The sequence below is a fragment of the Vibrio splendidus genome (genome assembly GCF_003345295.1).
Taxonomy (GTDB): domain Bacteria; phylum Pseudomonadota; class Gammaproteobacteria; order Enterobacterales; family Vibrionaceae; genus Vibrio; species Vibrio splendidus_K.
This window is the reverse complement of record NZ_CP031056.1, coordinates 1728253-1843595: the sequence shown is the minus strand read 5'-3', so window position 1 is coordinate 1843595 and position 115343 is coordinate 1728253. Positions and strand designations below refer to the sequence as shown.

100 protein-coding genes, 6 tRNA genes, 3 rRNA genes, 1 pseudogene and 1 riboswitch (1 of these 111 running past the window's edge) are annotated in these 115343 nt (G+C 43.7%); of the genes and pseudogenes, 55 read left to right on the top strand and 55 right to left on the bottom strand.

The annotated features are described in order from the left end of the window. Positions 1–10: 10 nt before the first annotated feature. The gene (locus DUN60_RS23760; protein WP_114635660.1) at positions 11–358 is read right to left on the bottom strand and encodes a DUF3316 domain-containing protein; all 348 of its coding nucleotides are present in this window, start codon (positions 356–358) and stop codon (positions 11–13) included. A gap of 261 nt (positions 359–619) precedes the next feature. Here DUN60_RS23760 and DUN60_RS23755 point away from each other — a divergent pair, with 261 nt between their 5' ends. Further along, positions 620–1489 (top strand): LysR family transcriptional regulator, encoded by an 870-nt coding sequence (locus DUN60_RS23755; protein ID WP_017088293.1) that lies wholly within the window; start codon positions 620–622, stop codon positions 1487–1489. Between the two features lie 97 nt (positions 1490–1586). Here DUN60_RS23755 and DUN60_RS23750 read toward each other — a convergent pair whose 3' ends face one another. Continuing rightward, positions 1587–3248 (bottom strand): methyl-accepting chemotaxis protein, encoded by a 1662-nt coding sequence (locus tag DUN60_RS23750; protein ID WP_065206308.1) that lies wholly within the window; start codon positions 3246–3248, stop codon positions 1587–1589. A 275-nt stretch (positions 3249–3523) separates the two neighbouring features. Here DUN60_RS23750 and DUN60_RS23745 point away from each other — a divergent pair, with 275 nt between their 5' ends. Further along, complete coding sequence (locus DUN60_RS23745; RefSeq protein ID WP_004732974.1) at positions 3524–4036, top strand: RNA methyltransferase; 513 nt, start codon at positions 3524–3526, stop codon at positions 4034–4036. A 118-nt stretch (positions 4037–4154) separates the two neighbouring features. Here the strand turns inward: DUN60_RS23745 and DUN60_RS23740 are convergent, their stop codons facing one another. Continuing rightward, a complete protein-coding gene (locus tag DUN60_RS23740; RefSeq protein WP_114635659.1) occupies positions 4155–6215 on the bottom strand; it encodes an alpha-amylase family glycosyl hydrolase in 2061 nt (686 codons plus the stop codon). 277 nt (positions 6216–6492) lie between these two features. On the opposite strand from DUN60_RS23740, the gene DUN60_RS23735 reads away from it, so the two are divergent. The 11 genes from DUN60_RS23735 to phnE (DUN60_RS23685) all read left to right on the top strand — a co-directional run bounded on the left by DUN60_RS23735 (position 6493) and on the right by phnE (DUN60_RS23685) (position 19549). Further along, positions 6493–7329 (top strand): SGNH/GDSL hydrolase family protein, encoded by an 837-nt coding sequence (locus DUN60_RS23735; RefSeq protein WP_114635658.1) that lies wholly within the window; start codon positions 6493–6495, stop codon positions 7327–7329. Between the two features lie 109 nt (positions 7330–7438). Next, on the top strand, positions 7439–8329 hold the full coding sequence (locus tag DUN60_RS23730; protein WP_114635657.1) for a LysR family transcriptional regulator: 891 nt from the start codon (positions 7439–7441) through the stop codon (positions 8327–8329). Positions 8330–8420: 91 nt separating this feature from the next. Next, entirely contained in the window at positions 8421–9428 is a 1008-nt protein-coding gene (dgcN, locus tag DUN60_RS23725) for an N-acetyltransferase DgcN (RefSeq protein ID WP_114635656.1), read from the top strand. A gap of 57 nt (positions 9429–9485) precedes the next feature. Further along, a complete protein-coding gene (gene dgcA, locus DUN60_RS23720; protein ID WP_114635655.1) occupies positions 9486–10472 on the top strand; it encodes an N-acetyl-D-Glu racemase DgcA in 987 nt (328 codons plus the stop codon). 382 nt (positions 10473–10854) lie between these two features. Then, on the top strand, positions 10855–12828 hold the full coding sequence (locus DUN60_RS23715; RefSeq protein ID WP_114635654.1) for an ATP-binding protein: 1974 nt from the start codon (positions 10855–10857) through the stop codon (positions 12826–12828). After that, positions 12825–14177 (top strand): sigma-54-dependent transcriptional regulator, encoded by a 1353-nt coding sequence (locus DUN60_RS23710; protein WP_114635653.1) that lies wholly within the window; start codon positions 12825–12827, stop codon positions 14175–14177. Before DUN60_RS23715 ends, DUN60_RS23710 begins: the two co-directional genes overlap by 4 nt. 295 nt (positions 14178–14472) lie before the next feature. Continuing rightward, positions 14473–15693 carry a glycerophosphodiester phosphodiesterase family protein gene (locus DUN60_RS23705; protein ID WP_114635652.1) on the top strand — a complete coding sequence of 407 codons (1221 nt, stop codon included), beginning with the start codon at positions 14473–14475 and terminating at the stop codon, positions 15691–15693. A gap of 301 nt (positions 15694–15994) precedes the next feature. Beyond that, positions 15995–17035, top strand: coding sequence for a phosphate/phosphite/phosphonate ABC transporter substrate-binding protein (gene phnD, locus DUN60_RS23700; RefSeq protein ID WP_114635651.1), 1041 nt, complete (start codon positions 15995–15997; stop codon positions 17033–17035). Positions 17036–17163: 128 nt separating this feature from the next. After that, on the top strand, positions 17164–17934 hold the full coding sequence (gene phnC / locus DUN60_RS23695) for a phosphonate ABC transporter ATP-binding protein (RefSeq protein ID WP_004732991.1): 771 nt from the start codon (positions 17164–17166) through the stop codon (positions 17932–17934). Next, positions 17922–18746 carry a phosphonate ABC transporter, permease protein PhnE gene (phnE, locus tag DUN60_RS23690; RefSeq protein WP_054541529.1) on the top strand — a complete coding sequence of 275 codons (825 nt, stop codon included), beginning with the start codon at positions 17922–17924 and terminating at the stop codon, positions 18744–18746. Before phnC ends, phnE (DUN60_RS23690) begins: the two co-directional genes overlap by 13 nt. Further along, complete coding sequence (gene phnE / locus DUN60_RS23685; protein ID WP_004732994.1) at positions 18746–19549, top strand: phosphonate ABC transporter, permease protein PhnE; 804 nt, start codon at positions 18746–18748, stop codon at positions 19547–19549. The genes phnE (DUN60_RS23690) and phnE (DUN60_RS23685) overlap by 1 nt, the downstream gene beginning before the upstream one ends. A 176-nt stretch (positions 19550–19725) precedes the next feature. Here phnE (DUN60_RS23685) and DUN60_RS23680 read toward each other — a convergent pair whose 3' ends face one another. The 3 genes from DUN60_RS23680 to hpf all read right to left on the bottom strand — a co-directional run bounded on the left by DUN60_RS23680 (position 19726) and on the right by hpf (position 21396). Further along, the gene (locus DUN60_RS23680; RefSeq protein ID WP_114635650.1) at positions 19726–20505 is read right to left on the bottom strand and encodes an HAD-IIB family hydrolase; all 780 of its coding nucleotides are present in this window, start codon (positions 20503–20505) and stop codon (positions 19726–19728) included. A gap of 99 nt (positions 20506–20604) precedes the next feature. Then, positions 20605–20760: a DUF3012 domain-containing protein gene (locus tag DUN60_RS23675; protein WP_081279990.1), complete on the bottom strand. Its 156-nt coding sequence runs from the start codon at positions 20758–20760 to the stop codon at positions 20605–20607. Positions 20761–21039: 279 nt separating this feature from the next. Continuing rightward, on the bottom strand, positions 21040–21396 hold the full coding sequence (gene hpf / locus DUN60_RS23670; protein WP_004733000.1) for a ribosome hibernation-promoting factor, HPF/YfiA family: 357 nt from the start codon (positions 21394–21396) through the stop codon (positions 21040–21042). Between the two features lie 420 nt (positions 21397–21816). Here hpf and DUN60_RS23665 point away from each other — a divergent pair, with 420 nt between their 5' ends. Both DUN60_RS23665 and DUN60_RS23660 read left to right on the top strand, forming a co-directional pair. Then, on the top strand, positions 21817–22401 hold the full coding sequence (locus tag DUN60_RS23665; RefSeq protein WP_114635649.1) for a hypothetical protein: 585 nt from the start codon (positions 21817–21819) through the stop codon (positions 22399–22401). A 411-nt stretch (positions 22402–22812) separates the two neighbouring features. Then, positions 22813–24243: a YfcC family protein gene (locus DUN60_RS23660; protein ID WP_004733003.1), complete on the top strand. Its 1431-nt coding sequence runs from the start codon at positions 22813–22815 to the stop codon at positions 24241–24243. A 122-nt stretch (positions 24244–24365) separates the two neighbouring features. Here DUN60_RS23660 and glgC read toward each other — a convergent pair whose 3' ends face one another. Beyond that, on the bottom strand, positions 24366–25586 hold the full coding sequence (gene glgC, locus DUN60_RS23655; RefSeq protein WP_114635648.1) for a glucose-1-phosphate adenylyltransferase: 1221 nt from the start codon (positions 25584–25586) through the stop codon (positions 24366–24368). Between the two features lie 400 nt (positions 25587–25986). Here glgC and ompW point away from each other — a divergent pair, with 400 nt between their 5' ends. From ompW to DUN60_RS23615, 8 genes are all read left to right on the top strand, one after another. Continuing rightward, positions 25987–26616, top strand: coding sequence for an outer membrane protein OmpW (ompW, locus tag DUN60_RS23650; RefSeq protein WP_048611623.1), 630 nt, complete (start codon positions 25987–25989; stop codon positions 26614–26616). A gap of 203 nt (positions 26617–26819) precedes the next feature. Further along, positions 26820–28646 (top strand): choice-of-anchor I family protein, encoded by a 1827-nt coding sequence (locus DUN60_RS23645; RefSeq protein ID WP_114635647.1) that lies wholly within the window; start codon positions 26820–26822, stop codon positions 28644–28646. Between the two features lie 797 nt (positions 28647–29443). Next, a complete protein-coding gene (locus tag DUN60_RS23640) occupies positions 29444–31147 on the top strand; it encodes an AMP-binding protein (RefSeq protein ID WP_054546283.1) in 1704 nt (567 codons plus the stop codon). A gap of 26 nt (positions 31148–31173) precedes the next feature. Next, complete coding sequence (locus DUN60_RS23635; protein ID WP_208638366.1) at positions 31174–31926, top strand: diiron oxygenase; 753 nt, start codon at positions 31174–31176, stop codon at positions 31924–31926. A gap of 105 nt (positions 31927–32031) precedes the next feature. Next, complete coding sequence (locus tag DUN60_RS23630) at positions 32032–32292, top strand: hypothetical protein (protein WP_032555445.1); 261 nt, start codon at positions 32032–32034, stop codon at positions 32290–32292. Continuing rightward, positions 32285–34333: an alpha/beta fold hydrolase gene (locus DUN60_RS23625; protein WP_114635646.1), complete on the top strand. Its 2049-nt coding sequence runs from the start codon at positions 32285–32287 to the stop codon at positions 34331–34333. The genes DUN60_RS23630 and DUN60_RS23625 overlap by 8 nt, the downstream gene beginning before the upstream one ends. After that, positions 34320–35894, top strand: coding sequence for an AMP-binding protein (locus DUN60_RS23620; RefSeq protein ID WP_162808249.1), 1575 nt, complete (start codon positions 34320–34322; stop codon positions 35892–35894). The genes DUN60_RS23625 and DUN60_RS23620 overlap by 14 nt, the downstream gene beginning before the upstream one ends. Continuing rightward, positions 35887–36339, top strand: a complete 453-nt coding sequence (locus DUN60_RS23615; protein WP_054546286.1) for an HIT family protein — start codon at positions 35887–35889, stop codon at positions 36337–36339. Before DUN60_RS23620 ends, DUN60_RS23615 begins: the two co-directional genes overlap by 8 nt. 192 nt (positions 36340–36531) lie before the next feature. On the opposite strand, the gene DUN60_RS23610 is transcribed toward DUN60_RS23615, so the two are convergent. After that, positions 36532–37251 (bottom strand): SDR family oxidoreductase, encoded by a 720-nt coding sequence (locus tag DUN60_RS23610; protein ID WP_010433036.1) that lies wholly within the window; start codon positions 37249–37251, stop codon positions 36532–36534. A gap of 250 nt (positions 37252–37501) precedes the next feature. On the opposite strand from DUN60_RS23610, the gene DUN60_RS23605 reads away from it, so the two are divergent. Then, entirely contained in the window at positions 37502–38407 is a 906-nt protein-coding gene (locus DUN60_RS23605; RefSeq protein WP_114635644.1) for a LysR family transcriptional regulator, read from the top strand. A 56-nt stretch (positions 38408–38463) separates the two neighbouring features. Here DUN60_RS23605 and DUN60_RS23600 read toward each other — a convergent pair whose 3' ends face one another. Further along, positions 38464–38802 carry a winged helix-turn-helix transcriptional regulator gene (locus tag DUN60_RS23600; protein WP_004733017.1) on the bottom strand — a complete coding sequence of 113 codons (339 nt, stop codon included), beginning with the start codon at positions 38800–38802 and terminating at the stop codon, positions 38464–38466. 105 nt (positions 38803–38907) lie between these two features. On the opposite strand from DUN60_RS23600, the gene DUN60_RS23595 reads away from it, so the two are divergent. Continuing rightward, entirely contained in the window at positions 38908–39675 is a 768-nt protein-coding gene (locus DUN60_RS23595; protein WP_114635643.1) for an SDR family NAD(P)-dependent oxidoreductase, read from the top strand. Between the two features lie 135 nt (positions 39676–39810). Next, complete coding sequence (locus tag DUN60_RS23590) at positions 39811–40464, top strand: cupin domain-containing protein (RefSeq protein ID WP_114635642.1); 654 nt, start codon at positions 39811–39813, stop codon at positions 40462–40464. A gap of 78 nt (positions 40465–40542) precedes the next feature. On the opposite strand, the gene DUN60_RS23585 is transcribed toward DUN60_RS23590, so the two are convergent. Further along, positions 40543–41181 (bottom strand): NAD(P)-dependent oxidoreductase, encoded by a 639-nt coding sequence (locus DUN60_RS23585; protein WP_114635641.1) that lies wholly within the window; start codon positions 41179–41181, stop codon positions 40543–40545. A gap of 154 nt (positions 41182–41335) precedes the next feature. Between DUN60_RS23585 and DUN60_RS23580 the strand changes: the two genes are divergently transcribed. Beyond that, entirely contained in the window at positions 41336–42232 is an 897-nt protein-coding gene (locus DUN60_RS23580) for a LysR family transcriptional regulator (protein ID WP_114635640.1), read from the top strand. Positions 42233–42378: 146 nt separating this feature from the next. Here DUN60_RS23580 and DUN60_RS23575 read toward each other — a convergent pair whose 3' ends face one another. Further along, the gene (locus DUN60_RS23575; protein WP_114635639.1) at positions 42379–43242 is read right to left on the bottom strand and encodes a hypothetical protein; all 864 of its coding nucleotides are present in this window, start codon (positions 43240–43242) and stop codon (positions 42379–42381) included. Between the two features lie 381 nt (positions 43243–43623). Beyond that, complete coding sequence (gene ribB, locus DUN60_RS23570; RefSeq protein WP_004733029.1) at positions 43624–44280, bottom strand: 3,4-dihydroxy-2-butanone-4-phosphate synthase; 657 nt, start codon at positions 44278–44280, stop codon at positions 43624–43626. 347 nt (positions 44281–44627) lie between these two features. Then, positions 44628–44778, bottom strand: a riboswitch (FMN riboswitch). Positions 44779–45165: 387 nt separating this feature from the next. Between ribB and DUN60_RS23565 the strand changes: the two genes are divergently transcribed. Continuing rightward, complete coding sequence (locus tag DUN60_RS23565) at positions 45166–45912, top strand: phosphatase PAP2 family protein (RefSeq protein ID WP_114635638.1); 747 nt, start codon at positions 45166–45168, stop codon at positions 45910–45912. A 52-nt stretch (positions 45913–45964) separates the two neighbouring features. On the opposite strand, the gene DUN60_RS23560 is transcribed toward DUN60_RS23565, so the two are convergent. The 4 genes from DUN60_RS23560 to DUN60_RS24630 form a co-directional block, all read right to left on the bottom strand. Then, entirely contained in the window at positions 45965–46327 is a 363-nt protein-coding gene (locus tag DUN60_RS23560) for an MmcQ/YjbR family DNA-binding protein (protein ID WP_114635637.1), read from the bottom strand. A 70-nt stretch (positions 46328–46397) separates the two neighbouring features. After that, positions 46398–47123 (bottom strand): sulfite exporter TauE/SafE family protein, encoded by a 726-nt coding sequence (locus DUN60_RS23555; RefSeq protein ID WP_017075912.1) that lies wholly within the window; start codon positions 47121–47123, stop codon positions 46398–46400. A gap of 225 nt (positions 47124–47348) precedes the next feature. Beyond that, positions 47349–48554 (bottom strand): MFS transporter, encoded by a 1206-nt coding sequence (locus DUN60_RS23550; RefSeq protein ID WP_114635636.1) that lies wholly within the window; start codon positions 48552–48554, stop codon positions 47349–47351. 15 nt (positions 48555–48569) lie between these two features. Next, on the bottom strand, positions 48570–48797 hold the full coding sequence (locus tag DUN60_RS24630) for a hypothetical protein (RefSeq protein ID WP_167409376.1): 228 nt from the start codon (positions 48795–48797) through the stop codon (positions 48570–48572). Between the two features lie 396 nt (positions 48798–49193). Here DUN60_RS24630 and DUN60_RS23545 point away from each other — a divergent pair, with 396 nt between their 5' ends. Beyond that, positions 49194–49808, top strand: coding sequence for a DUF6198 family protein (locus tag DUN60_RS23545; protein WP_029222369.1), 615 nt, complete (start codon positions 49194–49196; stop codon positions 49806–49808). A 135-nt stretch (positions 49809–49943) separates the two neighbouring features. On the opposite strand, the gene sigZ is transcribed toward DUN60_RS23545, so the two are convergent. Together sigZ and DUN60_RS23535 are read right to left on the bottom strand one after the other, a co-directional pair. Continuing rightward, entirely contained in the window at positions 49944–50558 is a 615-nt protein-coding gene (sigZ, locus tag DUN60_RS23540; RefSeq protein WP_114635635.1) for an RNA polymerase sigma factor SigZ, read from the bottom strand. Then, the gene (locus DUN60_RS23535) at positions 50542–50838 is read right to left on the bottom strand and encodes an ArsR/SmtB family transcription factor (RefSeq protein ID WP_004733042.1); all 297 of its coding nucleotides are present in this window, start codon (positions 50836–50838) and stop codon (positions 50542–50544) included. Before DUN60_RS23535 ends, sigZ begins: the two co-directional genes overlap by 17 nt. A gap of 232 nt (positions 50839–51070) precedes the next feature. Here DUN60_RS23535 and DUN60_RS23530 point away from each other — a divergent pair, with 232 nt between their 5' ends. Next, positions 51071–52171: a permease gene (locus DUN60_RS23530; RefSeq protein ID WP_114635634.1), complete on the top strand. Its 1101-nt coding sequence runs from the start codon at positions 51071–51073 to the stop codon at positions 52169–52171. A gap of 103 nt (positions 52172–52274) precedes the next feature. Here DUN60_RS23530 and trmY read toward each other — a convergent pair whose 3' ends face one another. Then, complete coding sequence (gene trmY, locus DUN60_RS23525) at positions 52275–52874, bottom strand: tRNA (pseudouridine(54)-N(1))-methyltransferase TrmY (RefSeq protein ID WP_054546299.1); 600 nt, start codon at positions 52872–52874, stop codon at positions 52275–52277. Positions 52875–53308: 434 nt separating this feature from the next. On the opposite strand from trmY, the gene DUN60_RS23520 reads away from it, so the two are divergent. The 10 genes from DUN60_RS23520 (at position 53309) to DUN60_RS23470 (ending at position 60323) form a co-directional block, all read left to right on the top strand. Further along, positions 53309–53833 carry a DUF3087 family protein gene (locus tag DUN60_RS23520; protein WP_114635633.1) on the top strand — a complete coding sequence of 175 codons (525 nt, stop codon included), beginning with the start codon at positions 53309–53311 and terminating at the stop codon, positions 53831–53833. Positions 53834–54405: 572 nt separating this feature from the next. Next, positions 54406–55960 (top strand): 16S ribosomal RNA (locus DUN60_RS23510). Between the two features lie 123 nt (positions 55961–56083). Next, a tRNA-Glu gene (locus tag DUN60_RS23505) sits at positions 56084–56159 on the top strand. 20 nt (positions 56160–56179) lie between these two features. Then, positions 56180–56255 (top strand) — tRNA-Lys (locus tag DUN60_RS23500). Between the two features lie 26 nt (positions 56256–56281). Continuing rightward, positions 56282–56357: transfer RNA gene (locus tag DUN60_RS23495), tRNA-Val, on the top strand. A 25-nt stretch (positions 56358–56382) separates the two neighbouring features. Beyond that, positions 56383–56458: transfer RNA gene (locus tag DUN60_RS23490), tRNA-Ala, on the top strand. Between the two features lie 65 nt (positions 56459–56523). Continuing rightward, a tRNA-Val gene (locus DUN60_RS23485) sits at positions 56524–56599 on the top strand. A 418-nt stretch (positions 56600–57017) separates the two neighbouring features. After that, positions 57018–59911 (top strand): 23S ribosomal RNA (locus DUN60_RS23480). A gap of 134 nt (positions 59912–60045) precedes the next feature. Next, positions 60046–60161: ribosomal RNA gene (rrf, locus tag DUN60_RS23475) — 5S ribosomal RNA — on the top strand. The 16S, 23S and 5S rRNA genes sit together here with 6 tRNA genes alongside, the layout of an rRNA operon. 71 nt (positions 60162–60232) lie before the next feature. Further along, positions 60233–60323: transfer RNA gene (locus tag DUN60_RS23470), tRNA-Ser, on the top strand. A gap of 352 nt (positions 60324–60675) precedes the next feature. On the opposite strand, the gene DUN60_RS25040 is transcribed toward DUN60_RS23470, so the two are convergent. The 9 genes from DUN60_RS25040 to DUN60_RS23425 form a co-directional block, all read right to left on the bottom strand. Continuing rightward, the gene (locus DUN60_RS25040; RefSeq protein WP_425275399.1) at positions 60676–60843 is read right to left on the bottom strand and encodes a transposase; all 168 of its coding nucleotides are present in this window, start codon (positions 60841–60843) and stop codon (positions 60676–60678) included. Positions 60844–61579: 736 nt separating this feature from the next. Next, positions 61580–62515 (bottom strand): LysR family transcriptional regulator, encoded by a 936-nt coding sequence (locus DUN60_RS23460; protein ID WP_114635631.1) that lies wholly within the window; start codon positions 62513–62515, stop codon positions 61580–61582. A gap of 63 nt (positions 62516–62578) precedes the next feature. Then, positions 62579–64417, bottom strand: coding sequence for a glycoside hydrolase family 13 protein (locus DUN60_RS23455; protein ID WP_114635630.1), 1839 nt, complete (start codon positions 64415–64417; stop codon positions 62579–62581). Positions 64418–64506: 89 nt separating this feature from the next. Continuing rightward, positions 64507–66480 (bottom strand): amylo-alpha-1,6-glucosidase, encoded by a 1974-nt coding sequence (locus DUN60_RS23450; protein WP_114635629.1) that lies wholly within the window; start codon positions 66478–66480, stop codon positions 64507–64509. Positions 66481–66565: 85 nt separating this feature from the next. Continuing rightward, positions 66566–67189 carry a hypothetical protein gene (locus DUN60_RS23445; RefSeq protein WP_162808247.1) on the bottom strand — a complete coding sequence of 208 codons (624 nt, stop codon included), beginning with the start codon at positions 67187–67189 and terminating at the stop codon, positions 66566–66568. 91 nt (positions 67190–67280) lie between these two features. Beyond that, positions 67281–68417, bottom strand: coding sequence for an ABC transporter ATP-binding protein (locus tag DUN60_RS23440; RefSeq protein WP_114635628.1), 1137 nt, complete (start codon positions 68415–68417; stop codon positions 67281–67283). After that, complete coding sequence (locus DUN60_RS23435) at positions 68417–69331, bottom strand: sugar ABC transporter permease (protein ID WP_114635627.1); 915 nt, start codon at positions 69329–69331, stop codon at positions 68417–68419. Before DUN60_RS23435 ends, DUN60_RS23440 begins: the two co-directional genes overlap by 1 nt. Beyond that, entirely contained in the window at positions 69331–70629 is a 1299-nt protein-coding gene (locus DUN60_RS23430) for an ABC transporter permease subunit (protein ID WP_114635626.1), read from the bottom strand. The genes DUN60_RS23435 and DUN60_RS23430 overlap by 1 nt, the downstream gene beginning before the upstream one ends. A gap of 143 nt (positions 70630–70772) precedes the next feature. Then, positions 70773–71906, bottom strand: coding sequence for a sugar ABC transporter substrate-binding protein (locus tag DUN60_RS23425; RefSeq protein WP_114635625.1), 1134 nt, complete (start codon positions 71904–71906; stop codon positions 70773–70775). 695 nt (positions 71907–72601) lie between these two features. On the opposite strand from DUN60_RS23425, the pseudogene DUN60_RS24850 reads away from it, so the two are divergent. Then, a pseudogene (locus DUN60_RS24850) lies at positions 72602–72759 on the top strand (ISAs1 family transposase); the annotation flags it as partial. 138 nt (positions 72760–72897) lie between these two features. Here DUN60_RS24850 and DUN60_RS24845 read toward each other — a convergent pair. The 3 genes from DUN60_RS24845 to DUN60_RS23405 form a co-directional block, all read right to left on the bottom strand. Further along, positions 72898–72984 carry a DUF3087 family protein gene (locus tag DUN60_RS24845; RefSeq protein WP_171311705.1) on the bottom strand — a complete coding sequence of 29 codons (87 nt, stop codon included), beginning with the start codon at positions 72982–72984 and terminating at the stop codon, positions 72898–72900. Positions 72985–73350: 366 nt separating this feature from the next. Beyond that, positions 73351–74685 (bottom strand): MATE family efflux transporter, encoded by a 1335-nt coding sequence (locus DUN60_RS23410; protein WP_114635624.1) that lies wholly within the window; start codon positions 74683–74685, stop codon positions 73351–73353. A gap of 262 nt (positions 74686–74947) precedes the next feature. Next, the gene (locus DUN60_RS23405) at positions 74948–75922 is read right to left on the bottom strand and encodes a helix-turn-helix domain-containing protein (protein ID WP_114635623.1); all 975 of its coding nucleotides are present in this window, start codon (positions 75920–75922) and stop codon (positions 74948–74950) included. 93 nt (positions 75923–76015) lie between these two features. Between DUN60_RS23405 and DUN60_RS23400 the strand changes: the two genes are divergently transcribed. Both DUN60_RS23400 and DUN60_RS23395 read left to right on the top strand, forming a co-directional pair. Beyond that, positions 76016–77386, top strand: a complete 1371-nt coding sequence (locus DUN60_RS23400) for a serine hydrolase domain-containing protein (protein WP_114635622.1) — start codon at positions 76016–76018, stop codon at positions 77384–77386. Between the two features lie 66 nt (positions 77387–77452). Further along, complete coding sequence (locus tag DUN60_RS23395) at positions 77453–78244, top strand: hypothetical protein (RefSeq protein WP_114635621.1); 792 nt, start codon at positions 77453–77455, stop codon at positions 78242–78244. 83 nt (positions 78245–78327) lie between these two features. Here DUN60_RS23395 and ppsA read toward each other — a convergent pair whose 3' ends face one another. Continuing rightward, a complete protein-coding gene (gene ppsA, locus DUN60_RS23390; RefSeq protein WP_017086817.1) occupies positions 78328–80700 on the bottom strand; it encodes a phosphoenolpyruvate synthase in 2373 nt (790 codons plus the stop codon). Positions 80701–80878: 178 nt separating this feature from the next. Here ppsA and ppsR point away from each other — a divergent pair, with 178 nt between their 5' ends. Beyond that, positions 80879–81712, top strand: coding sequence for a posphoenolpyruvate synthetase regulatory kinase/phosphorylase PpsR (ppsR, locus tag DUN60_RS23385; RefSeq protein WP_017069200.1), 834 nt, complete (start codon positions 80879–80881; stop codon positions 81710–81712). A gap of 104 nt (positions 81713–81816) precedes the next feature. Here the strand turns inward: ppsR and grxB are convergent, their stop codons facing one another. The 3 genes from grxB to DUN60_RS23370 form a co-directional block, all read right to left on the bottom strand. Then, positions 81817–82449, bottom strand: a complete 633-nt coding sequence (gene grxB, locus DUN60_RS23380; protein WP_054548426.1) for a glutaredoxin 2 — start codon at positions 82447–82449, stop codon at positions 81817–81819. 333 nt (positions 82450–82782) lie between these two features. Further along, positions 82783–82941: a hypothetical protein gene (locus DUN60_RS24625; RefSeq protein ID WP_004733064.1), complete on the bottom strand. Its 159-nt coding sequence runs from the start codon at positions 82939–82941 to the stop codon at positions 82783–82785. A 164-nt stretch (positions 82942–83105) separates the two neighbouring features. Beyond that, positions 83106–84086, bottom strand: coding sequence for a Gfo/Idh/MocA family protein (locus tag DUN60_RS23370; RefSeq protein ID WP_114635620.1), 981 nt, complete (start codon positions 84084–84086; stop codon positions 83106–83108). A gap of 209 nt (positions 84087–84295) precedes the next feature. Here DUN60_RS23370 and DUN60_RS23365 point away from each other — a divergent pair, with 209 nt between their 5' ends. Continuing rightward, positions 84296–84778, top strand: coding sequence for a GNAT family N-acetyltransferase (locus DUN60_RS23365; RefSeq protein ID WP_004733067.1), 483 nt, complete (start codon positions 84296–84298; stop codon positions 84776–84778). Positions 84779–84780: 2 nt separating this feature from the next. Then, on the top strand, positions 84781–85560 hold the full coding sequence (locus tag DUN60_RS23360; RefSeq protein ID WP_114635619.1) for a L,D-transpeptidase family protein: 780 nt from the start codon (positions 84781–84783) through the stop codon (positions 85558–85560). A 77-nt stretch (positions 85561–85637) separates the two neighbouring features. On the opposite strand, the gene DUN60_RS23355 is transcribed toward DUN60_RS23360, so the two are convergent. From DUN60_RS23355 to DUN60_RS23320, 8 genes are all read right to left on the bottom strand, one after another. After that, positions 85638–86375 (bottom strand): sulfite exporter TauE/SafE family protein, encoded by a 738-nt coding sequence (locus tag DUN60_RS23355; RefSeq protein ID WP_114635618.1) that lies wholly within the window; start codon positions 86373–86375, stop codon positions 85638–85640. 158 nt (positions 86376–86533) lie between these two features. Then, positions 86534–87253 (bottom strand): glycerophosphodiester phosphodiesterase family protein, encoded by a 720-nt coding sequence (locus DUN60_RS23350; protein WP_114635617.1) that lies wholly within the window; start codon positions 87251–87253, stop codon positions 86534–86536. Positions 87254–87309: 56 nt separating this feature from the next. Further along, positions 87310–88620, bottom strand: a complete 1311-nt coding sequence (locus DUN60_RS23345; RefSeq protein ID WP_114635616.1) for a sn-glycerol-3-phosphate import ATP-binding protein UgpC — start codon at positions 88618–88620, stop codon at positions 87310–87312. Beyond that, the gene (gene ugpE, locus DUN60_RS23340; RefSeq protein ID WP_012601047.1) at positions 88610–89452 is read right to left on the bottom strand and encodes a sn-glycerol-3-phosphate ABC transporter permease UgpE; all 843 of its coding nucleotides are present in this window, start codon (positions 89450–89452) and stop codon (positions 88610–88612) included. The genes DUN60_RS23345 and ugpE overlap by 11 nt, the downstream gene beginning before the upstream one ends. Before the next feature lie 38 nt (positions 89453–89490). Next, on the bottom strand, positions 89491–90372 hold the full coding sequence (locus DUN60_RS23335; RefSeq protein WP_114635615.1) for an ABC transporter permease subunit: 882 nt from the start codon (positions 90370–90372) through the stop codon (positions 89491–89493). A gap of 239 nt (positions 90373–90611) precedes the next feature. Then, entirely contained in the window at positions 90612–91904 is a 1293-nt protein-coding gene (locus DUN60_RS23330) for an extracellular solute-binding protein (RefSeq protein ID WP_114635614.1), read from the bottom strand. Positions 91905–92191: 287 nt separating this feature from the next. After that, complete coding sequence (locus tag DUN60_RS23325) at positions 92192–92794, bottom strand: 2OG-Fe(II) oxygenase (RefSeq protein WP_009846307.1); 603 nt, start codon at positions 92792–92794, stop codon at positions 92192–92194. Between the two features lie 170 nt (positions 92795–92964). Then, positions 92965–93996 carry an L-dopachrome tautomerase-related protein gene (locus tag DUN60_RS23320; RefSeq protein ID WP_114635613.1) on the bottom strand — a complete coding sequence of 344 codons (1032 nt, stop codon included), beginning with the start codon at positions 93994–93996 and terminating at the stop codon, positions 92965–92967. Between the two features lie 354 nt (positions 93997–94350). On the opposite strand from DUN60_RS23320, the gene DUN60_RS23315 reads away from it, so the two are divergent. After that, on the top strand, positions 94351–95139 hold the full coding sequence (locus tag DUN60_RS23315) for an MBL fold metallo-hydrolase (RefSeq protein ID WP_102442235.1): 789 nt from the start codon (positions 94351–94353) through the stop codon (positions 95137–95139). A gap of 75 nt (positions 95140–95214) precedes the next feature. Here the strand turns inward: DUN60_RS23315 and DUN60_RS23310 are convergent, their stop codons facing one another. Both DUN60_RS23310 and rimK read right to left on the bottom strand, forming a co-directional pair. After that, positions 95215–95643, bottom strand: coding sequence for an ATP-dependent zinc protease family protein (locus DUN60_RS23310; protein WP_004733090.1), 429 nt, complete (start codon positions 95641–95643; stop codon positions 95215–95217). Positions 95644–95675: 32 nt separating this feature from the next. Beyond that, the gene (gene rimK / locus DUN60_RS23305) at positions 95676–96581 is read right to left on the bottom strand and encodes a 30S ribosomal protein S6--L-glutamate ligase (RefSeq protein ID WP_010428457.1); all 906 of its coding nucleotides are present in this window, start codon (positions 96579–96581) and stop codon (positions 95676–95678) included. Positions 96582–97184: 603 nt separating this feature from the next. On the opposite strand from rimK, the gene DUN60_RS23300 reads away from it, so the two are divergent. Next, the gene (locus DUN60_RS23300) at positions 97185–98969 is read left to right on the top strand and encodes an SgrR family transcriptional regulator (protein ID WP_114635612.1); all 1785 of its coding nucleotides are present in this window, start codon (positions 97185–97187) and stop codon (positions 98967–98969) included. Between the two features lie 61 nt (positions 98970–99030). Here DUN60_RS23300 and DUN60_RS23295 read toward each other — a convergent pair whose 3' ends face one another. After that, on the bottom strand, positions 99031–100929 hold the full coding sequence (locus DUN60_RS23295; RefSeq protein ID WP_241902567.1) for a methyl-accepting chemotaxis protein: 1899 nt from the start codon (positions 100927–100929) through the stop codon (positions 99031–99033). Positions 100930–101208: 279 nt separating this feature from the next. On the opposite strand from DUN60_RS23295, the gene DUN60_RS23290 reads away from it, so the two are divergent. After that, positions 101209–102270, top strand: coding sequence for an MBL fold metallo-hydrolase (locus tag DUN60_RS23290; RefSeq protein WP_114635611.1), 1062 nt, complete (start codon positions 101209–101211; stop codon positions 102268–102270). 111 nt (positions 102271–102381) lie between these two features. On the opposite strand, the gene DUN60_RS23285 is transcribed toward DUN60_RS23290, so the two are convergent. Beyond that, entirely contained in the window at positions 102382–102807 is a 426-nt protein-coding gene (locus DUN60_RS23285; RefSeq protein ID WP_017060573.1) for a MarR family winged helix-turn-helix transcriptional regulator, read from the bottom strand. A gap of 97 nt (positions 102808–102904) precedes the next feature. Between DUN60_RS23285 and DUN60_RS23280 the strand changes: the two genes are divergently transcribed. The 4 genes from DUN60_RS23280 (at position 102905) to DUN60_RS23265 (ending at position 106289) form a co-directional block, all read left to right on the top strand. Then, positions 102905–103396: a DUF2798 domain-containing protein gene (locus tag DUN60_RS23280; RefSeq protein WP_114635610.1), complete on the top strand. Its 492-nt coding sequence runs from the start codon at positions 102905–102907 to the stop codon at positions 103394–103396. A gap of 34 nt (positions 103397–103430) precedes the next feature. Beyond that, positions 103431–103736, top strand: coding sequence for a DUF3861 domain-containing protein (locus DUN60_RS23275; RefSeq protein WP_114635609.1), 306 nt, complete (start codon positions 103431–103433; stop codon positions 103734–103736). Between the two features lie 206 nt (positions 103737–103942). Then, a complete protein-coding gene (locus tag DUN60_RS23270) occupies positions 103943–104707 on the top strand; it encodes a hydratase (RefSeq protein ID WP_114635608.1) in 765 nt (254 codons plus the stop codon). A 223-nt stretch (positions 104708–104930) separates the two neighbouring features. Then, positions 104931–106289, top strand: coding sequence for a Na+/H+ antiporter NhaC family protein (locus tag DUN60_RS23265; RefSeq protein ID WP_114635607.1), 1359 nt, complete (start codon positions 104931–104933; stop codon positions 106287–106289). 105 nt (positions 106290–106394) lie between these two features. Here the strand turns inward: DUN60_RS23265 and DUN60_RS23260 are convergent, their stop codons facing one another. Further along, a complete protein-coding gene (locus tag DUN60_RS23260; RefSeq protein ID WP_114635606.1) occupies positions 106395–106955 on the bottom strand; it encodes a cysteine hydrolase family protein in 561 nt (186 codons plus the stop codon). 116 nt (positions 106956–107071) lie between these two features. Here DUN60_RS23260 and DUN60_RS23255 point away from each other — a divergent pair, with 116 nt between their 5' ends. After that, positions 107072–108004 carry a GlxA family transcriptional regulator gene (locus DUN60_RS23255; RefSeq protein WP_114635605.1) on the top strand — a complete coding sequence of 311 codons (933 nt, stop codon included), beginning with the start codon at positions 107072–107074 and terminating at the stop codon, positions 108002–108004. A gap of 64 nt (positions 108005–108068) precedes the next feature. On the opposite strand, the gene DUN60_RS23250 is transcribed toward DUN60_RS23255, so the two are convergent. The 3 genes from DUN60_RS23250 to DUN60_RS23240 all read right to left on the bottom strand — a co-directional run bounded on the left by DUN60_RS23250 (position 108069) and on the right by DUN60_RS23240 (position 111902). Next, positions 108069–109265, bottom strand: coding sequence for a multidrug effflux MFS transporter (locus DUN60_RS23250; RefSeq protein ID WP_479688302.1), 1197 nt, complete (start codon positions 109263–109265; stop codon positions 108069–108071). Positions 109266–109602: 337 nt separating this feature from the next. Then, complete coding sequence (locus DUN60_RS23245) at positions 109603–109983, bottom strand: hypothetical protein (RefSeq protein WP_017076575.1); 381 nt, start codon at positions 109981–109983, stop codon at positions 109603–109605. Positions 109984–110189: 206 nt separating this feature from the next. After that, a complete protein-coding gene (locus DUN60_RS23240) occupies positions 110190–111902 on the bottom strand; it encodes an RluA family pseudouridine synthase (protein ID WP_114635604.1) in 1713 nt (570 codons plus the stop codon). Between the two features lie 298 nt (positions 111903–112200). On the opposite strand from DUN60_RS23240, the gene DUN60_RS23235 reads away from it, so the two are divergent. After that, entirely contained in the window at positions 112201–112653 is a 453-nt protein-coding gene (locus tag DUN60_RS23235) for an NUDIX hydrolase (protein ID WP_114635603.1), read from the top strand. 17 nt (positions 112654–112670) lie between these two features. On the opposite strand, the gene DUN60_RS23230 is transcribed toward DUN60_RS23235, so the two are convergent. The 4 genes from DUN60_RS23230 to DUN60_RS23215 form a co-directional block, all read right to left on the bottom strand. Then, entirely contained in the window at positions 112671–113108 is a 438-nt protein-coding gene (locus tag DUN60_RS23230) for a bifunctional diaminohydroxyphosphoribosylaminopyrimidine deaminase/5-amino-6-(5-phosphoribosylamino)uracil reductase RibD (RefSeq protein ID WP_065205826.1), read from the bottom strand. Between the two features lie 202 nt (positions 113109–113310). Continuing rightward, a complete protein-coding gene (locus tag DUN60_RS23225; RefSeq protein ID WP_114635602.1) occupies positions 113311–113865 on the bottom strand; it encodes a nucleotidyltransferase family protein in 555 nt (184 codons plus the stop codon). After that, on the bottom strand, positions 113865–114152 hold the full coding sequence (locus tag DUN60_RS23220) for a putative quinol monooxygenase (protein WP_114635778.1): 288 nt from the start codon (positions 114150–114152) through the stop codon (positions 113865–113867). The genes DUN60_RS23225 and DUN60_RS23220 overlap by 1 nt, the downstream gene beginning before the upstream one ends. Before the next feature lie 916 nt (positions 114153–115068). Further along, positions 115069–115343, bottom strand: the end of a protein-coding gene (locus tag DUN60_RS23215; RefSeq protein WP_114635601.1) for a hypothetical protein. Its footprint extends 583 nt past the window's final position; 275 of the gene's 858 nt are visible here — the last part of the coding sequence; its start codon lies beyond the right edge, outside the window — the gene reads right to left on this strand; it ends in the stop codon at positions 115069–115071.

Genomic DNA, 115343 nt, shown 5'->3' with positions numbered 1-115343 from the left:
TCATTCGGTGTTAGCTGCTGCGACCGTCTTTGTATGTGTAACGGTAGTCAACTTTTACGTTCGCTTGGTAATGAATGTCGCCGTTCATATTCGTGATTTTCTTCACTTCCATATTCGCGTCATCAATCTTGAACGAATCGTACTTTGTTGTTTGTTGGAACTGTGGCAGTTCTCTTGAAAGCTCAAAAGAAGTTTTTGTGCCTAACTCATCCATAAGGTTCGTGCCTGCATCGTATGCTTCCGCTTCAGTAACAAATGTATCAGACTTTAGCGTTGTTTCTTGAATTGTTGTTTTAGTCGCTGCAAACGCTGTGGTGCTGAGAACAAGAGTTGATGCAAGTATGATTAATTTTTTCATAGGATTACCTTACTTTGTTGGAATACCTGTGTTCCGGTACAGAACCAACATACCAATGAAGTGGTAAGATGAGTGTCAGGAGAAAAGCCGATTTTGTTAGTATTAGGTAAGGAATATGGAGAAATGTCAGGTGTTGGTTGTATTGATTTGAACGATTGTAGATGAAGACCATTTATGAACAGCGCATATCAAGCAAGGTGACACTGATATCTATCTTCAATACACTGTCTGGGTAACCATCGTTCAGCATAAGGTAAAAACATGGCCAATTGGGAAGGGGTAAGTGAGTTTGTTGCAGTGGCAGAGCGTGAAAGCTTTACCGGTGCGGCGCAGAAGCTCGCTACGTCGGTGGCTCAGATCAGTCGTAGAGTAGCAAATCTCGAAGAACGACTCGCGGTGAAACTGCTCAATCGAACGACGCGTAAGGTTTCTCTAACAGAGGCCGGGCAACTCTATTATCAGCAATGTAAGTTGCTGGTTGAAGGCTTAGAAATTGCTGAGCTTGCGGTCACGCAGATGCAATCCACACCAAAAGGCTTACTGAAAGTTACTGCGCCTGTGACCTATGGTGAGCGCCAACTCGCTCCAATACTTCATCAATTTTTAAAGCTTCACCCACAAGTAGAACTTGAGTTGATGCTGACCAATCAAAAGCTCGATCTCATCGATTCTGGTGTTGATGTGGCGATTCGCCTTGGCCGCTTAGAAGATTCAAGCTTGGTCGCAAAGAAGTTATCGCAGCGACAGCTTTATGTATGTGCAAGCCCTGAATACATTGAACGCTATGGTGAGCCGCATACGCTCTCTGAATTGAGTCATCACCAATGCTTAGTGGGTGGTTTTGAGCATTGGCGCTTCAAGGAAAATGGTCGTCCGCGTTCGGTTCGTGTTAATGGACGAATTAGGTGTAACAGTGGCTTAGCCTTGTTGGACGCCGCTAAACAGAGCATTGGCTTGGTTCAACTGCCAGAATATTACGTGAGTGAAGATCTAGAGTCGGGAGAGTTGGTCGAAGTGTTATCCGATTATCGAGACGATAAAGAGGGGATTTGGGCGCTGTATCCGCAGAACCGTAACCTGTCTTCAAAGGTTCGCTTGCTGGTGGACTTCCTGTCTGAGCAATTGGACTAGTTCTATTTTACCAAATCACTTCAGATAAAAAGGTGCTTCAGAATAGAAATTCTGAGGCACCTTTCTATTAATGCTCTATAGCTTTACTTGTTAAACGTTAAACCGTGAAGCGATCAACCAAGTGGTACAGCTCATTTGCGCGGCTGTTGAGGTTTTGGCTACCCGCACGGTTTTGATTCGCTAATGATGCCGATTGTGAGCTTTGATCGGATATCACCACAATACGTTGAGATATCTCTTGGCCAACAATGTTTTGCTGCTCTGTCGCGGTAGCAATCAATGAGTTCATGTCCATGATCGTATCAATCGACTCTTGGATTTTCGCCAGTGCTGCGGCTGCGGCATTCGCTTCTTCCACCGTTTGAGCACTTTTATTTTGGCTCGAATCCATGGCCTTTACGGCAGCATCTGAGGCGGCTTTTAGCTGCTGAATCATTTTATGGATGTCGCCAGTGCTTTCTTGAGTTCGGCTTGCCAGTTTACGAACCTCGTCCGCAACCACTGCAAATCCTCGCCCTTGCTCACCTGCACGAGCGGCTTCAATTGCTGCATTCAGTGCTAATAAGTTTGTTTGTTCGGCAATATCTTGAATGACCGTCAGTGACGACGAAATGTTTTGTACATCACCCTCTAATCTAGATACCACTGTGTTGGCTTCGGACACTTCGCTAGCAAGACCAGCAACAGAGTTGGCAGCAGCGTTAACTATTTGTTGAGCTTCTTTGGCATTACCCTCTGCAAGCTTCGCTGAGTCAGCCGCCTGACTTGCGTTACTTGAGATCTCTTGTGCTGTTGTTGTCATTTCGGTCATTGCTGTTGCAACTTGTTCAGTCTCTTCACGCTGACCAGTGGCAATTTCATCAACCTGAGCGGCGCGAGAAGACATACTGCTGGTTTCAGCGACAACTTGCTGGCCAACATCACTCACGCTGCGGATGATGGTTTGTAGGCTAGCAACGAAGGCGTTGAAGTTCTCGCTGAGCTTAGTGAACTCAGGGGCTTTGAATTTTTCCATTCGAGCGGTTAAATCGGCCTCGCCACTTGCAAAGGCACTAATTGAACGGTCGAACTGCTCAAGAGGTTGCATGATCGTACGATTCACAGCAACAGCGAATACAGCAACAACAAGGGCAATCAATCCGCAGAAAATTGCGATAGCAGTCAGGGAACTTTGTAGCGCGACATTTGAACTCTCTTTCATCTCGGCAATAACAGCGTCGATGTCATCGGTGTAGAAGCCAGTACCAAGCATTAAGTCCCATTGCGGAACAAATACTGAGTAGCTGAGTTTTGGTAAAGCGACTGATTGGCCCGGTTTCGGGAAATAGTAAGTCGTAAATTCACCCAATTTTGAGTTCTTGATCAGGTCTCGGATTAGGTAATTACCTTGTTTGTCTTGAAGGTCATAGTAGTTTTTACCAATACCATCGTTACTTTGCCCAACCACAACTCGTACACCTTTAGAGTCATAACCAAAAATATAGCCTGATTCGCCATATTCTAGGGTTCTCAATGTTGGTAAAGCCTCTTCTAGCGTTGCCCCTTTATCTAAAAATGGGCTGATCGAAGAGTAGGCCATTTGCAGGTACGCTTTGAGTTCCTTTTCTTTCATCGCCATCATATTGCTACGCGTCGATTCTACTTGCTGTGCGGTTAGCTCGGTGCTCTTCATATACGTCACGCTCATCATGCCAATTGCCATTAGTAGCAAAGGAATGAAAGAGAGAATATAAAGGCGGTTTTTGATGGTTAGGGTCATGTCACGCTTCCTGTGTGATTTTCTCATGCAATTTTCAACACATTATTAATGTGGTTTCAAAATGTAAATGGGCTTGTTGTCTAATTGTTACTCTAGAGTGTTTTTGTTTGATAAATATGATGATGGTTAAGTTTTTCAAGTGAGAAGCCTTGCAATTAGAGGCTTAAGAGCGAAAAAGCGAGTTTGTATCCATGCTTTTGAATTCGACGCTGCTTTGGTAGAATGCGGCCCTTTGTAGCACCTTGCTATGTTTATTCGTTAAGTGAGATATATTCATGAACAAAAGCCATGTGATTATTGGTTTAACTAACCCAAAGAGCCCGACGAATGTTGGCGCTGTTATGCGTGCGGCTGGTTGTTACCAAGTCGACGAAGTTAAATACACAGGGCAACGCTACGAAAAAGCCGCTAAATTCCACACTGATACGAAGAGCGCAGCGCGCACGATCCCGCTTACTGCCGCTGAGTCATTTTTAGATAATCTTGATGCGGAAACTCAGATTGTGTGTGTAGAACTAGCAGAAGGTGCGACACCACTGCCTCGTTTTAAACACCCTGAAAACGCTATCTATATCTTTGGCCCTGAAGATGGCTCAATTTCTCAAGATGTTGCGGATAGAGCTGATCACGTTGTGTATGTACCTACGGTTGGCTGCATGAACTTGGCTGCGACAGTGAATGTGCTGCTTTATGACCGCCTTGCAAAGTCAGATGAAATGGATGAGAGCAACGAGCTTATTAAAAAGAGCCGTGATAATCGCAATCACTTGCAAGTGAAACAGGGCTAGATATCGTTCTAATCGTATGTGCTCTCTTAATATCTAATGCCGATTAATGAAAACCCCTTATTCGTAGGAATAAGGGGTTTTTACTTGGTTGAACTTGGATCTTAGGTCTTAGGTTTGGCTATTCAGCACATTTGGAAGCCATAATTTTTAATGGTTGTCCCGTCTCATCGAACTGTAAGCTCCATACATACTGTCCTGGATTACGGATGGTAATAGCAGTATCTTGCCCGTAACCACCTTTAGTTAATGAGTTTAGTTGTCCCAGTTTTAGGTTGAGCCCATCCGCTGTAAATTGTGGTGACCAAGCTTTAGACGCGTATTGCATGCGATAGCTACCAGGCTTTTCAGTGGTAACGACTTGGTAAGTGTTTCCACCTTTATACGCAAACTCTCGTTTAGCTACGTGTTTCCAACCTGAATCAGCAAAGTTGCCAACCACATAAAGTGGGCTTGAAATTGGCCCTTCAGCGTTAATCGTTGGATTATTACATTTAGCCATGAAACCTTGTCCAACTTCATTCCCTGTCGCCATTATGGCCGCTATAGGGCCTTTTTTATTTGGTTGTGTTATCGACAAGAAACGAGCTTCAAAAGGGTTTAGAACTATAGAGTAATGACCATCAATTGCTGATATAGATTGCTCAGATTCAATATCCGTCAGATCAGCTTTGGAGCCTGCTTTTTCTTTGGTTAGTTTTATGGTCTGCTCTTTGTTGGTAACGTTCACTGCGTAGATAACTGCATCGCCTTCATAGGCTTTGTGATCGACATATGCGATATCGTTGGCGATTAGGTTTGTACGTTTACCCTGTGATAGAGCGGGGTGCGTTTCCCTTAATTTCATTAAGTTTGTAACGTACTGCTTTAAGTCTTTTTCGTTGGTATTGAGTTGAGTTGTGACACCTTCTACTTTACCGCTAGTACGTGCTACATGGTCATCGCACAAGCCATTAATGGCACAGTCATCAGTCCAAACTTTATCTGAAAAACCTTCTAGTTGATCGCCAATTTCGTCCCCATAGTAGGTGGTTATTGGGCCTGTATAAGCTGCTTGGAATGAAAATGCCGCTTTATAACGCTGCCAATACTCTTTGTCTTGTGGAGAAGCGATATCACCGCGCTGTAATAAGTCACCAAAGCGAACAAGGTCATGGTTACCAATCATCAAGTTGGGCTTTGCGTGGTCTGGGTATAACGAATGTAAAGACATGCCTTCTGCAAGCCATTCTCCACCTTTGTTCCCCACGCCTGCTTCGTTTACGGCAAAGGTTTCTGTTAGGCGGTAGCGCATCGGGAAATCAAACGCAGAACATAAGGCCGGTGCTTCATTTGAACCGTAACCTGTTTCTATAATACGGTTCTCACCGGCCCAAATTTCCGCGACCATATAACCCAGAGGGTTCACGGTTTTACCTTCGCTGTTTACGTATTCGACTTGAGAAGAAGCAGTGTCTACCGTCTCTCTGATTTGACTCCAAGCTTCTTTTGGCACTTGATAAGCCTGATCTAAGCGCCAACCATCGATTTTGAGTTCTTTGATCCAATACTCGGCAACTTCTTGATAGAAGGCTAGGCTCTCAGGGTATGAGACTGGATTATCTTCTCCTTGGGGCACCTTACCTGTAGGTGACGGCACTACGTTTTTTTTGTGGTGGCCAAATACGCCATCAAAGAAGACATAAAGCCCTCGAGCATGCGCTTCTTCAACTAAGGTTTTAGCTTCTTCCATCGTTCCGAATCTAGGGTCGATATTGAAATAATCCGTGGTAAAATAACCGGTTGCATCCAATCTATCAGCCCAATGGTCTTGGTTTTCGATAGGCTCTGAATTAAAGATTGGGGTTAGCCAAATCCCGTTCATGCCAAGAGATTCAATGTAATCAAGTGAGTCGATAATACCTTGGATATCTCCGTTATGGTGACTGGTTCCGTAGCCTGTCCCATGACCAATTGAGTCATCGCCACTGACAAAGCTTTCGACCATCACTTGATAGATCCTCAAGTCATTCACGTCGGCATTCGTATTCGTTTGGCATTGGTATGTCGTTGGTTCTTGAACTGATTCAGGTGCAGATTGGCAACCTGCAAGTAGGATGGCGGTAACGGCCAACGCGGTATTGGATAGAGAAAGTTTCACGTTAAGGTCCTTATTATTATGATTTAACTTATTATTCACCATCCTGATATTCTATAAATCCTCCGTTAAATAGTGGCAATAGGAGTAGACGGTAGGCTGAGAGACTGGGGTCACAATATGTAGCTAATTTCTTATGCATATTATGATGAAGTGCTGGTTTTTGAGTCCCAGTTGAGATTTGTACGGCCATAAATTTTATTCAGTACGTATGTGTTTTGTTCAGATTAAGTAACTCTCCGCTTCTAGTGTTATCTATCCCGTAAGCAATCGGATATTATCTTTGGTTCATCACTAGATAATTGAAGGGTTAGATAACACTATGGAAGACATGCAATTACTTGCCGCGCTACAACAAAATCCTGTCCTCGATCTGTATCAGTTATTCCAAGAAGTTGGTCAAAACCGCTCTTTGTATGCATTACTAGAAAAGCTATCTTCCCTTAAAGAACACCATCAACTGAGTACTCGTCTTAGCCCTTTTAAGCCTCACATTGAAGGGTTGTTGGCTCAATTTGATAGCACTACGCCGGATAGCGAGATCCTCAAAGCGGTCGCTCTTCAGTCTGAGATTCAACAACGAGGCCACAGCATGAGCCGTTACATCATGACATCAGACAATCACCGTCATTTTTCTCCAAATGCAGACTTAGTGATGTTTGGTGACTCGATCACTGAATGGGCTCCGTGGGCGGATATTTTCCGCGATGTCTCAATGGTCAATCGTGGCCTAGCAGGCGATACCACAACGGGCATGTTGCGCCGTATTGATACCACCTTGAATGTGAAGCCAAAACTGGTGTGCTTTATGGCAGGGATAAACGATTTAGCTCAGGGTTATGATGTCGACCATATCTACCAGAACTACATTGATATGCTTAAGGTGTGGCAAGAAAACGATATTCGAATCTTGGTGCAATCAACGCTTTATGTTGGATCCAAACTGCAAGGTTTGAATCCGTCGGTTGAACTGCTCAATAGAAAGGTAAGCGAGTACTGTTCTCAGCAAGGCATTGCGTTCTTAGATGTGAATTCAGTTTTGTCGCCTAATCAGCTTCTGTCGAATGAATACTCGTGTGATGACCTGCATTTGAATGCTAAAGCTTATCAAGTTTGGGCTGAGGTACTTCAACCTGCGATAACTGAGCTACTAAAATAGACTCACGTAAAAAGCTAAAAAGCTAAAAAGCTAGTTAGACCGATAAGCAGCTTAGCCAATACCAGAAAACCAAGCCTAAACTTGTTTCGTGAACCACAAGGACATCAATGTGAACCTAAGACAGTTGGAAGTCTTCTACGCCATTATGCAGACCGGCACCGTATCTGGAGCCGCACGTAATCTGCATGTGTCACAACCTAACGTGACGCGTATTCTAGCGCACACAGAGCAACAACTCGGGTTTGGTTTATTTGAAAGAGTTAAAGGGCGTTTAGTACCAACGGTTGAAGCGAAAACTTTGTTACCGGAAGCGGAGAAGGTCTACCAACAACTGGGTCAATTTCGTTCTTTGACCAACAAAGTCAAGCAAGGCCATCAGCACCTGCGTATTGGTTCACCACCGATTCTGGCGACTAAATTGCTGACTCCGGTAATAGCCCAAATGTCTCGCGAACAAGAGATCTCTTTTGAGTTACTGACCGCCAACCGTGATGAACTGTGTGCTGGGTTATTGAAGCATGAGCTCGATATTGCCATCGCGTTTGGGGACGAAACACCGCCTGCCATATTAAGTGAAACGCTATTAACCGAATCGCTCAAGGTTTTGGTGCCAGCCAATACGGTTGATCATTTACCCGCGGAAATAACCCTTGATGATTTGATCAACTATCCGTTGCCAATCATCGGGCTCGATCCCCGCGATCCATTAGGTTTACTGCTAAATCAAAGCCTTGTGGCGTTAGATGTGCATTATCACCATCCGATATCTGTGCGTGGATACAGCGCGGCAGCAGAACTGGTCAAGCACCAAGCGGGGTTTGCGATTGTTGACCCGTGGACGGCAGATCAATATCAAAATGACGATGCGGTCTGTGTGTTGCCACTTCAATCAGACATCCAATTTTCGGTATCGATGCTTTGCGCAGAGCACACTCCTCAGTCGATCTCCGTTAAGCAATTTATCGCTTCATTGAAGAGCCATACTCACCCTATAACTTAAGGTTATAGGCGTGCGATAAATAGGTATTCGGCAGCCTTCAAATTCTTAATTAAAGTAAATCCATACAAGGACTTATTAATTAGGAACGCTCATGTCTATCGCTCAACCTTACCTTCTTTTTCTTGGGGATGTTACCGACCCACTTGCAGCAAAAACAGCCCGAGGTATTCACCAATGGCGACCAGAAATCTGCCTAGGCCAACTGTGTTTAACAGACGATACGGTTTCTCTTGGCTTAACGGACATGACCTTGCAAGAGGCACAAGCACAGGGGGCGAAAACGCTAGTGATTGGCACCGCAAATCCGGGGGGCGTCATTCCTGATTCTTGGCAGTCAACCATAATGGCCGCTGCAGAAATGGGATTTGAGATTGCATCGGGCATGCACCAGCGCTTGAGTGAATTCTCACCGCTTGCTGACATGCAACAGCGAGGATTGACTAAGCTTCATGATGTACGCCATTTTGATGGTTATCTTAATGTTGGTAACGGTAAGCCTCGTCAGGGTAAGCGCCTTCTTACGGTCGGAACGGATTGTTCAGTCGGTAAAATGTTCTCGGCATTAGCCATTGAAAAGTCGTTTAAAGAAGCGGGAACATCCGCTCAGTTTAAAGCGACAGGACAGACAGGTATTTTGATTGAAGGCTGCGGTATTTCGATTGATGCCGTCGTCGCAGATTTTATCTCTGGCGCGGTTGAGGCGATTAGCCCAGAATTTACCGACCATGATTGGGACATCATTGAAGGGCAAGGTTCATTGTTCAATCCGTCTTTTGCTGGTGTAAGTTTGGGGCTTTTACATGGCGCGCAAGCCGATGCTTTGGTGTTGTGCCATGAAGTCGGGCGACCACATATTCGTAACCTTCCTTATGCTCAATTGCCAAGCATAGAACAGACGATTGAAGCCAACTTACAAGCGGCACGACTGACGAATCCAGATGTGAAATTGGTTGGCATCTGCTTGAACACGTCGGCAATTAGCATTGAAGACGCTGAGACATTATGCCAAGAATGGACCACACTTTATCAAGTACCAGTGACGGATCCGGTTCGTTTTGGTGTACAACACATTACTGATCATTTGCGACATTCACTTTAGCGACTTCATCATTTCTACGTTTCCATTTGTTAAAGCGAACATCAACCGAGTGAAATTATGAAGATTACAGCAGAACCCATTACTATCGCGATGCAAACGCCGTTTCGCATCTCTCGCGGCAGCCGAACGGAGTGTCATGTTGTTCGTGCTCACATCGAACACGACGGCAAACAAGCTCAAGGGGAATGTACCCCCTACCCACGATATGGTGAGTCGTCGGAGTCTGTGTTAGCACAAATCCAACAAGCGTCTAGTGCGCTTGAAGCGATGTTTGAGCGAGGCATTACCGATCCCGCAGAGCTAAGAGATCATCTTCAGTCTTTATTGACCGGAGGGGCAGCGCGAAATGCGGTCGATTGTGCGCTTTGGGAGCTTGAAGCCAAACAACATGACCAGGTCTTCCCAAATAGCCTGTTTGAGTTACCGAATCAAATCGTGACAGCAATGACCGTCTCGATTGGCACTCCAGAAGCGATGGCGACTCAGGCTCGAGACTATGTCGAAAATGGGGCAAAACTCCTGAAAGTGAAGCTTGATGGAGAGCAAGTGGTAGAGCGTGTTCGCGCAGTTCGAGAAGTTGCGGAAGGTGTAACGATTGTATTGGATGCCAATGAAGCGTGGACAGGGTTGAATCTCGAAGAATTGTTTAACCAACTGACTGAATTTGATATTGCTATGATCGAACAGCCTCTGCCACAACAGCATGATGCATCATTGGCACACATCAAGCACCCGATCCCACTGTGTGCTGATGAAAGCTGTCATACCACTTCACAGCTCTCATCGCTGTTGGGTAAGTATGAAATGGTCAACATCAAGCTCGATAAAACGGGTGGCTTGACTGAGGCATTAGTTCTCGCAGAAGAAGCACAAAGGCTCGGTTTTACTCTGATGTCTGGTTGTATGCTTGGTACTTCTTTGGCGATGCGTGCAGCTCTGCCTATCGCCGTTCAATCTGAAATCGTCGACCTTGATGGCCCAGTCTTACTTGGCCAAGACGTTTCTCCTGCTCTGACTTATCGCGATGGGATGATTATTCTCTAAGTTCGTTGAGCCTCGGGTTAGTCGATGGACATGGCATAAATGAAATCGCACGAGTGAAAGCTTGTGCGATTTTTTAGATCTCTAGTCCTTAACTTATTAAATAATCAAAGGTTTTTACTGCTTGATTGAGCGCGCTATTCGTATGATTTATGGGCGTATTGATAAAGTAATCACGTTTCTGTCGGTGCGGTCACTTTCTATTATCGCAAAACAGACAGCTCAAGCTTTATAAAACAATTGTTATGATATCTTATGTGAAATGTTAATGATTACTCTTCATTTAATAGCTTCACTAAAGCTATTCGATGCAAACCTAAGTAAGGCTCACACCCTAACTAATTGAATCATTGACAGTTCCTGTTGATTATTTGATGAGAAGAAGGTGGGGCGAGTGAGTAGTCATGTCTCAGAGGTTGTAGAAAATAAGGATAGTTTCGAGCGCCCGTTCTCGATCAAAATCCCACGTCGTAAGTGGTTTGGTTGGAAAGGTATTGAGCTGCGCTTAGTACTTGCGTTAGCCATGCTATCGATGACCACTATCTTCCTCTCGGTTGTCTCCAGCTTTACATTCGATGATTTAAACCAACGTCTTGTTGAGCTAAAGGAGAGTGAAATCCCGGCCTTAGATAATGCCGCACGTCTTAATGATATGGTGCGAGTGATTATTACAACGTCTTCTCAGCTCAGTGACGCTGAATCGAATTTAGAGCGCAAGCAGGCGATGCTCAAAATTGAAGAGGCCATTTCAGTGATGAATAGCGTAATGGTTCAGTTTCCGGATTATCACTCCTATTTTAAAGATCTTATCGCCCAAGTTAATAACAGCCTTAGCTTGTTGTATCAAAGTGAAATTGAGTCAGAACAGCTCAACCAAGAACTTCGTAATCTACTGGAAGGTTTTTACCCGCTGCTGCAACAGGCCAGTGATTCACTTGATAGCCTACCTGAGTCTGACAAAGCTCAAATCCAGTACACACAGCTCAAGTCTCTGCTTTATTACCAATTAGGTTTGGTAGAGAAGCTGTATAACGACTCCAGTTTTAATGAACTGGATTACACCAGTTTGCGATTAGAGCAGGTAGGGGAAGAGTGGTGGAAGCTCTGGGTCAGTGGTGATTTAAGAAGTGATTTTCCTCAATTAGATCATCAACTCACGGTGATTTATAACCTTGCCTCAAGCGATAGCAGCTTGTATGGGATGAAAAACAAAGCGCTCGATCATCTTTATCAAGAGCAATACTTCCTGCAAAACAGCCGCGAGCATTTGAACCAATTAACCGTGCAGATCGAAAGCAACACCAGCAAGGTGAATAGTAATATTGACCAATCGATTCAGCAGGCGCAGCAATCTTTGCAATCTAACCAGCGTCTTTCTCTCTTCCTTTCTCTATTTAGCGTGTTGGCTGCCGCTGCTATTTCATGGTTCTACGTGCGTAAGAGTATTTTGGAAAGACTTTTACAGCTTAAAGACAACATGTTTGCGATTTCTACCGGCCATTTAGATACCGAAGTGTCCATTCGTGGCAAAGACGAAGTGACGCAAATGGCCAAGTACCTAAAGGTATTCCAAACCACGGCCAAAGTCGTTAAGCAAACTAACCGAAAATTAGAAGCTGAAGTGGAAGAGCGAACCCTAGCCGAAGCCAAACTTCGAGTGACTCAAGATGAGTTGATCCAAGCCGGAAAACTGGCTGCATTGGGGCAACTCAGTGTTGGGATCACTCACGAAATCAATCAACCTCTGACGGCTGTGAATAGCCACGTTCGAAGTGCACAGCTTTGGCTCGGTAAAAATAGACCAGACAGAGCACAAGAGAATCTTAAAAAGATCGAAGTCCTGCTAGAAAAGGTGGCTGCGATTACTCGTCACTTAAAAGCATTCTCACGTAAGAGCGACGGCAAGATTGATAATGTGGAACTAGAGAAGGTGATTGGTGATGCGATTGATCTGTTTGAAACCAGACAGAGCCCAGTATCGATTCAGTATTCGCCCCAAAGCTACCAGATGGTTCGAGCCAACAGCATACGCTTGGAACAAGTGCTGGTGAACCTCATCAGCAATGCTCTGGATGCCATTGAGCATAAAGAGCAGCCTCAACTTAGTATTGCTACGCAAGAGCTTTCGAACACCATACAGATTTTGGTTAAGGACAATGGACTGGGCATACCTGAAGACGATATCCCGTATTTGTTTGACCCATTTTATTCGAGCAAAACAACAGGTAAGGGGCTCGGGCTCGGCTTGTCTATTGCATACAACATAATAAAAGACTTTGGCGGCTCGATTCACGTGGAATCGGTTGAACACCAAGGCACCACCTTTATCGTCACTCTACCAAAAGGCAAAGGTTCATGATTTTAGAAAAACACATAGTTCTTATCGACGATGAAATAGATGTCGTCGAAGCCGTGAGCGAAATGTTAGAGCTAGAAGGGTTTAGTGTCACCACCTTTACTGATCCCAACCTTGGCCTAAAGTCGCTTAAAGCGAACAGTCAGTCGGTTGTGTTGTGTGACGTGCGCATGCCGAAAGTGGACGGTTTGACGTTGTTGAGCTCAATCCAACACCGTGCTCCGAATGTACCCGTTTTATTGATGAGTGGCCATGGCGATATCCCAATGGCGATCGAAGCGATGAAGCTGGGCGCTTTCGACTTTCTGGAAAAACCGCTTAATTCGAGTGAGCTGGTGGAGAAGCTTGATTTGGCGATTGCCCAGTGTCAGCACAGTTGCCCGTCAACCTCGGATGGCGATGGACAAGAGGATTTACCGATTGAATCTGTGGTTATTGGCCAATCAAAAGCGATGGATACGATACGTAAGCAAGTGCTCGCTTTGGCGCATACCGGCGTCGATACCATCATCAACGGAGAAACGGGAACGGGCAAAGAGGTGATAGCTCAAGCTTTGCATCAATTCAGTCGTCGTGGGACTAAGCCATTTGTCGCGATTAATTGTGGCGGTATGACAGAGAGCATTATTGAGAGTGAGTTGTTTGGCCATGAAGCGGGTTCGTTTACTAGCGCGAACAAGAAGCGTATTGGCAAAATAGAACAAGCCAATGGCGGCACTCTGTTTCTCGATGAAATTGAGAGCATGCCGATTGCGGTACAAATAAAACTGCTGCGCGTGATTCAAGAGCGAATGATTGAGCGTGTTGGTGGTAATGAGTTGATACCTGTCGACATCGTCGTGGTCGCAGCCAGTAAAGCCGATCTCGTGAGCTTGAGTGAGTCTGGGGAGTTCAGAGCCGATCTCTTCTATCGATTGAACATTGCGAGCTTAAACCTTCCGGCACTGCGCCAACGAAAAGAAGACATTCAGGTGCTGTTTCGCCATTTTGTGATTCAAGCGAGCCACAAATATAAGACGCGCCCATCAACGATTTACCCTGAGCAGATACAGCAGCTATGTCGGCATGAATGGCCGGGTAACGTTCGTGAACTACGTAATGTCGCTGATCGATTTGTGTTGGGTATCGTCGGCGATGGCTTCGATCTTCAGTCACCGATTTGTGAAGCGTCCGGAGAAGATTTCGCTTTTGAAAAGCAGATGGAGCAGTACGAAAGGAATGTACTGACGGAGGCGCTAATAGAAAGCGCAGGTAACATTAACGAGGTATCAAGTAAGCTGAATTTACCGCGTAAAACCCTTTATCGAAAAATGAAGAAACACCAATTAGATAAAGAGAGTTTCAAAGCTTAATTCGTTCAGGTGTTTGTTAAATGGAAAACCAAAGCTAAAAGAAAAAGCACAAGACAACAATGACCCATTTGGTTTTTAGTCGAATGGCTGACTGTTTAAAGTAATTGTAATAAAAGAGCTTTAACATCTGGCACAAAGCGTGCAATCCCTACATTGTGGCGTCAGCCCACATGAGGTTATTCGGTGTTGAGTCAAAAAACATATGACAGCTATCTATATATGACGGTTATCCAACATTGAATGATCGAATAAAGGACATTAGAAAAATAATTGCTTGTTGCAAGGAGATACAAACATGAAGCAAATACTGAAAGGTTCGATTGCTCTGATATTAGGCATGAGTTCAATAACGGCATGGGCCGCTGCAGAACCAGCAAACTTAGGACCTCGTCCCCTCTTTTTAGTCAACAATATGGATGAGAGCCCTTTGAAAACTAAGCTGTTGAGTTGCAGCGAAGGACCTTTTCATCGTAGTGATTTTTCTATTGGGCATCGCGGAGCTGCGATGCAGTTTCCTGAGCACACCAAAGAATCCTACTTAGCAGCGATTCAAATGGGCGCGGGCGTGGTGGAGTGCGATGTGACCTTCACCAAAGATAAGGCGTTGGTATGTCGTCACTCGCAGAGTGATCTGCACACCACAACCGATGTATTAGCGCACCCAGATCTTGCTAAGAAGTGCTCAACCCCGTTTACACCAGCTAATCCAACGACAGGTGAAGATGCTCAGGTGGAGTGCCGTACTTCTGATTTCACGTTGGCTGAGTTTAAGACGTTAAAAGGAAAAATGGATGGTGCGAACCCAAAAGCCACCACGGTTGAAGAGTACATGAATGGCACTCCTGGTTGGAGAACCGATCTTTACAGTCAAAGTGGGACACTGATGACACACGCAGAAAGTGCAGCACTCTTTAAAGAGCACGGCGTTAAGGTCACACCTGAATTGAAATCGGCTGCTGTAGACATGCCTTTCAATGGATTTAGCCAAGAGATGTACGCGCAGAAGTTGGTGGATGAACTGAAAGAGGCGGGTTTCAAGCCTTCTGAGACTTACCTACAGTCATTTAACTTGGATGATGTGAAGTATTGGATCAATGAAACGCCGAAGTTCGGCAAACAAGCGGTTTACCTTGATGACCGTGTTTATGAGCAAACGGACTTTGTCGCGTCTGTTGAGAACATGAAAGAGCTACACGATGCGGGCGTGAATATCATCGCACCACCTCTGTTTGCTTTGGTTGAGTTAGGTGAGAACAACGAATTGGTTGCGTCTAACTACGCAAAACTGGCAAAAGATGCAGACCTAGACATTATCGCTTGGACACTGGAACGTTCTGGCCCGCTAGCGCAAGGCGGTGGTTGGTACTACAAGAGCGTGAAGGACGGCATCAACAATGATGGCGATATGATGAAAATGCTTGATGTACTGGCACAAGATGTGGGTGTGATGGGCGTATTCAGCGATTGGCCTGCAACGGTAACGTATTACGCTAACTGCATGGACAGCGACGCATAGGCGATTCTGAGAGCGCTGTTACGTCGCTAATTATGGCGTTTGTATAGAGAGCGCTTAGCCAAAGAATAATAAGAGAAAAAGCAGTGGACCAAAGAGCCTTCGGGCTCTTTTTTTTACCACTGAAATTGGTGGGACAGAAGTGACCCAAATGATTGATTTTTAGCTGGACACTTATGACTCAAAAGTAATTTGAAAGTGTGGGATTTTATTTAAGTCGCTGAAATTAAAGATATAAAAAGGTGGCATAAAGGCTGCAATAGTGAAGGTGACTTTCAACAATAAGTAAAAGTAAGGTTTGAATATGAAAATCAGTGTTAAAGGACTGTTAATCGTTAGCTCATTACTACTTCCTTCAATGGCTATGGCAAGCGACTGCTCTAGTCGTGGTGTGTTAGACGATCGATACTGTGATGAAAACCAAGATTTGGTGGCCGATTCACCAAAGAACCCAGATGAGTGGAATGACCCAAGTACGCTTGTGTTTACCTACACGCCAGTAGAAGACCCTGCGTTGTACAAAGATGCGTTTGCGGATTTCCAAGCTCACCTAAGTAAAATTACAGGTAAGCGAGTGATTTACTACACAGTTCACTCGAACTCTGCGCAAGTAGAAGCGATGCGTTCTGGTCGACTGCACGTTGCTGGTTTCTCTACGGGCCCAACAGGCTACGCAGTTAACTTGGCAGGTTACGTTCCAATTGCGGTGAAGGGCGATGAGTCTGGTTTCCAAGGCTACAACCTAATCACGATTGTGCGTAAAGATAGCGGCATTAACAAAATGTCTGATCTGAAAGGCAAAAAGGTTGCACACACTTCTGCATCTTCCAACTCTGGCAACCTAGCTCCACGTGCGTTATTCCCAGCGAAAGGCCTAGTGCCAGATGAAGATTATAAAGTGCTTTACTCAGGTAAGCATGACCAATCGATTCTAGGTGTCTTCAATGGAGATTATGACGCAGCACCTGTGGCATCGGACGTGTACGATCGTATGGTAGCAGCGGGTCGTGTTGACGATTCTGAACTGAAGATCATCTACCGTAGCCCACGTTTCCCAACGTCTGCTTTTGGTTACGCGTACAACTTAAAACCAGAGCTAGTTGAGAAGATCAACGAAGCTTTCTTTAGCTACCGCTTTACACCAGAGATGAGCGCATCATTTAAAGGTGCAGATCGTTTCTCGCCAATCAGCTACAAAGAAGAGTGGGATGTGATTCGTGATATCGCTCATGCGACAGGTACGGCTTACACCAAAACAGGCCTGAAGAAATTGGCTGAAAAAGATGCGGCTAAACGCGCAAAGAAAAAAGCAGCTGAGCTAGCAAAACAAGCAAACAACGGCTAACTCTTTTTCTATTAGAAGGCTAAGTTTTAGAAAGACTTAGCCCTTTTAAAATACCTACTTCAACTAAATATCTATGCCCTCGCGGGTAGGGCATAGATCATTCGAAAATTCGCACAAGGAAATGCAGTATGGCCGTAGCAAGCTATGAAGGAATAAAGATAAACAACCTTTTCCACGAATATGTGGCAGGCAAGCCAATCCTTAAAGGCATTAATATTGATATCGATGAACCAGGCATCATCGCGATCATTGGTCCATCTGGTACAGGTAAAAGTACACTTCTACGCTGTATCAACCGACTCAACGATCCAAGCCAAGGTGAGATCATATTTGATGGCGCAGACCTGACTCAATTAAAAGGCCAAGCGCTACGTAAACAGCGTCGACACATCGGCATGGTGTTTCAAGAATATAACCTTGTCGAACGTTTAACGGTTATCGAGAACGTGTTGAGTGGCCGTTTGGGTTACATGACCGCTTGGAATGCATGGCGTCGCAACTACTCTGCGCAAGACCTAGCAAAAGCGTTCGAGTTACTTGAATTTGTTGGCCTGCAAGACTTTGCTAACCAACGTGCCGACAGTTTATCGGGCGGCCAAAGACAGCGTGTCGGTATCGCTCGCGCCGTTATGCAAGACCCATATATCTTATTGGCGGATGAACCGACTTCATCACTCGACCCGAAAACCGCGGTTGAGATCATGGAGTTGATGGAGACATTCGCAGAACAGAAAAACATTCCCGTGTTGGTTAACATCCACGATGTGAACTTAGCCAAGCGTTATGCCAAGCGCATCATCGGCATGTGTAACGGTAAAGTGCATTATGACGGTAGCCCTGAAGGGATCTCAGAAGAAGATCTAAAAATCATTTACGGGGGTGAGTCATGGCTGGATTAACCCCAAGTTCATCGCCAAGCGTACCGTCAAACCAGTCGCCAGCGAAGCATGAAAACCCATTCAAAACCTCATGGACTAACCGAGCAATCATCGCTGCGATAGTTGCTTATCTGTTTTACAGTTTCTCGACGTTAGGGCTAACCTTTGATCGTTTGGTCATCGGTTTTGGTGAAAGTGAGCGGTTACTATCAAGAATGTTTCCGCCTGATTTTTCGCGTACTAGCTTACTGCTGAGTGGATTAGCGGAAAGCTTACAAATTGCGATTATCTCAAGCTTCTTTGGCATCGTTATTTCATTGTTTCTGGGCTTGTTAGCTGCGAGAAATATGATGCCTTCAATCGTATCGACGCCAATACGTTGTTTCATCGCACTATGTCGCTCTTTTCACCCGGTGATCATCGCAATCCTATTTGTGAAAGCGGTGGGCTTCGGTGCCCTAGCAGGGATCCTGACTTTGGTCTTCGCATCGATTGGTTTTATTGCCAAGCTTTTTGCAGAAGCGATTGAAGAGATCTCTTTTAAACCGGTTGAAGCGATTAAAGCAACCGGTGCCAGTTTTATCAGTGTCATTTTGTATGCGGTAATGCCTCAAGTATTTACTCGTTTTATTGGCTTTGCTAGCTACCAGCTTGATTCCAATCTACGTAATTCAACCATGGTTGGCATTGTGGGTGCAGGCGGCCTTGGCGGCACGTTATTTTCGGCATTCCAACGTTTTGACTACGACTTTGTCGCCGCTATTTTGATCACCATTATCGCATTGATTCTTGTGGGTGAATTTCTTTCCAACATTGTTAGGAGAATCTTCTAATGACAACTGCATCTATCGATAAAGAGTGGCAGCGCTTTACACCCAACGAACGTGTGGCTCGATTTGCCGTTTACCTTAGCTTAGTGTGTGCGATTGTTTGGTCTTGGCAGACGGTTGAAGTGATTCCTGAGTTCCTATACGACGCGCCAGCGCAGTTTGCTGACATGTTCGAGCGTATGGTGCCAGTGGACTACGCTTTCTATCCTGAATCAATCCACGCAGCGATGATAGAAACACTGCACATTGCGACGTTAGGTACCTTGTTTACCTTGATATTTGCAATTCCGTTGGCGTTGTTGAACGCGCCAAATATCACACCTAATAAAGCGCTGAACTGGGTGGCTCAATTCTTTCTGGTGTCTTCACGTTCTGTGAACTCATTGGTTTGGGCTTTGTTGTTTATCGCACTATTTGGCCCCGGTGTTCTCGCAGGCATTATGGCAATTGCCATTCGCAGTATCGGCTTTGTAGGGAAGCTGTTAGCGGAAGCGATTGCCGAAGTGAACATGGGGCCTATCGAAGCTCTGCGCGCAACCGGCGCTTCTTGGATGAGCATCTTGCTTAAAGGGTATTGGCCACAAGTGATGCCCGCATTCTACTCCATCGTGTTGTTCCGTTGGGACATCAATGTGCGTGAATCTGCGGTATTGGGGTTAGTGGGCGCTGGTGGTATTGGCGTGGTGCTAAACGATGCGCAGAACCTTTTTGAGTGGCAAAAAGTTTCGATGGTATTAGTGAGTATCTTCGCAGTGGTCATCGTTGCAGAAGCCGTAGTGATCCACATCCGTAACAAACTCATATAAACATATGGTGCAATGCAGCGTGTTTTGTGTGATGTGTCAAAGTTAAGAGCTTATCTAGCATTTTGAAGCTCAAACGACCCTAGGTACTTCGGTCTACCTAGCGGTCGTTTTTTTATGTCTATTGAGTGACCTGAGACCTTGTTAGAAGTAGAAGGGCGTGACTCGTTTTTAAGTGTCTAGCTTTTAACTGCCAGCAGCGCATCCACAAATTCTGCAAACCCATAGCCACCCGGCTGCGACATCACCTTACTTGGATGATGATCTAACTTATCCCAATAATGCTTAATGTTTGCCACGCCAACGGTGAGTGGTAGTGATTCGAACATCTGTTGATCGTTCATTGAATCGCCGACATAGCAAGCCTCATTGTGGATTTGCTCAAGCGATAAGCCTTTATCAGCAAGGAAGCGGTGTACTGCGTTTTTCTTTGAGTGTTCGCCATACCAAGCATTGATATGAATCGAACTTGCCGTCGCGTGTGCGCCTAAAGCGTGTATTCTTTCGAGTACCGCTTGAACAGTTTCAGGATCAACAGGCTTACGGTTTTGGCCGATATCAATCGCGACCTCACACAAGCGGTAAGATTGATCCAAAGTTAGTGATAGGTCGGGATAACTCAACAAGATCGCTTCAACTTCTTGTTTTAGCTTAGCTTGGTTCTGACGCACTTGTTCTAGCGGTGTTTCAGATGAGAGTTGTAATGCACCATCTTGCTTCTCTAGTAAGAAGGCGCCGTTCTCTCCAAGCACGGCATCGACAGGCCAAAGCTGCGCAATATGGTCACACCAACCAGCACAGGCTCCCGTTACTGCGACCACTTTGAATCCATTGTCTCTCAGCTTTTGTAACGCAATCAGGGTTTCTGGAGGGAGTGAACCTTGCCAAGTGAGCGTGTCATCGACGTCGGTTAATACCCAGTTGATGTGTTGCCAGTCATTACCTAGTTGGTGTTCCATCCTCAAACTCACTTATTCGGGTTTATTGTGTTGCGTGGAGTGCTCAGTTCGTCGTTAAACGTCTTTCACTCAGTGTCGTTAATTAACGCTTAACCGTGTTTAGAAAATACAATGTTTAGCAAAATCACCGGCTTCATTGGCAGTCCAGTCGCCTTTCGGCTTTTCTTTCATATCTGTACACCAAGCTTCACTGCCCACTTCTGTGCAAGCCATCAGTTGAGTCGCTAGAAATAGAATTAGCGCGATTTTTTTCATAATAAAGATTCCTTTATTCTCTAAATTTCTGCTTATAACTGTACCAAATACTAATAGCGATTGTTATAGCAGCCGGTGACATAAGTTTGCTAAAAACGATATAGAGTTGGGCTTGGTTCTAAGATGGGAAGTGAAGGGGTTAGGCCGTCGCGATAGTCAAAATCAAAGTGATAGGTTGATATAGAGATTGAGGGGAAGATCGAAAAAGCCAGCAACATGTGCTGGCTTTGAAATTCTTGTGCGCTTCTATTCGTTAGTGCGCTTTAACTACTTGTCGAGTTATACCAGTTTCATCTCTTGGATGATGTCCGAAGCGATTTCTGGCTTCGTGCTCGTTGGTTTCTCGTGTAGGTCTGCTTTCAATTGTCCCTTACGGTTACTTAGGCCTGCTTCAAGTTTCTTGAGTGCTGCAGCGATAGCTGGGTACATAACATCGTCTGTAGATTTTGCTGTTACTCGTACACCTTCGTAGTTGGTGAATACTTCTACCTGATGTTGACCGTGTTCTTTAGTAATGATGATGTCGCAACTGATCAGTGATGGGAAATGGTTCGATATCTTCTCGAATTTACTTTCGATGTCTTTGCGTGACTCGTCGTTAATTGATACGTGATGTGTTTGAACATTTATTTTCATAAATCATACCTTTCCAATGACTGTGTCATTTAAACGTAGCAAACATCGGTGAGTTTAACCAACTGCGAAATAGCACATGTGTGATTCACTTCAGTGTTATCAAATAATCTCCCATTACTCCCTTGAAAGTCCGATGAACTGGTCGCATATTATGTTTCGTGAATTTCAAACGTGTTTAAAAATCCCTCACCTTTGAAGTATTACTCCAATTCACTCTTTCAACTTAGTTTTTATCGCCCTAATCACGCATCACTCCAAATACTTATTCTAGTCTGCTTTTATAAATCCACATCCATTTTAGTGAACAAAACATATCTGCTCTGCCGATATCACAATTACTGATATAAAGAACAATGAGATATTGAGATGAATTTTAGTACGGGATACTCTAACTGCCATCTTCTATTTGGACCCGTTAACATGAAAATGCCTGTTAAATTCGCTGTAATCGCAGCTTCCCTTTCTTTCGCTTTTAATGCATTTGCTGCCCCTGTTGAGTTTCAGAAAATTCCAGAGATCATGCAGCAGTTTGAAACTGCAGAACTGTACGTTAAGAAGTCGGTCACTCTAGGTCGTTTGCCTGCAGAGTCTGAAATTGGCATTGATTTCCCTACCTATGTTTCAGACGGTGAGGGCGGTTACAGCTTAGAGACGAACAACGTAATGACAGATTCTGTTGTTATCGCGAGCATGCCTAAAGCGATTGTGGATGATGTTTTCAACCAATGGCTAGTTCCTAAAGAGACATGGATCAGCAGCTACGGATCTTTGCCAACCTCGACCACTGAATTTAAGCCCTTTAAGCGTATTAAAACCATTAAAGCGATTAAGATCGATGCTGAAATGCTTGAGCTGTTAGGCAGTGAAGATGGCAACACGGCGATGATCAAAGTGAGCTGGGATGAGAAGGGAATGAAGGTCTACAAGGATGGTTACTTAGCGGACTATGAGTACGGGATTGCCCCTCATGAGATGCAAGAAAACTATGAGCTAGCGCCTAAGTAATTCAGTTCAATGTAAGAAAAGCGCCCAGTTTTTGCTAGGCGCTTTTTTAAGTCCACCAAAACATGACGAAACTCACACTTTTCTGACAATTTACCGCTCGTTGTGTTAGCATGCGCGGCTTGTCTTTGTAATTGATAAAAAACATATTACTCAGCGGATTTCTTTGTTTATCTGCCCGTAATGACCTCATTCAGTTTGGCCTGACTTGGCTGAACATCTGCATTTTGCTCGGACGCAAAGAGAGTAGTACTCACTACTTCACTATGTACATTTGAGAGCACCATCTATCAAAGGCCTTTTTGAAACAGCCTAAATTAGCGCGAGCTTAGTTCTGCGTGAAGGGTTTCGTTTTTCCAAAAATCCCTCTCGGCAGCTAAGTACTCCTTAGTTGCTGACAAGTAAGGAGTCTATATGACGACTACGGTATCTACGTCCGTACCTACATCTCAAGCTGGTAACACAGCTCCGATAGAGAAAGAAGTAAACCACCCGTTTCTCTCTTTGGTTATCATGGTGATTGTTGCTGCAATCGCAACTTACTTCATCCCTGCTGGTGAGTTTGAACGAGTGGTCATGAATGGCCGCACGGTTATCGACCCAGACAGTTACACACTATTAGCCAGTAACCCAACAACATTAGCCTCTTTTTTCGAATCATTTTTTAAAGGCTTCAAATCCGCTTCTGGTGTGATGGGTGTTGTGGTATTTGTGGGTGGTGCTTTCGGCATTATCAAACACATGGGTTTGTTAGACGCATCCGTCGTTGCGCTGACGACTAAGCTAAAGAAGCAAGGCTTGTACGTGATTGCACCTGTGATCATGACTGCGATCTTCTTCAACGTCACCTTCACCGGTATGCGTGAGCTTGATGTTATTTTTATCTCTTTGATGATCCCTATCTGTATCAAACTTGGCTATGACGCGATAACGGCACTTGGTGTTGTTTTACTGGCAAGTTGTGCTGGTTTTGCTGCGGCGTTAGCTAATCCATTCTTCACAGGTATCGCACACACTATTGCTGAACTGCCTATGTATTCAGGCATGTGGTACCGCTTTATTGTTGGCATGTTCATGTTACTAACGGGTGCTTGGTATGTACTTAACTACGCGCGCAAAGTTAAGCAAGATCCAACCAAAGGTTTGTTGCATGGTACGGGGTACCACTACGAATCTAGCGTTGAAGCGAAAACACTGACTACTCGTGAAAAGCTTGCGGGCATCGCGTTCTTGGGCGTATTCGCATACATGATCTTCGGCACGTTGACGATGGGGTTCGGCTTTACCGAGATTGCGGGTGCATTCGTGGCAATGGCGATCATTCCGGGTTTGGTTGCCGGTTTATCTCCGAACAAGATTTGTGAGTATTGGACCAAAGGTGTTAGCGATGTATTGGTGGCAGTGCTGATCATCTTCTTCGCTCGATCAGTGTTAACCATTATGGAAGACGCGAAGATCGTCGATTCTATTATCTTCTATCTCGCACAGATCATTTCTGGTAGCTCTAAACTCGTGGCAGCGGCAGGGATCTACTTCTCGCAGGCTGCGATCAACTTATTCATTCCGTCTGGCAGTGGCCAAGCTGTGATCACTATGCCAATCATCATTCCATTGGCAGATATTGGTCAAGTGACTCGTCAAGTAGCAGCACTGGCTTCTCAACTGGGTGATGGTATTTCTAACTATATTTACCCAACCAATGGTGGCTTGTTAGCGGTATTGGCTATTGCAAAAGTGCCTTACACTAAGTGGGTTCGCTTCTTCTTACCGCTGTTCTTGTTCTGGTCGGTGGGTGCTTTGATTTCAGTTGTGATTGCTCAAATGATTGAGCTAGGGCCTTTCTAAGGGTTTCTGTTTAATCGAATGCATGGACAGTTAGGGTTTAACTGAGGCCGTGTGAATTACTAAGAAGGCAGCGAATTCGCTGCCTTTTTTCGTTTAAAGAAAAGCTATTACAATGACCAAGATTACTCTTCAAATTGGTAAGAAGAGGGCACCACAATCACGCCTTTCTTTGATATATGAAATCGTTCTGAATCCGCTCTACTATCAATGCCGATTTGGGTTCCATCAGGCACCTTAACGTTCTTATCGATGATGCAGTTCTGAATATGGCAGTTTCGCCCAATCTCAACGTCCTCAAACAGAATACTATCAATCACAATCGCGGCGTTGCTCACTTTGACCTTAGGGAAGAAGATAGAGTTTTGCGCTGAACCGCCTTCAATTACCACCCCATTCGCGATCATCGAGTTGATGAATATCCCTTGGTTACCTTCTACCGAAGCGATGGTTCGTGCTGGCGGCAGTTGCGGATCATAGGTGCGAATCGCCCAATCCGGTTGGTATAAATCAATAGGCGAGGCTGGTTTCAACAAGTCCATATTCGATTGGTAATATGAGTCGATAGTACCAACGTCTCTCCAGTACGCATCTTGGGTCACTCGGCCTTCTTCATCACCAAACTTGTATGCGTAAACACTGTTGCTGCCGACTAATTTAGGAATGATGTCTTTACCAAAATCGTGGCTTGAATTTGGGTCTTCGGCATCCGCCAGTAGCGCTTGTGTTAACACCTCTTTATCAAAGACGTAAATACCCATTGAAGCCATGCTTCGAGTTGGCCTACCAGGTACACATGCAGGGTAGCGTGGCTTCTCGGTAAAATTATTGATCTCGAGAGATTTATCTATCTCCATCACACCAAACTCTTTGGCTTCGTCAATCGAAACCTCCATGCACGCCACGGTTAAATCGGCCTCGTTTTTTTTGTGCTGCTTGAGCATTGGCGCGTAATCCATGCGATAGATATGGTCGCCTGATAACACCACCACATGCTTAGCTTCACTACGAGAAAGCAGATACAGGTTCTGATAAATCGCATCGGCTGTACCGCTATACCAGCTATCACCGGTTCGCATTTGTGGGGGAACATTGGTGATGTATTCGCCGAGCTCGGGGTTAAGCACCGACCAACCATCACGTAAATGTTTTTGTAAAGAGTGAGACTTGTACTGAGTCAGTACCAAAATTTGGCGAAGCCCAGAATGCAGGCAGTTCGCGAGTGTGAAATCGATGATTCGATATTTGCCACCAAAGGGCACCGCAGGTTTTGCACGGTTATCGGTGAGGGGAGAAAGCCGAGAGCCAACACCGCCGGCCAGAACGATTGTTAGAGTGTCTTGCATGGTCAGAACCTCAATGTATTTATGATTATGAACATAGACTTGCAAGCACTAAGCCAAATGTAACTCATTGAATATTAAACGAGGTGAGGTTGATTATTGTAGAACTGCACCAAATTGATGCGTACGAGATATTGGCTTGCTCTATTTTGATCCGAAGAGATCCGGGCAAAGTGAGGGGGCAAATTAACAAGATGACGCACGGAAAAGTTGCATTACAAAACTGTCAATAAAATGAAGGAATAAAGTGACCGGGTCGATATAAATTTACATAAATAATCACAACTTTTCACAAATTGATTTCCATCAATAAAGTAGGGTTATTATATGCTACCTTGCACGCAAAATAAGAAATGATTACTCATTCACCAATAAAGAATTAAGCCCTCAAAAGGAAATTATAATGAAAAAAACAGTATGTGGTATTGCGGTTATTGCGGCTCTTATGTCAACCAATGTTCTTGCTCATAAAGAAGGTGATTTCATCATCCGTGCAGGTGCAGCAACGGTATCTCCAAACGAAAGCAGCGGCCCTGTTGCTGGTAGTTCAAGTACTAAATTCTCTCTAGATTCGAATACGCAGCTTGGTCTAACATTTGGCTATATGTTTACCGACAACATCAGCTTTGAAGTTTTAGCTGCAACCCCATTTTCTCACAATATTTCCGCGACTGGTCTTGGTGAAATCGCTGATACAAAACACTTACCACCAACGTTTATGGTTCAGTATTACTTTGGCACCGCAGAGAGTGACTTTCGTCCTTATGTAGGCGGCGGCATCAATTACACCGTATTCTTTGACGAAGGTTCGAAGATCGATGGACTGAGCGATGTATCACTTGATGACTCTTGGGGCTTGGCTGCTAACATCGGTATGGATTACATGATCAACGACGATTGGTTCTTGAATGCGTCAGTTTGGTATATAGATATTGATACGACGGCCAAATATAATTTGGGCGGCACTGATTACTCTACAGACGTTGATATCGACCCATGGGTATTCATGATCGGTGGTGGTTACAACTTCTAACCCACCGATTCAGTTTACTAAAGGCGCTCAAGCACCAGCCAGCTTGGGCGCTTTTTTTTTGCTTGCTTGTTAATGAAATGCTTACTCCAACTTATTGTTGTTATGGGTAAAGTAAACTGATTGTTGTCATTTATTGTTAATAAAAGAGAAAGATAAGTGTCATGACAGCCTTCTATGATCGCGTTTTAAATCATGGAGGATATATGAATCGTAAATTCAATAAGCTGACACTATTACTGCCTATCGCGGTAAGTTCTGCTCTGGTTGGGTGTTCTCAGTCAACTTCAACGTTGGTAACACCATCAACGACTGTAACATCATCTCAAACGTCACTTGATACTTTTAGCCTCCAATGCCAATCCATTCAACAACCGAACATGACAGATGCCACTGTTTCTGGAATTAGTCTGGTTGGTCGTGCTATTGCTGACGCCCCGTTTGATACTTCTGCAGCCGAAATCGTCAGCTACGATTCATGTACCGACAAGCTTTATGTGGTTAACGCTCAAGCACAGAAAGTTGATGTGCTATCGATGGACGCTGACAGCGCACCAACCTCTGAGGGCTCTATCGACCTTCAATCAGCCGCTGCGGCTTCTGGTATTAATATCGGTGCTGCGAACAGTGTATCGACTCATCAGGGTTTAGTTGCTGTCGCGATTGAAAACGCCGACAAGCAACAAAATGGCATCATTGCTCTGTATCGCTCAGACACGCTAGAGCTTATCACCACATACACTGCTGGTGCATTGCCAGACATGGTGAGCTTTTCTAAGGATGGCCGTTACATCGCATCAGCAAATGAAGGAGAGCCGAATGCGGATTACAGCATTGATCCTGAAGGCTCAGTGACACTGGTGGATTTAACCAACGGTCCGTTGCAAGCGAAAGTGACTCAAATTGATTTTAAGGCATTCAACCAAGGTCAGCCACGCTATGCCGAACTGACAGACAAGGTTCGAATCTCGGCGCCTAATGCAACCGTTGCTCAAGACCTTGAACCGGAATACCTAACGTTTGCTGATAACGGAAAGCTTTACGTAGCCCTGCAAGAGAACAATGCATTGGCAGCAATTGACGTGGCGAGTGCAGAAGTGGATGCGATTCTGGGATTAGGTGGAAAGCCTTGGGATACTGCTCAGTTGGATGCGTCAAACAAAGACAAGAAACTCGGTAATCTACAAAGCTACGCAATGTTAGAAGGCCTTTACATGCCAGACAGCATCACGAACTACAGTGTTGATGGGAACACCTACATTGTGACTGCGAACGAAGGTGATGGCCGTGAATATGGCATCAAGACGACACAACAAATGTGTGATGACAAAGGCTTTGAGTGGGATGGTGACGATTACCAAGGCACCGAAAACTACACCACAGAAAAAGACTTTTGTATTGCTTATATCGATGAAGTGCGTGGTAAGAAGCTAGATGTTGACTCGAACCACCCATTGGCTGGGGCACTCAAAGACAATAAGCAACTTGCTCGTCTTAAAGTGATTAAGCCACAAGGAACACTTGCTGCTGACCAAAAGGTTCAAGCATTCGGTAGCCGTTCTTTCTCTATTTGGGATGAGTCTGGCGAGTTAGTGTTTGATAGCGGTGATGACTTTGCTCGAATCGTTCTTGATCAAGATCCTGAAAACTTAAACAGCACCAATGATAACAACCAAAGCGGTGACGATCGCAGTGATGATAAAGGGGTAGAGCCTGAAGCTATTGAAGTCGCTGAGATTAACGGCAAGCAGTATGCCTTTATTGGACTTGAGCGCCAGGGTGGCATTATGGTTTACGACGTAACGCAGCCTAAGAACGCAAGTTTCATCAGCTATCTAAATAACCGCGACTTTACTCAGCCTGTGTGCACTAAGGTTGATGAAGATGGTGATTGCGACAACGAGACTTACAACTCGAAAGCGGGTGACCTAGGCCCAGAGTCAATCAAGTATTTCACTCGCTCTGGTAACCACTTTATCGCGGTCGGCAATGAAGTGAGCGGCAGCACATCAGTTTATCGCGTTGAGTTTTAATCACGGTTACTGCGTGTAACTAGACTCAACAAAAACAAAAGCGCCACGACTTGTTAAGTCGTGGCGCTTTTTTAGTTTATTGATGGCTTGCTGAAACTAAAATAAACGATAGTAAGTTGTAGGGTTTAGTCGCCGAACAACAATCAGAGAAGAGCAAACATTTTGATGAAAAAATTTCATACCTTCATTTTGGGAAGGTTTAACATAGTAACGTCTCTTCAGCCATGCTCGCTTACTGGTATCAAAAGTTCCTCTAGCGCTTATATAGAAAGCTTGCTTTTTCTGCTGCGTAATAAATATGTTTGTCAAACGACATCTATTCAATGACACACTTTTAAAGAAGTAGGTAAACGTCGATTTCAACTGTTTCCCCATCAGTTAAATGGGGGAGATTAAGTTAATTCATCATAGGTAAGTTCACGATTGCAAAGACTACCGTGATATACGACAGACGTGTTGATAAAAATAGGCACCCTATAGATTTAGCGCTTACGGTTGTTGAATTAACAGTAATATATTCGGGCAACAAATGTACTCCGAAGTTACCTCACCATTTTGTAAATGACCTTTCTAATTTATAAAACAATCATTTGTCGGGCTAAGTGTTGCTGTCTCATATCTCAGTTTAATAACTAGATGATAAGTATTTGTTGCTTAAATGTTAATAAAAGTTAGCGTGGTCTGACCAGGTGGTGGTTAAATTTACACCTTTTTTAGGGAGCTTAAATTTATCGAAGTGCTGTAGCGTTGTTGAATTTAAGGTCTGAAACCGTTTAATAACTAAGGAAAGTTAAACTATGACAACTTACTGTACGCCGTTAGAACAGTTGAAAGCTAATGTTAAAAAGCACCCTGACAAAGTGTGGCTTCATCAACCTGTTGATCGTAAGTGGCATACTTATACATGGTGTGAGGCAGATATCGCGGCACGGAAAGTCGCAAAAGGTTTAGTTGACAATGGACTAGTCGAGGGGGACAAAGTCTCCATCATCGCTAAAAATTCGGCTGAGTGGTACATATGTGACTTAGCAATAATGATGGCTGGTCTGATTAGTGTCCCGATTTACCCAACAGCAAGTTCAGACAACATAAAGTACGTGTTGGAACATAGTGGCGCTAAAGCGATGTTTATCGGCAAGCTTGATGATTCCAAAGAGCTCAGCAAAGCTTTACCTGATTCATTACTTACCATAGCAATGCCTAGTGCTAAAGTTGATTGCAAGCTTGATTGGCGTGCTTGGTTGCCGATGTTAACGCCACTTGAAAATATTAACATCCCCAGCCTTAACGATACGTTTTCGATCATCTACACCTCTGGTAGCACTGGTTTGGCAAAGGGAGTTGAACTTAGTTATTTAAACGTTGCGTCGTCAGCAACATCTGGCAGTGAGATATTTTTTCAACCGGGGGAAACTCGCGTTATGTCTTATCTGCCATTAGCTCATATCACTGAGCGTTGTGTGGTTGAACTTCCATCGATTTATAATCCAGCTGAAGTGTTTTTTACTGAATCAATTGATACCTTCATTGAAGATGTTAAATATGCTCGCCCAACTGCTTTCCTCTCAGTACCAAGACTATGGACTAAGTTCCAGTCTAAAATCTTGGCGAAGATGCCAAATAATCGTTTACAGCTACTACTAAAAATCCCGATTATTGGCCAAATTGTTGCGCGTAAAATACGTGAAAATCTAGGACTTCAAGACACGGTTTTATTTGGGTCTGGTAGTGCACCTATTTCCCCAGAAGTGCTTCTGTGGTTCCATAAGATCGGTATTAGTATCGGTGAAGGTTGGGGGATGACAGAAACGTCAGGCCTATCGTGTAGCAATGTCCCTTTTGATTTCGAGCACCTTGGAACAATTGGAACGCCTCAACCGTGTGTCGAAATGAAATTATCTGAAGAAGGTGAAGTTCTGATCAAAGGGGATGCTGTCTTCTCGGGATATTACGCAAATGAAGAAGCCACCAAAGCCGCTTTTGAAGAGGGTTGGTTTAAGACGGGTGATAAAGCCGAGCTCAATGCTAATGGCTCGTGGCGAATTATTGGACGAGTAAAAGAACAGTTTAAGACGAGTAAAGGAAAATACGTTTCACCTGTACCCATTGAAAGCAGCTTAGGTAGGAATCCAGATATTGAACAAGTGTGTGTTATGGGAATTGGTAGAAAACAACCGATTGCATTAATTGTTTTAGGCGAAGGCACACCTAGTACCGCTGCGCATGTACGAAAAGAACTTAAAGCTACTTTAAGGAAAGTAAACAGAGAATTAGAAGCTCATGAGCGGCTAGATCACCTGATTTTAGTTGAGCTGCCCTGGAGTATTGAGAATGGCTTGCTAACGCCTACATTAAAGCTCAAAAGGGATAAAATTGAAGAGCGTTATGAACACTTACTTAACTTGAATTTACCTTATGAGGTCATCATTGAAAGTAAATTAACAGAGAAAGATAAGTCTTCTAACACTGCTTACTCTAAACGAGTGTCTGCAAGCGCATAAATAATCTAAATTAGACGGAACTAACAATGTCACAGCTATTAAGAAGGACAGACAACTTATCTAAGTTGTCTGTGAATAAGCACAACTATGCATTTGGTTTTTTTAATTGGCCCCAACATATTGAAGAGGACTCATGGTGGCAATCTCCTGATGTTTTAAGTGTTAGCCTTACTGAAAAATTCGAAACTTTTTCTGAAGAACAACTTAAAAAATTATCTAAATGGGAGTGCGTGAATACTTTTAGCCTCAATTATACCGGAGAGTTGGAGTTGATACATGAGGTAAGCCGGATACTGAATAAAGTTACACTAAAAGATGCTAGAGAATATCTTTTTCATTTGATTGATGAAGAAAACCAGCATATGTGGTATTTCCATAAGTTTTGTAAAGACTATACCAATACTGTTTATCCTAATAGAAAGCTTCAATTGGAAAATCCAGTATTAACTCCTTCTGAAGAACAGTTTTTAATATTCGCGAGAATATTGATTTTTGAAGAGATTGGCCACCACTATAATATTGTTAATGCTAAAGATGAGCGTGTTCACCCTTTTGTAAGAGAAATAAATGAAGAGCACTACAAAGACGAATCAAGACATATAGCATACGGTCGTCAACTTCTTGAATACTTGGCTCCTGCGGCGCTTGAAAGTGAGGGAAGCCCTCAAATGTTAGCGAAGCAGCTACAAACATCGATAGATATTAATATTGGAGCACTCTATAACACATCTGCATATCGTGATGCTGGGATATTAGAACCACTGGCACTGAGAAACTGAGCTAATGAATAATCCAATGCGCATCGAATTCCATCGAGAAAAATTATTGAAACATGTCACTCGATTGCTCATCAGGTGCGGTATACCTTTGGAGGAAGCTTATCAATGAGTAATAAAATGGAAAAAGGATTCTTGGAGTTGTGTGAATGGTTACAAAAACGAACAAAATTAAATTCACCAATTGAACACGATATTGATTTAATTAAAAACAAGATCGTAGATTCTCTTGTTTTTGTTGAGTTCTTAATGGTTCTTGAACAGTCAACAGGCTTGATTATTGAAGTCGATGAAACTCTTCATGATAAAGTAAAAACCCTAGCTTCGGTAAAAAAACACTTCTTTGAGGATGAAAATCAATATGTCTAATAAAAGCCAACAGATCAATTTACTCGAACTTATTAAACAACCTCTTTATGATAGTCAAGAATCTATTTTTATAACTGGAGCGACGGGTTTTCTAGGAGGTAACTACCTTTACTGGAAGTTACATACTCCGGGAAAAATATTTGTTCTATCCAGAGGCGATTCTGAGCAAGAGGCACTTTCGCGTATTAAAAATAACTTGAAATCCTGTGCTCAAAGTTATGATCTGCCGGATATCCCAGAAGATGAGTTAGAGCGGAAGCTCGTGTGTGTTCGAGGAGACCTCAAGTCACAAGGATTAGGACTCAGTCAAAAGCAGATAATACAGTTACAACAAGAAAATATAACCGAAATATGGCATTTTGCAGCAAGTTTATCTTATCGTTGGGAAGACCAAAATAAAATTGATGCGACAAACTTAATAGGTACTCAAAACTTACTGGATGTTTCAGAAAAGTTGAAAGTTAAGCGATTTATTTATATATCAACAGCATATACCGCAGGTAAAACTAGCGGGTCAATAAAGGAGCAACTGCATAGCGAGGATACAGAATTTACTAACTATTACGAACAGAGTAAGTGCTATGCGGAAAAGTTAGTTTCACAATATACTGCATCTATGGGGATTGCTTCCACGATAGTTAGACCTTCCATTGTTTTGGGGCCAGTATTGACTCAGCGCAGTGGAGGAACTCGATTTGGTTTGTATGGATTTTTTAATGAGATGTATCAGATCAAATCAACGTTATCTCAGTTAAACCATAAAATTCGACTCGTAGGCGATCCCGAAGCTGTTGGCAATTTTATTCCTGTCGATCAGGTAGTAGCAGACTTACTATATCTACGGTCGATTAACTTTGGTTCACAACCTATTTATCATTCTGTAAACCCCTCAAACTTAAGGGTCTTTGACGTAATTCAACAATGTGAACAACACATAGGGACTGACTGTATTGACATTGTTGATTCTAGAGATAGTGAAACGACAACACTTGAATCAATGTTTGATGGAAGAACAGAGTTCTATGAAGGGTATTATGGCACGTTGAAATCTTTTGAACGTTCATTGCCTCATCATAAGCCAATGTCACTAAATGTTATGGATAACTATATTCGTATGTTTCAAGAAGAACTTGTTCTTGAAGGTAGCGATGATTCGTTTGAACGTCATCAAGTAAAGACTTGGGATGGTAACTTACTAACTGTATACACAATGGGGTCACCTAAAAAAGAGACGCTCATTATTGCTAACGCATATGGGATGCCAGTTGATTTTATGCAACCTCTAGCCTCTCGCTTGTCGCGAGATTATCACGTTGTCACTTGGGATACCCGTTGGGTGCCTGGAATTACTCAAGGTTTTGAATTAGAAAAGTGTCACTCATTAACGCATGCAAGGGATGCGATAAGCCTACTCGATTCCTTCGACGTTAAACAAGCTTCAATGATAGGTTGGAGCAGTGGTGTCCAAGTTACACTGCGAGCCTTGAGTGCATTTCCTTCTCGTTTTTCTTCAGCAGTACTCTTAAATGGAGGGATTTCATTGCAGAAAAGGAAGTTACCAGTAAGTGAATTCGAACAAAGTTTGAAGAGTCTTCTCCCCAAAATTAGCTCGTCTAGAAGAAATGCAGAACTATATTGTCAGTTGATATACGGAAACATCCAAGGAGATGCTGACGATAAAAGAGCAATCAATTCGGTAATAAGTAGCACTGACCCGAGATTAATGGCAATGACAAGCCTACCTTATCAAAACAGTGAAACGTTGTACCGATATGCCAATATGATGAACAACTTATTTAATGAACGAGACGATGCATATACAAGTGATGCTCATCAACCAATGTTAGTTGTTGGTTGTCAGAACGATGAAATCACACATCCTGAATCTGCTGTTGAGCTGTCGAGGTCTTTGAGTAATGGTCGATTGTTAATGTTAGAAGATAGTGGTCATTTTGCTCATTATTATGACAGCTCGCTTGCGGAGTCGATCATCCAATTTATCGCGCAATTTAAAAAGGAGCAAGAAGGTGTTCCAGCTTAGTCTTCGACTTAAGCAAGCTTTTCAAGCACACCGAGAACGACCTGCATTATGGGTAAAAAATGTAACATATACCTATGAGCAGCTTGAAGATCGCGCCAGTCAGTTGGCGCGATCTTTACTCCAGCTAGAGCAACCCAATGCTCTACTATTGGTTGGAAAATCGTTTGACGGTTATGCTTCTATACTTGCTTGCACGTTATCTAAAATAACTTACATTCCTCTCAACAATACATTTCCTGTTGAAAAAATTGCCTCGATTATTCGTACGAGCGGATGCAGTACTTTATTAGTCGATGAAGAAAGCATTGACTTACTAGAGTCTCTATTACCTTTGTGTGATAGGAAGCTGAAAATTATTCGTTCATATGATTTAGCGATAGATATCCATGAGGATAAGATTTTCAAAATAGGTTCTAGGCGTAGTGATCTTACTTCAGGTTGCAATGAACAAAAGTTTGATAATTTGCAGAGTTCTTATGTTTATCTAATGTTCACTTCAGGTAGTACAGGATTACCAAAAGGCGTACCAGTTAATGAGCAGAACTTACTTAGTTATTTAGATGGCATTACTTCACTGTACAACTTCGATCATCTAGATAGACATAGTCAGTTTTTCGATTTTACGTTTGATCTATCGGTTCATGACATTTTTGTATGTTTGACCACTGGTGGGTGCCTATATGCAGCCACTGAGTTTGATAAATTGCTTCCGACTAAGTTTGTTAACACCCACAAGTTAACAGTCTGGTTTTCCACGCCATCAATGGTGACATTTGCGAAGCAGGCAATGGGAGAACGTTTTCAGTTTGAAAAGATGCCAACGTTGAAACATAGTCTTTTTTGCGGTGAGGCTTTAACGGACAGTGTTGTTGAAGACTGGAGTTGTTTGGCTGAAAACTCAACATTGGACAACCTGTATGGGCCAACAGAAGCAACAATTGCGTTTACTTTGTTTAGGGTTAATAGAGACGATGAAGCAGCGCATCCAATAGTCCCAATTGGAAAGCCTTTTGGCCAAAACCGCTGCGTTATTTTGAATGATGAGCTGCTCCCTGCCGAGTTTGGTGAAGTGGGGCAACTTTATTTGACTGGCCCTCAGGTTGTAGACGGGTACTGGACAGATAGTGATAAAACAAACCAAGTTTTTATAGAATGGTCACCATGGAATGATAGCGTTGTTCAACGGCTTTATAAGACCGGAGATTTGGCGAGCTATGACTCTAGTGGCGTAATGTACTTTCATGGACGTGTCGATCATCAAGTTAAGCTCAGAGGCTATCGCATAGAGATACAAGAAATTGAATCATTGATTCGTCGTTTTACTGCTTCAGATAGGATCGTAGTCGTTCCGTACCCTTATGGAGAAAAGGTGTGTACTGGTTTAACTTTGTGTCATAACGAGCTTGGCTTTAGTGCAGAGGATCTAGTTGAACTTTGTCGTTCGTCGCTACCTACATATATGGTGCCCGATACCATCGTTTTTTTAGATAAGATTCCTACAAACAGTAGTGGAAAGTTAGATCGTAGAGCCATTATGGAGATGTTGAAAGCCAATGAATAAAGTTTTTAACGCTACTCAATCATGTATTTTTTGTCAGATTAATCGTGATCAATCTGCTCATTTCCTCATTGCGAAGTCTAACTGTTTGATAGCTGTACTTGACATACATCCGATAACGGAAGGTCACTTACTTATTCTCAGTAGAAGTCACGTTTCTCATCTTGAAGAGCTAAATGATGATGAATACAAGGAGTTGTTCTTGTTCGCTAAGAAGTTGGGGCTGAGAGTTATCGAGGCATTTGATGATGTCAATGATTATACATTGGTGGTAAACAATGGAACATATTCAGGACAGCATATTCCTCATGCTCATATTCACTTAATTCCACGACGGAAATGGGACAACATTAATTTTTACTGGCGATTACTTACAAGGTTTATTAACCCGACCGTTTCAAAAAGGCGCTTGCTAAAAGTGTCTCAAAAACTGAAAAGTCATTTTTGAAGTCGACGACTGTTTGTATCAAGCGAAACGCAATGATAGAGACAGGGTAGAGAGCAGTTCTGATAGAGATACAAAAACGTGTTTTCAGCGAACAAGCAGCAAATAAAGAAGGGATCTGCAATCTATTTCTAGTTACAGGTCCCTTCTTTATTCAATGTCAATTATGACGTGATGTTTGTTATTGCGTAAAGCCTATGGCTGTTGCTTAGTTGGCGCTAGAGCAATTTCACGGATACAAACGTTCTGTGGTTGCTGGTAAGCGAATGATACCGCGCGAGCAATATCGTCAGCTGCCAGTACGCCGCCCATGTCTTCTTTCCAAGAATCGTAACCGTCTTTGATCTCTTGAGAGGTAGTGTGCGACAGAAGCTCAGTTTCTACAGCGCCCGGTGCGATAGTCGTAACACGAACATTTGAAGCAGCCACTTCTTCACGAACGTTCTCAGAAATAGCGTGTACCGCGAATTTAGTACCACAGTAAGCTGCGTGGCTTGGGAATGTTTTCTTACCTGCGATAGAGCTGATGTTGATGATAGTACCTGTATTACGTTCCATCATCGGAGCAAGTACAGATTGCATGCCGTTTAGAAGACCAATTACGTTCACGTCGAACATTGTCTTCCACTCTTGAGCGTCTTGAGTATCGATTTGACCAAGAAGCATTGCACCGGCGTTGTTGATAAGCGCGTCTACAGGGCCAAATTTCGCTTCACCTTGTGCGATTGCTGCATCAAAAGACGCTTTGTCTGTTACGTCTACTTTCACTGATAGTGAGTTTGGTAGGTTCAGCGCTTCAAGGCGGTCAACACGACGAGCTAAAAGTAGCAGAGGGTGACCTTCATCGCTTAGACGACGAGCGATTGCTTCACCAATACCAGAGCTTGCACCTGTAATTACGATTAGTTTTTTCATTTTATTTCCTCTGTACTTTTATTGCGTCGGTTGGCTACGACGTGCTGTTTAAATGCATTCGAATCAAGTGCTTGTTGCCTTGTTTCGTTGCGATGGAGGTATATTAAGGAAAATAGCATTGTTGATATATAGCGCTTTACTTGAAACACTGTTGCTGTAGTGCAACAATAAAGATGTTCACTTTATAGATTTATAGCGTCATAACTCTATAGCTTCATCACTTTTTAATTTCACAAGTAAGCTGGCGACCATGCTCAATCAAATTAATCTGTCAGATATTCGCTCTTTCGTGCTTATCGCTCGTTTAGGTAACTTCACTAAAGCAGCGGAGGAGCTTGATGTGTCTCGTTCCCACGTATCACGCCAAGTAAGTAGCCTAGAAAAACAGATGGGAGTGACATTGTTTATCCGCACTACTCGAACCTTGAGATTGACGCACGCAGGGCAAGATCTATACGCGAGATGCGAACAAGCCTTAGATAATATAGACCAAGCGTTGATTGCTGCTGTGGACGATGTCGAAGAAGTGCGTGGCGACATAAAAGTAAATTGTGTCGGGGGTTATCTTGGTGAGGTGATCATCGCGGATCTGGTCAATGAGTTTATGCAGCTTTACCCAGACATCAGTATTAGCCTTGATTTCAGTAGTAACCGAATCGACCTGATTGAAGACGCGTTTGATATCGCTTTTCGCATGGGAAGCTTAGAAGACGCGGGCTTTATCGCAAGAAAGCTATTAGACATCGAGATGGGAACACTCGCGAGCCCAGAGTACTTTGCTCGTAAAGGAAAGCCTAGTCACCCCAAAGATCTGATCCACCATGATTGCTTAACGGGCTCTGTTCGCAAGTGGAGCTTTCAAGCGCTAGATGACACCAAGAAAACGGTCGATGTGCATGTGACAGGTAGGCTGCAATGTAAAAATGGGCGAGTGTTGGTGCAGGGCGCGAAGTCGGGCAACGGAATTATTCGTGTACCAACCATCTATTGCTTGCAAGAACTGAACGACGGGCAACTGCTGCAAGTATTTGAAGAATGGGTGGTGCCTAAGGTCGACTTTTCAGCGATCTACCATCGAGACCGCTATCAACCGAGCCGAATTCGAACCTTTATTGATTTTGTAAAAGGTCGCTTTGAGCAAATGCCAGTGAGCTAAATAGTGCGTACTTTTTACGCCTTGCGTTTTTTGGCAATAGTTGGGCTGGCTTGGGCTTACATCTCGTCGATTTCGTTTTGTAGGTTTTCCAGCTGGTCTAGAATCAACAAGAACTTCTCGCCGAACGGCGTCACTTGGTACTCAACTCTTGGTGGCAGTTCGTTGAACATCTGCTTATCTAAAATCCCAAACTCCACATTTCGCTTCAAGCATTCATTCAATACCTTGGTCGATAACCCTTCAACCGAGCGCACCATTTCACCGGGGCGATTAATGCCGTTTGCCAATAATTGGTAAACCGTTAGCGACCATTTACAGCCGTAGATGGTTTCTACCATGCGAGCTGAGCGCTCTGGTGCCGATTTTCTTGAAAAAAAGTTTTCCTGATTTTTCATAAAGATGTACCAATAAGTACCTACCTAACCGATTTGTACTTACTATTCATAGTGTTAGTTCAAAGCCTAAGATTACCACGTTCACATGACTTAGGAGATAACAAAATGAACTTCACTAAAAATGGTATTGCAGTAGTAATCGGTGGCACAAGCGGTATGGGCTTTGAAACAGCGAAGCAATTAGTCGCTCAAAACATCCATGTGTTGGTTGTCGGCAATAACCCAACTAAGTTAGATAAAGCGGTGTCAGAACTTCAATCACTAGGCCCCGCTTCTGGTTGGCAAGCTAACCTTTATGATGGTGCGAGTGTGTCTCGCCTTATCGAACACCTTGAGTCGTTAGATGAAGGTATTGGTTACCTTGTTAATGCTGCAGGTTATTTCAACCCTAAAGCGTTTATTGAGCACCAAGAATCTGATTACGAGCAATATATGCAGCTGAATAAAGCAACCTTCTTCATCACTCAAGCGATAAGCAAATTGATGATCAAGAACGGCGGTGGCAATGTGGTTAACGTTGGTTCTATGTGGGGTAAGCAAGCAATCAAAGCGACGCCATCTTCTGCCTATTCAATGGCTAAAGCTGGTTTGCACGCATTAACCCAACACATGGCCATGGAACTGGCTGAGCATAATATTCGTGTGAATGCCGTGTCTCCAGCAGTGGTTAAAACGCCGATTTACGAATCTTTCATTAAACCTGAAGAAGTGGATCAAGCGTTAGAAGGCTTCAACGCGTTCCACCCTATTGGTCGAGTAGGTTTGCCGAAAGACATCGCCAATAGCATCTCTTTTCTATTGTCAGACAGTGCAGATTGGGTAACGGGTGCAATCTGGGATGTTGATGGCGGTGTGATTGCTGGCCGCAATTAATTAGGATTCTTTTCAGGTGGCTGTCGCGTAGGCAAAATAGCAGCGAGATGGCCTCCTTGATGAGTATTCGCGTAGAATAGAAACTAGAAAGACAACAATAATAATTAAAACGATAACAAGAGTAAGGTCGCCATTATGTTCAACATGGACTTTTCAAAAAAGCTGGTTATTGAAACCGAATCATTAGACTGGATTGCAAGCCCTGCCAAAGGGGTATGGCGCAAACCGCTTGAAAGAGAAGAGAAAGAATCAGGTCACACGACCAGCGTGGTGAAGTACGATCCTGAATCTTCGTTTTCTGAGCACCCGCATCCGCAAGGCGAAGAGATCTTCGTATTAGAGGGTGTTTTCTCTGATGAAACTGGAGACTTCCCTGCAGGTACTTATATCCGTAATCCGCCGGGCAGCGCGCACTCTCCATCAAGCAAAAATGGCTGCACGATTTTGGTTAAGCTAAACCAGTTTGACGTGAGAGACTTAACTCAAGTTCGCATCAATACGCTAGAAACGGAATGGCTTGCAGGTATCGGCGGCTTACAAGTGATGCCACTGCATGAATTCGAACACGAGCATGTCGCTTTAGTTAAGTGGCCAGTTGGCGAACGTTTTCAGCCGCATCGTCACTTTGGCGGTGAAGAGATCTTTGTGTTGTCTGGTACCTTTAAAGATGAACATGGCGAGTATCCAAAACACACATGGATGCGTAGTCCTCACATGAGTGAGCATTTCCCTTATGTGGAAGAAGAGACGGTTATCCTAGTGAAAACGGGGCACTTGCCATTGGGTTAAAGGAATGCTCAATATAAAGATGAGAAAGCCGCATTGTTTTGAACAAGCGGCTTTTTTTAGTTTTTATATATGAGCTAACTAGTAAGCGACACCAATACGCTGACGTGGGAACTTACCAGCTTCGAGTTCATCAATCATCGCAATAGCGTAGTCACTAACGGATATTTTGCTGTTGCCATCTTCGTCGGTGATCAGTTGGTCTCCACCAGTACGGTAGGTCGATAGTTTCTCACCCGGGAATATTTCTGCCGCTGGGCTAATGAACGTCCAATTAACCTGGCTATCAGACTGTTTGAAGGCTTCGAGCGCTTCTCCTTGTGCTAGCGCTTCATTTTTGTAATCCGCTGGGAAGTCAGGAACGGTAACTAACGGTACGTTTGGCGCCACTTCTAATGAGCCTGCACCTCCTACCCAAAGTAGACGTTCGATGCCAATGCTTGGCAATGTATCAAGCAACTTAGCTGCTGTGTTTTTTACGATGTCGTGATTGCCTAGAGCGCGTCCACCAATCGAAGCAATTACCGCATCAACGCCTGAGAAAGCGGTCGCTAGACTTGCCGCTTCCTCTTGTAAATCAAATGAACGAACTTCAACATCGCTGATTTCTACGCGGCTTGCATCTCTTACAACAGCAACAACTTCGTGTCCGCGAGATTGAGCTTCTTGAGCGATGTGGCTACCAATCCAACCTGATGCGCCTAATACTGCAATTTTCATAATGTCTCTCCAATTATCTAATTTATTGAGTCTGTTTCTCGACAGCTATTGCAGTCTAATAGCTCACTAAGTTGCGATAAATATCGTAAAATGATGTAGATTGTATCTATACAGTTATCTAATAGGCTTGGTTAAGTCGGTAAGGGAGAGTGTGATGGACAGGTTGACGGCGATGCGTAGCTTTGTTGAAGTCGCAAATTGCGCCAGTTTTACTCAAGCAGCAGAGCATTTGGACATGAGCCGTTTACAGGTTTCACGGCATGTTCAAGAGATCGAAGGGTGGTTAAAGCAGAGGCTATTACACAGAACAACTCGAAAGGTGAGTTTGACGGCGGCAGGGGAAATCGCATTACAACGCTGTGAGAAAATACTCCATGAAACGGCGGAGCTAGAAGTCACTGCACTTAATCAAACCGATGCTCTTTCAGGTGTGATTCGCATAGCTGCACCCATTGGTTTGACTCAGCACATGTTGTTGGGTGTGGTTGAACAATTCACGGAGCTTCATCCTAATATCACGGTAGAGCTATTTGCTTCTGACCATTTTGCTCAGCTGGTGGATGATAGAATCGATATTGCGCTGCGCTATACCGATCAACCTGACGATAGTTTGATTGCTCGAAAGCTAATGGAAATTGATTCGGTGGTGTGTGCCTCACAAGACTACCTAGACAAACACGGTGAACCTGAAACGGTTGAAGCGCTCCGACAACACAATTGTTTTCGTCATTTGAGTGTCTCTAAGTGGGATTTTGTTAAGGATAACCAACATTATTCGGTTGAGGTGTCGGGGACTATTAAGGCCAACGATGTTGGGGTCTTAGCTCGCGCCGCACAGCATGGCAAAGGGGTTGTTCGATTACCTTGTGATTTAGCGAATCCGTTGATTGCAGAAGGGAAGTTGAAACGAATTTTGGATGATTTTGTTTCACCGAGTAGTGTGCTTTGGGCGGTGTACTTGTCTCGCAGTTATCAGCTGCCTGTTGTTCGTCAGTTCATTGATTTTTCAGCAGAAGCTTGGTCTAGCGATATCAAATCTGGAGACGTTTAAGCTTACATCGCTCATAACTTGTCTCGTCCTAAAATAGAACCAAATAAATATATAAGCCCATAAATACAAAAATCCGATATCAAAGGTGATATCGGATTTGAACTCAATAATTCAGAGTTCCAGCACGCTCTCCTCTCACGAAGTCTTTACATGTAATGATGTACGGATAATCGGGTGTCTATCGCCTTTTCGTTAATGTCAGGTAAAGGTCGATACAAGCTTCTGGTAATGTCCGTCAATACTTGGTCGTATACTTTTGAAACGACGGTTGATATATCGCTTGTTAATTCGTACATGCTATCTGCCGGTTGAGTTGCTTCGGTACTTGATGCGATCTCGGTGAGTGCATGCATCGCACGTGTACAAATCGGTGACCCGCTGCTTATAGGACAGATAATCGATAATTGGTTAAGTTTTCTGTGTGTCTGAGAGGCGTAGAATTTGAATCTCGCATACTCTTCTGGCTTCTCCATATCCGCCTTTTCTATTCCAGGGATAGACATTCTAAGCTTGGTCAAGATCTCCATGCAGTCCAAGATCTGTTGCCAATTCATATGGTATTCGCTACTCATGTCTTCTCGTTCAGATTGGATCAGCCAGATGATCATGACTTCATCCATCAAGAACATGCAGTGGCGAATGGTTTTACCGTGAATAGATTGGTTACGCACCAAGCTACGGTTTTGCCAATCGCTGTGCATTGCGATGAGTTTTAGATGGTAGATGCGATACATAGGACGGCTATCAAACGACACATGAGATTGAAGCAGTTCAGACACCTCAAGTATGTTGTCGTAAATCTCATTCACTTTGCGAATCGAGTCGCTAGACAGCTTATAACCAAGAGCATAATGCGTTGCGGCGCGATGTTTGCGTGATAGCAGCAATAGTTCTCTGAGTAGAACTAAGGTTTCAAACCTATGTGATAGCGCCGTTTGTCTCTTTTTGGAAAAATGAAATAGGGCAGCAAGTACTGCTATGGATAAACCAACTGAAATAATTACAAACATATTTAACTCCTAATATGTGCATACCTACTTAGTGGTAGTGCAGACACCGTGCCAAAATCAATAAGTGTTATATTTCAGTGGTTTATGTTTTTTCTCTATTTATGGATGATCAATGATGGTGCATGATTTCACCATTCGAGTGAATGTTTCTCATATTTTGCAGGATTTTTTGAGAGGTTACGCTTTTCTTGTGATTAGGCTGGGGAGGTTTCGATAGGTAGGGACACTTCGGCGATCAATCTCTAGTTCGTCTCAAAGTACGGAAATTAAAAAGGCCTCATTCTTTAATGCTATTAACTAGAAACAGCATTAAAAAGTGAGGCCTTTCAATATTTACTAGCGATCCAATTATCGCCAGCGCGGGACACTGACGATTAAACGTTACGCAAGCTTAAGGTCGAACTCAGTGCGGTACATCACCATATCTTCAATGGTCAGTACTGGCATGTTGTGCATTTTACCGAAAGCAACGATCTCTGGCGCTTTTGCCATCGTGCCGTCTGGATTGGTTACTTCACACAGTACGCCTGCTGATTGAAGACCTGCCATTTGCATAAGATCCACAGTGCCTTCTGTGTGACCGCGGCGAGCAAGTACACCACCTTTGCGAGCACGCAGTGGGAATACGTGGCCAGGGCGAGCAAGGTCAGTAGGCTTAGCTGTTGGGTTTGCAGCTGTCTTGATCGTTGTTACACGGTCAGCGGCAGAAACACCTGTTGTTACGCCTACTTTTGCTTCGATAGTCACCGTAAACGCAGTTTGGTTTGCGCTGTTGTTATCAACAACCATAGGTGGAAGTTCAAGTTGATTTGCTTGCTCGTCGGTTAGACACAGGCACACAATGCCGCTGCATTCGCGGATCATAAGCGCCATCTGAGCATTGGTTAGGTGTTCTACTGAGTAGATGATGTCGCCTTCGTTCTCGCGATCTTCATCGTCAAGTAAAAGTACGCCACGACCTTCGCGTAGAGCTTGCAGTGCGTTTTCAACGCGAGTGATTGGTTCGCCAAATTCGGCAAGTAATGAAGACTGATTCATGGTTAAACTCCTAAAATATCACCAGAATCAGGGCTGTATGAGGGATCTCAACCGAGCACAACAAAGCCTACTTATTACAAGTAGCTTGTACCAATCGTAGTAAACAACTGGTCATTCTAGCTGGTTAAAACCCTTGATAACGGCGTTAGAATTTTTGACTGTAGAATAACTACTTATCGAAAAATTTTGCCTTGTTCTCAAGCGTTTTTCCTTCGCTATCTCTGATCATTTATTTACTGTGATTGGTATTAGCTCATTATGGTTTTATCCAAAACGAAATGCACCCGTCTAAGTTGGAGGAATGAACCCAATAAATGGGCATGCCTTTCCAACTTAAACGAGTGTGTTTTCATTCTCTCTCATCCGGACTATGACCGTCGGCTCTGGCATCTCACCAGATCTGCTGACCTCGACGAATCGAGCGCTCGCGGGCTTATCTTTAGATTTTGCTAAGGACATACCGCCGGTGGGGAATTTCGCCCCGCCCTGAGAATAAAAATTAATAATTTGTTTTGCTTTGAAAGCAGACCAGATGGTAATCCTTTCAATAGTGGATTTAAAGGACTGACAGCAAAGTTTTTTAGATTCTGCTCTTTGAATGCGGTAAGTGCTCATTTTATCAACGAAACAGACATCACTTGGTTTGCATACACAGTTGTGCGTAGATTTTTGATGTTTGAAAGAGTTTTCATGTGTCTATGAACATGAGTGTGTGTCCAATTCATATCGTTGATAAAGCAAATGTTTATCAAATGAATGCTAACGTGGCTTAATAATTCAATATTGTTACACCATGACGTCTTACTGACCGTTTTGACATAAAATTGATATTAGCGCTGCTAAGCTGCGATAGCATCCGGACACTTTATCTAAAAGATCTTAGCCATGACTTCTCTGTTCTCTAACAAATCCAAAGGCTTATTACTTCTCGTTCTAAGTTTGTATTCTCTCGTACCTTTTTTGATCTTTGGATCGAACTTTGACCTTGGAAGTGCGGTTTTGCCTTTCTATGGTGCCTTCATGACGTTCGTGACGTACTCAGCAGGCAATCAAGGATTCTTCGTAACGCTAGCTGTTTTGTCTCTGGCATTGCTCACGATGAAGTTTTCCAAAGCTAAGCTAGTCAGCCTGTGTCTTCAGCTTGGCCTGTTGTTGGTTCTTAGCTTTGCAGCGAAAACCTTCTTAAAGCATTCAACAGAAAGCCCTCGACCTTATTCTGAGTATTTGGTGACGCAAGAAGTTGTCGAAATGCCAGAAGTGTTTTATGAACTGCCACTGGTAGAAAAGAACGCAGCGATTGCATCTGTGCAAGATAAGGTGAGTGAGTGGCGAACGCGCCACTGGTTGGGTGAGACTGACTATTCTTTCCCATCTGGACACATGATTTTCGTCGGTGTGTGTTTGGCGTTCTTCGGTGGATTGTTTTTAGAAGCGAAGCGTTTTTATTTGGTAGGTGGTTTACTGGTTTGGGCTGGTGGTGTCGCTTACAGCCGAGTTTGGCTTGGCATGCATCGCCCAGAAGACTTAGCCGGGTCTATCGCTTTTGCAGGTCTTATCTATTTATTGGTGCCGCTTATCTCAGAGCAAAAAATAGAACGCTATTTACCTGCATTTTTGAAACAGACTTCTTAGGGATCCTTCCTCACTCCGAAAGAGGGCTCAGATTAGCAATACGTGATAAACGTTATTGATTTAGCCCTAGTTCTGCTTGTTTCTTTTTGGTTAGCCCTAATGAAACAATTCGGTGTGATTCAGTGAGGTAGTATATCAGCTCCTCATCCCTTTCTGATGTGCTTTCAAAAAGCTGAATCCACTTCATTCCGCGCGAAGCAAAGTAGGGAGCAGGTTTATAGCCCAGTTCTTCTTTCAGAAAGTCGAAGTTCTGATCGGATGCCTTAAAGATAAACGCAGGCTCATCGCTAGGCCCCCAACCACCAATCGCAAACACCTTCCCACCTACTTTCCAAACGTGAGAGTTATTCCACTGCATCACATAACTGGTGGCAGGTAGTGACTCGCAGAATGCATTGAACTCGTCGTATGTCATAGGAGTGTCCTTTCAATAGATGGGTGTGTTGGAACTGTGCTTATTTCTTTATCAGCGTTTTCGTTATGAACTAGCCAGCTAAGCCCTGCCAGATAGCAGTAAAGCCACTGATAGAACATAACAATAAAGAACCGATACGTATCTTCTCTTTTGGAATGCTTTGCGTGGTCATTAACGCCACTTTGTAACCCAACCAAGCCGCAGGAAGCAACGGGATTGTGATAATCAAATGGTGCATCGTGAAGAAGCCAATTGGGATCTGTACCAGTAATGAAATGATAGAACTAAACACGAAAAACGCAGAAAGGTTACCACGAAGTTGATTGGCATCTTGGTGCTGAAGTAGTAACGCCATTGGTGGACCACCAATACCTGAACTGGTGCCAAAGAATCCTGAGAAGAATCCAGCAATGCCCATCTTGGTCGGTGTTGGCTCTAACCTAAACGGCAGCAAGCTGACAATCACCGCAAATACCACTAATAAGCCTAACCACAGAGACAACACGCTCGTTGAAACCATCACTAACAAAGCACCACCTGCAATCGACCCCGGAATGCGTCCAAGCAGTGCAATTTTTAATCCGCCGATAGAAATGTTTGCTCGGTGTTTAAACGCATTGAATATAGAAATGAACAGGCCAACGAGACAGATAGGCGCGGGTACGTAGTCAGGTGAGACTAAAAACAGCAGTGGGGCTGCCACAATAGCCAAGCCAAAGCCGATTGCGGTTTGCACAAACGAGCCGACAAAAATGAGTGCCATCGCGATAAGTACTGTCTGATCTATGTATTCCATAAGCCTGCGGATTAGTTTTAAAGGAGCTAACGAATACTATAAATTAAAACGAAAAGAATAGTCTTATTATTCAGTGAGGTTTATGCAAATATCGACCTTTATTATTGTCGATATAACGGGCAACGAAAAAGAGAGCGAATACCTCAGGATGTTATCCTTCAATACTCACTCTCTTTATTGGAATGACTGTTGGTTTTTAGCTGATGGGGGAGTCAGCGTTAAACGTTAAGCCATTGCCAATTTCAGGCGTTCAATAGGCTTGTCATTAATTGGTAAGTGGATAAGCGCAGCCGCAAATGCCAGTATCACTGTTGACCACCAGATTGGCTCGTAAGATCCATAGTAATCGTAAATACGACCACCAACCCAAGCGCCTAAGAAACTACCCACTTGGTGAGTAAAGAACACCAAACCGTACAGAGTAGATAGGTAACGCGCACCGAAGATCTGACGAACTAGTCCAGAGGTGAGTGGTACAGTTCCTAACCAACAGAAACCAATCGCCGCACCAAAGATAGCAGCCGTTGATTCAGTTACTGGAAGAGTCACAAACGCACCAATAACTACAGTACGAACTAAGTACAGTGCCGACATTACATGACGCTTGCTGAACTTATCGCCCATCACACCCCAGAAATAAGACCCGAAGATGTTGAAAATACCCACATAAGCCAGTGCCATTGCAGCACTGCTCGCGGGTAGGTTTTTGTCGGCTAAGTAACTCGGTAAGTGCGTCGCAATGAACATCACGTGGAAACCACACACGAAGAAGCCTGCGTGAATTAACCAATAGCTTTTGTTCGCAAACGCTTCAGACAGCGCTTCTTTTAGTGTCTGAGTGTCTTCTATTTGTTTATTGGTTGCCGACTTCGGCGCTCGCATAAACAGGGCAAAAGAGATCATGAAACAACAAAGCACGCCAAATACTTGCATCGCACTTTGCCAGTCGAATTCGTTCAACATGTATTGTGCGCCTGGAATCACAGCGAACATGCCAAACGAACCTGCTGCTGTGGTTAAACCAAATGCCTTAGCCGCGTGCTCTGCAGGTACTACTTTTGCTACTGCACCTAACACGATCACATAGCTTGTCGCACTCAATCCGAGGCCAACGAGTGCGCCCAATGAAACGTAAAGCATGCTTGATTCGGTAGAAATTGAGGTAAGAAGTAAACCCAAACCGTAAGCACATGCGCCAGCAATAATGATGCGTCTTGCTCCCCATTTGTCTGCGGCCATACCCACAAAAGGTTGGAACACACCGAACAGCAGGTTTTGTAGAGCAATAGCGAAGCTGAAAAACTCTCGCCCCGTGCCGAAATGCTCTGAAATTGGCATCATGAAAATGCCGAATGATTGTCTGATCCCTAGACTGATAATAAGTGTGCCGATCCCAAGCCATACCAGTAAAGGAAAACGGAAAATGCTCATTCTAATACTCTTAAATTAATGGTGGTGATGTGAGTGGTCTTGCGCTGACATGTGTTGGTCAGTCATCTCATGGTGATGTTCGTGTCCAGAATGCTCATGCGCTGACTGCTGGTGGCATCCACTGCTCACGGCATGCTGAGCCAAGAGATCAATCAATGGCTGACTGTGATGCACAATAATCAAACTAATGACGAGGAATAGCGTCATTCGGGCCAGTTGGGCAAAAAGAGATTGTGAAAACATAAGGTGTTTACATGCGCTCAATGTTGTAAGAAGTCGCGCATCATAATGACGAGTAGTGTATGTATCAAATGACCTTTTGTGATTTAGTCTATGCGTTTTATGCATAGATTTAAGCATCGTTAGAATTAGAGCGAAACGTGACCAATAAATAGGAAAACTCGAAGCTCACTCATTCAGCGATAGAAACATGCAATTAATAATGAGAGCCTGACTTCAGGTTTTTAACTATCTGTTTAATTGAAGATTTCACAAAACTGTAAAAACTAATATACAAACTAATCACTAAGCAACATTGGCCGTTCACTCGACTTATCTGTCAAACATCGTAAATTTGGGCGTAAATCGTTTCAAAACTACTGAAACGCGATGTTCAAAGATTCAGGGAGAGTCATTCACATGGATAAAGATCATAATCTTCGCGAAAACTTACTGGCACTGCTCTTAGGTAGCGCACTGGTTTCACTTGGCGTTATCTTTTTCAATCAAGTCGGTTTGCTCACCGGAGGCACGGCTGGTCTAGCGATCTTCATTACCAAAGTAACAGACCTAAGTTTTGGTCAAGTGTTCTTCGCGCTCAATTTACCTTTCTATATTTTGTCGGTTGCTCGTATGGGCTGGCGTTTTACTATCAATACCTTTATCGCGGTTTCGATTGTTTCGTTCGCTGTGGACCATTTGTATCACGTGATTCAGATTGCCGAAATTCATGCACTGTATGCAGCTTTAATCGGTGGTGGCTTGATTGGTACCGGCATGCTGGTGATCTTCCGTCATAAGATGAGTTTGGGTGGCTTCAACATTTTGGCGTTATTCTTACAAGAACGTTTTGGTATTCGAGCGGGCAAAGTTCAGATGGCGTTAGACTGTACGATTGTAGTGCTTTCACTGTTTATTGTTGACGTGTCACTGGTTCTATTGTCTGTGCTTGGTGCGATAGTCACCAACTTGATTCTAGCTATGAACCATAAACCGGGGCGCTATCAACCGGTCGTAAAAGCGGAAGCAGCGTAGTAAGTGGAAGCAGAGTAGCTAGGTTCGCTCAAGCATTAGATTTGCTTAAGCAAAGTGATTTGTAGATTCTAAAAACAACAAAGCCAGCATCAATTGCTGGCTTTGTTCATTTCAATAACTATTTCGATGTAGCCATTAGCAGTTGCTGCAATCGTTGTCTGGCTTGAGCTCGCAGTCAATCACATTGCCTTGTTGATCAAGTGACAGGTTACAACACTCTTCAAACAGGTTTTTAAGATCCCCGCGACTTTTCTGAACACGAGACTTAACGGTCGAGTAGCTGATGTTTTGAGCCTCTGCGATCTCTTTTTGGCTTTGGCCTTTTATGTCGACAGCAAGCAGTAATGATGAACTTTGTTCAGGTAGCGCCTGAATAAAGGGTTCAATACATAATGAAAGCTTCTGTTTGAACTCGGAGTTATGGTCTAAATCGGTGAACCATAGATCTTCAGCATCAATTTGGCTGTCACGTTGTTGTCTAGCATGCTTACGGTAAAAGTCGATGATCGTGTGATTGGCTAATTGGAATAGCCACGATTTTACGCTGCTTGTATCTTGGACTTTGTCTAGGTTTTGATAAGTCTTAATCAAAATCTCTTGAAGCAAGTCGTCTACATCGGCGGTGTTGCTGACCTTAGAATGCAAGAATGACTTTAGCGCTTGCTGATACTCAGCCCAAACCTGTTCTAAGTCCAAAGATGCCCTATTCAAAGGTGCTCCGTTCAAAGGTGCATTAGTTGCACTGTTCATTTACGCAACACTCGTCTTGTAAGAAATCAATCACGCCTTCTAGACATTCATACTCCGCCACGCAGAATAACGTTCTTCCTTCTCGTCTTTGGCTGATTAGTCCTGCCGATGCCAAGCTTGATATGTGGTGAGAAAGGGTAGACCCCGGAATTCCGAGCTCTTCTTGTAGGCCGCCAACCGCAATGCCTTGGTAGCCAGCTTTAACGACACTCTTATAAATAGTTAGGCGAATAGGGTGACCCAACTCTTTAAGTGCTTTCGCAACGACTTCTAAGTTCATATTAACTCCTCAAGATTTAATTTCGATATTAGTCGAAATGTAGTCCGAATACAAATGTAAAAATAGTGATTCTATAACTTATTGAAAATTCTTCCTTTTAAAAATCAATTCGATTTTTATCGAAATAAATCTTGATCTGTTACGAAATATTTCTATAATTCGAGAATATTCGAAATTAAAGGTTGGTTACTTTCCTCATAGAGTCCCGCCTTAAATCCAGTTTGGAGTTATTATGAGCAATGAAATGTTAACAATGCTAAAAGACGCACTTGATATGTTCGCTTTCTTAGCAGTAGAGCTAATCATCCTTTTTTTGGCGATCAGCTATATTGTTGGGATTCTACAAGAGTTTCTTACGCCAGAAAAGATTCAATCTATCTTGAGCTCACGTAACGGTAAGGGCTATGTGGTTGCTGCACTATTGGGTGCGATTACGCCTTTCTGTTCATGTTCGACGATTCCTTTCCTAAAAGGATTACTGCGTGCAAGAGCAGGTTTTGGTCCAATGATGGTGTTCCTATTCGGTAGCCCACTCTTGAACCCGGTGATCATTGGCTTGTTCGTGATTACGTTCGGCTGGCAAGTGGCTGTGTTCTACTTCTTAGTAGCAATGACGGTATCGGTAGTCGCAGGTTACGCACTTGAGAAGCTTGGCTTTGAGCGTTACGTAAAACCTGAAGCGTATGAATCGACAAGTTCTTCTTCAAGCTGTGGGACTAGCTGTGATGACTCTGCCCCTAAGAAAGCAGTACCTGCTAAAGCGGAATCTTCATGTGGTACAAGTGCATGTGGTGAGCCTGCACCTGTAATGGCAAAAGAGACATCTTGCTGCGATTCGAAAAAAGATGAACCACAAGTGACTGTGTCATGCTGCTCAACGGATGGAAGCGCGACGGCTGAAATCGTAGAGAAGAAAGAACCTAGCCGTTGGATGAGAATTTGGTTCTCAACTTGGAAAGACTTCAAACAAGTATTCCCTTATCTAATGATGGGTATCGCGATTGGTTCATTCATCTACGGCTTCATTCCTACAGACCTCATTGCACAGTACGCTGGTGAAGGTATGTGGTATGCGATTCCAGTAGCAGCCGTGATTGGTATTCCACTGTACATTCGTGCTGAAGCGGTAATCCCACTAAGTGCAGCTTTAGTACAAAAAGGTATGGCGTTGGGTTCAGTAATGGCATTGATCATTGGTAGTGCAGGCGCAAGTTTAACGGAAGTTATCCTGCTTAAATCAATCTTTAAGAATCAAATGATTGCAGCATTCCTATTCGTTATCCTAAGCATGGCGATGGGTGCAGGTTTCTTATACAGCTTTATCTTTGGTTAATCAGTTCTGATTACGAGATAACACCATTGATAACAAGACATCGATAATAAAAAAGAGCTCACATAGTTGAGCTCTTTTTGCGTTGAGACTATTAATTCGGAGATTAGAAACCGCGAATATCAAGCTCATTGTTGATCAACACAACGCACTGAGAAGCAAACAGCATGTTTGGACCCAAGCTGATTTTCTCTGTCCCTAAACGCTTCAAGCTATTGTAGCTTTTCTTCGGCATAGGGATATGGTCAGTTAGAAGGAAACATGGGTTTTCCGCAATCTCTGCATCACGGATAAAGTCGCCTTTCTTATCCATCATGTACAGCTGATGGTCTTCAGCCAGTTCTTTAACCAATTTTTCAAAGCTCATTGTACGAACAGTGATGCCAGCTTCAACCTGACGTGTCTGTTCTTTTGTCATGCCTTGAGAAGCGTCAACCGCTCTTACTACCGCAGATAACAGTGCAGATTCATGAAAGCCACCAATGTTGGTGATTTCATTTGAATCGAATGTAATGGTACGTGAAAAGTCTTTAGTACTCTCTAGCACAAGGTGCACGGTGACATTCTCACGGTGAGATTGAGCAACGAAGATCGTGTTCATCAGAGTATGAGCCAGAATCTCGGTATGAGCGTCTTGTCCAACACCTTCTAAGATAAGTTTGCTCTCTGTAGGGGCTGCGCGAGCGCGTAATACAAATGAACGCATGGAATGTACCTTGTCAGTATGTGATAAAGCGAAACAGACTTTATCAACATGAATTGATGAATAACCAAATTTATGGCGGTATGTAACTCTTTTCTATTAATGAAGTCAAATGGAGTTATGTATAGTACTGATCAGAAGAACTCTACGTATTAAATAGAGAATGACCACATTACAAGATGGTAAAGGTTGAAGCGAACCAAGGTTTACATAGATAGTATGCGCAAATTATTAGGTGACTTATACCAATCACAGTAAGTAAGTGATCATAAATAGTGCAGGAAAAAGGCTTGAAAACAAGGCGGCTCTATTCGACAAAGAGTTTCGATAAGTAGTTATTCTACAATCAAAATTTCTAACGCAGTTATTGAGCGTTTTAACCAGCTAGGATGAACAGTTATTTACTACGATTGGTATTATATATAAGGAAGTAGTCGATGAAGTTACAGAAGATTAATAAAGAAGAATATAGAAAGAAGATGAACCTGCTGTTGGTTTCATTGGTTGGGTCACTCGCCTTGTTTGCTATCGTATTCGGTAGCATTCTGATTGAACTTTTTGGTTCAGCTGGATCCGTTACTGGGGAAGCGACAGGTAATTTCCATTTGAATGTACTCGGGGTGATTTTATCAGTCGCCTTGAATGGGTTTATTGCGAGTCGTGTGAAGGGGCATGATTACTTTAAAGAAGCACTTTATGTGTGGAACCTTAAACAAGTTCACAATCAAATCTATCGTAAGCTTAAACGTATTCAACCAAAAGCTGAGCAAGGCGATCGACAAGCATTAACGATCCTTTACTTCTATTACACTACGCAAAAACAGGTATACGACCTAGATAATAATACATTGACGATAAAAACGGTTCAGCAATCGCTAGATAACATAGTGGAGCTAAGTGAAAAGTGGAGTATCGAACTGGATATAGAGGCATTCTCGAAAGATCTAGTCGCAAAATTCTAAGTTATATGCTCTTGATTGTATTAACTTTGGCCTATGAAAGAGGGTTTTGACGTAAAAGTAGACGCTTAAGCAACTTTTTTGAATTTTTATCAAAAAATGGGTTGCCATGTTTACGATGATCTCTATAATGCCGCCTCACTGACACGGCAGACGCCACAAGGCTTCAGCGGTAATCAGTAAGACGGAAAGTTCGAAAGAAATTAATTTTAAAAAGTGTTTGACACTTAAGATTAAATCGCTAGAATTCACGTCCGCTTTCAAGGGTTTCTTTGTAAAAAGAAAGTTTCGATAAGCAAAGCTCTTTAACAATTTAAACCTATCAATCTGTGTGGGCACTCGTTGATGAATATCAAAACGTTTTATCTTCCCTTTTTATAAAGAGAAGTAAAACAGATTCCTCGGAATCAACTTTGGTTTCAATGAACTGAGTGACCAATACGAATAACTACTTTCTCTTGTAGAAAGAAAGTATTTGGCACAGTCAATTCATTATCTTTCTGTTGGAAAGATAATAGCTTTAGAATTACTTTTTGTAGTTTTGAAGTCAGTATTCATTGAGCCGACAAAATCTTAAATTGAAGAGTTTGATCATGGCTCAGATTGAACGCTGGCGGCAGGCCTAACACATGCAAGTCGAGCGGAAACGACACTAACAATCCTTCGGGTGCGTTAATGGGCGTCGAGCGGCGGACGGGTGAGTAATGCCTAGGAAATTGCCTTGATGTGGGGGATAACCATTGGAAACGATGGCTAATACCGCATAATGCCTACGGGCCAAAGAGGGGGACCTTCGGGCCTCTCGCGTCAAGATATGCCTAGGTGGGATTAGCTAGTTGGTGAGGTAATGGCTCACCAAGGCGACGATCCCTAGCTGGTCTGAGAGGATGATCAGCCACACTGGAACTGAGACACGGTCCAGACTCCTACGGGAGGCAGCAGTGGGGAATATTGCACAATGGGCGAAAGCCTGATGCAGCCATGCCGCGTGTATGAAGAAGGCCTTCGGGTTGTAAAGTACTTTCAGTTGTGAGGAAGGGGGTAACGTTAATAGCGTTATCTCTTGACGTTAGCAACAGAAGAAGCACCGGCTAACTCCGTGCCAGCAGCCGCGGTAATACGGAGGGTGCGAGCGTTAATCGGAATTACTGGGCGTAAAGCGCATGCAGGTGGTTCATTAAGTCAGATGTGAAAGCCCGGGGCTCAACCTCGGAACTGCATTTGAAACTGGTGAACTAGAGTGCTGTAGAGGGGGGTAGAATTTCAGGTGTAGCGGTGAAATGCGTAGAGATCTGAAGGAATACCAGTGGCGAAGGCGGCCCCCTGGACAGACACTGACACTCAGATGCGAAAGCGTGGGGAGCAAACAGGATTAGATACCCTGGTAGTCCACGCCGTAAACGATGTCTACTTGGAGGTTGTGGCCTTGAGCCGTGGCTTTCGGAGCTAACGCGTTAAGTAGACCGCCTGGGGAGTACGGTCGCAAGATTAAAACTCAAATGAATTGACGGGGGCCCGCACAAGCGGTGGAGCATGTGGTTTAATTCGATGCAACGCGAAGAACCTTACCTACTCTTGACATCCAGAGAAGCCAGCGGAGACGCAGGTGTGCCTTCGGGAACTCTGAGACAGGTGCTGCATGGCTGTCGTCAGCTCGTGTTGTGAAATGTTGGGTTAAGTCCCGCAACGAGCGCAACCCTTATCCTTGTTTGCCAGCGAGTAATGTCGGGAACTCCAGGGAGACTGCCGGTGATAAACCGGAGGAAGGTGGGGACGACGTCAAGTCATCATGGCCCTTACGAGTAGGGCTACACACGTGCTACAATGGCGCATACAGAGGGCAGCAAGCTAGCGATAGTGAGCGAATCCCAAAAAGTGCGTCGTAGTCCGGATTGGAGTCTGCAACTCGACTCCATGAAGTCGGAATCGCTAGTAATCGTGAATCAGAATGTCACGGTGAATACGTTCCCGGGCCTTGTACACACCGCCCGTCACACCATGGGAGTGGGCTGCAAAAGAAGTGGGTAGTTTAACCTTTCGGGGAGGACGCTCACCACTTTGTGGTTCATGACTGGGGTGAAGTCGTAACAAGGTAGCCCTAGGGGAACCTGGGGCTGGATCACCTCCTTATACGAAGATAGTCACGATGAGTGTCCACACAGATTGATTAGGTTTAGAAAAGCAAAGAGAAGAAGAACTCCCAAGGTTCTTCAAAGTTTGTTTCTACTTTTTAAAGTAGAGATAAATTGCAGTGTCCCGTTCGTCTAGAGGCCTAGGACACCGCCCTTTCACGGCGGTAACAGGGGTTCGACTCCCCTACGGGATACCACTTCCTTCAAGAAGTAAAAAGGGTCGTTAGCTCAGTTGGTAGAGCAGTTGACTTTTAATCAATTGGTCGCAGGTTCGAATCCTGCACGACCCACCATTTCCTCCCAAGGAAATAAAAATTTGGGGCGATTAGCTCAGTTGGGAGAGCACCTGCCTTACAAGCAGGGGGTCACTGGTTCGAGCCCGGTATCGCCCACCATTTCCTCCCAAGGAAATAAAAATATGGGGCTATAGCTCAGCTGGGAGAGCGCCTGCCTTGCACGCAGGAGGTCTGCGGTTCGATCCCGCATAGCTCCACCATTCTTTCTCCATGAAGAATGGCTTTTATTTTCACTTTTTGAAAGTGAAGACAAAAGAACTATCATGGGCGATTAGCTCAGTTGGGAGAGCACCTGCCTTACAAGCAGGGGGTCACTGGTTCGAGCCCGGTATCGCCCACCATCTTTAAACATTCTTTGATGACAACAGTCTAATGAGAGTTTTTAAAAATGGTTTTGAAAGTTTAAAACTCGAAAAACTCTTGCTCTTTAACAATTTGGAAAGCTGACTGATTTGAATAACGAAGTTATTTAAATCAAATTTAAAAGTTCTCAATGTTTATCTGCTCTTATTTAATAAGAACGGCATAAACACAACAAACACATTCAAGTGTCTTGTATTCGAATGATCAGAAATGATTGTTCATTTTTTGATTCTACTTTTTATTAAAAAGTGGAAACAAGAAGTAAATTGAGTCCGGCAAACAGTTATCAAGAATTAACCCTTCTTGATGACAACCAAAAACCTTGGTTAGTTGCCATACGCTTATTTGTCTTCACTTTTTAAAGTGAAAGCAAATAGAAACCCTTTCGGGTTGTATGGTTAAGTGACTAAGCGTACACGGTGGATGCCTTGGCAGTCAGAGGCGATGAAAGGCGTAATAACTTGCGATAAGCCCAGATTAGGTAGTAATAACCTTTTGAGTCTGGGATTCCTGAATGGGGAAACCCACTTACATAAGTAAGTATCCTGTTGTGAATACATAGCAACAGGAGGCAAACCGGGGGAACTGAAACATCTAAGTACCCCGAGGAAGAGAAATCAACCGAGATTCCGAAAGTAGCGGCGAGCGAAATTGGATTAGCCCTTAAGCTTTTAATGAGACAGACGAAGGCTCTGGAAAGTGCCGCAGTAAAGGGTGATAGCCCCGTAGTCGACATCTCATAATCAGTGAAAACGAGTAGGGCGGGACACGTGATATCCTGTCTGAATATGGGGGGACCATCCTCCAAGGCTAAATACTACTGACTGACCGATAGTGAACCAGTACCGTGAGGGAAAGGCGAAAAGAACCCCTGTGAGGGGAGTGAAATAGAACCTGAAACCGTGTACGTACAAGCAGTAGGAGCACCTTCGTGGTGTGACTGCGTACCTTTTGTATAATGGGTCAGCGACTTAATTTTAGTAGCAAGGTTAACCGTTTAGGGGAGCCGTAGGGAAACCGAGTCTTAACTGGGCGTACAGTTGCTAGGATTAGACCCGAAACCAGGTGATCTAGCCATGGGCAGGTTGAAGGTTGAGTAACATCAACTGGAGGACCGAACCGACTAATGTTGAAAAATTAGCGGATGACTTGTGGCTAGGGGTGAAAGGCCAATCAAACCTGGAGATAGCTGGTTCTCCCCGAAAGCTATTTAGGTAGCGCCTCGGACGAATACTACTGGGGGTAGAGCACTGTTAAGGCTAGGGGGTCATCCCGACTTACCAACCCTTTGCAAACTCCGAATACCAGTAAGTACTATCCGGGAGACACACGGCGGGTGCTAACGTCCGTCGTGGAGAGGGAAACAACCCAGACCGCCAGCTAAGGTCCCAAAGTATAGCTAAGTGGGAAACGATGTGGGAAGGCTCAGACAGCCAGGATGTTGGCTTAGAAGCAGCCATCATTTAAAGAAAGCGTAATAGCTCACTGGTCGAGTCGGCCTGCGCGGAAGATGTAACGGGGCTAAGCTATACACCGAAGCTGCGGCTACGTACCTTAGGGTATGTGGGGTAGGGGAGCGTTCTGTAAGCCGTTGAAGGTGGTCTGTAAGGGCTGCTGGAGGTATCAGAAGTGCGAATGCTGACATGAGTAACGATAAAGGGAGTGAAAAACTCCCTCGCCGGAAGACCAAGGGTTCCTGTCCAACGTTAATCGGGGCAGGGTAAGTCGACTCCTAAGGCGAGGCCGAAAGGCGTAGTCGATGGGAAACGGGTTAATATTCCCGTACTTCTTACAATTGCGATGGGGGGACGGAGAAGGCTAGGTGGGCCTGGCGACGGTTGTCCAGGTTCAAGTATGTAGGCGGAAAGTTTAGGTAAATCCGGACTTTCATTAACGCTGAGATACGATGTCGAGCTACTACGGTAGTGAAGTCATTGATGCCATGCTTCCAGGAAAAGCCTCTAAGCTTCAGATTGTAAGGAATCGTACCCCAAACCGACACAGGTGGTCGGGTAGAGAATACCAAGGCGCTTGAGAGAACTCGGGTGAAGGAACTAGGCAAAATGGTACCGTAACTTCGGGAGAAGGTACGCTCTTATCAGTGAAGTCCCTTGCGGATGGAGCAGACGAGAGTCGCAGATACCAGGTGGCTGCAACTGTTTATTAAAAACACAGCACTGTGCAAAATCGTAAGATGACGTATACGGTGTGACGCCTGCCCGGTGCCGGAAGGTTAATTGATGGGGTTAGACTTCGGTCGAAGCTCTTGATCGAAGCCCCGGTAAACGGCGGCCGTAACTATAACGGTCCTAAGGTAGCGAAATTCCTTGTCGGGTAAGTTCCGACCTGCACGAATGGCGTAATGATGGCCACGCTGTCTCCACCCGAGACTCAGTGAAATTGAAATCGCTGTGAAGATGCAGTGTACCCGCGGCTAGACGGAAAGACCCCGTGAACCTTTACTACAGCTTGGCACTGAACATTGAACCTACATGTGTAGGATAGGTGGGAGACTATGAAACCGCGTCGCTAGATGTGGTGGAGTCGTCCTTGAAATACCACCCTTGTAGTTTTGATGTTCTAACGTTGGTCCCTGAATCGGGATTACGGACAGTGCCTGGTGGGTAGTTTGACTGGGGCGGTCTCCTCCCAAAGAGTAACGGAGGAGCACGAAGGTGGGCTAAACACGGTTGGACATCGTGTGGTTAGTGCAATGGCATAAGCCCGCTTGACTGCGAGAATGACAATTCGAGCAGGTGCGAAAGCAGGTCATAGTGATCCGGTGGTTCTGAATGGAAGGGCCATCGCTCAACGGATAAAAGGTACTCCGGGGATAACAGGCTGATACCGCCCAAGAGTTCATATCGACGGCGGTGTTTGGCACCTCGATGTCGGCTCATCACATCCTGGGGCTGAAGTCGGTCCCAAGGGTATGGCTGTTCGCCATTTAAAGTGGTACGCGAGCTGGGTTTAGAACGTCGTGAGACAGTTCGGTCCCTATCTGCCGTGGGCGTTGGAAAATTGAAAGGGGCTGCTCCTAGTACGAGAGGACCGGAGTGGACGAACCTCTGGTGTTCGGGTTGTCATGCCAATGGCATTGCCCGGTAGCTAAGTTCGGAATCGATAACCGCTGAAAGCATCTAAGCGGGAAGCGAGCCTTGAGATGAGTTTTCCCTGGCACTATAAGTGTCCTAAAGGGTTGTCGTAGACTACGACGTTGATAGGCAGGGTGTGTAAGTGCTGCGAGGCATTGAGCTAACCTGTACTAATTGCCCGTGAGGCTTAACCATACAACACCCAAGGGGTTTTGTGGACTCAGATATACCAGACCTTGAATGAGTTTGAAGAGAAATAACTTTTAGATTAGCTTTCCAGATTATTTTGCCTTCAGTTTTTAAAAAACTGAAAGTAAAAGCAAAATTTGCTTGGCGACCATAGCATTGTGGACCCACCTGATTCCATGCCGAACTCAGAAGTGAAACACAATAGCGCCGATGGTAGTGTGGGGTTTCCCCATGTGAGAGTAGGACATCGCCAGGCTTTAAATATCGTTACCTGTGTATACATGTAACAACATCTACAGTGCACTAATCTGTTGATGACAATTTGTTGGAGGGATGGCTGAGTGGTCGAAAGCACCGGTCTTGAAAACCGGCAACCGTTAATAGCGGTTCTAGGGTTCAAATCCCTATCCCTCCACCACCATTGAAAAGCCCGCTGAGAAATCAGCGGGCTTTTTTTCGTCTAAAAAGTGTACAAAACAAGTATTCATTGTCCTAACTATGTCTTATACCAATCCGGAAAATTAACTGCTCAGGTCTATCCAATCTCTTTAGCACGTTTTGTTACGCGATCTTGGTAATCAATAAATCTATTCCAAGCGCAACAAACCTTGGAAATAATGTCATTATAATCAATGAAATTTTGGTTCGTTAGTAGGGTTGTTGTAATTCCAATAATTAACCTATCAATCGAGCCCAATATCTAAAGCTGAGAGATTGAACTCAGCGTTTATCTTCACAAAAGCTTTTCCAAGTACTACATACTGAGCTAACTATATCGTTATAGTTTTCAAAACACCTATTCGCTGCTTGTACTGACGAAGCAATTGCCAAACTTGCCCTATCGGGTTTAATTCTGGTGAATATGGCGGGATATGGATTATCGTGATGTTCTTAAAATGATTGGCTAAGTGTGTTTGATGCCAGTTCGCTTGATCCATGATAACTACGGAATGTTTACCAGTAGGTGTTGCCGTTGAGAGCAAATCAACGTGCTTCGTCATTGCTCCCATGTTACTTTTGAACAGCTTTAGGTCGAGTTCCTCATTCAGCCCAAATCTTGGTTGTGGTATTACGTTGACCCAATCTAGCTTCCTCTTGAAACCAAACAAGTACTTTTTTAAGTGGATATGCGCAGGGATCTTAAGGAGCGTTTCTATTTGGAATTTTTAAATCGTCGTGGATTTACTGTGATTGTTTGGATGTATTGAACGAGAACTTATTCACGACAATTCCATGTGCTCAAGTAGTTAAAAGGTAGGGTTAGGATGATAGTGTTTATCAAAATGCTTAACGATGTAGTTATATACATCGGCTCTCGACAAGGCGTCGCTCGCCAGAAGGAGAATCAGCATCTTTCTTTATGAAGGTATTGAGTTGTTGGTGTATACGATATCGACAGATACTCTGAAAAAGGTTGTGCCTCGTAAATGCAGTATTTTTGGGAGATAGTCATCTAAGAAACTAAGCTGTGAAATACCTTAATAATGGTAAAATAGCAGAGTGGAAAGTCCAGTTTTGTTATAACGAACGCTCAAGTGAGTTAAATCATAGCGAGTGTCAACCCTATAAACAAAGTTATAGATCTAGATATGCTAGTTAGAAGCTAGCTATATACTGTGTGGCTTTGTCTCTAGGCTGATTTGATCAACAATGTCTTAAGGATGAAGAGCAAATTTAAACTCCACCATTGATTTGAGGGTTATTTTTAATTAATGCCTTGAATTGTTCCAATAGATCAATACTTTGTTTATTTTGCAATTTATCTTTGTGCAGATACGCGCCAATCGTCGCGTTACTAAAGCACTCTTTCATTTTAAGTGGGACAATATCAAGGGTATTGAAATAAGATCTCATGTTCATTGGGTAAGGCAAAATAGCATCACTGTTTTGCAGTAAATCAATTGCTGTTAACAGTGAGTTCGTATTGTAGATAACCTTTTCTTGTAAATAGTGACGTTTTTGAAAGGTTGTTAATTCTTCACTCTGTTGTTGAACTAAATGTGAAAATCGTTTTTTTGCCGCGCCTAAATCAACCGATGGAAAGCGAGCAATATCTTCGTTGCTACAGGTTATTTCAAGCAAAGGATGACCTTTTCTTACATAGACTTCTTCACTGCATTGAAAAAGGGGATGGAACAGTATGTCTTCATATTGTGCTAGGCCGAGTATTTCATGGCCAACAAAGATACTGATTTCGTCGCTGAGCAATAAGTTCATTAATTGTAGGTGATTCCCTACGTCAACAGAGATATTGCTGTGAGGATAAGAATCTCTAAAACCTTGTACGCAGTCTCGAATAAACAAATGCCACCATGCATCTCCACAACCAATTTTAAGTTCGGTTTGATGTCGGAGCTTATTCTTCTCTAATTTATTAAGGGTGTTTTCATAGAGGTTTTGCATCATTTTTGCTTGTTCGTAAAGTAACTCGCCACTAGAGGTTAGGGTGATCCCTTTTGAGTTACGATTAAACAACTTGCTGCCTAGTTTCTCCTCTAACTTCTGCATGTTATGACTTAATGTCGGTTGACTTAAGCAGAGATTATTAGCGGCTTGGGTGACGTTTTGAGTCTTAGCTACTTGAATGAATTGGATCATTAATTTAAACATAATAGCTCTTTACTTGAATAATAAAGAGCTATTTTATGTGGCTTATTACATGATATCTAGCGATTACTTCTTATTTTGATACATGGAGAAGCTAAAGGGTTCCAATGTTAAGGTCTCTTTTAATTTGCAAGCAGTATCGTTATAAATATCAGTGACATAATGATTTGACAATGAATCAGGAAGAGTAATATTAATCGTGTTTACACTGTTATTTATAACAATAGTAATGCACTCGTCTTTTAAGGTTTTTTGGTAGATAAGACATTGCTTTTCATTGTCGCTCATTAACCAATTAATGTGATGAGCACGCAGAGCTGGGTGCTGTTTGCGTAATTTGATGATCTGCATAATATGTCGTCTCATGTCCATATCATGTTTGCCCTCATCCCAAATCATGCATTTACGATTTAATGGATCGGCTCCGCCATCTAAGCCAATTTCACTACCATAATAAATACACGGTGTACCACTGTGAGTAAATTGGAATAAGTAGGCCAGTTTCACTTTCTCTTTATTGCCATCACAACGATGAAGAATACGAGCCGTATCATGGCTATCTAACAAGGAAAATGCCACTTCATTAACCGCAATCGGGTAGCTTGTGTTGACATCATTTACCGCATATTTAAACTGATTCGCATTGAGGTTACCATGAGCAAAAAATCCTATCATGGCATCGGATAATGGGTAATTCATTACGGCATCAAATTGATCACCAGCAAGCCAATTCATTGAATCATGCCACGCTTCACCTAAGATGTAGATCTCAGGTTTAATCGCTTTTAATTCATCACGGAAGCGTCGCCAAAAGCGTTGATCAACTTCGTTTGCGACATCTAAACGCCACGCATCGATATTGAAATTACGTACCCAATAGCGACCAACTTCAAGTAAATACGCCATCACTTCTGGATTTTCGGTATTTAACTTTGGCATGTTCTGCGCAAAGGCAAAGGTGCGATAGTTGAGATACTCTTTACTGTGCTGATCCTTTTTAGACTCGTCTAAAAGTGGGAACTTCTCAACATAGAACCAATCAATGTATTTAGAGTCTTTACCGTTTTTGATGACATCTTGCCATTGAAGAGAATCGGCACCAATATGATTGAATACGGCATCTAACATGACTTTCATGCCACGCTTGTGGGCTTCTGCTATTAGGGTTCTTACTGTGTCGTCATCACCAAAAGCAGGGTCAACTTTTAGATAATCAACGGTGTCGTATTTGTGATTCGTTTTACCTTGAGTAATTGGTGTGAAATATAAGCCTGTAATACCGAGATCTTGTAGGTAGTCAAGATGGTCAATGACACCTTGTAAATCACCACCAAAGAAGCTTTTAGTTTTCGGGTCTTCAGAACCCCAAGATAGTACATTTTTAGGTGAGATTGAGGGATCACCATTGGCAAAGCGCTCAGGGAATATTTGATACCAAACTGTCTCTTTTACCCAATGTGGTGGGCTAAATACATCGATGGGGTTCATGTATGGGAAGCAGTAAAAGTTGAGTAATTGGCTTAATACAGGATCTGCATCATCGGTGATGGTAAAAATTTGTTTTTCAGTAACGAGCAGTTTTTCGCTCTCTTCACCTTCAAGAATAAAAGCATAACGAGCACGGAAAAATCGTGGTTGTGCTTCGCAGAACCAGTAATCAAACAGTTCTGTTTCACACTCTTTTTCCATCACAAAGTTTTCGCCGCCACTCCAACCCATTGCATCTTCTGCATTTAGGTTGCCGCCACCGCCACCTGACGTCCAATCGTATGGATCACCAATTCTTAACGTAGCGTTATTGACTTCGCCTTTTGCTGTGCGAATACGCAAATGAAGTGTTTCTTTATCATAAGTATAAGAATAACTTGAGTGAGATCTATGATAGATCGCTGCTTTTGTAATCATGATTAATACCGTTTAATGAAAGTACCAACCAGAATAACTATCTGACGTAATAGCCACCCAGGTTAGTATAATTGTTTAAATATGCAATTCTATTTTTGGTGTATTTGTTCGTAATATTTCACGACGCGTAATACCTCACTCACGCTCCACGCTTGGGCGAAACAACCACGAGATTGACTTGGTGCGTAACCATCATAGATTTCAGCCAATTGACCAATACAGCCTTCGTATAGGCCATCTTGGTTATGCTCAATAAACTGCTCCACAATACGAAATAAATCTTTATCTTGTGGGAATTGGCGTAAGATCCCCATTAAGAATTGACCAATCATAAAGCCCCAAACTGTGCCTTGGTGATAGGCCATGTCTCGGTCAAAATGCGAGCCTGTACACACGGCTTTAAATTCAGGATCACTCATTGCAAGCGAGCGTAAACCCAAGGGTGAATATAGCTCTTTATAAATGGTAAGAATGACCGAACGTGCTCTTTCTTGACTTAATATTGGGAAAGGAAGGCCAACGGCATAAGCTTGATTTGGGCGAATTTGTTGGTTTACTTCACCTTCTTTAATCCAATCATTTAAATAACCAGTTTTGTTGTAAAACTCATCGTTAAAGGTGGTTTTTACTTGCTCTACCAGTGCAGGTAATTCTGGCATTGGTTTGTTCAGTTTTTGATTAAAGAAATCAAGAATAGACAACGCATTAAACCAAAGTGCATTGATTTCTACAGCGCAACCATGTCTTGGTGTCGGTACGATATCTCCGTAACGAATGTCCATCCAAGTAAGCTGATCAAAACCGCTGCCGCCGCTGATCAAGCCGTTATCAAGCATCTTAATCTCAAAGTCAGTACCGTTACGGTAATGCTGATAAATGTTAGTCATGCATTGATACGCTTCATCACGAATAAACTCTAGATCACCGCTTGCTTGGTAATATTCATATAAGCTAACAATGAAGAGTAGCGATGCATCAATGGTGTTATACATTGGCTCAACCCCAGCTTCAGGGAAAAGGTTAGGCAGTACACCACGACGTTCGTAACGGATAAATGTACGGAAGATCTGTCTTGCGTCTTCAAATTGATTGGTTGATAAATTGCAGCCCCATAATGCAATCATGGTGTCGCGACCCCAATCGGCAAAGAATGGGTAGCCTGCAATGATTGATTTGGATTCTGTTGAGTCACGGTCAACGACAAACTGCTCACTGGCACGAACCAATTGCTTTCCAAATAGGCTCTTTAGATTAGCGCGCTTGATGTACTCCTGTTGGCGCTTAATTTCTGCGTTAATCATTTTATCGGCAGTCTGTGTTTCTAGAGAAACTGCGCGATCTTCTTCAGCTTCAAACACTATCGAGAATTGTTCGTGCGTTTCAGTCCCAACAAAAGCAATGGTATGAAGCGCTATTTGAGCATCTGTTGCAGGACGGCCATCGCGAGCATCATAAGAAAAGTACAGACCCGACTCATAGCGAGGGGCATCCAATGCTGAATCAGCACCATTGTGACGATAAGTAAGTGCTTGACCGTTACTGGTGATTTTCCCATCTTGGTGTGCAAATTCTTGCTGTTTTGATAGGTTCTGTCCTTTTGCACAGAAGTGGTATTTTGGCGTTACATTTAATGTGAATGCTTGTTTTAACGGATTGAATATTTGATATTTTACAGCAAGGCGATTTACACCTTGAGCCATTACAATCGTTTTGGTGATCTCAATACCACGGATACGATACGTAAACTCTGGAAGATGAGTTTGAGTAAAATTATCAAACAGTAGGGTTGAATCTACAGTGTCATAAGGATTTACATTCGCTTGTGAAGAAAGTGGATGGGAGTCTCCGCTTGGTAAGGTAATACGGTCATCTAAGTGACGAACAAAATTAAAGCGATTGTTTGGTGCAACAAGACTTGCCATAAACAACGCGTGATCACTTCGACTGCAAGAGCCTGCAAGGGTAAGAGAAGAATAACCACCTAATCCATTCGTTAGCAGGTAGTTCGATTCTTCAAGGCGATCCATATCGCGAAAATTTGCTTTAGAAAGAGAGATTTTCATGTGAACCTTACAATTAAATATCAAATGTTATCTCGTGTTTATTTTATTCACGCTGTAGGTATTAAATAAACGAGGGAGTTTATAGTTAGCTTTTAATTTCGTTATAAATGAGTAATAGTTTTTGCACTTCACCTTGGGTATACGCGAGATCTTGGCTCTCTTCGTATCCCCACAGCGACGTAATTTGGACGTCATCTTTAGTCGGTGTTACTTTGAATGCCGCAATGCGTTCTTGCTCATTATCAGAAATGAAAAACAGATAAGGCTGAGGCTGTGTAAGCAGTGCGTTGTATTGAGAAGGCGTGGTATACACGGCATTCACGGCTTTGACGTTTTGAGTGCCATAAAAGCGCTGGGCTTCTGCTAATACAGGTAATGCCATTTCTTGCAGTTGTTCGTAACTGCTTTCTACATGAAACGATCCGCAATCACTTGGGATCTGATCACGCAGTGCTTTGTATTGCGTATTTATGATTTCTAATGGCAGCGTTAAATAGTCATTTTCAAACTGTTGTGCAGAAGCAAATAGCTCATCATTATTCACACATTGTTTAAAAATTTGCTGCTGCTCAATAAAGGTTGAGTAGTCAAATGATGGCTTAGGCAGGCTGCTGTAAGCAATGATAAAGCCGGTAATGAAAATAACGACAGCGACTGCAATATGAAGCATATAGTCGTGAATGCGTTGAAGTTGGCCGCGAAAATTCAAAATGTCACTCCTTTCTTTACGGTGTAAATATGCTCTATAAGGCATGGTTTATTACCCTCAATGAGATGAAGGCAATAATGGTGGTTGTGTTCTATTTCTTAAATTCAGCAGATTTGATTGAGTACTTGATGGACTCTTCCGTCTCAGTATCAAAGAAATGCAGCTTGGTATTGTCGATAACCAAGGTGATTTTTTCGTCGATATCAACGTCTGGTTCGCCGGTACCCAATGTGCCTACAAACATGTTCATTGGTGCGGCATTAAAGAACACGTTAATCGCATCGCCTAAGTATTCGCTGTTAAGTGCGGTAACTTCAAAACAACAATCAGGGAACGCATCGCGGTATTTTTTGCCAGAACGAATGGCACTAGAGCGTGCGCCCAATGTGACGGGTTTTCCGTTGTAGCCTGCATCGTTTAGGATCTGCTGGTCACTTTCATTCAAGGTAATAGTGAAAGAGTGACACATGAACTGGCCCCCTTCGTACATTCCTTCAATAAGGTTCATTGATGGCATACCCATGAAAGTCGCTACAAAACAGTTTTTAGGGTTAGTAAATAACTCTTTTGGTGAACCAATTTGCTGAACTTCACCCATCGACATTAATACGATGCGATCAGCCATGGTCATTGCTTCAACTTGGTCATGGGTTACGTAAATTGTGATTGCGCCCTTAGCTCTGTGCATGCGAGAGATTTCAGTACGTGTTGTGGTACGTAATTTCGCATCTAAGTTACTTAACGGCTCATCCATTAGGTACAATTTAGGCGTACGGACCATGGCACGGCCTAAAGCCACACGTTGACGCTGTCCACCTGACAACTCTTTTGGCTTACGCTCTAGGTACTCTTTTAGAAATAAATCGTCAGAAATACTATCAACCGAGTTTTTGATGTCATCACATGGGTAATTGCGTAATTTTAAGCCGTAACCAATGTTGTCACGTACTGACATGTGTGGGTAAAGTGCATAGCTTTGGAATACCATCGCAATATCACGATCTTTTGAGCTAACATCGTTTACTACTTCACCATTGATGATAAATTCGCCATCAGTAATGTCTTCTAAGCCTGCAATCATGCGTAGCGTGGTGGATTTACCACAACCCGATGGGCCTACAAGAACAATGAATTCCCCTTCTTCAATATCGAGATTGAAATCACGTACCGAGCAGGTATCGGAATTGGGGTATTTTTTATTGATGTTTCTTAATGAAATTTTACTCATTAGCCTTTTACTCCACCAGACGTTAAGCCGCCCACGATATAATCTTGAAATTTATAGAAAACGATAACAGGCGGAATTGCTGCTAAGACCGCGCCTGCTGCGAATACGTTGTAGCTTGATTCTTTAATATTATTGATAAGACCCATAAGGCCAACCGCCAGTGTTTTCGCTTCTGAATCCATACTTGCAATCAGGAACTTAGGCATGATGATGTCGCCAATTGGACCTAAGAAACAGAATATAGCGATAACCATGATCATCGGTTTAACTAAAGGCAGCAGTATTTCTTTGAAGATCTGCATTTGAGTTGCACCATCAATTTTTGCTGATTCATCTAATGCACGAGGAATCGAATCGTAATAGCCTTTCATTAGAATCGTATTCATTGTGATGCCACCTGTCGTGTAGATGAGGATCATAAAGATATACGTATAAAGTGTGGCGTTGGCAGAGCTGTAAATGCCGATAGAGTTTGCAATCGCATACAGAGCAATTAAGCCACTGCCTGATGGGATGATTTGAATGATCAGCAATGACATTAATGCACTCTTACGAGATTGGTAACGATAACGAGAGTAAACAAACCCCGAAATTGTCACGATGAATGTAGAGAGGATCATGGTGATTATCGATACTAAGAACGTATTTCGGTACCAGCTTAAATAAGGCGTATCATTAAAAAGTCGAACAAAGTTTTTGGTTAAACTGAAATTTTCAGGGAAGAATGACGTAGAGTACAGTGAGTTACTGACGTTAAACGCACTCATTAATGTCACTAATATCGGGTATAGAATGATCACTGCCATCGAGATCAAAAACGCATAACAAAAAGCCACACCCATGTTCTTAGTGATGACATGACGATTAAAACGCTTCGCTTTGATTTGGCGTGCTAAAGGGATTGCTTTGTCCATTACATCACTTCCTCATTTTTAAAGGCACCTGCTTTCAACCATGAATACAAGACCACGGCACCAACAACAGTACTGGTGATTAAGGTATATACCGCCGCTTCGTTGTATTTAGCATCCATCATTAAGCGGAAACCAAGAGATGAAATCGTATCGAGTGGTTTGTAGATTGAGCCCACCGTTTGAACTGTTGCTTCACCTAACATGTAAACGATGGTGACGTTATTAAAATTGAAGGTAAATTGAGTAATGAATACCGGAGCAACACTTATTAATATCAAGGGGAGAGTGATGTCGAAGAAGTTGGTCCATGCGTTACCGCCATCAATCGCACTGGCTTCATACAAGTCATCAGGGATAGTTTGTAATACGCCTGTCACCAAGATAAATACGTAAGGGAAACCTAACCATGCTTGAATTAATATGATGGTGATTTTGGCGTAATCTGCGTTTAGGAAGAAGCCAATTGCTGTGCTTACATCATATTCGTTACCGGTGAAAAATGGGATAACCATGGTGTTCATGCCGCCAATCTTTGAGAAGAAAAGTTGGAAAACAAGAATGGTTAAGAAAGCAGGAACTGCCCAAGGTAGAATGTAGACAGTACGGAAGAACTTCTTCCCTCTGATATGTTTATTGTTTGCAACAACCGCAAGAACGGTACCTAGAACGATGGTGAGTGCAGAGGCGCAGAAAGTCCATGTTAGAGTCCAAGATAAGGTTTCTTGGAATGCGGCAGCTGTTCGTTCGTTCGTAAACAAACGCTCAAAGTTGGTAAAGCCTTTCCATTCAATAAGAAATGCTGGTGGTAAAACAGGGCGTTTGAAGTTAGTAAAGGCAACAACGATAGAAACAATCGCTGGTAATAAAGCAAAAACAAACAGTAATATGAACTTAGGTGCTGTAATTAGATTAGGTACAATTTCGTGTGATAATCCATGTACTTTTTCAGTAAAGGTAATCGCAAAACCAGACTCATCTATTTGTCGTTTTACGTCTTTTGCATCGCGAGCAAAAGCGTAATGCAATGCGAAAAAGACTAAAATCATCATTGCGCCAACGGTTGAACCCACCATGATAAGAAAAGAATCATCCACAAAGCGTTCTGCGCCAATAGTGATTTTTCCATTAGGTTGTTCGACAGCTAAAAGACGGAAGTTAGGAAGAGTGAATTGTATAAAAACCAATATCTCCAAAGCCAATATCGAGAACCCAAATAAAGCCTCTCGCATTCGACGTAGTGCAAGGTGTCCACTACCTGGAATCAGCATAGAGAACCAGAATACAAACTGTTGACTCATGTAAATAACCTACTTATTTATTAGTGTTGTGTAGATATGTCATGCCTTTGTATTACACGATGCCGGATGTACTCGACATCGTGTAGTTGATTTGAAACCTAGTTGATTTGAAAACTAAGTGATCTGCAAACTAAGCTAGCGGATTACATGTCTTCAATATCAACTTCAATCGTATCAACGGCGGCGTCTAATACCGCTTTGACATCTTGACCTTGTGCGATTTGAGCAAGACCCGTTTTCATTGGTCCCCACACTTTCATGAACTCTGGGATGCTTGGCATAGGTTGGCCGATGTTTGTCGCATCAAATATGGCTTTGTGTAGAGAGTCTTCTTTGTAATTAACAGACAGGCTAGGTGAGACTTCACGTGTGTCTGAATACCACTTGTTTGCATTCTCAGGAGTCGCTAGGAATTCAATAAAGGCACGAGCGCCTTCTTTGTTGTCACTGTAGCCGTTAACGGTCATCCCTTTTGTGCCTGTTAGAGCTTTATATGGATGACTGCCATCCCAACTTGGGATAGGTGCTGCACCAACATTAATGCCGGCTTTTTCGATATCAGCAATTGCCCATGGACCATTGATAATGGCTTTTACTTTTCCTTCCATGAAGTATTTCATCATGATGTCATAAGCAACGGTATCATCTTGCATTAGGGTCCAATGGCTCACACCACTTTTATATAACTCTTGGGCAGCTAAACCTGCTTTGATTGCATCAGGTGTATTTAAGCCGATATCTTGTGGATTATTGTCTTTGAAGATATAGCCGCCATTAGACATAAATAAGCCGCCAGTGAAGTAAAAATCAGTAAATTTTGCAGCCCACTCAGAAGGTGGAATTTCTTTAAGTGTTTTTGGTGCTTCATTTATCATGTCTTTGTTATATAGAAATAACGTTGTATCTGTAGACATTGGTAACATATAAGTTTGACCATTGTAGATTGATGCATTGGTAGCGGCATCTGTATAACCATTAACGGTAAAATTGGTTGGAGCAATTAAATGTTGATCCGCTAACTCACCGATTCGGTCGTTTGGGATCATGAAAATATCAGCAATATTACCTTTTTGAGTTGGTAGCGCTGCCAGTAAATCAAACATGCTTGTTGCTGCTACTTCTACCTTAAAGTCTTTCCCTTTATTGAACTGCTCTGCAAGTTCGGTGAAGTAAGGGACATAGCTTTTTTCAACGCCAATAACGATGTTTTCTGCAGCCATTGCAGTGTTACTTAGTAATAGGGCTGCTGAAACAGCAAGTGACAATTTCTTAATCATTTTATTGCTCCTGAATAGGGTAGGGTACTAGGTTGACAAAATAAATAAGGCATAAATTAAATAATATCAACAGCTTATTCTTTTTGTTAAGCGATCTCTCTAGAGTCACTCCGGTGACACATGTTTGTTGGTTTATAAGACTAACGTCATTCAAATCATCATAGGTCTTTGGTGGTAGGTGGTGAAATGCTATTTATATTTGGTGGCCATAGAAAAAATGCATATCACATAGATAAATGTTATCTAACGCAACGATATCTAAGGTATTCATGGTCTTTGATAAGTTAAAAACGTGAAGACAATAACAGTCTGTAGGACGAGATAAATAAAAGAAGAGACTGAGTGGTGTGCTTGCAATAAAAAGGGGCATTATTATCTTCACCTTTTACGCTAATATGATTTTTTGTGGGGTTACACTTTTGTTTAGTCACTTTGATTAACATAGGACATATCCATTCGGCCCAAATCTTGTTCTTGAATATTGCTGTATTCGTGATCGAATTATTCTGTTAGTGGCAGTTTAATACCATCAGATTTTGCTTCATCTAGACAAATGCAAAGGTCTCTTCTCATTAGATCAATGACAAAGTCAAAATCGAATTTATCTTTTTTGTGATGGCACTTGCGCGGTTTTCTACTCGCCATGAACCCGCTGCTCCGTGTATTTGCGTATCAACCACTAGAAAACAGCCAGTATTATGTTAGACGGTGCGCTAGAAAATATAGCGGTGCTTAGACGTTTCGTTATCAACATGTAAAGCAATAAGATTACGGAGCGGCAAGCCAGAAAGTGAAGTTGAAGAAAGCGGGATGGAGCAACGATTATCTGGCGCGAATCTTGTTCGGGTTGTAAACCCATTGAAGTATGCTCGCGGCCCGCTATGACTGGTAAGATAACACCAGAACATTGAGGCGGGAATTGCTAGTAGAACCTGAATTTGTAACCCTTTAAACCAAATAGAGAAATAAGAACGGAGATGAATACAAAGGTTTACATTACAAGGCTGCCGGCAAAACCTACCATGACCAAGTTAGTTTTTCTACGGTAAGTGTCTTTGTCTATATTTGAGATCTTCATGGTATTTCCGTGAAACTGAGAATAGTAAATCTTTGCTCAACGGGGCTTTTGGATATGAGTAACATACGTTATACCACTTTACAGTTAGCGCATGGGGTCGAGCATAAACTCATGGTTTTGTGTACTCATGTAGCTGATATGACTGTTTGGTCTGCCTATTGTAATAATATCGTGAGCGATTAGAAATCCTAGCAGAAGCATTGCCACTTTTCCAAAAAGATTGCGGTGAGTTTTTGAGTCACTTTGAGCAAGCTTAAACTCGATGTTCTTTAAATCTGAAAACTAAAAAAGCAGCCTAAGTGGCTGCTTTTTCGTTCAATAATTTTCTGGTGGTTTAGCTGGCAAGCCGTTTAGTTCGCTAACTGGTTAATTAGCAAGCTTAGCCTCGACTTGCCCAAGTGCGCGTTGGTACATAAACCATGCACAGGTTCCGGCAAGCACATTACCTACCATTGCGCCCCAGAACAAACCTTCAATACCAGCAAGCTGAGAGCCAACCCACAAGCAAGGTAAGAAGAAAGCAAACAGGCGCAGCGCTGAAATCGTCAAGGCGGTGTAAGACTTACCCAGAGCGTTCGAGACAGAAACCATCAGCATACAGATTCCCAGTGGCCCTAAGCTAATAGGCACGATCAGTAGGTGATAGTTCAAAATCGTCGATACTTCGCTTTCACTAGTCATAAGGTTTGCTAGCCCACCAGAGAACAACCAAGTCACTAACGCTATCACCAACTGGAAACCCAATACGAACATCACTGCAATCTTAACGAGCTTACGTATGTTTATCAGGTTGTTCTCTCCTAACATGCGTCCAATCATTGGTGGCATCGACATCGTTAGTGCTAGCACGGCGACAATCGAGAAGAATTCAAAACGTGAACCCAACGCCCAAGCAGCAACGGCAGCGGTGCCATAGCTAGCAAGTAGCTTAGTGGCAAACATTGATGAAACGGGTGGCAGCAGCTGACTGATCATCGCTGGTCCCATGATGTTGCCAATGGAGCGAACACTCTTACCAATGTTGAGATCGTGCCAGTCGAATGTCATCCAATGCTTTTTCGTAACTTTTGGAGCAACGATAAAGATACCCGCACCGAATGCCAAAATGGTCGCAATGGCTGCTCCATTGATGCCCATGTCGAAAGTGAAGATGAAAATCGGGTCCAATATCAAGTTGATGATACTGGTCGCGATCATCATTGATCCGGGCAGCATGGTATTACCATTGGCACGACAAACACTGTAGAAGAAGTAGAGTAGGGCTCCTGTCCAAGAGCTGATTAGCCAATAGATCCAATAAGAATCAATGATCGGCAATACCGTCGGTGGCGCATCCAACAACTGTAAAATTGGCCCACGCAGCAGATAGATGATGACAGAGAAAAGCGCGACACTCACGCTGCCCATCGCAATCACTAATCCACCAAGCTGCTTAGCGTAGCGCGTTTCATTCGCGCCAATGGCTCTAGCGATTACCGCGGTCGTCGCGATACCCAGCCCGACCTGAATACCAATGATGATCATCTGTATTGGAAGCGTGAAACCTTGGATAGCGAGCGGCAGCACGCCCAGTTGGCCAATGAAAGCACTGTCTACAAGTTGGAAGCTCATCAGGGAAAGTACCCCAAATAGCATTGGCCATGTCATTGTATAGAGTTGTCGGCCAAGAGAAGGCGAAGGAGTTGCGGTAGTAGAATTCATAACACTCTTATCGGTCTTGAAGTTAGGCTTGTTGTGGTGACAAACCTCTCAATGAAGAATTGCGTAAAGGATAACGTAAGGTCAGCTCGATACCAATAATTGTTATTAGATCTATCGATATTACCTTTGCACAGTTTCATCGGTATGTGAGCATTGTGCGATGTAACTTTATGCGTTCGCTTATTGAAATTTGAGGTGTCGTATCTTGTTCCTGAGTTTTATATTGGCGGATTGGGTCTAAAGGTTTTCAAATCGATTATTTCTAAGGTTTCGCTTTATGCCGATAATTTGGTGCTGTGATACCAACCCAACCTTTGAAAGCACGGTTAAAGTTGCTCAAATCACTGTAACCAACTTGCCAACTGATCTCTTGCACTGAAAGATCGGTCTCTTCGAGTAGCTGTTTTGCTTTGGTTTCACGAACCTGTTCTTTGGCTTCTTTAAACAGAATGCCTTTGCTCTTCAGGTTTCTCTGTAGCGTTCGTTTTGTCATGCCGAGCATGGTCGCAAACCATTCAATATTGAACCAAGGTAAAGTCGAATAAGTGTTTATCAGTGTCTTTACGGCTTGCTCCCAATCTTGGGTACTATTTTGTTCTGAGATAGCGCGATAGTCGTCGGGCAGTGGGATCGCAAGCGCCCCATATTGTTGCTCAAACTGAATATCAGAATTAAAAAAGTGTTTAGGTAACTGACGCGCACCGTTGTTGGTAGAGACAAGCTTAGCGTGTGATGGTTGCCACTGGTCGTCTATAAACTTACGGCATAGGGTAATCACTGTAAGGGATCTAAACCATTCGGATTGTTCAAATCCAGAGGTTGATGGATGATAGCAACTGCGATGACATAGCCACCACAAGCCATCTTTTTTCTCGGTCCATATCGTGACGTGGTTGTTCAAACTAGGCATTGCAGCGATCAAACAACGAATAGCCTGCTCTAACGATGTACATTTCTCTATCTCACGGTTCAGTTGTGGTGACAGTTGTTCCAGAGACGTTTTACGACCGACCTCAATCCCTATCGAATAACCAAATTGACGCTCAAGTCCATGAATGAAGCGAATCAAATCTTGCGTAGGAAGCCACTGATTAGATTGTGTTAGCTCAAGTGGCAAACCACATTCTATAGCGACACCGCGCCAATCAAGTGCTTCTTTATCGCAATACGCAATGTATGGGGCAATATTACTGGTAGAGCTCAATAGTATGTTAGTGGTGCGCGATGATGCTTTCATTGTTGTTAGTGCTTACCTATAAATGTCACCAAATGACCTAATTAAATGTAGCGTAACTCAATATACTTTTCTCCACCCAAAGAGGAGAAGAATATGAAACTTACACCCATTGCCCTATTTATTTCATCACTCACGATTTCATCGCTTGCCGTGTCATCGACTGTATTTGCAGAAAACCCAGTAGAAGCCGCGCTTAAAATTGAAGGTGCTCAGGTCACTCTAACGGTGAAAGATGCTCACCAATCTTTTTCTCCTGACTTCGTTGATTCTGCCCGCGAAAACTTCAATAACTTCCATTGGCAAATGGGTGGAGACCACAGTGTTTACTACAACATGCACATGAGTGAATTCATGCCGACAGCTTTTGCTGCCCCGAATGCTGAATATAAACCATTGGTTAAAAATATCGATTCACGCCTTGCTAAATTAACGGTAAACACCGAAACCAAAGGTGAGTTGACGATGGAGCAATACCTAGCGGACGAGCAGTTCCGAACTCAAGGTTTCATGTTAATTCACAAAGGGGAAATTGTTTATCAGGCCTACCCAGGCATGAGCCCCACAGACACTCATGTTTGGGCGTCAACAGCGAAAACGACGGTAGGCGCAGTAGTCGCAATGTTGGTTGAAGAAGGTAAAGTCGATCCTGAACAAGATATTACTTATTACATCCCTGAGTTAAAAGGGAGTAATTGGGAAGATATCACTGTCCATCAAGTGCTCAACATGTCGACTGCGTTAGACAACGAAGAAACGCTTGAATCGATATTGAATCCGGACTCTGACGTAGTACGTTTCTTTGCTGCGTCATTCAATTCACCAAGAGCAAAAACCGGTGAGATGGAAACATGGATGAATGTTGCAAAAGGTGCTCAGAAACTGGAGGGCGAGAAAGCAGGTGATCATTTCCGCTATGCCTCAATCAATACCATGGTTTTGACCAAGCTAGTAGAAAACATTGAAAACAAGACTTGGACCGAAGTCTTTGAAGATCGTGTTTGGTCTAAGGTACATGCCCGTCAGCCTATGCAGTTTAACCTAACGCCAGATGGAATGGCGATTGCCGTCGGTTTGGTTTCGACAACAGTAGAAGATATGGCGCGCTGGGGCACTCTGTTTACGCCAAGCTGGAAAGCGGTGGCGGATGAGCCTGTCATCTCTCAAGCCGTGATTGATCGTATTCGCAATAGCGGAGATCCAAAAGCCTTCGTAGGTACTAGCAAAGAGAGCGGTTCTGTTCATGCTTTTAACGAAAAGGCCGACTATAACGCTTATCAATTCGACTATATCTTCAATGACGGTGCGATGTCGAAAAGTGGCAACCTTGGCCAGTTTATTTATATCGATCCAGATCGTGATTTTGTAGGCGTGATGTTCTCAACCAACCCATACCATTCAGGTTTTGGTGAGAATAAAGGCCCGGCACTAATGCGTTCAGCAGCAAAACTACTTGCTGACAAGTAATCTATTTATTACCTAACAGGATGTTCCAGGCTTCAAGGAGGAAGCAAACGACTTTCGAGATATATAATGAAAAAGTTTGCTCTATTAATCCCGTTGAGTTTAGGTCTAGCCCTTCCTGCACATGCAGGTTCAGATTCCGAACGTGTTATCGATCCTGCTGATGTCACTAAAGTTTATACTCAAGCTGCATTGATGTTGAATGGTAGTTCAGATATCCAATTTCAAGGGCAAGTTTCTGGCGGTTTAGAAAACGGTCAACAGTTTGCCCTATTGGCTGAAGGGACGTTTGTCGATGAAAGCAACACAGCGCTTCGCGATCCAGACAAATTCGGTACAGAGTATAGCAACTCTAGAATCCAGTACTTCCACGTCTTTGAAACGGGGACTAAAGCTACGCCTAAAGTGGGTCTTTCATTAGATTATATTAATACGCGCAACAGCATTAAAAATGACTTATTGTCGGTTGGCGGTGTTGTTGCGATTAACCCAGCTTATACCGGTGGATTTCTTGTATTTCCAAGAGCAGGGTTGATGACAGGTAGCATGGAGATCCCTGGTGTTACTTCATCTAAAGATGATTTAACGGGATACTCGCTTGGTTTGATTACCGCGAAGCATCTCGGTGACTCTGGCGCCTATGTGTCTTTAGTACCAGAGTGGCAGGATCTTTCTGGCGATGACATCGATATGCAGAACTTCTCTTTCAAAACATCGTTAAATGTACCGATGAACAGTGCAAGAACTTGGTGGTTGAATACGCGTTATGACATTACCAAAGCAGATGTTGATGTGAAAGGTGTGTCAATGTCGAATGATTGGCAAACCGAGGCTTGGATTGGTGTGAGATACTACTTCTAACTCCCTAGTTTGCTAACATGCAAAGAACTTAAAAAAGCCAGTCATCGTGACTGGCTTTTGTCGTTTAGGTCTCGCACGAAGCGTTATTTATTTGCTACGTTACCAAGCTTCAACCACGTGTCGATAACCGTATCTGGGTTTAGTGAAACAGAGCTGATGCCTTGCTCCATTAACCATTCAGCTAGGTCATCATGGTCAGATGGGCCTTGGCCACAAATACCCACGTACTTACCCGCTTTAGCTGCTGCATCGATTGCCATTTTCAGCATCGCTTTCACCGCTGGGTTACGCTCATCGAATAAGTGTGCAACGTCACCTGAATCTCGGTCTAGGCCAAGTGTCAGCTGCGTCATGTCGTTCGAACCGATCGAGAAGCCATCGAAGTACTTCAAGAACTCATCAGCCAATATCGCATTCGATGGTAGCTCACACATCATGATGACTTTCAGACCTTGGTCGCCACGACGCAGGTTAAATTTAGCCAGAATGTCGATAACCGATGCCGCTTCGCTTGGAGTTCGAACGAATGGAATCATGATTTCAACGTTCTTCAGTCCCATCTCGTTACGAACGCGTTTCAGCGCTTGAGTTTCAAGCTCGAAACAGTCTTCAAAGACTGGAGAGATGTAACGAGATGCACCACGGAAGCCCAGCATTGGATTCTCTTCATGTGGTTCAAACGTTTTACCGCCAACAAGGTTACTGTACTCGTTCGACTTAAAGTCAGACATACGTACGATTACACGCTTAGGCCAGAACGCAGAAGCGATGGTCGCGATGCCTTCCGTTAGCTTGCTTACGTAGAAATCGATAGGATCTTTATAACCACGAATGCGTTGGTTGATTTCTGCTTTGATCTCATCCGTTTGCTCATCGAAGTTCAGCAGAGCTTTAGGGTGAATACCAATCATCTTGTTGATGATGAATTCAAGACGAGCAAGGCCAACACCTTCGTTCGGGATCTGAGCGAAGTCGAAGGCACGATCTGGGTTGCCTACGTTCATCATGACTTTGGTTGGCAGCATTGGTAGCTCATCAACCTCAGAACGTTTGATTTCAAAGTCGAGTTCGCCATTGTAAACGTAGCCCGTTTCACCTTCTGAACATGACACTGTCACGATGTCGCCATCATTTAGGCTACTTGTCGCTGTACCACAGCCAACAATGGCAGGAATACCGAGCTCACGAGCAATGATCGCTGCGTGACAAGTACGGCCGCCACGATTAGTCACAATCGCGGACGCTTTCTTCATCACAGGTTCCCAGTCTGGGTCTGTCATGTCTGTTACCAGTACGTCGCCTTCTTGAACCAGTGACATTTGGTCTAGAGAATCAACTAAGCGAACAGGGCCTGAACCGATGCGTTGACCGATAGCACGGCCTTCAACTAGTACATCTGCCTTGTTGTTTAGTTCGTAACGCTCGATAACGTTTTGGTCGCTTTGAGAACATACGGTTTCAGGACGAGCTTGAACGATGTAAAGCTTGCCGTCGATGCCATCTTTTGCCCACTCAATGTCCATCGGACGTTGGTAGTGCTTCTCGATGATCATCGCTTGTTTTGCTAGCTCTTTGATCTCTTCATCGTTCAATGAAAACTCGTTACGCTCTTGAGTATCGGTGTCGATGATATCAACTTGCTTGCCGATCTCTTGGTTGGTTGAGTAGATCATCTTGATCAACTTAGAACCAAATGTCTTTTTAACAACTGGGTAGTGACCCGCTTCTAGCATTGGCTTGTGAACGTAGAATTCGTCTGGGTTCACAGCGCCTTGTACAACCATTTCACCTAACCCCCAAGAAGAGGTGATGAAGACCACTTGGTCGAAGCCTGACTCAGTATCAAGCGTGAACATCACACCTGAAGAGGCTTTGTCTGAGCGAACCATACGCTGGATACCCGCAGACAATGAAATGCCACGGTGATCAAAGCCTTGGTGTACTCGGTAAGAGATAGCACGGTCGTTAAACAGAGAAGCGAACACGTGTTTAGTCGCTTCGATAACCGCATCGATCCCTTTCACGTTAAGGAAGGTTTCTTGTTGGCCTGCAAATGAAGCATCTGGAAGGTCTTCAGCTGTTGCCGATGAACGAACCGCAACAGACAATTCTTCGTTGCCTTCAATCAGTTCGCGGTAGTTATCACGGATGTCTTGCTCTAGTGATTCTGGGAAGGGCGCGTCTAGAACCCATTGTCGAATCGTTGCACCTGTCTTACGCAGTGCGTCAACGTCCTCAACATCAAGCTCATCAAGGAGTTGGTGAATGCGCTCATCAAGACCTTTGTAGTCAAGAAAGTTGTTAAACGCATAAGATGTGGTAGCAAAACCATTAGGTACTGATACGCCAGCGTTGGCTAGGTTAGAAACCATTTCGCCAAGTGAAGCATTCTTACCGCCGACTTTGTCGACATCTTCCATGGAAAGGCCATTGAACCATAGGGTGTTATTTTGCATTTATTTCTCCAGAAACATAGCAAGCATTGTAGGGATTTAAAGGCAAACGATTACGTATCAGTTTAAAAAAATGTAAATTATTTTCTAAAGCTGTGGGGGACGTAATAGTCAGCAGGGTTTCGTTATATATATTATGGTTCCCATCCTACTCAAAATAATTTTAAACATTAAATAAAAAATGCAAATTGATATCCAAAGTCGTGATGTATTCTATGTTTCTGATGGAACTGCCATAACATGTGAGACTTTAGGGCATGTTGTTCTAGGTCAATTCCCATTCGAAGCTAATGAAAAAACCTTCCCGTTTGTCGAAAGTGAAGACAAACTTTCTGATTTATTAAAAGAGATCGAAATTTCGTATCGTGATACGGGCAACCACCCGTTGGTCTTTTTTTCGATTGTGATTCCAGATATCAAGCAGAAGCTCTTGGAGGCACCAGCGCATTGTTATGACGTGCTAGAGAGTATTGTGCAGAAAGTGCAAGACGATACCCAAATGGCCCCTGTGCCTAAGCTGCAGCGCTCACGTAGTGTTAATAAAGATTCAGTGAAGTACTTCGACCGTATTGCTGCGATTGAATACACGCTGGCTCATGATGATGGCATCACGCTGAAAGGGCTTGAAGAGGCGGATATCATCCTATTGGGTGTGTCTCGAAGCGGTAAGACACCGACAAGTTTGTATATGGCGATGCAGTTTGGCTTGCGCGTAGCGAACTATCCGTTCATTCATGATGACTTGGCGCGCTTGAAGCTGTTACCCGAATTTGAGATCTACCGACACAAGCTGTTTGGTTTAACCATTGATGCGGAAAGGTTGACTGAAATTCGAGAGAACCGTTTAGCCGGCAGTGAGTATGCGAGTGACTCGCAATGCTTGTATGAATTGCAAACGGTAGAGTCGATGTTTCGCCGAGAAGCGATACCTTACATCAACACGTCTTCGCTATCGGTTGAAGAAATTTCAACACGAATCTTGGAGCGAACAGGGTTGAGAAGGCGCTTGTTGTAGAAAAAGATAATTAAGTCATAGAAATCGAAGCTCGTCCGGACAATGGTTCGGGGAGCTTCGATTTTTAGTTTAGGCTAGTTGCTAACGACTAATGGCTTAGCAAATTAGCGAAGAAGCTTAATGCCTAACGTTTGACTCTGTTTTTCTAACCAACGCTCAAGTGCTGGTGGCCATGTGATGCTTGGTTCAACACAGAAGCCACGAAGCATTGAGAAATAGAGTGCTTGATCAACTAAAGGTAGCGATGATTCACCATTCTCTAGATCCAATAGAAGCTCTGCATCTTTCAGTAATGGGTTAATCAGTTGAACGTATTGTGGGGTCTTTTCTAAGAGCTCTTCAAAGTTAAAACCTTCGGTCTCTTTACTTGTACGCCAAGCTTCTTTGGCTCCAGCAGAGCGATATTCAGCCAAGTCGAGGTTCCACCAACGTGGGCGTCCGATCTGTTGAGTAAGAGGGAAAGCGCGGCTTTGAAAAAGCGCAGCCTGCTCAGACGGCTCACGTTGCTCGTCACTTGATTTCAAATCCATGAAGTAAACAATGATGTCTAGGCTTTCAGCCATAATAGAACCGTCGTTTTTCTGTAGGACTGGCACCATCTTCTTACCGATCAGATCGATAAGGGTTTGGGCATCATCATAATCCACAGAAACAAGTTCGATGTTCAAGCCTAAAGATTGAGCGATGTAGGCAACTCTTGCACAGAAAGGGCAGTGGTCGTAAATGTAAAGCTTCATAGCTTCCCTTAGTTCAGGATAGAATAAATATAAGTTAATGCTAATGTATCAGAAAGTATTACGAACATTAAGCGTCAATAAACGCTAAGTACTGATAAACAGCAAGCATCAACAATACACAATAAGTGCTTGGTATAAATGCTCTTTCATTAATTCTATTGTCTGTTGGATTCGGCTTTACTGCAATGCGTAGACTAATGGGAAGGCTAGTGAGAAATAACGGGCACAAAAAAGGCTCTGGCGGCTCACTCTAATGCAGAAGAGTGAAGTCAGCCAAAGCCTCAATGTTGTTACCTTTAGCAGAGTGACTACTAAAAGAGCAGAGTGGTTAAACTATGCTTTTTTAAGGTCTTGTGCTGGGTAAGTAAGCGTCATTGCGCCTTCTACCGTTGTAACGTGAACGTAGCCACCACCAGCACTTAGGCCAGTCACTACCATTTCACCAAGCTCAACACCTTTTGTTGCTACAACGCGATCGTCAACTGAAAACACTTTACACACCTTCAATAAATTAAATAAATACGATAGATATCGAACGCGGATTTAAACAGATGGCACCCCAATCGACTAATCCGGTTATTTGTCGTAAAGATTAAATTTAGTTATGCATAAAACAGTATTTCTTAAAAATCAGTTTGTTAACTCATTCAGCGATGTTATTTGTCTGCCGGATAAACGACACCAACTTGTTGGCGCATCTCTGTAATTAACTTGGCAACCGTTAAAGCGCGCTGTTGGGCTTGCGCTTGTGTTGTGTCGTCTCCAGCAATGCAACTAGCAAAGGCTTGCGCCTCGTAACACATTGAATTTTCGCTTTGTGCTTGAGTGAGGTTTTCTACCGTGCCATCGCGGTAGCGGATCTTAATGTCGGTGCATTCGGCGATGTGATCGATGATGATCGCTCCTAGTTCACCTTGGATCTCACTTGGCGTATAAGAATCACTGACTTTGGAGTGCGCAAGAGTCACATCAAACTCAGGGTATTGGAAGATCGCACAGCCATGAGCATCGACACCTGAATCAAGCAGCTTTGCAGAAGCCTGTGCATTTTCAGGTTTGCCAAATAACGCGACTGTCGCGGCAACACAGTAGAAGCCAATATCGACCAATGAGCCGTTAGAAAAAGCTGGGTTGAAGGTGTTTGGGTTCTCACCATTTAGGTATTTTTGGTAGCGTGATGAATACTGGCAGTAGTTGATGTGTGCCTTATGTACCTTGCCAATCTTCTCTAACCCTAGTTGAACTTGCTTAAAGTTCGGTAGAAACTGAGATTTATACGCCTCAAACAGCACCACACCGTTTTTCTCAGCGACCTCAAACATTCGGGTTGCTTCATCAATATTCGATGCGACAGGCTTTTCACAGATGACATGTTTGCCGTGCTCCATCATGAAGATGGACTGTTCGCAATGGAGTGAGTTCGGTGAAGCGATGTATACGGCTTCAACCGTTTTGTCATTGGCCAATGCGTCGAGTGAGTTATACGTCGTTTCAACGTCAAACTCTTGGGCGAACTGTGCCGCGCTGTCTAGATTTCGAGAGTAAACCGCAGCAAGTTGCATTGATTGAGATTCGTGAGCAGCTTGAACAAACTTTTGTGTAATCCAATTGGTTCCAATTACAGCAAACTTAATCATATAGGTGTCCAATAGTTAGTGTATTGATTCTGCAGAGATAGTAGCACTCAACGGTTGGCAATGTGCCTGAGATTTACGGAACAATTTCCCTAAACATAGTGCCTAATATTAATAATCAGCCTTCACAGAACGTCTGGGTTGACCAGTACAACGGTGCACAACCAAGTCATTTTTGCTAAGGTATTAGTGAATTCAAATAAGGTAATGATATGCAAATTCGGACTGCCAAGGTCACTGATATAAGCTCGATCTTAGAGCTCTCAGAGCAGATAAATCGTCAACATCATCTTGGTGCTCCGATGGTATTTGCGCCACCTTCATTGGGTTTTACCGACAGTGAAGAGTACTGGTTAGGGTTGATGATCGATCCTGTAGGGGCTTTCTTCGTTGCCGTTGATGAGCAACAAGTGGTCGGCTTCTTAGCCGGGAAGGTGACACAGAACAAAGGGGTGAGCTTTATTCAGCCGCATAAGGTGGCAAGAGTGAATACGATTGTGGTTAACGATCAAGTTCAAAGCCAAGGTGTCGGTCGAGCTTTAATGAAGTCATTCAATCAGTGGGCTCAAGCGAGCGGTGCTATCGAGCTTAGGTTAGAAGTGATGGAGTTCAACCAGCAAGCTCAGGGTTTTTATGAGTCGTTAGGGATGGAAACTCAATCTCGAACCATGTCCATGCGTTTTGAGGAGATTTAAAGGTGCGTTTGATTTGGCCTTTATCGTTATGCTTACTCTTTTCTACTTCGCTCGCTTATGCGGAGAAGCTCGTCGTTGATAAAATTGTGTCTGATGCGACCGCTATCGAAACCATTGTATTTGAGTCAGCACCTTCCCATTCTAGTCGCACACCTACGTCATCGGTCACCTCGAATTCGAAGCATGTCATTGTTATGGACGATGCTCTTGAAGGGGACTCTCAACAAAAGGTCACCCAGCTTTCTCAACGCTCTTCACTAGATCCATCTCAAAGCTCTTCATTAGGTCAACCTCAAAGTTCCTCTCAAGAGTTTTACACTCTACCTGACGCGTCTTCTGGCATAGACCCGTTATTGCAAGTGGTCACCTTAGTTAAAGTCGACAAATCTAAACGTAGAATGTATCTGCTCAAAGGGGAGGAAGTGGTTCAGGAATTTCGTATTGCGCTAGGTAAACAACCGAGAGGGCATAAGCGCTTTGAAGGGGACAACCGAACGCCAGAAGGGCAATACCAGCTCGACTATGTTATGGAAGAATCAGACTTCTACCGCTCGGTGCATATCAACTACCCGCGATCATCAGATATGCAGTGGGCACAAAAAAATGATGTTGATCCTGGGGGCAATATCAAGATCCACGGAATCAAGAATGGTGAGCGTCGTTCACCTAGTTTTATACAAAGCTTCGATTGGACGGATGGTTGTATTGCATTAACCAATCAAGATATGGATGAGTTCATCCAACTCGTAAAAATGGGTACCCCTATCCATATTGAATGGTAGTTATCGGTACCCATTTTCCTGAACAATTCTCGAAAACAACTCTCGAAAACAATTGCCGAAATCAGCGCTAGAGCCAGTTACAGTATGACTCGACCTGCACTGAAGATAGCAATCACAATGAGCAGTGCAATCGTGACTGGCTTGAACTTCGCCCCACCAAACCTCTCAAACAATTTTGAACCGACATAGCCGCCAAACATGCTGCTTGGTAAGAGTGCTAGAGTAAGCCAGACCACATCACGATCGACTAACCCTGCGATAGAGGCCGTAACAAAGGCGCTAGAATCAGCTAGTACAAAGAACGCAATCAGGCCGGCTCTGGCAATGTGTGGTGCGACAGGACTTGCCAATGCATGCGTGCCAACCGGAGGGCCAGACATTGAAGCTGCGCCATTCATTACCCCCGCAAGGCTGCCTAGAATATAGGGAGCAAATCTAGGTTCGCTTTTGTATTGGAACCCTTTGTAGATCATGATTGCTGACGCAAAAATGAAGGCACTGATGATCAAGATGATCGTGTCTTGGCTAACGGATTTGAGTAACAGCAAGCCGACGGGCGTGAAGGCCAAACAAGGGACAAATACCTTTGAAACCCATCGCCAATTTACGTGATGTTTAACCTTCGGCAGCAATTGGATATTGCCTAACAGGTCGATCAGCATGAAAACAGGAACCAGTTCGATAACAGGCACGAATAACGCACTCAATGGCAATGCCACTAAGGTGAAACCAAAACCTGAGAAGCCACGAACAATAGCGGCGAAAATGAAGATTGCACCCAAAATTGGGAAGGTTGGACTAAAAATGAGATCCATAAATTAAGTAACCAATGAAGCTGTCTAATAAGGCGAGCTAGTGAAACCAAGTGAGTAGCGGAATGTACTCCTACTCACTTGTGTTTGCTACCTAATTTTCAGGTTTTTCAGGGTTAATTTTAAAGTCTCTCGGGGGTGCTTTTTCGGTATTTACGAGGTCAATTTATAGGGTTAAATTGATTCGGAAAATCAGTAAATACAGCGTCTACTTTTGAGATAAGCTTGAAGTGAGACGGATCATTGACGGTGTAGCACCATGCTTGAATGTTCGCTTTGTTGAGAGTGTCAAGATCGATCTGATCAACGTGTTCATAGTTCATGTGACAGCTGAACGCTTTGACCTCATTGATGAGCATAAGATCATCTTGAGTCAGTTGCTCTGTGATTACTCCCACTCGATATCTCGGTAAATGACGAGCCATTTCAGTAACCACCTTATGGCTGAAGCTCGAAAGTAAGACCTTATCGGTGTCTAGATTTGAGCGAATCAACTCGTCGTGCAGCAAATCAACCACATAAGGGGCTTGATGTCGGCTGTCGACTTTAATTTCGAGGTTGACGCTAAGATCATGCTGCTCAACAAGTGCGAGTAACTCTTCCAACGTCAGTATTTTTTCTCCAGCGAACTGCTCAGACTTCCAACGGCCAAAATCGAGCTGACGCAGTTCAGCAAGGGTGTGTTCATCAACTCGACCCTTGCCATCGCTGCAGCGCTCAAGCGTGTGATCGTGACAAACGACCAGTTGGTCATCCTGAGTGGGCTGAATATCAACTTCAATCCATTTCAAGCCGAGTTTAGCCGCTTGTTCAATGCTTGCTTTGGTATTTTCTGGGTGAGTACCTGCGACACCCCGATGACCTACGATGATAGACGACATAATTAATCCTTCTTAAAGACGCACCGTAAAAACGCATTAAATATCAGTGTACTCGATTAAGCTAGAGCCGTCGTTAAGCTTGTCGCATCTTCGTGTGACTCCTGTGATGTGAAGTTATTTGGGTGAATGCGTTTGCCAAGATTGTCAAAAATATGCAGGTTGGATTTATCGATGCTTAGCCCGAGAGGGACAGCTTGGCACAGCGTCGTTTCGGGTGTCACTGCAATAAAGGGTTGTTCGTTTACAAGGCCATGAACCAATTGATTTGGCCCTAAAGGCTCAACCACGCTGATGCGTAATTCAAGCGGCAACGTGTTCATGACTAAATCGGCACAAACCTCAGAGTGTTCTGGGCGAATACCAAGTGTGATGGCTGTATTTTTTACGTGGGCGTATTCGGGCAAGTACATTTGCTGGTCGCCAATCTCAAGGTAGCCGTCGTCGAGTGTTGCTGGTAAGAAATTCATCGCTGGGCTGCCAATGAAGCTTGCCACAAAGGTACTGGCTGGCTGGTGGTAGACCTCTCTTGGTGTTCCTACTTGCTCTATTTGACCGTTGTTGAGTACCACGATTCTGTCAGCCAGTGTCATGGCTTCAACTTGATCATGAGTGACGTAAACACTGGTCACACCAAGCTCGCGTTGTAGCTTTTTGATTTCTAATCTCATGTGAGCACGCAGTGAGGCATCTAGGTTAGACAAAGGTTCGTCAAACAGGAACAGTTGCGGATCGCGAACGATTGCTCGCCCCATAGCAACACGTTGACGTTGACCACCAGAAAGCTTGGCTGGCTTGCGGTCTAGGTATTCTTCGATTTTCAGCGTTTTGGCAACTCTCTCAATTTTCTCTTCAATAAGGTGCTGACTGACTCCTCGATTCTTTAAGCCATAAGCTAGGTTTTTGTACACCGTCATGTGAGGGTAGAGCGCATAATTTTGAAAGACCATCGCGATATCACGCAGGGCAGGTTTCTCTGTATCAACCCGACGGCCACCTAAGTGAATCTCGCCACCAGAGATGCTTTCCAAACCCGCAATGGATCGCAAAATAGAAGACTTGCCACAACCAGAAGGACCCACCAAAACAAGGAACTCACCTTCATCGATATCAAGCGAGACTCCTTTGACGGCTTGATGGCCGTTTTCATACGTCTTGACCAAGTTTTTGATACCCAACATGGTGGCAGCTTTACGCGTACGATCGTGAGTGGCTTGGTTGTGCGCTAGCGTCTGCTTTAAGTTTGGCATCGAGGTGTCCTCTGTATTTTTGTGAATAGTTTGGTGAGAAGGCAGCTGAGACGTCTTGTACTCATCAAGTGATTGAATGCGGTTATTGTTCATTTGAGTTGTGTCGTTATTATTTTTCACTTTCTACTAGCCCTTTTACAAACCAACGCTGAAATACAACCACCACTAAAACGGGTGGCAACATGGCTAAAATCACCATGGCGAAAGCATAGTCATAGCGCGGTAAACTGGTTTCATTGATGTTGTTGAGTACTTGTTTTATGCCCATCACGATGGTGTTGTAGCCTTCATCGGTAGTCATCATGATCGGCCATAAGTATTGGTTCCAACCCACAACAAACATGATGATGAAGATCGCGGCGATCATGGTTTTAGATAGAGGCAGCAAGATATCGACAAAGAATCGAAATGGACCTGCGTTATCTAACTGGGCGGCTTCTAACAATTCATCGGGGATGGTTTTGAAGAACTGTCTAAAAAAGAAGGTCGCGGTGGCTGATGCGATCAAAGGTAGAATCAACCCTGTGTAGCTATTAAGAAGCCCAAGCCCTGCGACAACTTCATAGGAAGGGATAATACGAACTTCTAATGGCAGTAGCAGCGTTACGAAGATCAACCAAAACCACGCCGTGGCGTAAGGCAGTCGAAAGTAGACCAAAGCATACGCCGCCATCATCGAAATGATGATCTTACCGATCGCAAAACCTAGCCCCATGATCATTGAGTTGGCGATCATTTTACTGGCGGTGACTTCGCCACTGAAGCCCATACTTTTGTTCCAAGCTTCGCTATAAATAGCCGTAAAGTTATCGCCCGGTAGCCATTGCAGGCCTTCGCTGACAATGGTGTTTGGATTGTGGGTTGAACTGGCAAAGATTAGCCAGATAGGGACTAACATAAACAGCATCCCAGCAATTAAAATTAGGTGGTCAGAGACCTTATTACTTTTCATAAATAACTCCTGTCGCGTTAAAACCTAGCTGTCGTGGGCTAGTAATGAACACGCTTTTCTACAACGCGAAACTGGATAAATGTAAGAGTGAGGACCAGTAGTAACAACACAACAGACTGTGCAGAGCTGCCGCCTAAATCTGCGCCAACAAAGCCATCTCGATACACCTTGTAGACTAACGACGTTGTGCCTCCGCCCGGACCGCCATTGGTCATGGTGTCTATCACGCCAAAGGTTTCAAAGAAGGAGTAGGTGAGGTTGATGACCAACAGAAAGAAGCCAGTAGGGGCCAGTAGTGGGAAAGTGATGGTCCAGAAACGTTTCGAGTCACTGATACAATCCAACATCGCTGCTTCTTTTACGGCGTAAGAGATCGATTGAAGCCCAGCCAGAAAGTAGATGAAATTCACCGAAACTTGTTTCCACACGGACACCAAAATCAGAGCAAACGTGGCATCAACAGGATCGGTCTGAAAGCTAAAGTCCCAACCTATAACCGCAAATATTTCGGTAAACACGCCAATGTGTGGGTTAAACAAGAAAGCACCGATAACGCCTGCTATCGCGGGCGCAACCGCATAAACCCAAGTGAGGGTGACTTTGTATACGCCTTGTCCGTGAATGATGTTGTCGGCTTTCACGGCAAGCAGCAGAGCCAAGGCAAGTGATAAGAAAGAGACCACAATCGCGAACATCAAAGTAAATCCAATCGAGTTCAGGTACTCGCTCGATTCGAATAGCATTTGGTAATTCTCAAACCAGACGAATATAGATGAGGTGCCCCAAGGGTCTTCCAGCATAAATGAAAGGTAAACCGCCTTTGCTGCTGGGTAGATAAAGAAAACGGCAATGATGAGGATCTGAGGCGCCAAAAATAGGTAAGGCAGCGGAGAGTGAAAGAATTGCTGACGTCGTTCCACAGGGTAATCCCTAAAAATAGTTACAGTGGCCACTATTTGCGACCGTTACCACTAGCGCGATATCAAGGCATGCATCCCGTTGAGTTATCGTTGTTGGAGCAACAAATGGCGCTAATGAAGAACCTCCTCACGCCTTGCCATTACGTTTTTAATCGCAGTGACAAGTGGTGAGGAGCAATTAACGGCTTTTGGTGTGTTAAGCCTTTAGTTCAGTTATCTGCTCTAGCTAAAAAGCAGAATTAGTTCATCGTTCGAGCGAAGCGTTTCAGTAGTTTGCTGCTCTCATCTTCGACCTTGTTTAGGCTGTTCTCGACACTAGATCGGCCTGCGAAGATGTTATCGAACTCACGGTGCATCACTTCACGGATCTGCGGGTAATAACCTAGGCGGTAGCCTTTAGTCCACTCGCCCGATTTCAGGCTAAGCTGCTTTACGCCCACTTCTGCATCTGGCTGGTCTTTGTAGTAACCAGACTCTTTTACTAGTTCATAGGCAGCAGTTGTTACAGGTACATAGCCAGTGGTTTTGTGCCAGTAAACTTGAGTTTCAGGCTTTGTCAGGTAATCAAAGAACGCGGCAACACCTTTGTCCTGTTTCTGGTCATGGCCATTTAATGCAAACAGAGCGGCACCACCAATGAAGGTTAAGCCGGCATCTGGGTTAACCGATTTCCAGTATGGAAGGTAAGTTGTGCCTAGCTCGAAAGGTACGCGGTTACGTAAGCCACCGAATGAACCTGAAGAACCCATCCACATTGCCACTTCTTGACGCTCGAAAGGCGTTTGGTTTGCATCCCAATCGCTGCCGTAATACTTGTAGTAACCTAGATCTGACCACTCTTTCATCTTGCTAACGTGCATCATCATATCTTTGGTGTTGAACATGATTTTGGTGGACAGGCCGTCGTAGCCGTTGTTCTGGTCAGAGACTGGTAGGTTATGGCGAGACTTAAAGTTCTCGAACATAATCCATGGCGTTAGAGATTGAGAAAACGCGATGTGCCCTTCGGCCGTCAGTTTCTTAGCAACCACTTCGAGTTCTTCATAAGTTTTAGGTGCTTCGGCTCCCACTTCCGCAAGAAGATCTTTGTTGTAGTAAAGAACCGGTGTCGAACTGTTGAAAGGCATACCAACCATCTTGCCTTGGTTGTCTGCATAGAAGTTACGAACGCCCGCTAGGTAGTCGTTCGAATTAAAGTTGTAGCCAGACTCAACCAGAATATCTTGTACCGGTTTGGCGACGCCTTTAGCGTTCATGATGGTTGCAGCACCGGCATCGAATACTTGTAGAATGTTAGGAGCTTCGCCTGCTCGATATGCTGCGATACCCGCTGTTAAGGTCTCTGTGTATGAACCTTTATAGATTGGCGTGATCTTGTAATCATCTTGTGACGCATTAAAGTCAGTCGCAATCTTATTGACGGTTTCTCCAAGTTGGCCGCCCATTGCGTGCCACCAAGTGACTTGAGTCGTTGCGAACGCTGGCATTGCCGCTGTTGCGGAAAGAACGCCTGCCAAAATTAGCTTATTCATCTTCTTTTCCTTTTGGATGAAATCTATGTAGAGGTATTGAATTAGAGTATTAACGAGACGGTAGGGGTGTCGTTTGAAGCTATCTTGAACAGGCCATATTTCACTTACGTGGCTAAACCGTTTCAGTGATATGAAAGATTCGTTTCGATTTTATTTAAGAGTAAAGTTATTGATGGCTTTGATGTTGAACATGTTCGGTTTTTAAGACGTTTTATTGAACAACTGTTGTTCAATAAAAAAGCCTCTCGATGGAGAGGCTTAGAAGAAGGTTCGATGTGGATACAGATTTAGTGTGCGATGTCCAATTGGTTGTCTTTCACACCGTTAATACGGAACCAACCCGCGATACTGAATCGCTCTGTGTTGGTTGGCAGTACCTCGTGTGGGAACTGTTCAGACAAGAATACCAACAGTCGACCACCCTTTGGTGGAATGGTCGCGATGTGATTGTCTTTTAAATCGTAAACCACGAGCTCCCCTGCGTCTTCCTCAGACCATTCGTCATTCATGTAGAATACTGTGGTCAGGCGGCGGTTTTCGTTGCCTTTGAAGCAGTCTAAGTGCTTCTGGTAAAAGTCACCTTTTTCATATTTTGCAAAGTGCGCTTCGTATTCGAACAGACCTAAAAAGAACGCTTGGTTTGCCTCTAAACGAATTTGTTCCATTTTGTCTAGGAACAGAGATGCTGGTTCGCCCATATCACGGCGTACCCACTGAATTTTGTCACTACGAATCGTTGCTTCTCGTGCTACGTCATCGTTACGGCCGATCCTAGCCTTTTTCCAGTTCTCTGGAATGCAATCCCTCAATGCCACCACTTCTTCGTGAGTTAAGAAGTCATCCCAAACAAAGTAACCTTGGGTAGAAAGAGCATCGATCAATTGGTTCATGTATAGCACTCAGACAATAAATTAGAGGCGCATATATAGTCCGAATAACTTAGGTCACCAAATCACATGTTTTGTCGTTACGATAAATGTCTTTCGTTTGCTCGTAGAAATAGGGAAGGGGCTCTTCAGAAAGGAAAGTGAGCCAGTATAAAAGGCTCACTTTCGTTTGATTATCGGCCGGTCGTTCCTGTCGCCAGTGCTTTGATTTTTACGACTTCGAATGGTCTGATGCCAGTATCTTTGCCGTTATTTAAAGCTGCGGTTCGGTTCAGCTGATTGACAGTTACATAAACATAACCATCAGGACCAAATGACATGCCATCAGGCCAAGTTTGGTTCTCTGACAGCGTCGCAATAATTCGGTACCCTTTTGGTGTGGACACACCAATTGCATTGTTCTCAATATCCGTAACATAAACGTTCTGAGCACTGTCTACAGTAATACCATCTGAATAAGGTTTGTCTGCGTATCTTTTAATATTGTCTGCGACAGTCTTTCCATCGTTATCGAACTCACTCGCTTTCACTCGATAAATAGTGCGTCCGTTGACAGCTCCGAAATAGACCCATTCGTAAGATGGATCTATCGTGATTGGGTTTAACGCAAAACCAGTTTTACTGTCGGCCTTCATAGAAGGGTGGTTTTCTGCCACTCGAATCGCTTCTCCCGTCTTTAGGTCAACCGTTACAAAGGCTGGAATGGCTTCACTTTTTAGATCGTTCTGGGTCATATCAGCGATGATAATACGTTGTCTTTTTTGGTCTAGAGCAAAGTCTTGTAGGAAGCTTGTCGGTTTTAGAACAGAGGCAGGTATTTTTATCGTTTTTACTAATGCTTCATTGCGAGTATCCCAGCCCGTTATGGTATGAGTTGCCAGATCGAGAATCCACGCGACTCCGTTATCATCGGTACGAATGGCAATGACAGCCTTAAATTGAGAGTTTTCACCTTGTGCATATTTCATCGTCGGGTATGGCGTTTGATTTCCAGCCACGCTTAACTCGATGACTTTAGTCGTTGGATGATCGAGCGGATGAACGCTTAACAATAAACGCCCATCTGGTGTAACCGAAGGGTTACCTGGGCGTTCAGTCATGGTCGCGACCACGGTAGCTTGTTTTGGAGTGATCTTTGTCTCTGCATGTGCATAAGTAGACAAAATTGCGCTCGCTAGTACGGTGTAGATTATTGTTTTTTTCATTTTCTTTCCCTTGATAATTTACGCAAATGTTACCAATGGGTTAACAATCATCAACAGCGTTGTATTTGTTACACTTTCAAAAGAAATTTGATAATTAGCTTTAACCTATTCATATCAATACGTATTGATAATCAGTTAAATTGAATTTAGTTCTTAAAAATCATAATGATGAAGGGGTTGTAATATTGTGATTACCTTTTTCGAGTAACAGGTTCATCTTTTTGTTATCAGTGTCAGTAATTTTGAACTCACAAAACCACATTTCGTTGATCTTTGCTATATTCTGGTTAGACCACTTGTTGCTGAACTGTTAATTTGTTCTGAACGGCAGGAATAACGAATAGGAATACGGTTTTGCAACTTCATACCATCAAAGGCTATATCCAAGACATGTATCTCGTAGAGTACCCTGACAGGTTGTTGTTACTTGATGGTGCGTGCCGAGCGGATATTCCCCATCTTAAAGTTTTCATTGAAGATGATCTTGGCCGTGAATTTAGCGACCTACACACAGTGGTTGTGACGCACATGCATCCAGATCACGCAGGGGCAGCGCACAAGCTCAGAAAGCTGACGAATTGTAATTTGGTGGCAGCAAATCGAGATAAGGATTGGTACCACGGCATCGATGGCATATTGATGCATTTGACCGATTTGGCATTAGCACGGTGGATGGCGAACCGATTGGGCAAGCCCAAAGCAAATCTGTGGTATTCAAGAAAGTTGAAGCCGGATTACAAGCTGTCGGATGGTGATAGCATTCCTGGCTTTGATGATTGGTTGGTTCTGGAAACGCCAGGCCATACCGATAGAGATCTCTCTGTCTATTGCCCATCACACAGCGTTGCTTATGTGGCGGACTTGATGGTCGAGGTCAAAAAGAAGCTGATTCCGCCTTTCCCAATTTTTCATCCCAATAAGTATCGAGAGTCGGTATCTCGTATCTATGAAATGCAGCTCGACACCTTGCTGGTGGCGCATGGGGGACAAGTGAACTTGAGTGAGCAAGCGTTTGAACATCTGCTGATGAGTGCGCCAAGAAGACCAGTGACACATTGGCGAGTGACTAAAATCAAACTCAAAGGTTTGGTAAAATCTGTTTGGCGGTTTGGGTTTAAAGATAAAAAAAATCGCCATAAATAATAAAGGCCAGTCTCAAAGACTGGCCTTTATTAATACGCGTTGTTGACTCACTATTTGAGCTGTGGAGCAGTTCAATTAGTGAGAAATTAGAAATTCGCCCGCTGGGTCAACAATCACTTTGTCACTCATGCCTTGACGACCAAGCAGCATCATATAAGTCATATCTTGACGGTTGCTTAGTGTGATATCGATAGGCCATTCCTGACCGCCGATTTTTAGCATGGTTTCAATCACACAACGGTGTTCAACTTCGCCGTTCGATGATTTGATTCTTTTACTCGTTTTCAGCTTCGCCTTGCAGCGTACTGTCTCTTCTAGGTGGTAAACGTCTGGGTGAAGATCGAACTCAACGAAGTTTTCACCATCTGTTTTTACACATAGTAGATTGTCTACGTGTAGAGAAGAGGTTTGAGCCCCTGTATCAACACGCGTATGTAGTCCAGTTATCCCTAACTCTGGTAAGCAAAGTGCTTCTGTATTCCCTATGATCATTTTATTGTTCATGTTTTTTCCAATCATGAGTAAACGGCGTTTAATCAGCCTTTGCCACGAGTACGGTTAGCGTTTGGTTTTGCATTTTTCTCGATAAATCCGAAAATCATGTCTGCTACATCTTTACCTGTCGCTTTCTCGATACCTTCTAGGCCTGGAGAAGAGTTCACTTCCATTACAACAGGGCCATTCTTAGATTGTAGAATATCGACACCACATAGGTTTAACCCCATGATTTTAGCTGCATTGATCGCTGTAGCGCGCTCTTCTTTGGTTAGTTTAACCAATTGAGCTGTACCGCCACGGTGCAGGTTAGAGCGGAATTCACCCTCACCAGCTTGGCGTTTCATTGCTGCAATAACCTTGTTACCCACAACAAAACAACGAATGTCTGCGCCATTAGCTTCTTCAATGAACTCTTGAACCAAGATGTTCGCTTTTAGGCCCATGAATGCTTCGATAACGCTTTCAGCTGCTTTGTTTGTTTCTGCTAGAACCACGCCGATACCTTGAGTACCTTCAAGAAGCTTGATAACCAGTGGCGCGCCACCTACGTTTTTGATCAAGTCTTGAATCTTGTCTGGGCGGCTAGCGAAACCAGTTTTTGGTAAGCCAATACCTTTACGAGACAACAGCTGTAGTGAGCGCAGTTTGTCGCGAGAACGACTGATTGCTACTGACTCATTGATACAAAAAGTGCCCATCATTTCGAATTGGCGAACAACCGCAGTGCCGTAAAAGGTAATGGAAGCGCCAATACGTGGAATAACAGCATCGTATTGAGGTAGCTCTTCACCCATGTAGCGAATCTTCGGATTGTTACTCGCGATATCTATATCACAGTGCAGCGTGTCGATAACATCGACCTGGTGACCACGAGCTTCTCCAGCCGCTTTTAAGCGAGAAGTAGAGTATAGGTTTTCGTTGCGAGAAAGAATTGCGATACGCATGGCGTTTCCTTAGTTAATACCTGATTGGTAACTGCAAATAAATGAGTTGTTAGCTGAGCTTTCAGTTTTTCTGAGGCTCTTTGCTTGCTTCGGGGCGAACCTTAAGGCTTTTCGTTTAACTAAGAAAACGAATTAAATTTGTCGAGTCGACAACGGAAATTTATCGAATGTGTGAGCGATTGGTACAACTAGGTTGAGAGGGAGTTTGGAATGGAAAAGCGAGTTGAGACCTAACTCATATTGGGGGTAGGAGCCTATTAGGTTGTACTCAACTCGCGTTAACTCGGTGCTTAAAAGTGTACTAATAACGCCAGTTACATAGCTCTATAAGTGTTCGTAGTGCTTCTCTTTCGAGCTTGCTACAGGTGCTTTTTAGCTTATTAAGATAGTATTTTCTCATGATGATTACTTCTCTTGTATTAGGCTTTGGTGGGAGCTCAAAGTTCCTTGTTGACCCATTAATTATGGTTACTTAATAGGAAGTAATAAACAGATGAGTTTTTACTAAGTTGTTCCTGTTTTTGTCTTTTATCGCTACTTTTTGACTGATGTGTTTTATAATGGGCTTAATCAGGAAGGGTTGTTTCTAAAAAGGTTCATTATTTGTCTGATCTAAACATGATGCGTTACTACACAAGGCTGGATTCGTTTGAGCCTAATCTTTCACACTCGGTGACCTTAACCGAGGTCGCAGACAAGCTGTTCACCAGTTTACGCCATGCACGAACTTTGTTAGGCAAGATGCATCAGGCTGAATGGGTAATTTGGGAGCCAAAAGTCGGTAGGAATCAACGTTCAAATTTGACTTTGCGCTTTAGTAATCAACAGCTGACTCAACACGTTGCCGGTAAACTGATAGAGCAGGGTAAGTACGAAAAAGCGCTCTCACTTTTAGACAATGACCGCGCTGTATTTGGTTCTCTCCTTCAAGAAACCTCTGGCGCGACGATGCGTGAAGGATTGCTTCACGTTCAATTGACCTATAAGCGTAAGTTTGAAGACCTGTTCCCACATCATATTCACCGCAGTAGCGAACGCTTTTTGATCAGGCAAGTGTTCAGTTGCTTAGTCACTTGTAATGGTAAGGGCGAGTTGAAGCCTGAACTGGCGCACCATTGGGAATATGATGCTGAAAAGTTGGTTTGGACTTTCTATTTGCGCCCCGGCCTAACCTTTCACGATGGGCAACCCGTCGACGCCAAGCAACTCGTTTCGTTGTTTTCAGCCTTGCAAACCTTACCTTTTTATCAGACAGAGCTAGCCCATGTTGCTTCGGTTTACAGTGAGCAGCCATTGAGGGTCAGCTTTCAACTCACCAAAGCAGATACTGGTTTTGCTGGTTTACTTGCTGGCGTTAAGTATTCGATTCAACCCGCAGCGCAAGTCACCCATGAACCGTCTCCATTAAACTCGGTGTCACATGCAGTTATTGGTACCGGTCCATTTAAAGTGGTTGAGACCAATAATGAACGGATCAAGCTCGCGGCATTTGAGCTCTATTATGGTTGTCGTTCTTTGACTGATGAAGTGACCATCTGGCAGTTTGAAGAGTCGATGACGGGAAGTGCTCGATTCGATGACAGCCAAATGCAAGTCTCGTCTTATGAAGATTCTTCTTGTTTCCATCAGCTCGGGAAAAGCGATACGGAGCTTGTTTCAGCAGACACAGACGGCCTTCGTAGCCGAGTCGAAGATGGGTGCTTGTTTATCCTGTTCAATCAGAATTCAGCGGCAACTCCGCTTAATAATGAGCAGCGAAAATACCTTTCAGAACTGACCAACCCACAAGCTATTTTATCTCAGCTGGAAAAAAACAAGGGTTTGTTCAGTGTCTCTTTAGCTCAAAACATACTGCCAAGTTGGCAGAAATTGTATCGAACGCCTTCGAAAGAAGCACAACTGCCGAAAAAGATGAGTATTGCAGTTTACGACTATTATGCGTTGTACCGATGTGCCATCTGCGTTTCAGACATATTGAAACGATATGGTGTGGAAGTTGAGGTGAACACCTACAGTTTTCGAGAATTGGCGCAGTTATCTCAGAGTGGCGAGTTAAAAGAGGACCTGGTGCTGTGTAACCTGAACCTCGATGACAATGCCCCGTCTTCGCTGTTTTCGTGGATGATGAATGATCCTGTTTTGCACTCTGCTTTGGGAGAGATTAACAGTGATTGGCTCAAGCAGCGCTTGGATAGTCATAAAGCATCCGTTGAACTGCCTAATTACTTGGCAGAGTTGGAGCCCGTTGCATCCACGTTGATTTCTGATTATTGGCTAGTGCCTATGTTCCATCACCTACAAACAGTTCGTTTCCAAGGCATTTTGAAAAACGTGGCCATCACAAACTGGGGATGGCCAGATTTCAAGAATGTATGGTCTGCCGATTAGCTTTAAGTTTTGCTGAAAAATTCAGGTCACTAGTTTTTCTAGGACGACTCAAATTTTGAGATCAGCATTTGAACTGAGAAACCAGATTCGTTAAATGCATCGCTTTGGTGCGTAAGTGCTGACACTCCTGAGCCGTTTTCTCAATCATGTTATCGCTCTCTCTGGCTATTTCAGAAATGCCTGAGATGTGCGGTGATATCTCGTTGATCACATTGGATTGTTGCCCTGTCGCAGAGGCAATCTGCATGTTCATAGCATTCATCTCATCGACGCTATGAGAAATGCTCGATAGCTGTTGCTCTGAATTGGAAGCCTCTACTCGGCAGTTAGTTCCTAATGTGGTGCTCGTTTCTATCGCTGCCACGGCTTGTTGCGTGCGTTGTTGAAGTTGCTCGATGATACCGCGTATCTCTTCAGTTGATGCTTGGCTTCGTGAGGCGAGTGTTCTTACTTCATCTGCAACCACCGCAAACCCTCGGCCTTGCTCACCAGCTCGAGCGGCTTCGATTGCCGCATTCAATGCTAACAAGTTCGTTTGTTCAGAAACACCGCTGATTACATCCAGCACAGTGTCGATAGAGTTAGCATCTTGAGCGAGTTGATTAACGATGGCCGTGGTGTCGTCGAGTTGTTGGTTCATGTGTTCGATACTTTCTGAGGTGACTGTGACCGATTTTTGGCCGATGTTTATTGCACCTGAAGCTCTGCTCGCACTATCGGCAGCACCGTTAGCATTTTGGGCTATTTCGTCAGAGCTGGCTCCCATCTCGTGAATGGCTGTGGCGACTTGTTCTATTTGGCTAGTTTGTTGTTTGATGTCTTGTTCCATCGATTGAGCCATTCGATCCACGCTCTGAATGGATTCTGATATTTGCTGACCTGTATTCGACACGTCTTTAAGCAGGTCGCTAAGGTATTGAACAAATTGGTTATATCCTTTCGCAATCTGGCCTATTTCATCATGACGGGAGTCATCCAAGCGAAGCGTTAGATCGCCACCGCCTTTTCCTATCTGCTGTAATAGTTCTGCAACTTCAACAAAAGGCAGCAACAGTTTGTTGGTCGCCCACGCTGCGATTGGCGTGTAGATTGCAGCGATGAGTAAAGCCATAAAGATAATGGTTTGACTGAAGCCGTTTAATTCACTCAATACTTCTTGCTTGGGGATCTGAGTAATCAGAGTCCAACCAATCCCTGGCATCGCTTTGGATCCAAGAATTTGAGGCTGCCCGTCAACAACACCTTCATGAACAATGGTTTTCTGACTACCGAGTAGCAGGCTACTTTCAATCCCGACAGAGTTCAGTGACTGACCAATTAGGTTTTTGTCAGGGTGAACCTTGATGATCCCTTGTTTATCGACCAGAAAAACAATACCGCTTTTACCCACGCTGTAGTTGCTGATCAACTGGGTAATACTTTCCAAGGTCAAGCCGATGCCAGTTACACCGATACGTTCGCCGTTTCGAGTAACCACATAGTTGACAAATAGCGTTGGGATTCCAGTGCCGGCATCAATATCTAAAGAGAGCTCAAACGCTTTATCTGACTGGATGAAACGGTAGAACCATTGGTCACTTTGTTCATTGGTTGAGATAGTTTTTAGAACGCCATTGTGTGTGTAGTAAGTACTTGCTTCGTTTGATACGTAATAGGCACTGATGGCATTGAATTCGTTTTTGACCGACTCAAGATAGGCGCGGAGGTTTTTCTCTGAGAGTGAGGCTTGTTTCATCAGAGGAGACAGCGTCATCATCTTTGATGCAAGAATAGGGGTTTCTAACTTAAGGTTGATTTCATTACTCACCTCGCCAAGCGAAGCAGGTAGCTCTCTTTCAAAGGTTCTATCAATTAAAATGGCTCGGCTCGATTGAAATGAATAAATCCCCATCACGCTGATAATGGCGAGAGCTGCGATGATCGTCGCCAATATTGCCTTAGTTCGTATAGTAAATTGCAATTTAGAGTCCCTTCTAAAAACGTCCAATGTTTATTTGTAAACATAATGTTAAATAAAACCTGACTCCTTGGTCAATAAACGAATTGTAGAAGTGAGAGTTGAGCGATATTTGTACAAATGTGGAAGGTCATTCTTATTTGTATTTTTGAAGCCGAGTTCTATACGCTCACGTCTCACAAATCAAAAGTTACACTTGTTGGTTTACTTTTGTGTTTTGATATGTAAACTATCCAGTGTAGTTTTTGTGTTGGGTTTATCCCAATGATTAAAGAGATACCAATGAAAAAATATCTATTACCGATTTTAGGAGTACTTGCCGTGGTCGCTATCGTAAGCACAGGTTCACAATCAAACGACAATCTAGATAAGCTTCCAAAGAAGTTTGCTAACAGTGAGTTGGAATACAAATCGGGTATGTCTGATATTTTTTCAATCTTGAAAGCATACGTGACTGTGGAAAGGAATGAGCCAGTGCCGCGCGCTGCATTGCCTTTGATTCCAATGACAGCTGAGCAATTGATCGAAGAACAAGACGACGTTGCTTATCGCCTAGGTCACTCTAGCGTGATGATGAAATTGGATGGCAAGCTAGTGATGACCGATCCTGTGTTCAGTGATCGTGCATCACCGGTGCAATGGATGGGACCAAAGCGTTTTCATCCGACACCAATCACACTGCAAGACCTACCCGATATCGACGTGGTGGTGATCAGCCACGATCACTACGACCATTTAGACAAAGGTGCCGTTAAGGTGCTCGCTGACAAAGTGGGTACGTTCCTAGTGCCACTAAGAGTGGGCGCACTATTGGAAAAGTGGGGCGTGGATAAAGAGAAGATCATCGAATTGAACTGGTGGGAATCGGCAACGGCCTCAGACATTGAGTTCACTTTGACGCCGACACAGCATTTCTCTGGCCGTGGCTTGCTTGATCGTGATCAAACACTGTGGGGTAGCTGGGTTATTAACGCTTCAGACAAGAAAGTCTTCTTTAGCGGTGATTCTGGTTACTTCAGCGGCTTTAAAGAGATTGGTGAGCGCTATGGGCCGTTTGATTTAACCATGGTTGAAACGGGCGCGTATAATTCTCTTTGGGCGGATATTCATATGTTCCCGGAGCAGAGTGTTCAGGCGCACATTGATCTGCAAGGTAAGGTGATGATGCCAATCCACAACAGTACCTTCGACCTTTCTATGCATGATTGGCAAGACCCAATGGAACAAGCACTGGCGATAAGCAAAGAGCGAGATGTGCAAATGGTAAGCCCTGTGATGGGTGAACGTTTGGTGATCTCAGAGCCCGTACCTGTTCAGGCATGGTGGAAATTAGTATCGAATTAGAGCTGTTATCCAAATAGACATAGCTAAACCACTAAGCAGTACAACCCAACTTATACAAAAAACGCCACCGATCTTACGATTCGGTGGCGTTTTTTTGTTTTATTTTTAAGATCAGCTTTCTAAGTTCTGCGCCATTTTCTTCGCAATTTTTCTGAATTGCTCTAACTCATCTTCGGCCATGCCTTTGGTCATTCTCTTCAGCATGTCTCGATCGATATCCGAGACCTTACTCATGATCTCTTGACCCTTATCGGTCAGAACCAATAACTGGCTGCGCTTGTCTTCCGGGTTCGGAGACTTCTTCACAAGTTCCTGATTGATCAAGGCATTAATAAGTCGAGTGACCTGTGCTTTATCACGATCTAGGAAGTGTGCGATATCGATAGCGGTACATGGAGACTTCTTAGTGATGATCTTCATGACACGAATGTTCATAGGTGCGATCTCTGAGTCTAAGCTCTCAATCTGTTCGCTCATTTGACGTTTCAAAGAGTGCACTAAACGAAAGATAGACTCTAGCGATGTGTTATCAGACATAAACGATCCTTAGAAATGTAGTTGACATTGTCAACTACTGTATTTATAGTTGACATTATCAACTTAATTGTTCGTAAATTCAAGACAGGAAATAGATATGACGATTCAAGCAACTCTAACGCCAACTCTTCCTGAGCAAAAAGGCACACCGGTTTTATACAAAATTTTGGTCATGATGAGTTTAATGCTGACGATTGGCGGCAGTTTAACAGCGGTTATGACTTACATGAATGTCGGGTTTGGTGAGGCATTCATCAGCAATTGGCTATCATCGTTAGCGATTGCTGTCGTGATTATGATGCCAATCGGCATGGTGATGATGACTTTGGTGACTAAAGTCATTGCTAAGGCGTTGCCCAATTACGGCGAGAAAGCTCGCAACTTAATCGTGGGATTGATTATGGCTTTCATCATGGAGTCCATCATGGCATTTGTAACAGCGGCAAATAATATTGGATTTTCGGATCCATCGGCGTTTACCAGTGGATGGTTTAATGGATTTATTGCTGCGCTTCCTATTGGCCTTACGATCATGGTCGTGATGTCGATGACGGTTAAACCTAAGCTCGAACGATTCATGAAGAGCTAGCCAAAATACTTTTTAAGCATTGTAGGAGATCCACATGACAGCATTCACAGGCAAATACAATAACTACCGTATCACTATCGAAGAAGTGAACATCAAAGAAGATCGTGAACTGCAAACCATGCAGTTTGAAATTGAAGACAGAGAAAACATGTTCGCGATTGTTGAGAAGATCAAACAAGACAGCGGCTTAGACGAGCAATCAGCAACGCGACTAGGGGTGAGCATTCGATTACTCGGCCCAATGATGATGCAAGATAGAAAGCACCCTCTGTTTGTTGATTTTATGCCTCACTTCAGAAACTTCATGCAAAACCTGAAGAAGACGTTGAAAGGGCAGTAAGCCTAATCATCAGTAGTACGCTTAAAAAGCCAGTAATGAACTTACTGGCTTTTGTTGTATTTAAATCAACATGGTTTCAGTTGTTTGCGTCTAGAATATGGGGAAATTGAGGGCTGAATTTTCGGTGTTGCTTCGTTGTTTAATTGTCTATTCAAGCTTCAAGAAATCCGATATTATACTGGTCATAAAAATAAAGGTGGTATTATATGACAAATGTATTTAAGCAAGCAGCTGAAGAACTGCTGAGTCGCCGCGTTGCGGGAACTAAAGCACCAAGATTGGACGAACAGTACCGTCCGAATAACTTGGAAGATGCGCTAAAGATCCAATCATCAATGATCGATCTTAAGAGCGACAAGGTCGGTGGTTGGAAGTGTTTGCTTCCTTTGGCTGAAGAGAAGTTTATTGTTGCGCCTATCTTTTCGGGCAGTATTCAACAAGGTGAGGTTTGTGAACTGTTTGCAGACAACAACGTTGTTCGTGTAGAACCTGAAATTGCCTTTACGCTTGCTAAGAGCCTGCCTGCAAACCCAGAAGGTTACAGTGAAGAGCAAATCAATGAAGCGATTGGTTCTTGCCATATGGCTCTTGAGTTAATGCAATCTCGCTTTGCTGATGACAGCGGTGCCGAGTTTTATGAAAGACTTGCTGACGGCCTAGTAAACCAAGGCTTGTTCATCGGCCCTGAGATTGATCGCGAAAAAGCGTTCACCTCTGCTGAGATCAGTGTTGAAGTAACTCAAGGCGAGCAAGTTCAAGCATTTGACGGTAAGCACCCGAATACACTGCCACCAAGTCCAATCTACTGGCTGATTAACTACATGACGCGTCGTGGTGTTGATTTCCAAGCGGGTGAAGCAATCATCACGGGTTCTTACTGCGGTATCGTAGAAATGGAATTCGATAAGCTAACGACATTCCATTACCAAGATATTGGCGAATACCAAGTAACGTTCCAACAAAAACGCTAACTTAGCAGAAGCGTGAAGTAAGCAAAAAAACTAGCTTCTACCTAAACGCTAACAGTTCTCAAAAGGCTATTTACTGGTGAGTAAATAGCCTTTTCTATTATGTGATGTTCAATGGCGTGCTTATTACTTTGCATTAAATTGGGCGTTTAGACGTCTAGACGTTGACAAGCTCTAAGTGTGACATTAGTCTGCTCATCTTCCTGTTCTATTGCGTTGATGTTCCATGTCCAATTCAAAAAATTCTAATGCGGTAATTGCCCCTTCGGCAGTGGCGCTTATCCCTCTGATCGTGTTCCTAGCGCTGTTTATTGGCGTAGGTACGTACTTGTCACTGCAAGGCGTCGATTTTGCTTTCTATCAGCTTCCAGCTCCAATTGCAGCTTTGCCTGCTGTGATGTTGGCGTTGTTGTTAAGCAAAGATAAATTGAACCGTGCTATCGAACAATTCTTGGGTGGAGTCGGTCACAAAGACATTATCGCAATGTGTATGATCTACCTATTGGCGGGTGCTTTTGCGGCTGTGGCTAAAGCGTCTGGTGGCGTTGACGCGACTGTAAACCTTGGCCTATCTGCTATTCCAACTAGCATGATTCTGCCGGGTATCTTCCTTATTTCTGCTTTCATCGCAACAGCAATGGGCACTTCTATGGGTACCATCGCTGCGGTTGCACCTGTGGCGTTAGGCATTGCAGATTCAGCAGGCATGAGCATTCCACTGACAGCAGGTGTTGTTTTGAGTGGCGCGATGTTTGGTGACAACCTGTCTATCATCTCTGATACCACCATTGCCGCGACACGTTCGCAAGGCTGTGAGATGAGAGATAAGTTTAAAGAAAACATCCGCATTGCACTTCCAGCTGCTCTTATCGCGATTGTTATCTTTGCTTTCAACAGCACTGCAACTCAGGTTCCTGAAACAGGCCCAATCGAGTGGCTGAAAGTACTGCCGTACATCACTATTTTGATTCTTGCTGTATCGGGCATGAATGTGTTGGTTGTGCTGACAATTGGTATCTTGCTGGCGGGTGGTGTAAGTCTAGGTTCTGTTGAGAACTACGGTATGACGGATTACGCTCAAGACATCTACGCAGGCTTCGGCAACATGCAGGAGATTTTCTTATTGTCGATGCTGATTGGCGGTTTGAGTGAGCTCATGCGTCGTCAAGGTGGATTGGCGTTCCTGACTAGCTTAGTAAGTGGTGTGATTCGTGCGTTTGGCTCTTCACACTCTAAGCAAGCGAATGGCCGTGCGAGTGAGTTGGGTATTGCGGGCTTGGTATCTATGGTGAACCTATGTACTGCAAACAACACGGTAGCGATTATTGTGTCTGGTAGTGTGGCTCGCCAATTAGCTGAAGAAAATAACGTTTCTCCACGTCGCTCTGCCAGCTTATTGGATATCTTCTCTTGTGTGATTCAAGGCGTATTGCCTTACGGTGCACAGGTATTGCTATTAGGTTCGGTATTTAACTTATCGCCTTTGGATATCGTGGCTAATTCTTACTACTGTTTCGCGCTTGCAGTCGTTGCTGTGGTAGCTGTGTTTATCAAACATCCAGCACGTCAAGTGGCTAACGCTTAGTAGTAATTGTCCAAACTCAGTCGTAACTGGCTTTGATAAGAAGGCTCCTTAATTGGAGCCTTTTTTGTGTTTGTAATGAACAGACTGAAAATTTAGGCCTCCTTGTTAAAGAAGACTTTCAAGCTCACTGGCAGTTGCGACATTGCAGTAACCAAAGCTCAGTGCTGCCATGAATGCGGCATGGACATGCGCTGCTGGAACTTGAACGCCATTGAACTCCATATCTAAGGTTGTGCAAGCATCATGCGCTACGTGGCATTCATAGCCTAAATCGGTTGCTGCACGAGTCACAGCATCAATACACATGTGGCTCATAGAGCCAACGATGATCAGTTTTTCAACGCCTTGCTCTTTTAGAACCTTGTTCAGTTCTGTGTCTCTAAAGCTATTGATTTGATGCTTTACGATGACTGGCTCGCTTTCTAGCGGAGTCACGCTGCTGTGGATTTGAGCACCGTCTGATTCTGGCAAGAAGAACGGAGCATCATTCGTCGGAAACTCATGACGTACATGAACTACAGGAAGTTGATTGTCTCTGAAAGCGGATAATAACTGTGCACCTTTTTCGGCTGCTTTTTCTGTTTCAGACAGCGCCCATTTTGCACCTTCGTATGAAGGGAAATAGTCATTTTGAAAGTCGATAAGTAGTAGTGCAGTGTTCTTCATATTCTATACCTTTGTATTTGGTGTATTTGGTGTATTTGGTGTATTTGGTGTATTGCGGTGTAGGGATATTATGAATACTCTGTAGTTTTTATCGCACGTCAAAAATGACAGACTCTATGGCAATAGTGACAAAATCAGTAATGGTCGAAATCATCGACTACCCAGGCTCTCTGCAAAGTGCCGTGTTTGGCGTGAAAGAGTTTCTGCAGATGGCAAATTCTCTTGAACCTTCGGCTGAGAAGACTCAATTCAACGTTCAGATCCAAGCGCATGACAGTGTTAGCGCATCGAACGCCGATATCATCATACTCCCACCGAATTTAGATGGTTGTTACTATCTAGAGCCGAGTGACACCTTGCTTGAGTACCTGATTGAGTCTCACCAAAGGGGGGCGATACTTTGCTCAGCTTGTGCGGGCGTGTTCATTTTGGCAAAAACAGGTTTGTTAGAAGGGCGAACCGTGACCACGCACTGGCAAGCGCAGCAGAAGTTTACGGAGCTCTACCCACAGATCGCAGTCGATATCGACAAAATCTTGATTGATGATGCGGATGTGATGACTGCTGGTGGTTTGATGTCGTGGATGGATCTCGCTTTGTTTATCTTGACCAAATACACAACGCCGACCAACACTCGTAATCTAGGTAAATATTTGGTGCTTGATACGGGGTTGAGAGAGCAACGTTACTATCAGAGCTTTGTGCCGAACTATGCTCACGGCAATGACAAAATTGTGTCGGTGCAGCGTTTTATTCAAAAGAACCATCACCTTTCGTTGTCTCTTGATCAATTGGCTGAAGAAGCGTTTATGACTCGAAGAACCTTTATTCGTCAATTTACCAAGGCGACCAGTTTTACGCCGATTAACTATATCCAACACGTACGTATTCAAAGTGCCTGTGAACTACTGGAAAGTTCTCATAAACCGGTAGATCAAATCAGCTATTTAGTCGGCTATGAAGACGTAAATAGCTTTCGAAAAGTCTTTTTGAAAATCATCGGCTTAACACCATCAAGATTTCGTTCTAGATTTCTCGCCGAGGAATGACTTTTAATAGTCACCATTCCTCAGGTTTATTGAGTCGTGTTGTTAGTGAGCATCTTGGATGTCTCTAATTCAGTTTCTTTGTCACAAACTCTTTGTTTCTAACCATCAGCCACATCAATCCGCCTAGAATTCCCACCGATAATTGGATGAAGCCTAGGTTTTCAATCAGTGAATCTGGGCGGATTGAAACCAACACCATGCCAAGTGAGCCACAAATCATGCTGAAGAACTGTATCAGTGCGACGGCAGAGCCCGTGTCATGATCTTGTTGATTCAACATCAAGTTGGTACCCGGTACTCGCATGATGATCGCCATTAATGTCGCTGGTGCAGCGATGAACATGAAGAACCAAGGGGACAGGTCGCCAATGGTTAGAGTGAAGATTCCCGCAAGCGCTAATAAAGCAAAACATCCTGAGATGACCTTTTGAACCGGCATTCGGTAGGACAACTTCATGTAAATTGTTGGACCAAATGAGGCGCACAATGCATTGAATGCGAACGCGTAACTAAACTGTTGTTCGGTCAATCCAAAGTGATCGATGTAGATATAAGAACCCGCCGCAAGAAAGCCCATCAAAGCCATCGGTATGATAGAGAAAATGACCAGCAGCTTGACGAAAGAGCGGTTTTTCATGACCACGCCCATTCTTCCCCATGAACGGAACATAGAACCTTGGTACTTGGTTTCGAGCGTCTCTCGATAACAGAATGCCAATACTGAAGCGAATGCACCAAAAACAGCGAGAGTGACGAACATCATTCTCCAAGACGCGATTTTCAGTAGGAACGCCCCAAATACCGGCGCGACCATTGGCGCGATGATCACCAGTGACATGATGGTCGCCATGATCTTTTCACGTTCTCGGCCGTCATAAAGGTCTTTCACGATGGCGGTTGCGATAACGGTGATGGCACTGCCCGCAAAAGCTTGGAATATACGAGCACCAATTAACTGCTCGATGCTATTGGTCATGGCACATATTACACTTGCCACCATATAGCTCGCTAATCCAATCAATAGGATCGGCTTACGACCAAACTTTTCGCTGAGCGGCCCCCAGAACAACAGGCCGAAGGCATAGGTAACGAAGTAGCTGCTCAGGGTTAGATTGACCATCGATTGGTCAGTGTTAAACACCTCTACCATTTGTGGTAGTGCAGGTAAATAAAGGTCGATGGTCAATGGAGGAAACGCACTGATGATGACGAGGAAAAATAGCATGCCGGTTTTACCCAGTACTGGTTGTGGTTTCTTCAAGGTATCTCCCTGTTATCCAAGAAAGGCGTTTATTCGATAGGATATTGGTTTACAGAAGGTTTTAAGCACTTCAGACATGAAGGACGGATTCACTACAGAATGTAGCGAACAGACTTTAAGAGCTTGTCTTTGTGCTTAATTGTATTACAAAATATTATCACTTTTATGGATAACGAGTTCAACCAGTTAGTGGTAGGGATAGGCTGTAATAGTCACGGCACATTTTAATTACTAGTGACCTTGTATTCGCTAGTGGCCTTGTAATAGCTGGTGACATTGTAATGGCTAACGATATTGTAATACTCAACGAAACCACAATACTCAACGACTTGGCTTGCTATCTTTTCTTTGGGCGTTTTTCGACTAAGCCGTTGCGCTCTAGACCACGTCTTACGCTGCTGCAAAGTTTTCCAAAGCGACGCAGTTCTTCGAAGTTAGGGCCTTGGCCAATCAAAATGTTGTGTTCCCAATACATCAATTCGCTGTCGACCATTTCTAACAATTTTTTAGAACAACCAGAGCAGTTACCTTTTGGCCCACAGATAAACGTCTCTGATTCATATAGAGGGAGTTCGTTTTTAACTTCTTCAATCAAGCTCAGCATCGCAGAGTTTAAGTCTGGCTTTTTAGTGATGATTGGTTGTAAGCCAGATGCTTGTTTAGTAGCTAAAGGTGTAGGTGGTGTGTTCGATTGCAAATTCAAAGCAGCTGATGACATATCAAAGGCCTCAAGGAAAGAAGAAGTAGAGCATGCTACTCGTCACAAGAAAATGAATCTTGATGTAGTGCAATAAGCGTGGATAACTATCCGAAAGAGGTAGGAGTCACAAAGGGTTGTGACTCTTTTCTATAAAGCGCGGCACTGTCGAAACTAATGGTCAAAATGTGCAGGCGAGAATGCGTTATTAAGGAAAGCGAGAGCGTTTAGAACTCTGCGTCGAACTGGAACACCATCCACTCTTTTGTCACTGGGTGGTGCAGAGCAAGCCTTTCTGCATGTAAGTGCAGTCGGTCGGCTTTGTTGCCATACAGTCCATCACCCAAAATAGGCATGTTAAGCCCTTCTTCATGTGAACAGTGAACACGCAATTGGTGCGTACGACCCGTTTTCGGGTGCAGATAAACCTTGGTGGTGTCTTGGTTTCGCTCAATCACTTCCCACTTGGTTTCAGCGTGTTTGCCGTGTTCAAAGCAAACAATCTGACGAGGACGATCGTATAAGTCACCACGCAGTGGCAAGCGAACATAACCTTCATCTTGATCTAAAACGCCTTCAATCATTGCTACGTATCGCTTCTCAACTTCACGAGTAATGAATTGCTTCTGTAAGCTTTTGTTCGCGCGTCGTGTAAGAGCGAATATCAAGATGCCAGAGGTGGCCATATCTAAGCGGTGGATAACAAATGGCCCTTCTACATTAGGGTGCATTTCTTGAACACGTGTGTAGGCCGAGTCTTTGATCGTTTTTCCCGGTACTGATAGAAAACCTGCTGGCTTATGTACCACCACGATGTGCTCATCTTGGAACAGAATATCGAGGTCTTTACCCTCTGCTGGGTTTTCTAACAATGGGTTTGGATCCACCTCAAGGCCTTTCATCATATGGCCGAGAATCGGAACACATTTACTCTGACAAGAGGCATAGTATTTCTTGTGCTTACGGATTTCTGATTTCGGGGAACGCCCCCACCAAAATTCAGCCAATGCCAATGGTGTGTAACCGTTCAAATACGCGTATTGCAGAAGCTTGGGTGCGGCACATTCGCCAGAACCTGCTGGTGGTATCTTGTTGGGGGTGTCTTCAAAGATCTGGTTTAGATCCTCAATGTTTCCTTCCGCATTCTGGAAAGCGTATTGTGAAAACAGTTTGTGTTGGAGCTGATGAGAAAGGTGTGCTCTTTGCTCTTTGAGTTCTGCCAGTTGAGTGGTGAACACATCAACTTTAGTTTGCAGTTCAATCAGAATTTGCTCCCAGTTGAGCTTAAGATATTTCTGCTGATTTTTGTCGGCAACACTGGCCTTGTTTAACTCGTTATTCAGTTGTTCAAAGGCCTGCTCATCAAGGTTTTCTTTGCCTTGTTCACGTTGTTCTTTACGCGTTTTTCGGCCTTCAATAATCAATAGACGTTGAGCTTCAATCTCTTGCTCAGCTTGCGCTTTCTGCTGTGCTAGTTGTTCACAAAGTTCAAGGTATTCGGTGTTCGCTTGCAGCGCTTTGAATTCCGCGTTCACAGCCATCATGTCGGCCGTGTCTTGATGGAAAAAGCTATCGCTACTGAGCATGTCAAATACAGGCGGTACAAAGTGAGGCAATAGGTTTTGGTCGGCTATTTTCCCTGAAAAAGCAGAGAAATACCCCAATTCACCTTCGGGGCTTTTCACCAGTAACACACCAAACATCTTGCCGCGGCCAGCGTCAGACTCTAACCCGAAGTCATGTTGCCAATCGGTTTGTGTCTCTAGGTATTGTTGAAGCTGGTGTGAGGCGATTTCACACAATGGATGCGGTTCGTAATAGAACGGGAAGGTGAAACGCTCAGGCAACGAATATGACTCGATCGGCTGTTGAAATCGAGTGAAGCAATCCTCAGGTGTGTGGCTACTGTCTGAAGCGTGCGTTGGTTTTGATGAGTGCATATTATTGTCGTCTTACTACTTATATCGTGGTGATAAATGGCTGTGAGTCTACTGTGTATGATAAAAGAGCTCTGAAACACAGTACAAGGCGGCGATTCTACTCTTTATCGAAAAGCGCCTCAAATAAGAAATGGCTCAATGACTAGATACAACAACCATGGTCTGCAATGCAAAAATCACGAGTAAGGCTTGATAACCATAAATTGATGGGTGGCTTCTCGTTTTTAATCATAGAAGACAATTTAGAAAAAGAACGATGTTAGCCTTGCCGCTTTCTTGTTCCAACTAAGGTAACGTTATGATTCCACTTAATACTTCCATCGTGGCTGGTGTCGCTCTTTCTGAGATCGACGGACAAACGAAAATGTTATTAATGAAGCGTGTTAAGGGTGAATTTTGGTGCCACGTCGCAGGCTCGATTGAAGCGGGTGAAACAGGCTGGCAAGCCATCGTTCGTGAGTTTGAAGAAGAGACCCAAATTGAAGTGGAAGCCTTGTATAACGCGCAGTTTCTTGAGCAGTTTTACGAAGCTCACGTTAATGTGATTCAGTTGATCCCGGTTTTTGCAGTGATATGTCCACCGAATCAAGAGGTAGAGCTAAATGATGAACATACCGAGTATCGTTGGTGCAATTTAGATGAAGCGAAAGCGTTAGCACCGTTTCCCAACCAACATGCCGTCTACGATCATATTTGGTCGTATTTTGTCGATAAGCCAGTCAATCCGCTTTATCGAGTCAAATTGAGTTAGCGTTGGCTGTTTAAGAGCTAAGACTTACCAAGATACGGGGTTAGAAAAGCGCTCACTTGTGCTTGGCATAGCCCTACATCCACTTTCACGCCGTGCGATTCAAGTATCGCAACACCACGACCATTATTGCGAGGGTCTGGGTCTAGCATCGCCACGACTACGTGTTTTACACCTGCTTTAACCAATGTATTGGCACAAGCGGGTGTTCTGCCAATAAATGAACATGGCTCTAAAGTTACGTAAGCGGTAACCTCTTCCATTGTTCCGTCCGTTTTGCTGTCATAGCCATTCAGTGCTTCAACCTCGGCGTGGTTTCCACCGACTTTTTGTGTGTACCCAACAGACACCACCTTATCGTTCTTAACCAAAACACAGCCCACAGGTGGGTTTGGTTGGCAATCGGGTAGGGCTTGGCGCGAAGCTTCAAGAGCTTGCAGCATGTATTGTTGGTTCATGGTCGTTACTCAGTATGACGAGAGAGCGCAGCAGTGAGTGACCGCGCGCGGTTGATGACTTGGTTAGTTACTAACTTACTAAGCTAATAAGCTAAGCAAGTGGGGGCATGTTCGATCTGATTAGGCTTTTAGTCAATGGTTTTCATTTTGAATCTGGCCGCTAGTTGACTGTAGCCGCTCATTAACTCACTGTGGTTAATCGTTAACTGTGACCAATCGCTAATTTGGGCCAATGAGTTAACCAGTTCTTAGACTGAACTCGTTGGTCAAACACGTCTTTGCTGCGATTGGGGTTCGGTGTGATCTTCAAATCAAACAAACTCTCTAAACCAAAAGATGAAATACACTCGATGTCTCCATTAAGGTTTTGCTTTACGGCGACTGCGGTTTCTTTCTCTGGCCAGTAGCTCATCGCATCCAATGAGCCTTGGTAAGGTTCATCTCCATTTCTAGTGTGCATGCAGGCTTGATTGCGAACTTGCCAATTCAGTTTAGGTAACCGTTGTTTAAGCTGAGCCTCGTATCTAAAATCCGATTCGTAAGAGGTATCAATGAGATCAAAGTAGATCACATCAATATCATTGAGTGGAGTCGGGGAGGCATAGCCATGTAGGTGATCCCAAACGAGGTTTCTCACAAAGCCTGCAGCAACATAACACTGCGGTAAATCCAACTGGGAGACACAGTCTAAAACCTGCATTCGTAAGGGATCCTGTTTGATCAACGTGACGATACTATTGGCAAGCGGATGTATCATTATGATGTCGGAACATCGGTGACTTGATAATGACGAGTCACGTTCTTGGAAATATCACCCCATTCAGACGTTTTTACTCGCTGTTGGTGCGCTTCGAATGCTTCTCGGCTAGTGAATTCTTCATACACTTCAAAGCGATTAGGTTGAAGCGTGCTTTGACTGACTCGAAACACGATACAACCAGGTTCTTCCAGTGTCAGTTCTTTGTGTACAACCAAGGCGTGTGTGACGGCTTTTAGGTCGTTGTCTGGCACTAGAATATGCCCTTGCAGAATTACTTTACTCATAATTACGTCCATTTAATTTTATTCATTACGGCTTTTTTCTATCAAAAGCTCTATCCGTTACAAACATAATCCCATTTTGATGTTGTGACGTATAGGCTAATGTGGCGATTATTTGTTCGCATTGAATATAGTGTTGGTTACAGCGTAACTTTAGAGGCGATGTGAGCAATAAAAAATAAGACGTTGGAACTAAATCCAAGTTTGTCCGGTCTATTAAATACGTATCATTGAACTGTATTGATACTGAAATGAATTTGTCATCTGAGAGAACTAATCTAAATCTCGAACAACGGCTTAAGATATTAAATTGAGCCATAGTTGATAACTAGGTCATACTTTAATGTAAATGGTACTCAAAACTCTATAAATTTTGTGATTTGTATCATTGAACTGGACATCAAACACCGTTAGATTCGAATGGTTGGCAATAAAAATAGCTCATGAAGAGCAGTTAAAGAAAAGGAAATATCCCTTATGAAAAAAATGAGAAGAGCACAGCTTCATCGCGTTCGCATCCAATACTGGAAAGACACAGCGAAAGAAGCTTCAAAGAAATAAGCTTTAAATCGTAAAGCTTTAAGATAAAAAAAGCTGAAAAGCTTAATCAAATGTAGAACGCAACAAATCGATTTCATTAGCACTCTCAAGGACCTTCATCTGGTCGGCGACTAAAGAAATCATCCCCCAAAGAGCTGACAGGCATTAACAACAATGCATTCAATGTCAGCTCATTAATATCTCCCTTTAGATTCTCTTGTTGCTTCACTCTGTTACTCCTAACTAAAACCCTTTTGTCCCTTTGTTCTTGTTGCCCATATATGTATTGGCAAAGTCGTGATCAAAAAAAGCTCCCGATTTCTCAGAAGCTTTGATTTAGATTTTGATATCTGATGTTATCCGAACAGGATAGATGACTCTATCGTTGGAACAACGTCTTCAAGCTTACATCGTCCGTTCTATTCAATTTAAGGCTCAGTAGATAACCACCAACACCAATCAATGCGTAAATACCTAAAGATAAAATAGGCGCTTCTGCAATCGTGCTGAATGGGTTGCTTGCTATGAGCACATTCATTGGTAATGACGCGATAAGAGATAGGAAATCATTGATGCCATAGAACCCAAACACGGCGACAGAGAGGAACTTAATCGCATAGCTTGAGATGAAAATGACAAGCAATGGAGAGTTCA

Excerpts from the sequence above, each read along its gene's own strand:
- DUN60_RS23365 (WP_004733067.1), top strand. The coding sequence starts at position 84,296 with ATGCAAATTCGGACTGCCAAGGTCACTGATATAAGCTCGATCTTAGAG.
- DUN60_RS23590 (WP_114635642.1), top strand. The coding sequence starts at position 39,811 with ATGTTCAACATGGACTTTTCAAAAAAGCTGGTTATTGAAACCGAATCA.
- trmY (WP_054546299.1), bottom strand. The coding sequence starts at position 52,874 with ATGCGTTCATTTGTATTACGCGCTCGCGCAGCCCCTACAGAGAGCAAA.
- rimK (WP_010428457.1), bottom strand. The coding sequence starts at position 96,581 with ATGCGTATCGCAATTCTTTCTCGCAACGAAAACCTATACTCTACTTCT.
- DUN60_RS23410 (WP_114635624.1), bottom strand. The coding sequence starts at position 74,685 with ATGAATTCTACTACCGCAACTCCTTCGCCTTCTCTTGGCCGACAACTC.
- phnC (WP_004732991.1), top strand. The coding sequence starts at position 17,164 with ATGGCCGTAGCAAGCTATGAAGGAATAAAGATAAACAACCTTTTCCAC.
- phnE (WP_054541529.1), top strand. The coding sequence starts at position 17,922 with ATGGCTGGATTAACCCCAAGTTCATCGCCAAGCGTACCGTCAAACCAG.
- ppsR (WP_017069200.1), top strand. The coding sequence starts at position 80,879 with ATGCAAATTGATATCCAAAGTCGTGATGTATTCTATGTTTCTGATGGA.
- DUN60_RS23640 (WP_054546283.1), top strand. The coding sequence starts at position 29,444 with ATGACAACTTACTGTACGCCGTTAGAACAGTTGAAAGCTAATGTTAAA.
- DUN60_RS23235 (WP_114635603.1), top strand. The coding sequence starts at position 112,201 with ATGATTCCACTTAATACTTCCATCGTGGCTGGTGTCGCTCTTTCTGAG.
- DUN60_RS23350 (WP_114635617.1), bottom strand. The coding sequence starts at position 87,253 with ATGTCGTCTATCATCGTAGGTCATCGGGGTGTCGCAGGTACTCACCCA.
- ribB (WP_004733029.1), bottom strand. The coding sequence starts at position 44,280 with ATGAATCAGTCTTCATTACTTGCCGAATTTGGCGAACCAATCACTCGC.
- DUN60_RS23740 (WP_114635659.1), bottom strand. The coding sequence starts at position 6,215 with ATGGTGAATAATAAGTTAAATCATAATAATAAGGACCTTAACGTGAAA.
- DUN60_RS23745 (WP_004732974.1), top strand. The coding sequence starts at position 3,524 with ATGAACAAAAGCCATGTGATTATTGGTTTAACTAACCCAAAGAGCCCG.
- DUN60_RS23325 (WP_009846307.1), bottom strand. The coding sequence starts at position 92,794 with ATGAACCAATTGATCGATGCTCTTTCTACCCAAGGTTACTTTGTTTGG.
- ppsA (WP_017086817.1), bottom strand. The coding sequence starts at position 80,700 with ATGCAAAATAACACCCTATGGTTCAATGGCCTTTCCATGGAAGATGTC.
- DUN60_RS23595 (WP_114635643.1), top strand. The coding sequence starts at position 38,908 with ATGAACTTCACTAAAAATGGTATTGCAGTAGTAATCGGTGGCACAAGC.
- DUN60_RS23680 (WP_114635650.1), bottom strand. The coding sequence starts at position 20,505 with ATGGAACACCAACTAGGTAATGACTGGCAACACATCAACTGGGTATTA.
- hpf (WP_004733000.1), bottom strand. The coding sequence starts at position 21,396 with ATGAAAATAAATGTTCAAACACATCACGTATCAATTAACGACGAGTCA.
- DUN60_RS23705 (WP_114635652.1), top strand. The coding sequence starts at position 14,473 with ATGAAGCAAATACTGAAAGGTTCGATTGCTCTGATATTAGGCATGAGT.
- DUN60_RS23400 (WP_114635622.1), top strand. The coding sequence starts at position 76,016 with ATGAAACTTACACCCATTGCCCTATTTATTTCATCACTCACGATTTCA.
- DUN60_RS23260 (WP_114635606.1), bottom strand. The coding sequence starts at position 106,955 with ATGAAGAACACTGCACTACTACTTATCGACTTTCAAAATGACTATTTC.
- DUN60_RS23555 (WP_017075912.1), bottom strand. The coding sequence starts at position 47,123 with ATGGAATACATAGATCAGACAGTACTTATCGCGATGGCACTCATTTTT.
- DUN60_RS23600 (WP_004733017.1), bottom strand. The coding sequence starts at position 38,802 with ATGAAAAATCAGGAAAACTTTTTTTCAAGAAAATCGGCACCAGAGCGC.
- DUN60_RS23580 (WP_114635640.1), top strand. The coding sequence starts at position 41,336 with ATGGACAGGTTGACGGCGATGCGTAGCTTTGTTGAAGTCGCAAATTGC.
- DUN60_RS23610 (WP_010433036.1), bottom strand. The coding sequence starts at position 37,251 with ATGAAAAAACTAATCGTAATTACAGGTGCAAGCTCTGGTATTGGTGAA.
- DUN60_RS23560 (WP_114635637.1), bottom strand. The coding sequence starts at position 46,327 with ATGACATACGACGAGTTCAATGCATTCTGCGAGTCACTACCTGCCACC.
- DUN60_RS24845 (WP_171311705.1), bottom strand. The coding sequence starts at position 72,984 with ATGAAGATCTCAAATATAGACAAAGACACTTACCGTAGAAAAACTAAC.
- phnD (WP_114635651.1), top strand. The coding sequence starts at position 15,995 with ATGAAAATCAGTGTTAAAGGACTGTTAATCGTTAGCTCATTACTACTT.
- phnE (WP_004732994.1), top strand. The coding sequence starts at position 18,746 with ATGACAACTGCATCTATCGATAAAGAGTGGCAGCGCTTTACACCCAAC.
- DUN60_RS23435 (WP_114635627.1), bottom strand. The coding sequence starts at position 69,331 with ATGGACAAAGCAATCCCTTTAGCACGCCAAATCAAAGCGAAGCGTTTT.
- DUN60_RS23330 (WP_114635614.1), bottom strand. The coding sequence starts at position 91,904 with ATGAATAAGCTAATTTTGGCAGGCGTTCTTTCCGCAACAGCGGCAATG.
- DUN60_RS23585 (WP_114635641.1), bottom strand. The coding sequence starts at position 41,181 with ATGAAAATTGCAGTATTAGGCGCATCAGGTTGGATTGGTAGCCACATC.
- DUN60_RS23755 (WP_017088293.1), top strand. The coding sequence starts at position 620 with ATGGCCAATTGGGAAGGGGTAAGTGAGTTTGTTGCAGTGGCAGAGCGT.
- DUN60_RS23625 (WP_114635646.1), top strand. The coding sequence starts at position 32,285 with ATGTCTAATAAAAGCCAACAGATCAATTTACTCGAACTTATTAAACAA.
- DUN60_RS23225 (WP_114635602.1), bottom strand. The coding sequence starts at position 113,865 with ATGATACATCCGCTTGCCAATAGTATCGTCACGTTGATCAAACAGGAT.
- DUN60_RS23530 (WP_114635634.1), top strand. The coding sequence starts at position 51,071 with ATGAGCAATGAAATGTTAACAATGCTAAAAGACGCACTTGATATGTTC.
- DUN60_RS23285 (WP_017060573.1), bottom strand. The coding sequence starts at position 102,807 with ATGTCTGATAACACATCGCTAGAGTCTATCTTTCGTTTAGTGCACTCT.
- DUN60_RS23660 (WP_004733003.1), top strand. The coding sequence starts at position 22,813 with ATGACGACTACGGTATCTACGTCCGTACCTACATCTCAAGCTGGTAAC.
- DUN60_RS23440 (WP_114635628.1), bottom strand. The coding sequence starts at position 68,417 with ATGAGTAAAATTTCATTAAGAAACATCAATAAAAAATACCCCAATTCC.
- DUN60_RS23430 (WP_114635626.1), bottom strand. The coding sequence starts at position 70,629 with ATGAGTCAACAGTTTGTATTCTGGTTCTCTATGCTGATTCCAGGTAGT.
- DUN60_RS23665 (WP_114635649.1), top strand. The coding sequence starts at position 21,817 with ATGAAAATGCCTGTTAAATTCGCTGTAATCGCAGCTTCCCTTTCTTTC.
- DUN60_RS23245 (WP_017076575.1), bottom strand. The coding sequence starts at position 109,983 with ATGTCATCAGCTGCTTTGAATTTGCAATCGAACACACCACCTACACCT.
- DUN60_RS23545 (WP_029222369.1), top strand. The coding sequence starts at position 49,194 with ATGGATAAAGATCATAATCTTCGCGAAAACTTACTGGCACTGCTCTTA.
- DUN60_RS23320 (WP_114635613.1), bottom strand. The coding sequence starts at position 93,996 with ATGAAAAAAACAATAATCTACACCGTACTAGCGAGCGCAATTTTGTCT.
- DUN60_RS23550 (WP_114635636.1), bottom strand. The coding sequence starts at position 48,554 with ATGAGCATTTTCCGTTTTCCTTTACTGGTATGGCTTGGGATCGGCACA.
- DUN60_RS23750 (WP_065206308.1), bottom strand. The coding sequence starts at position 3,248 with ATGACCCTAACCATCAAAAACCGCCTTTATATTCTCTCTTTCATTCCT.
- ompW (WP_048611623.1), top strand. The coding sequence starts at position 25,987 with ATGAAAAAAACAGTATGTGGTATTGCGGTTATTGCGGCTCTTATGTCA.
- DUN60_RS23565 (WP_114635638.1), top strand. The coding sequence starts at position 45,166 with ATGACTTCTCTGTTCTCTAACAAATCCAAAGGCTTATTACTTCTCGTT.
- DUN60_RS23460 (WP_114635631.1), bottom strand. The coding sequence starts at position 62,515 with ATGTTTAAATTAATGATCCAATTCATTCAAGTAGCTAAGACTCAAAAC.
- DUN60_RS25040 (WP_425275399.1), bottom strand. The coding sequence starts at position 60,843 with ATGGATCAAGCGAACTGGCATCAAACACACTTAGCCAATCATTTTAAG.
- DUN60_RS23355 (WP_114635618.1), bottom strand. The coding sequence starts at position 86,375 with ATGGATCTCATTTTTAGTCCAACCTTCCCAATTTTGGGTGCAATCTTC.
- DUN60_RS24630 (WP_167409376.1), bottom strand. The coding sequence starts at position 48,797 with ATGTTTTCACAATCTCTTTTTGCCCAACTGGCCCGAATGACGCTATTC.
- DUN60_RS23425 (WP_114635625.1), bottom strand. The coding sequence starts at position 71,906 with ATGATTAAGAAATTGTCACTTGCTGTTTCAGCAGCCCTATTACTAAGT.
- glgC (WP_114635648.1), bottom strand. The coding sequence starts at position 25,586 with ATGCAAGACACTCTAACAATCGTTCTGGCCGGCGGTGTTGGCTCTCGG.
- DUN60_RS23675 (WP_081279990.1), bottom strand. The coding sequence starts at position 20,760 with ATGAAAAAAATCGCGCTAATTCTATTTCTAGCGACTCAACTGATGGCT.
- DUN60_RS23735 (WP_114635658.1), top strand. The coding sequence starts at position 6,493 with ATGGAAGACATGCAATTACTTGCCGCGCTACAACAAAATCCTGTCCTC.
- dgcN (WP_114635656.1), top strand. The coding sequence starts at position 8,421 with ATGTCTATCGCTCAACCTTACCTTCTTTTTCTTGGGGATGTTACCGAC.
- DUN60_RS23455 (WP_114635630.1), bottom strand. The coding sequence starts at position 64,417 with ATGATTACAAAAGCAGCGATCTATCATAGATCTCACTCAAGTTATTCT.
- sigZ (WP_114635635.1), bottom strand. The coding sequence starts at position 50,558 with ATGAACAGTGCAACTAATGCACCTTTGAACGGAGCACCTTTGAATAGG.
- DUN60_RS23290 (WP_114635611.1), top strand. The coding sequence starts at position 101,209 with ATGAAAAAATATCTATTACCGATTTTAGGAGTACTTGCCGTGGTCGCT.
- DUN60_RS23270 (WP_114635608.1), top strand. The coding sequence starts at position 103,943 with ATGACAAATGTATTTAAGCAAGCAGCTGAAGAACTGCTGAGTCGCCGC.
- DUN60_RS23255 (WP_114635605.1), top strand. The coding sequence starts at position 107,072 with ATGGCAATAGTGACAAAATCAGTAATGGTCGAAATCATCGACTACCCA.
- DUN60_RS23405 (WP_114635623.1), bottom strand. The coding sequence starts at position 75,922 with ATGAAAGCATCATCGCGCACCACTAACATACTATTGAGCTCTACCAGT.
- DUN60_RS23450 (WP_114635629.1), bottom strand. The coding sequence starts at position 66,480 with ATGAAAATCTCTCTTTCTAAAGCAAATTTTCGCGATATGGATCGCCTT.
- DUN60_RS23275 (WP_114635609.1), top strand. The coding sequence starts at position 103,431 with ATGACAGCATTCACAGGCAAATACAATAACTACCGTATCACTATCGAA.
- DUN60_RS23535 (WP_004733042.1), bottom strand. The coding sequence starts at position 50,838 with ATGAACTTAGAAGTCGTTGCGAAAGCACTTAAAGAGTTGGGTCACCCT.
- DUN60_RS23760 (WP_114635660.1), bottom strand. The coding sequence starts at position 358 with ATGAAAAAATTAATCATACTTGCATCAACTCTTGTTCTCAGCACCACA.
- DUN60_RS23575 (WP_114635639.1), bottom strand. The coding sequence starts at position 43,242 with ATGTTTGTAATTATTTCAGTTGGTTTATCCATAGCAGTACTTGCTGCC.
- DUN60_RS23615 (WP_054546286.1), top strand. The coding sequence starts at position 35,887 with ATGAATAAAGTTTTTAACGCTACTCAATCATGTATTTTTTGTCAGATT.
- DUN60_RS23240 (WP_114635604.1), bottom strand. The coding sequence starts at position 111,902 with ATGCACTCATCAAAACCAACGCACGCTTCAGACAGTAGCCACACACCT.
- DUN60_RS23230 (WP_065205826.1), bottom strand. The coding sequence starts at position 113,108 with ATGAACCAACAATACATGCTGCAAGCTCTTGAAGCTTCGCGCCAAGCC.
- ugpE (WP_012601047.1), bottom strand. The coding sequence starts at position 89,452 with ATGAAAAGTAATAAGGTCTCTGACCACCTAATTTTAATTGCTGGGATG.
- grxB (WP_054548426.1), bottom strand. The coding sequence starts at position 82,449 with ATGAAGCTTTACATTTACGACCACTGCCCTTTCTGTGCAAGAGTTGCC.
- DUN60_RS23220 (WP_114635778.1), bottom strand. The coding sequence starts at position 114,152 with ATGAGTAAAGTAATTCTGCAAGGGCATATTCTAGTGCCAGACAACGAC.
- DUN60_RS23630 (WP_032555445.1), top strand. The coding sequence starts at position 32,032 with ATGAGTAATAAAATGGAAAAAGGATTCTTGGAGTTGTGTGAATGGTTA.
- DUN60_RS23520 (WP_114635633.1), top strand. The coding sequence starts at position 53,309 with ATGAAGTTACAGAAGATTAATAAAGAAGAATATAGAAAGAAGATGAAC.
- DUN60_RS23710 (WP_114635653.1), top strand. The coding sequence starts at position 12,825 with ATGATTTTAGAAAAACACATAGTTCTTATCGACGATGAAATAGATGTC.
- DUN60_RS23605 (WP_114635644.1), top strand. The coding sequence starts at position 37,502 with ATGCTCAATCAAATTAATCTGTCAGATATTCGCTCTTTCGTGCTTATC.
- DUN60_RS23635 (WP_208638366.1), top strand. The coding sequence starts at position 31,174 with ATGTCACAGCTATTAAGAAGGACAGACAACTTATCTAAGTTGTCTGTG.
- DUN60_RS23395 (WP_114635621.1), top strand. The coding sequence starts at position 77,453 with ATGAAAAAGTTTGCTCTATTAATCCCGTTGAGTTTAGGTCTAGCCCTT.
- DUN60_RS23265 (WP_114635607.1), top strand. The coding sequence starts at position 104,931 with ATGTCCAATTCAAAAAATTCTAATGCGGTAATTGCCCCTTCGGCAGTG.
- DUN60_RS23280 (WP_114635610.1), top strand. The coding sequence starts at position 102,905 with ATGACGATTCAAGCAACTCTAACGCCAACTCTTCCTGAGCAAAAAGGC.
- DUN60_RS23645 (WP_114635647.1), top strand. The coding sequence starts at position 26,820 with ATGAATCGTAAATTCAATAAGCTGACACTATTACTGCCTATCGCGGTA.
- DUN60_RS23370 (WP_114635620.1), bottom strand. The coding sequence starts at position 84,086 with ATGATTAAGTTTGCTGTAATTGGAACCAATTGGATTACACAAAAGTTT.
- DUN60_RS23310 (WP_004733090.1), bottom strand. The coding sequence starts at position 95,643 with ATGAACAATAAAATGATCATAGGGAATACAGAAGCACTTTGCTTACCA.
- dgcA (WP_114635655.1), top strand. The coding sequence starts at position 9,486 with ATGAAGATTACAGCAGAACCCATTACTATCGCGATGCAAACGCCGTTT.